Origin of the sequence: Brachybacterium sillae, from assembly GCF_025028335.1 — a bacterium.
Lineage (GTDB): Bacteria > Actinomycetota > Actinomycetes > Actinomycetales > Dermabacteraceae > Brachybacterium > Brachybacterium sillae.
This window is the reverse complement of record NZ_JAFEUW010000001.1, coordinates 460,459-575,801: the sequence shown is the minus strand read 5'-3', so window position 1 is coordinate 575,801 and position 115,343 is coordinate 460,459. Positions and strand designations below refer to the sequence as shown.

General features: G+C 70.7%; 85 protein-coding genes, 2 tRNA genes and 6 pseudogenes (2 of these 93 only partly in view). 62 read left to right on the top strand and 31 right to left on the bottom strand.

The annotated features are described in order from the left end of the window. Positions 1–707 carry the 5' portion of a DNA-formamidopyrimidine glycosylase family protein gene (locus JSY14_RS02560; protein ID WP_259557202.1) on the bottom strand. It extends 223 nt beyond the left edge of the window, so 707 of the gene's 930 nt are visible here — the first part of the coding sequence; it begins with the start codon at positions 705–707; the stop codon falls past the left edge of the window. Continuing rightward, positions 694–5,457, bottom strand: a complete 4,764-nt coding sequence (locus JSY14_RS02555) for an ATP-dependent helicase (protein WP_432803593.1) — start codon at positions 5,455–5,457, stop codon at positions 694–696. The genes JSY14_RS02560 and JSY14_RS02555 overlap by 14 nt, the downstream gene beginning before the upstream one ends. A 159-nt stretch (positions 5,458–5,616) precedes the next feature. On the opposite strand from JSY14_RS02555, the gene JSY14_RS02550 reads away from it, so the two are divergent. Beyond that, positions 5,617–6,246 carry a superoxide dismutase gene (locus JSY14_RS02550; protein ID WP_259557199.1) on the top strand — a complete coding sequence of 210 codons (630 nt, stop codon included), beginning with the start codon at positions 5,617–5,619 and terminating at the stop codon, positions 6,244–6,246. A gap of 256 nt (positions 6,247–6,502) precedes the next feature. Beyond that, positions 6,503–7,015: a single-stranded DNA-binding protein gene (locus JSY14_RS02545; protein ID WP_259557198.1), complete on the top strand. Its 513-nt coding sequence runs from the start codon at positions 6,503–6,505 to the stop codon at positions 7,013–7,015. 61 nt (positions 7,016–7,076) lie between these two features. Here the strand turns inward: JSY14_RS02545 and JSY14_RS02540 are convergent, their stop codons facing one another. Beyond that, positions 7,077–7,661 (bottom strand): PPA1309 family protein, encoded by a 585-nt coding sequence (locus JSY14_RS02540; protein ID WP_259557197.1) that lies wholly within the window; start codon positions 7,659–7,661, stop codon positions 7,077–7,079. Positions 7,662–7,764: 103 nt separating this feature from the next. Here JSY14_RS02540 and JSY14_RS02535 point away from each other — a divergent pair, with 103 nt between their 5' ends. Both JSY14_RS02535 and JSY14_RS02530 read left to right on the top strand, forming a co-directional pair. Continuing rightward, on the top strand, positions 7,765–10,869 hold the full coding sequence (locus JSY14_RS02535) for a UPF0182 family membrane protein (RefSeq protein WP_259557196.1): 3,105 nt from the start codon (positions 7,765–7,767) through the stop codon (positions 10,867–10,869). 120 nt (positions 10,870–10,989) lie between these two features. Beyond that, positions 10,990–11,063, top strand: a tRNA-Met gene (locus tag JSY14_RS02530). A gap of 110 nt (positions 11,064–11,173) precedes the next feature. Here the strand turns inward: JSY14_RS02530 and JSY14_RS02525 are convergent. The 6 genes and pseudogenes from JSY14_RS02525 to JSY14_RS02500 form a co-directional block, all read right to left on the bottom strand. Next, positions 11,174–11,914 carry a C2 family cysteine protease gene (locus tag JSY14_RS02525; protein WP_259557195.1) on the bottom strand — a complete coding sequence of 247 codons (741 nt, stop codon included), beginning with the start codon at positions 11,912–11,914 and terminating at the stop codon, positions 11,174–11,176. A gap of 171 nt (positions 11,915–12,085) precedes the next feature. After that, the gene (locus tag JSY14_RS02520) at positions 12,086–13,306 is read right to left on the bottom strand and encodes a pyrophosphate--fructose-6-phosphate 1-phosphotransferase (protein WP_259557194.1); all 1,221 of its coding nucleotides are present in this window, start codon (positions 13,304–13,306) and stop codon (positions 12,086–12,088) included. Positions 13,307–13,453: 147 nt separating this feature from the next. After that, complete coding sequence (locus JSY14_RS02515) at positions 13,454–14,245, bottom strand: inositol monophosphatase family protein (RefSeq protein WP_259557193.1); 792 nt, start codon at positions 14,243–14,245, stop codon at positions 13,454–13,456. 70 nt (positions 14,246–14,315) lie between these two features. Next, positions 14,316–15,355, bottom strand: a pseudogene (gene rsgA / locus JSY14_RS02510) (ribosome small subunit-dependent GTPase A). Then, positions 15,352–16,683 (bottom strand): 3-phosphoshikimate 1-carboxyvinyltransferase, encoded by a 1,332-nt coding sequence (gene aroA / locus JSY14_RS02505; protein ID WP_259557192.1) that lies wholly within the window; start codon positions 16,681–16,683, stop codon positions 15,352–15,354. The pseudogene rsgA and the gene aroA overlap by 4 nt, the downstream one beginning before the upstream one ends. 37 nt (positions 16,684–16,720) lie before the next feature. Further along, a complete protein-coding gene (locus JSY14_RS02500; protein ID WP_259557191.1) occupies positions 16,721–17,377 on the bottom strand; it encodes a DoxX family protein in 657 nt (218 codons plus the stop codon). Positions 17,378–17,517: 140 nt separating this feature from the next. Between JSY14_RS02500 and JSY14_RS02495 the strand changes: the two genes are divergently transcribed. Continuing rightward, positions 17,518–18,171, top strand: a complete 654-nt coding sequence (locus tag JSY14_RS02495) for a sigma-70 family RNA polymerase sigma factor (protein ID WP_259557190.1) — start codon at positions 17,518–17,520, stop codon at positions 18,169–18,171. Beyond that, entirely contained in the window at positions 18,168–18,521 is a 354-nt protein-coding gene (locus JSY14_RS02490; RefSeq protein ID WP_259557189.1) for a zf-HC2 domain-containing protein, read from the top strand. Before JSY14_RS02495 ends, JSY14_RS02490 begins: the two co-directional genes overlap by 4 nt. Before the next feature lie 99 nt (positions 18,522–18,620). Here the strand turns inward: JSY14_RS02490 and JSY14_RS12510 are convergent, their stop codons facing one another. The 5 genes from JSY14_RS12510 to JSY14_RS02470 form a co-directional block, all read right to left on the bottom strand. Next, the gene (locus tag JSY14_RS12510; RefSeq protein ID WP_432803646.1) at positions 18,621–18,695 is read right to left on the bottom strand and encodes a 50S ribosomal protein bL37; all 75 of its coding nucleotides are present in this window, start codon (positions 18,693–18,695) and stop codon (positions 18,621–18,623) included. 78 nt (positions 18,696–18,773) lie between these two features. Then, positions 18,774–19,412, bottom strand: a complete 639-nt coding sequence (locus tag JSY14_RS02485; protein ID WP_259557188.1) for a GDSL-type esterase/lipase family protein — start codon at positions 19,410–19,412, stop codon at positions 18,774–18,776. Between the two features lie 54 nt (positions 19,413–19,466). Next, complete coding sequence (locus JSY14_RS02480) at positions 19,467–23,333, bottom strand: multifunctional oxoglutarate decarboxylase/oxoglutarate dehydrogenase thiamine pyrophosphate-binding subunit/dihydrolipoyllysine-residue succinyltransferase subunit (protein ID WP_259557187.1); 3,867 nt, start codon at positions 23,331–23,333, stop codon at positions 19,467–19,469. Between the two features lie 69 nt (positions 23,334–23,402). Then, complete coding sequence (locus tag JSY14_RS02475; RefSeq protein ID WP_259557186.1) at positions 23,403–24,554, bottom strand: HAMP domain-containing sensor histidine kinase; 1,152 nt, start codon at positions 24,552–24,554, stop codon at positions 23,403–23,405. Beyond that, complete coding sequence (locus tag JSY14_RS02470) at positions 24,547–25,284, bottom strand: response regulator transcription factor (RefSeq protein WP_259557185.1); 738 nt, start codon at positions 25,282–25,284, stop codon at positions 24,547–24,549. The genes JSY14_RS02475 and JSY14_RS02470 overlap by 8 nt, the downstream gene beginning before the upstream one ends. Positions 25,285–25,479: 195 nt before the next feature. On the opposite strand from JSY14_RS02470, the gene JSY14_RS02465 reads away from it, so the two are divergent. The 5 genes from JSY14_RS02465 to JSY14_RS02445 all read left to right on the top strand — a co-directional run bounded on the left by JSY14_RS02465 (position 25,480) and on the right by JSY14_RS02445 (position 30,270). Next, positions 25,480–26,820, top strand: coding sequence for a hemolysin family protein (locus JSY14_RS02465; protein ID WP_259557184.1), 1,341 nt, complete (start codon positions 25,480–25,482; stop codon positions 26,818–26,820). Then, positions 26,813–27,865 carry a hemolysin family protein gene (locus JSY14_RS02460; protein ID WP_259557183.1) on the top strand — a complete coding sequence of 351 codons (1,053 nt, stop codon included), beginning with the start codon at positions 26,813–26,815 and terminating at the stop codon, positions 27,863–27,865. Before JSY14_RS02465 ends, JSY14_RS02460 begins: the two co-directional genes overlap by 8 nt. A 280-nt stretch (positions 27,866–28,145) precedes the next feature. Beyond that, entirely contained in the window at positions 28,146–29,033 is an 888-nt protein-coding gene (locus JSY14_RS02455) for a M23 family metallopeptidase (RefSeq protein WP_259557182.1), read from the top strand. Positions 29,034–29,061: 28 nt separating this feature from the next. Next, positions 29,062–30,102: a tRNA (adenosine(37)-N6)-threonylcarbamoyltransferase complex transferase subunit TsaD gene (tsaD, locus tag JSY14_RS02450; RefSeq protein WP_259557181.1), complete on the top strand. Its 1,041-nt coding sequence runs from the start codon at positions 29,062–29,064 to the stop codon at positions 30,100–30,102. Between the two features lie 92 nt (positions 30,103–30,194). Next, positions 30,195–30,270, top strand: a tRNA-Arg gene (locus tag JSY14_RS02445). A gap of 121 nt (positions 30,271–30,391) precedes the next feature. Here JSY14_RS02445 and JSY14_RS02440 read toward each other — a convergent pair. Next, complete coding sequence (locus JSY14_RS02440) at positions 30,392–32,644, bottom strand: bifunctional alpha,alpha-trehalose-phosphate synthase (UDP-forming)/trehalose-phosphatase (protein ID WP_259557180.1); 2,253 nt, start codon at positions 32,642–32,644, stop codon at positions 30,392–30,394. Positions 32,645–32,859: 215 nt separating this feature from the next. Between JSY14_RS02440 and lysA the strand changes: the two genes are divergently transcribed. The 20 genes from lysA to JSY14_RS02340 all read left to right on the top strand — a co-directional run bounded on the left by lysA (position 32,860) and on the right by JSY14_RS02340 (position 52,671). Then, positions 32,860–34,275, top strand: coding sequence for a diaminopimelate decarboxylase (gene lysA / locus JSY14_RS02435; RefSeq protein ID WP_259557179.1), 1,416 nt, complete (start codon positions 32,860–32,862; stop codon positions 34,273–34,275). 125 nt (positions 34,276–34,400) lie between these two features. Next, on the top strand, positions 34,401–35,735 hold the full coding sequence (locus JSY14_RS02430) for a homoserine dehydrogenase (protein WP_259557178.1): 1,335 nt from the start codon (positions 34,401–34,403) through the stop codon (positions 35,733–35,735). Between the two features lie 102 nt (positions 35,736–35,837). After that, on the top strand, positions 35,838–36,896 hold the full coding sequence (gene thrC, locus JSY14_RS02425) for a threonine synthase (RefSeq protein ID WP_259557177.1): 1,059 nt from the start codon (positions 35,838–35,840) through the stop codon (positions 36,894–36,896). Next, positions 36,893–37,813: a homoserine kinase gene (thrB, locus tag JSY14_RS02420; RefSeq protein WP_259557176.1), complete on the top strand. Its 921-nt coding sequence runs from the start codon at positions 36,893–36,895 to the stop codon at positions 37,811–37,813. The genes thrC and thrB overlap by 4 nt, the downstream gene beginning before the upstream one ends. A 254-nt stretch (positions 37,814–38,067) precedes the next feature. Continuing rightward, the gene (gene rho / locus JSY14_RS02415) at positions 38,068–40,044 is read left to right on the top strand and encodes a transcription termination factor Rho (RefSeq protein WP_432803592.1); all 1,977 of its coding nucleotides are present in this window, start codon (positions 38,068–38,070) and stop codon (positions 40,042–40,044) included. A gap of 156 nt (positions 40,045–40,200) precedes the next feature. Beyond that, entirely contained in the window at positions 40,201–40,416 is a 216-nt protein-coding gene (rpmE, locus tag JSY14_RS02410) for a 50S ribosomal protein L31 (RefSeq protein WP_259557174.1), read from the top strand. Positions 40,417–40,506: 90 nt separating this feature from the next. After that, a complete protein-coding gene (gene prfA, locus JSY14_RS02405) occupies positions 40,507–41,607 on the top strand; it encodes a peptide chain release factor 1 (RefSeq protein WP_259557173.1) in 1,101 nt (366 codons plus the stop codon). Continuing rightward, entirely contained in the window at positions 41,604–42,566 is a 963-nt protein-coding gene (gene prmC / locus JSY14_RS02400; RefSeq protein ID WP_259557172.1) for a peptide chain release factor N(5)-glutamine methyltransferase, read from the top strand. The genes prfA and prmC overlap by 4 nt, the downstream gene beginning before the upstream one ends. After that, on the top strand, positions 42,563–43,411 hold the full coding sequence (locus JSY14_RS02395) for an L-threonylcarbamoyladenylate synthase (protein ID WP_259557171.1): 849 nt from the start codon (positions 42,563–42,565) through the stop codon (positions 43,409–43,411). The genes prmC and JSY14_RS02395 overlap by 4 nt, the downstream gene beginning before the upstream one ends. Further along, complete coding sequence (locus tag JSY14_RS02390; protein ID WP_259557170.1) at positions 43,408–44,538, top strand: MraY family glycosyltransferase; 1,131 nt, start codon at positions 43,408–43,410, stop codon at positions 44,536–44,538. Before JSY14_RS02395 ends, JSY14_RS02390 begins: the two co-directional genes overlap by 4 nt. Continuing rightward, on the top strand, positions 44,535–44,993 hold the full coding sequence (locus JSY14_RS02385) for a Cg1360 family ATP-synthase-associated protein (protein WP_259557169.1): 459 nt from the start codon (positions 44,535–44,537) through the stop codon (positions 44,991–44,993). Before JSY14_RS02390 ends, JSY14_RS02385 begins: the two co-directional genes overlap by 4 nt. A 136-nt stretch (positions 44,994–45,129) precedes the next feature. Then, positions 45,130–45,999, top strand: a complete 870-nt coding sequence (atpB, locus tag JSY14_RS02380) for a F0F1 ATP synthase subunit A (protein ID WP_259557168.1) — start codon at positions 45,130–45,132, stop codon at positions 45,997–45,999. A 144-nt stretch (positions 46,000–46,143) separates the two neighbouring features. Next, complete coding sequence (gene atpE / locus JSY14_RS02375) at positions 46,144–46,377, top strand: F0F1 ATP synthase subunit C (RefSeq protein WP_259557166.1); 234 nt, start codon at positions 46,144–46,146, stop codon at positions 46,375–46,377. Between the two features lie 11 nt (positions 46,378–46,388). Beyond that, the gene (locus JSY14_RS02370; RefSeq protein WP_259557164.1) at positions 46,389–46,937 is read left to right on the top strand and encodes a F0F1 ATP synthase subunit B; all 549 of its coding nucleotides are present in this window, start codon (positions 46,389–46,391) and stop codon (positions 46,935–46,937) included. A gap of 10 nt (positions 46,938–46,947) precedes the next feature. Then, on the top strand, positions 46,948–47,763 hold the full coding sequence (locus JSY14_RS02365; RefSeq protein WP_259557163.1) for a F0F1 ATP synthase subunit delta: 816 nt from the start codon (positions 46,948–46,950) through the stop codon (positions 47,761–47,763). Positions 47,764–47,833: 70 nt separating this feature from the next. Continuing rightward, positions 47,834–49,459, top strand: coding sequence for a F0F1 ATP synthase subunit alpha (gene atpA, locus JSY14_RS02360; protein ID WP_259557162.1), 1,626 nt, complete (start codon positions 47,834–47,836; stop codon positions 49,457–49,459). Positions 49,460–49,513: 54 nt separating this feature from the next. Continuing rightward, positions 49,514–50,425, top strand: coding sequence for a F0F1 ATP synthase subunit gamma (locus JSY14_RS02355; RefSeq protein ID WP_259557161.1), 912 nt, complete (start codon positions 49,514–49,516; stop codon positions 50,423–50,425). A 43-nt stretch (positions 50,426–50,468) separates the two neighbouring features. Then, entirely contained in the window at positions 50,469–51,935 is a 1,467-nt protein-coding gene (atpD, locus tag JSY14_RS02350; protein WP_259557160.1) for a F0F1 ATP synthase subunit beta, read from the top strand. Further along, on the top strand, positions 51,932–52,219 hold the full coding sequence (locus JSY14_RS02345) for a F0F1 ATP synthase subunit epsilon (RefSeq protein WP_259557159.1): 288 nt from the start codon (positions 51,932–51,934) through the stop codon (positions 52,217–52,219). Before atpD ends, JSY14_RS02345 begins: the two co-directional genes overlap by 4 nt. Before the next feature lie 14 nt (positions 52,220–52,233). After that, a complete protein-coding gene (locus tag JSY14_RS02340) occupies positions 52,234–52,671 on the top strand; it encodes a DUF2550 family protein (RefSeq protein ID WP_259557158.1) in 438 nt (145 codons plus the stop codon). Between the two features lie 4 nt (positions 52,672–52,675). Here the strand turns inward: JSY14_RS02340 and JSY14_RS02335 are convergent, their stop codons facing one another. Both JSY14_RS02335 and nucS read right to left on the bottom strand, forming a co-directional pair. Further along, entirely contained in the window at positions 52,676–53,923 is a 1,248-nt protein-coding gene (locus JSY14_RS02335; RefSeq protein ID WP_259557156.1) for an N-acetylglucosamine-6-phosphate deacetylase, read from the bottom strand. Between the two features lie 56 nt (positions 53,924–53,979). After that, positions 53,980–54,693, bottom strand: coding sequence for an endonuclease NucS (gene nucS, locus JSY14_RS02330; RefSeq protein ID WP_259557155.1), 714 nt, complete (start codon positions 54,691–54,693; stop codon positions 53,980–53,982). Positions 54,694–54,833: 140 nt separating this feature from the next. Between nucS and JSY14_RS02325 the strand changes: the two genes are divergently transcribed. Genes JSY14_RS02325 through JSY14_RS02315 form a run of 3 tightly spaced genes read left to right on the top strand, consistent with a single transcriptional unit; the run spans position 54,834 to position 57,525 of the window. Next, positions 54,834–55,532 carry a hypothetical protein gene (locus tag JSY14_RS02325; RefSeq protein ID WP_259557154.1) on the top strand — a complete coding sequence of 233 codons (699 nt, stop codon included), beginning with the start codon at positions 54,834–54,836 and terminating at the stop codon, positions 55,530–55,532. Continuing rightward, positions 55,529–56,602: a DUF8094 domain-containing protein gene (locus JSY14_RS02320; RefSeq protein ID WP_259557152.1), complete on the top strand. Its 1,074-nt coding sequence runs from the start codon at positions 55,529–55,531 to the stop codon at positions 56,600–56,602. The genes JSY14_RS02325 and JSY14_RS02320 overlap by 4 nt, the downstream gene beginning before the upstream one ends. A gap of 44 nt (positions 56,603–56,646) precedes the next feature. Continuing rightward, entirely contained in the window at positions 56,647–57,525 is an 879-nt protein-coding gene (locus tag JSY14_RS02315) for a co-chaperone YbbN (protein ID WP_259557151.1), read from the top strand. A gap of 90 nt (positions 57,526–57,615) precedes the next feature. On the opposite strand, the gene glgB is transcribed toward JSY14_RS02315, so the two are convergent. From glgB to glgX, 3 genes are all read right to left on the bottom strand, one after another. Next, positions 57,616–59,916: a 1,4-alpha-glucan branching protein GlgB gene (glgB, locus tag JSY14_RS02310; RefSeq protein WP_259557150.1), complete on the bottom strand. Its 2,301-nt coding sequence runs from the start codon at positions 59,914–59,916 to the stop codon at positions 57,616–57,618. Continuing rightward, positions 59,909–62,026, bottom strand: coding sequence for an alpha-1,4-glucan--maltose-1-phosphate maltosyltransferase (locus tag JSY14_RS02305; protein ID WP_432803591.1), 2,118 nt, complete (start codon positions 62,024–62,026; stop codon positions 59,909–59,911). The genes glgB and JSY14_RS02305 overlap by 8 nt, the downstream gene beginning before the upstream one ends. A 95-nt stretch (positions 62,027–62,121) precedes the next feature. After that, positions 62,122–64,266, bottom strand: a complete 2,145-nt coding sequence (glgX, locus tag JSY14_RS02300; protein ID WP_259559505.1) for a glycogen debranching protein GlgX — start codon at positions 64,264–64,266, stop codon at positions 62,122–62,124. Between the two features lie 137 nt (positions 64,267–64,403). Between glgX and JSY14_RS02295 the strand changes: the two genes are divergently transcribed. From JSY14_RS02295 to ligA, 10 genes are read left to right on the top strand one after another with little or no spacing between them, the layout of a single operon-like run. Further along, a complete protein-coding gene (locus JSY14_RS02295; protein WP_259557149.1) occupies positions 64,404–65,450 on the top strand; it encodes an AAA family ATPase in 1,047 nt (348 codons plus the stop codon). Positions 65,451–65,463: 13 nt separating this feature from the next. Continuing rightward, positions 65,464–66,360 (top strand): DUF58 domain-containing protein, encoded by an 897-nt coding sequence (locus tag JSY14_RS02290; protein ID WP_259557148.1) that lies wholly within the window; start codon positions 65,464–65,466, stop codon positions 66,358–66,360. Further along, positions 66,347–66,817 (top strand): hypothetical protein, encoded by a 471-nt coding sequence (locus tag JSY14_RS02285; RefSeq protein WP_259557147.1) that lies wholly within the window; start codon positions 66,347–66,349, stop codon positions 66,815–66,817. Before JSY14_RS02290 ends, JSY14_RS02285 begins: the two co-directional genes overlap by 14 nt. A gap of 13 nt (positions 66,818–66,830) precedes the next feature. After that, positions 66,831–67,850, top strand: coding sequence for a vWA domain-containing protein (locus tag JSY14_RS02280; protein ID WP_259557146.1), 1,020 nt, complete (start codon positions 66,831–66,833; stop codon positions 67,848–67,850). Then, positions 67,847–68,863 carry a vWA domain-containing protein gene (locus tag JSY14_RS02275; RefSeq protein WP_259557145.1) on the top strand — a complete coding sequence of 339 codons (1,017 nt, stop codon included), beginning with the start codon at positions 67,847–67,849 and terminating at the stop codon, positions 68,861–68,863. The genes JSY14_RS02280 and JSY14_RS02275 overlap by 4 nt, the downstream gene beginning before the upstream one ends. Beyond that, a complete protein-coding gene (locus JSY14_RS02270) occupies positions 68,860–69,795 on the top strand; it encodes a hypothetical protein (RefSeq protein WP_259557144.1) in 936 nt (311 codons plus the stop codon). The genes JSY14_RS02275 and JSY14_RS02270 overlap by 4 nt, the downstream gene beginning before the upstream one ends. Continuing rightward, the gene (locus tag JSY14_RS02265; protein WP_259557143.1) at positions 69,789–70,967 is read left to right on the top strand and encodes a cysteine desulfurase family protein; all 1,179 of its coding nucleotides are present in this window, start codon (positions 69,789–69,791) and stop codon (positions 70,965–70,967) included. The genes JSY14_RS02270 and JSY14_RS02265 overlap by 7 nt, the downstream gene beginning before the upstream one ends. Next, entirely contained in the window at positions 70,964–72,049 is a 1,086-nt protein-coding gene (gene mnmA, locus JSY14_RS02260) for a tRNA 2-thiouridine(34) synthase MnmA (protein ID WP_259557142.1), read from the top strand. Before JSY14_RS02265 ends, mnmA begins: the two co-directional genes overlap by 4 nt. Continuing rightward, complete coding sequence (locus JSY14_RS02255) at positions 72,046–73,173, top strand: uroporphyrinogen decarboxylase/cobalamine-independent methonine synthase family protein (protein WP_259557141.1); 1,128 nt, start codon at positions 72,046–72,048, stop codon at positions 73,171–73,173. Before mnmA ends, JSY14_RS02255 begins: the two co-directional genes overlap by 4 nt. Before the next feature lie 37 nt (positions 73,174–73,210). After that, complete coding sequence (ligA, locus tag JSY14_RS02250; protein WP_259557139.1) at positions 73,211–75,736, top strand: NAD-dependent DNA ligase LigA; 2,526 nt, start codon at positions 73,211–73,213, stop codon at positions 75,734–75,736. Between the two features lie 9 nt (positions 75,737–75,745). Here the strand turns inward: ligA and JSY14_RS02245 are convergent, their stop codons facing one another. Next, complete coding sequence (locus JSY14_RS02245) at positions 75,746–75,997, bottom strand: hypothetical protein (protein WP_259557137.1); 252 nt, start codon at positions 75,995–75,997, stop codon at positions 75,746–75,748. 121 nt (positions 75,998–76,118) lie between these two features. On the opposite strand from JSY14_RS02245, the gene gatC reads away from it, so the two are divergent. The 4 genes and pseudogenes from gatC (at position 76,119) to JSY14_RS12505 (ending at position 80,760) form a co-directional block, all read left to right on the top strand. Next, entirely contained in the window at positions 76,119–76,415 is a 297-nt protein-coding gene (gatC, locus tag JSY14_RS02240) for an Asp-tRNA(Asn)/Glu-tRNA(Gln) amidotransferase subunit GatC (RefSeq protein ID WP_259557136.1), read from the top strand. Between the two features lie 2 nt (positions 76,416–76,417). Further along, complete coding sequence (gene gatA, locus JSY14_RS02235; RefSeq protein WP_259557135.1) at positions 76,418–77,932, top strand: Asp-tRNA(Asn)/Glu-tRNA(Gln) amidotransferase subunit GatA; 1,515 nt, start codon at positions 76,418–76,420, stop codon at positions 77,930–77,932. Then, a complete protein-coding gene (gene gatB, locus JSY14_RS02230) occupies positions 77,929–79,437 on the top strand; it encodes an Asp-tRNA(Asn)/Glu-tRNA(Gln) amidotransferase subunit GatB (protein ID WP_259557134.1) in 1,509 nt (502 codons plus the stop codon). The genes gatA and gatB overlap by 4 nt, the downstream gene beginning before the upstream one ends. Before the next feature lie 458 nt (positions 79,438–79,895). Further along, a pseudogene (locus tag JSY14_RS12505) lies at positions 79,896–80,760 on the top strand (IS5 family transposase). 348 nt (positions 80,761–81,108) lie between these two features. On the opposite strand, the gene JSY14_RS02215 reads toward JSY14_RS12505, so the two are convergent. Both JSY14_RS02215 and JSY14_RS12500 read right to left on the bottom strand, forming a co-directional pair. Then, a complete protein-coding gene (locus JSY14_RS02215; RefSeq protein ID WP_259557131.1) occupies positions 81,109–81,723 on the bottom strand; it encodes a DUF6642 family protein in 615 nt (204 codons plus the stop codon). Between the two features lie 297 nt (positions 81,724–82,020). Beyond that, positions 82,021–82,844 (bottom strand): annotated as a pseudogene (locus tag JSY14_RS12500) (IS5 family transposase); the annotation flags it as partial. A 97-nt stretch (positions 82,845–82,941) separates the two neighbouring features. On the opposite strand from JSY14_RS12500, the gene JSY14_RS02205 reads away from it, so the two are divergent. From JSY14_RS02205 to JSY14_RS02190, 4 genes are all read left to right on the top strand, one after another. Next, positions 82,942–84,552 carry an alanine/glycine:cation symporter family protein gene (locus JSY14_RS02205; RefSeq protein WP_259557129.1) on the top strand — a complete coding sequence of 537 codons (1,611 nt, stop codon included), beginning with the start codon at positions 82,942–82,944 and terminating at the stop codon, positions 84,550–84,552. A 220-nt stretch (positions 84,553–84,772) separates the two neighbouring features. After that, a complete protein-coding gene (ilvD, locus tag JSY14_RS02200) occupies positions 84,773–86,605 on the top strand; it encodes a dihydroxy-acid dehydratase (RefSeq protein WP_259557128.1) in 1,833 nt (610 codons plus the stop codon). Positions 86,606–86,914: 309 nt separating this feature from the next. Further along, positions 86,915–88,372: an HNH endonuclease signature motif containing protein gene (locus JSY14_RS02195; protein WP_259557127.1), complete on the top strand. Its 1,458-nt coding sequence runs from the start codon at positions 86,915–86,917 to the stop codon at positions 88,370–88,372. 336 nt (positions 88,373–88,708) lie between these two features. Continuing rightward, positions 88,709–89,368: a cation diffusion facilitator family transporter gene (locus tag JSY14_RS02190; RefSeq protein WP_259557126.1), complete on the top strand. Its 660-nt coding sequence runs from the start codon at positions 88,709–88,711 to the stop codon at positions 89,366–89,368. Between the two features lie 8 nt (positions 89,369–89,376). On the opposite strand, the gene cobA is transcribed toward JSY14_RS02190, so the two are convergent. The 8 genes and pseudogenes from cobA to JSY14_RS02150 form a co-directional block, all read right to left on the bottom strand. Next, entirely contained in the window at positions 89,377–91,215 is a 1,839-nt protein-coding gene (gene cobA, locus JSY14_RS02185) for a uroporphyrinogen-III C-methyltransferase (RefSeq protein ID WP_259557125.1), read from the bottom strand. Continuing rightward, positions 91,212–91,694, bottom strand: coding sequence for a nitrite reductase (NAD(P)H) small subunit (locus tag JSY14_RS02180; RefSeq protein ID WP_259557124.1), 483 nt, complete (start codon positions 91,692–91,694; stop codon positions 91,212–91,214). The genes cobA and JSY14_RS02180 overlap by 4 nt, the downstream gene beginning before the upstream one ends. 52 nt (positions 91,695–91,746) lie before the next feature. Then, a complete protein-coding gene (gene nirB, locus JSY14_RS02175; protein WP_259557123.1) occupies positions 91,747–94,362 on the bottom strand; it encodes a nitrite reductase large subunit NirB in 2,616 nt (871 codons plus the stop codon). Between the two features lie 130 nt (positions 94,363–94,492). Continuing rightward, the gene (locus JSY14_RS02170) at positions 94,493–95,452 is read right to left on the bottom strand and encodes a sulfite exporter TauE/SafE family protein (protein WP_259557122.1); all 960 of its coding nucleotides are present in this window, start codon (positions 95,450–95,452) and stop codon (positions 94,493–94,495) included. Between the two features lie 14 nt (positions 95,453–95,466). After that, entirely contained in the window at positions 95,467–96,783 is a 1,317-nt protein-coding gene (locus JSY14_RS02165) for a sulfate adenylyltransferase subunit 1 (RefSeq protein ID WP_259557121.1), read from the bottom strand. Beyond that, complete coding sequence (cysD, locus tag JSY14_RS02160) at positions 96,783–97,769, bottom strand: sulfate adenylyltransferase subunit CysD (RefSeq protein WP_259557120.1); 987 nt, start codon at positions 97,767–97,769, stop codon at positions 96,783–96,785. Before cysD ends, JSY14_RS02165 begins: the two co-directional genes overlap by 1 nt. Next, positions 97,766–98,665 carry a phosphoadenylyl-sulfate reductase gene (locus JSY14_RS02155; RefSeq protein WP_259557119.1) on the bottom strand — a complete coding sequence of 300 codons (900 nt, stop codon included), beginning with the start codon at positions 98,663–98,665 and terminating at the stop codon, positions 97,766–97,768. The genes cysD and JSY14_RS02155 overlap by 4 nt, the downstream gene beginning before the upstream one ends. Beyond that, positions 98,662–100,400, bottom strand: a pseudogene (locus tag JSY14_RS02150) (nitrite/sulfite reductase). The gene JSY14_RS02155 and the pseudogene JSY14_RS02150 overlap by 4 nt, the downstream one beginning before the upstream one ends. A 279-nt stretch (positions 100,401–100,679) precedes the next feature. Between JSY14_RS02150 and JSY14_RS02145 the strand changes: the two are divergent. The 10 genes and pseudogenes from JSY14_RS02145 to narH form a co-directional block, all read left to right on the top strand. Next, the gene (locus tag JSY14_RS02145) at positions 100,680–102,437 is read left to right on the top strand and encodes an acetolactate synthase large subunit (RefSeq protein ID WP_259557117.1); all 1,758 of its coding nucleotides are present in this window, start codon (positions 100,680–100,682) and stop codon (positions 102,435–102,437) included. A gap of 3 nt (positions 102,438–102,440) precedes the next feature. Continuing rightward, entirely contained in the window at positions 102,441–102,974 is a 534-nt protein-coding gene (ilvN, locus tag JSY14_RS02140) for an acetolactate synthase small subunit (protein WP_259557115.1), read from the top strand. 138 nt (positions 102,975–103,112) lie between these two features. After that, entirely contained in the window at positions 103,113–104,144 is a 1,032-nt protein-coding gene (ilvC, locus tag JSY14_RS02135) for a ketol-acid reductoisomerase (RefSeq protein ID WP_259557114.1), read from the top strand. 43 nt (positions 104,145–104,187) lie between these two features. Continuing rightward, positions 104,188–105,789 carry a phosphoglycerate dehydrogenase gene (gene serA, locus JSY14_RS02130; RefSeq protein WP_259557113.1) on the top strand — a complete coding sequence of 534 codons (1,602 nt, stop codon included), beginning with the start codon at positions 104,188–104,190 and terminating at the stop codon, positions 105,787–105,789. Positions 105,790–105,834: 45 nt separating this feature from the next. Next, positions 105,835–106,889 (top strand): annotated as a pseudogene (locus JSY14_RS02125) (3-isopropylmalate dehydrogenase). A gap of 73 nt (positions 106,890–106,962) precedes the next feature. Beyond that, positions 106,963–108,054, top strand: coding sequence for a branched-chain amino acid aminotransferase (locus JSY14_RS02120; protein WP_259557112.1), 1,092 nt, complete (start codon positions 106,963–106,965; stop codon positions 108,052–108,054). Positions 108,055–108,122: 68 nt separating this feature from the next. Then, positions 108,123–108,725, top strand: coding sequence for a glycine cleavage system transcriptional repressor (locus JSY14_RS02115; protein WP_259557111.1), 603 nt, complete (start codon positions 108,123–108,125; stop codon positions 108,723–108,725). Between the two features lie 99 nt (positions 108,726–108,824). Next, positions 108,825–110,054 carry a nitrate/nitrite transporter gene (locus JSY14_RS02110; protein WP_259557110.1) on the top strand — a complete coding sequence of 410 codons (1,230 nt, stop codon included), beginning with the start codon at positions 108,825–108,827 and terminating at the stop codon, positions 110,052–110,054. A gap of 30 nt (positions 110,055–110,084) precedes the next feature. Then, positions 110,085–113,810: pseudogene (locus tag JSY14_RS02105) on the top strand (nitrate reductase subunit alpha). 22 nt (positions 113,811–113,832) lie between these two features. Beyond that, a protein-coding gene (gene narH / locus JSY14_RS02100) for a nitrate reductase subunit beta (RefSeq protein WP_259557109.1) crosses the window boundary here: on the top strand, positions 113,833–115,343 show its 5' portion. 133 nt of this gene lie beyond the right edge of the window; the window shows 1,511 of its 1,644 coding nt (coding positions 1–1,511); the start codon lies at positions 113,833–113,835; the stop codon falls past the right edge of the window.

Sequence of the window (115,343 nt, the reverse complement as noted above, 5' to 3'; positions counted from 1 at the left end):
CGGTACCGGTCGCGGTTCGCCCGCAGCAGCCGATGCGCGAGGTCCACGGTGTGCGCGGGGTCCGGCAGCGCATTGACCGGGGCCAGCGGGTGGATCCCCTCCAGGAAGCAGATCTCCGAGCGGTACACGTTCCCGATGCCCGCGAGGATCCGTTGGTCCAGCAGGGCGAACCCCACGGCCCGAGTGCCCGCCTGCTGGAGGGCACGGGCGGCCTGAGCTGCGAGTTCGGGCCCCCAGTCGGGATCCAGCAGATCCGGGCCGAGGTGTCCGATCAGGCTGGCTTCCTCCGCGGTCGGCACAAGCCGCACCTGCTGCACGTCGAGGCCGAGCGCCCGCACCGTCTCCCCATCGGGGCGGGTGGCCTCCAGGAGGATGCGGATGGTGTGCGGGGCCTTCGCGCGCGCGTCCTCGCGGCCCTCGTCGCGGGGGCGCACCAGCCGGCCCCCCCGTTCCACCCACCAGGTGCCGTCCATCATCAGGTGCGAATGCAGGGTGAGGAGCCGCGGGGTGTGCTCGGACGCGGCCATCGGGGAGCTGAGACGGATCAACAGATGCTTCCCGCGGGGCACGACCTCCTCGACACGCCACCCGCTGAGGTTCTCGGTGGCGTGACGCGGAACCCGCAGCTCTGCGCGGTCCAACTGCGACCCGGCCAGAGCGTCATGCAGCACCGCGCACTGCCGGTACACGGTGTCACCTTCGGGCACGGTCACCTCCGCTCTGGCCGGTCGGCCGTGTCTCGGGCAGGTCCCCGGCCCGCACCCGCAGGGAACGGGGGGAGCGGTAGGCCCCGGCCGCCTGCAGCTGCTCGACGATCTCCGCCGCCGCGGGGGAGTCCAGCGGCGCGCCATTGATCCGCTCCACACTGAGCCGCGGCAGGACGGCGCGCCGTCCCACGGCCTCCACCAACAGCCGCGCGGTCAGGGCCGTGTGCTCGGCATCGGCCCACCACAGCAGGCTCTTCCCCCCGCGGTCGACCACGGCGGCGGGGCGTCCGTCCACCAGGACGACCAGGGCTCCGGCGCGGCGTGCGGGGTGGGGTGCGGCGGCGGAACCGGGGGCGTCCTGCGGCAGCTCGGGCCAGGGCAGGGCGGCGCCGTAGGGGTTCGCGGGATCGGTGGTGGCGAGCACCGTGCCGGTGGGGCGACGGTGGGTGTCGCGCAGCTCGCGTTCGGCGTCTCGCAGCCGGTTGACCGCCTCCGTCGCGGCGAACTGCGAGGCCCCGAGGCCGTCGAGGAAGTACCCCCGCCGGACCGCCCCGGAGTCCTCCATCGCCGCCAGGGTGCGGTACACCGCGGCGAAGGATCCGGGGATGTCCTCCACGGTGAAGGCACCGCGGGTGAGGATCGCGTGGCGGTCGAGCAACAGGGTCGCGAGGGCGACGGACCGGGCACCGGGCTCCAGAGGGTCGACGCGGACGGCCGACCATCGCCCGGAGCCGATGCCACCGCCGGATGCACGATCCGCGGCGGCCGGTCCTCCGACGCCCCCGCCGGCCGCGAGTGACGGGTCGCGCAGCACCGCGGCGGAGAGTCGTGCCGCACCGCGCCGGCTGAGCCGCCGTGCGCCCGCCCGGGACGGGGCCGTCGTGCGGGCCGCACCGCCGCCCGCCGCCCCGATGCCGTGCCCGGTCACCCACTGGCGGGGCAGGGCCAGGCTGTCGCAGGTGACGAGGGAAGCGAGCGCGAGCTCGGTGAGGGCCTCCCCGATGGCGGTGCCCGTCGGCGGGTCCTCCGAGGTCTCGTGCAGGGCCTGCTGGATCTCCCCGGCGCGCAGCGCCCCGGGGGTCGACCGCAGCAGCGTGAGCACCCGGGCGGGCAGCCCCTCCGGGTCCAGTCCCGCCTCGGCGGCGGCCAGCTGCTCCGGGTCCAGGCTGAGGGGCAGCGCCTCGGTGAGGTGCAAGCGGATGTGGGCATCGCGGGTGCCGAGCCGCCCGTGGGCGGTCCAGCTGACCTCCCCGCTGGCGAGCAGCCCATCGAGCAGGCCGGGCGACATGTCCCGCACCCGCGCGGGGAGGACCTGGCTCTCCCACACCGACATCGGCAGGGTCACCCCGGCGAGCTGGTCGATCGCGGTCAGCAGCCCGTCGGCGCCGCGCAGTGGGGTGCCTTCCACGTGCTGCCACCGCCCCAGCAGCAGCGCGTACGCCGCCGGGTCGGCCGGGGCGATGGCCTCCCGGGTCGCGGCGAGGCTCGCCCGGCGGATACGGGTGAGCACCTCCGGGTCCACCCACTCCTCCCCGTCACGTCCGGGGGTGAACTCTCCGCGCTGCAGACGGCCGTCGACGGCGAGCCGCTCCAGCAGCATCGACGCCAGAGAGGGGGCGAGGGCGAGATCTCGCGTGAGCTCCTGGGCGGTGAAGGGTCCGCGGGTCCGGGCCCAGCGGTGCACCACCTGGTCGGCGGCGTCGGTGACGGGCTCCAGCAGCACCCGGGGGATGCCGGGCGGCAGCATGACGCCGAGACCATCACGCAGCACGGCGGCATCCTCCACCACCGCGATGCGCTCCTCACCACCCAGGCGTACCGTCACCACTCGGTGCCTGTCCTGCAGCGGCGCCAGCAGATCCTCGGCCGAGACGTCGTCGGCGGTGCGGCGGGCGATCTCCGCGGGTCGCAGCGGTCCCAGGCGTCGCAGTGCGTCCGCCAGCTGCTCGGGGGAGGACAGGCGGGAGCGCTCGTCGAGACCCTGCAGCTGCGCGTGCACACGGTCGATGACCTCCGCATCGAGCAGCTCGCGCAGGCTGGTGGTGCCCAGCAGTTCAGCGAGCATCCCGGGGTCCAGGGCGAGGGCGGCCGCGCGGCGCTCCGCCAGGGGGGCGTCGGAGTCGTAGATGAACTGCGCCAGGTACCCGAACAGCAGCGATCGGGCCAGTGGCGACGGCTCCGGGGTCTCCGCCTCCACCACGGTGGTGCGGCCGGAGCGGATGTCCCCCAGGACGTCCAGCAGGGCCGGCAGGTCGTACACGTCCTGCAGGCATTCCCGGGCAGCCTCCAGCATGATCGGGAACTGCGGGTACGGGCTCGCGGTCTCCAGCAGCTGGGCGGACTTCTGCCGCTGCTGCCACAGTGGGGAGCGCGAGTTCGGGTCCCGCCGCGGCAGCAGCAGCGCCCGGGCGGCGGCCTCCCGGAACCGGGCGGCGAACAGGGCGGACCCGCCGATGCGCTCCCGCACGATCCGGTCGGCCTCCTCCGGGTCCAGCAGCAGCAGGTCCGCGCCGGGCGGCTCGTCGCCGTAGGGGAGCCGCAGCACGATGCCGTCGTCGGCCGCCATCACCTGCCCGTCGAGCCCGAAGCGTTCCTCCACCCGGGCCTGGATGGCGAGTGCCCACGGGCCGGTGATCCGCTGCCCGAGGGGGCAGTGCAGGACCAGGCGCCAATCTCCGAGCTCGTCTCGGAACCGCTCCACCACCAGACGGTGCTCCCCGGGCACCGCGCCGGTCGCCTCGAGTTGGTCCGAGAGCAGGGTCGCGACGGCCCTGGCGGCGTTCTCGTCCAGGCCGGTGCCTGCCAGGGCCGAGCGGATCGTCGGCCCGTCGGTGCCCGCGTAGTCGTCCATGAACGCGGCGATCCGTCGGCCCGTCTCCACCGGCCGTCCGGCGCCGTCGCCGTGCCAGAAGGGGATCTTGCCAGCCATGCCGAGGGCGGGGGAGACGTTCACCCGGTCGTGGGTGATCTCCTCGATCCGCCAGGAGCTGGTGCCGAGGGTGATGACGTCACCGCGGCGGGATTCGTACACCATCTCCTCGTCGAGCTCCCCGACGCGTTTGGCCTGATCATCCTCGGCACCGGTGACCAGGTAGACCGGGAACAGGCCACGATCGGGGATGGTGCCGCCGCTGGTGACGACCACTCGCTGCGCACCGGGCCGGGCCTGCAGCACCCCGGTGTCACGATCCAGCACCAGCCGCGGCCGCAGGTCGCTGAACGCGGTCGAGGGGTACCGGCCGGTGAGCAGATCGATGACCGCGTCGAACGCGGAGCGCGGCAGCGCGGCGTAGGGGTAGGCGGTCCGCACTCGCGCGAACCAGTCCTCCACCGGGAGGTCCTCTTCGAGAGCCGCACTCACGGTGTGCTGCGCCAGGACGTCGAGAGCGTTGTGGGGGATGTGCACCGGCTCGATCCGACCGGCGAGCGCCTCCCGCACGGTGACCGCGGCGCGCAACACATCCGTGGGGTGCAGCGGGTGCAGCACGCCGCGGGAGACATCACCGACGCTGTGACCGGCTCGGCCGACCCGCTGCAGCAGGCTCGCCACCGACGGCGGGGTCTCGACCTGCACCACGAGGTCCACGGCGCCCATGTCGATCCCGAGTTCCAGGGAGTTCGTCGCCACCACGCAGCGCAGGTCTCCGCTCTTGAGCTGTTCCTCGATGTCGTGACGCCGCTCCTTCGACATGGAGCCGTGGTGGGCCCGGGCCAGCTCCCCGGGCAGATCGTCGACACCGTCACCGGCGTCGTTCCCGGCGTCACCCCCGGTGGCCTCGGCCGCAGCGGCCAGACGGCGAGTGTGCAGACGGTTCAGCGCCGACGTCAGGCGCTCCGCCTGGCGGCGCGAGTTCACGAACACGATCGTGGAGCGATGCGCGAGGACCTTCTCGAGCACCGCCCGCTCGACATGCGGCCAGATGGTGCCGGAGACGGCCTCATCTTCGGAGGCGTCCTCGGGAGGGCCGATCGCCGCGAAGTCCCGGATCGGCAGACGGATGGACAGTTCCCACCGTTTGGAGGACGGTGGGCGCACGATCGTGGGTCGGGGTCGACCGTCGGCGGAGCCGAGGAATGCAGCGATCTCCGCGGCGGGTTCCACGGTGGCGGACAGTCCGATCCGCTGCGGCGCGCGCCGGTGCCCGCGACGGGTCACCAGCTCGTCGAGACGCGCGAGGGACAGGGCCAGGTGCACCCCCCGTTTGGAGGCCGCGACGGCGTGGATCTCGTCGACGATCACCGTCTCGACCGTCGTGAGGGTCTCCCGCGCCGCCGAGGACAGCATCAGGAACAGCGACTCCGGGGTGGTGATGAGGATGTCGGGCGGGGTCGCCACCAGGCGACGACGCTCCGCGGGTGGGGTATCCCCGGTGCGGATCCCGACGGTGACCCGGGAGGTCGGCACCTCTGCCGCAGCGGCCGTCTGCTCGATCCCCACCAGCGGCGAGCGCAGGTTGCGCTGCACGTCGGCACCCAGAGCCTTCAGCGGCGACACGTACAGCACGCGGGTCCCGGCAGTGTCGTCTCCCGCGTCCGGTCGGGCCAGAAGCAGCCGGTCGATCGCCGTGAGGAACGCGGCGAGGGTCTTGCCCGAGCCGGTCGGGGCGATCACCAGGGTGTCGTCCCCACGGCTGATGGTGCGCCACGCCTCCTCCTGCGCGGCGGTCGGTTCCCCGAGGGCGCGCCGGAACCACCGACGGGTCGGTTCCTGGAAGGCGTCCAGCGCGCGGGGTGCGGTCACCCGTCCCATTCTGGGGTCGACCCCTGACAGTCGAGACGGCGGGATGTGACTGCGGAGGTCGAGGAGGCGCGGTGTGCACTGAGCCTCCGCTCAGAAAAGGGTGCCATCATGGCAGGGAAGGCACGGCCGCCCCGGCGCCCGTGCACCCCTCGCGTGAAAGGACGACTGATGACGGAGTACACCCTCCCGGATCTCGACTACGACTACGCGGCGCTCGAGCCCCACATCTCCGGTCGCATCATGGAGCTGCACCACGACGGGCACCATGCGACCTACGTCAAGGGTGCGAACACCGCTCTGGAGAAGCTGGCCGCCGCCCGCGAGGCCGGCGACTTCGGCGCGGTGAATCAGTACTCGAAGGACCTCGCCTTCAACCTCGGTGGTCACACCAACCACTCGATCTTCTGGAAGAACCTCTCCCCGGAGGGTGGCGACAAGCCGGAGGGCGAGCTCGCCGCGGCGATCGACGAGCACTTCGGGTCGTTCGACAAGTTCCGTGAGCACTTCACCGCCGCGGCGCTGGGCATCCAGGGCTCCGGCTGGGCGGTGCTCGCCTACGAGCCCGTCGGCGGAAACCTCGTGATCGAGCAGTTCTACGACCAGCAGAACGGCGTGCCGGTCGCGACCATCCCGCTGTTCCAGCTCGACATGTGGGAGCACGCCTTCTACCTCGACTACCAGAACGTCAAGGCCGACTACGTCAAGGCGATCTGGAACATCGTGAACTGGGCGGACGTCGCCCAGCGCTTCGAGAAGGCCCGCACTGCCGGCTCCGGCCTGGTGGTGCCCTCGCTCTGAGCGCCCTGAGATCGACCGAAGGCCGCCCCGGACCCACCCCGGGGCGGCCTTCGCCGTCGATCCGGGGCCGCCGGACGCGAGATTCCGACGGACCCATCGACCCACCGTCGGGCTCCCCGCGCGTTTCCTCCCCAAGAGCCGGTCATCCACCATCGAGGCCGACTCCTCGCATCGGCCGCCCTCGGCCCCGCACTCTCGTGACACCGGTACCGCACCGGACCCGGTGATCCGGGCCCCTTCACGAAAGGCACATCCCATGCGAGAGATCCGCACCACCCTCATCGGCAATGCCACCCGCGACCCCGAGCTGCGGGAGTACTCGGACGGCAGCCACGCCGTGTCCGTCCGGCTGGCCTGCACCTCCAGCTACTACGACCGCGCGACCGGCGCCTTCGCCGACCGCAAGACGGAGTACGTGACCGTCTACACCCGTGGGGCGCTCGCCGACAACGTCCGCCGCAGCGTCCGCAAGGGCCAGCCGCTGATCGTCACCGGTCGACTCGGCAGCGCCGAGTGGGAGCGGGAGGACGGCGGCTCCGGTCACACCCTGGTGCTCACCGCCGAGTCCCTCGGTCACGACCTCACCTACGGCGCCACGATCTTTACCAAGGTGACCCGCCGTGGCGAACCCGCGGTCGACACGGAGACCGGGGAGATCGTCGGGAGCGGCTCGCAGCAGGACCCGGCGGGGGACGAGGGCTCCGATCCCTCGGCGTACGAGGCGCTCGGCGTCGATCCCCGCCAGGACGAGGCCCTGGTCAGCGCCTGATCCTCCGGGGCGGCGGCGGGATGCTCCCGGGTCCCGACGGGACCTCCCGCCGCTGCGCCGGTCAGTCGGTGCCCGGTTCCTGATCCCCCGTCGGATCCGCTCCGAGCACGGCCAGAAGCGCCTCGACCAGCGCCGGCACCAGGGCGGGGCCCAGCAGCAAGTCCTCGCGCTCACCCCCACGCACCGCGCACCAGGTGGTGCCATCGGTGAGCGCCCCCGCGGCCACACGCAGACCGTGACCGGCCAGAGGATCTCCCAGCTGCACAGGCCCATCTCCCTGGCGCCACGCCTCGGCCGGGAGATCCGCGACCACCGCCGCGCCGTCCACCCCGGGCCAGGCGATACCGAGCACCGCCTCCCGGGGGTCCTCGACCCCGGGCGGGGCCTCCAACTCCACGGAGGTGAGGTGATGCGGGTCCGCGGCGGCCGCCGCCCGCGTCGGCTCATCCAGCAGCTCGGCGAACGCCGGTTGAGCCTGCAGCAGCGGCGCGGTGAGGACCAGGGCGAAGAGCCGGGGGCCCGTCAACGGGTCCGTCCCTGCGTGGCGGTCGATCTCCAGCAGCGCCGCGGCCAGAGCTGCGGTGCGGGGGTCCAGATCGGGTTCCTCCGCGTCCTCGATCTGGGGGCCGGCAGGGGAGTCGGTCATGTGCGGGTCTCCTTCAGGGCTGACACAATGGGAAACGGTTCGCTCCCTCCGCTCACCGTGGGGGCTGTGAGCCACCGGCGCCCCCTCTGCACGAAGGTACCCCGTGAGCTACGCGTTCCCCTCCGATGACGACCCCCTCCGCGGTTCCGGCCCGGCCGGTTCCGCTACCGCAGCCGGCAGGCCCGCTCGGCGGCGGATCTCCCCGCTGGTGATCACTGTGGGTGTCCTCGGCGCTCTCCTGATTCTCCTGCTGCTCGCCGCCGAGTACGGCACCACGTACCTGTGGTTCCAGCAGCTCGGGTACACGTCGGTGCTGTGGACGCGGTGGATCGCCCGGGCTGTGCTGTTCACCGTCGGCTTCGTGCTGTTCGCGCTGCCGCTGTGGCTGAGCATGCGCTGGTGCTACCGGGCTCGCCCCGTCTACGCCCCGGTCACGCGGGAACAGGAGGCGATCGATCAGTTCCGTCGCGCCATCGACCCGCTGCGCCGCACCCTCACACTCCTCGCGCCGTTGGTCATCGGCGCCTTCGCGGGACTCGCCCTCGCCTCGCGATGGCAGGAGGCGCTGCTGTTCCTGCATCCGCAGAGCTTCGGCACCGAGGACCCGGTCTTCGGCCGCGACGTCGGTTTCTACGTCTTCACGGTGCCGTTCATCGACATCATCCTGGCGGTGCTCCAGTTCCTGCTGGTGGTGCTGATCCTGGCGTCGCTGGTCGGGCACTTCCTGTTCGGCGGGCTGCAGTGGACACAGGAGGAGGGGCTGCTCCTGACCCGCGCCGCCCGCCGCCACCTGGGCCTGCTGGCGGTGCTGTACCTCATCCGCCAGGCGGTCGCTCTGTGGTTCGAGCGCTACACCGTCCTCACCGGCAGCCACGGTCGCTTCGACGGGGCCTCCTACACGGATGTCAACGCCATCGTCCCCGCCAAGACGATCCTGGCGATCGCGGCGCTGCTGGTGGCGCTCCTGGTGCTCGCCTGGATGATCCGCGGTGACCTGCGTCTTCCGCTGGTCGGGGTCGGGGCTCTGGTGCTGGCCTCCCTCGCCGTCGGTGTCGCCTACCCGTGGTTCGTGCAGAAGGTCCGGGTGGATCCCAGCGAGCTCGCCATGGAACAGCCGTACATCGCGGAGAACATCGCGGCGACCCGCACCGCCTTCGACGTCGACGATGTGCGTGTCGTGCAGTACGCCGCGGCCACCGATGCCGAGGCCGGTGCGCTCCGCGCCGATGCGGAGACCACGGCGCAGATCCGCCTGCTCGATCCGGCGGTCGTCGCCCCCACGTTCAACCAGCGGGAGGCCAACCGTCGCTACTGGGGTTTCGAGGACGTGCTGTCCGTGGACCGCTACGAGATCGACGGCTCCCTCCAGGACACCGTGATCGGTGTGCGCGAGCTGCGGCCCGACACCTTCGAGCTGGAGACCCAGCCGTGGGTGAACCAGCACATGATCTACACCCACGGGTACGGGGTGGTCGCCGCCTACGGCAACCGGCGCGCCGCCAACGGTGAACCCGCGTACTTCCAGTCGGGGGTCCCGGGACAGGGAGCCCTCGGCACCTTCGAGGAGCGCGTCTACTTCGGACGGCATTCGCCGGACTACTCGATCGTCGGGGCGCCGGAGGGTGCGAACCCGCTGGAGTTCGACTACCAGTCCACCACCGGGCAGGACAGCGGAGCCGACGCCCAGCAGTACAACACCTTCACCGGGGACGGCGGGCCGAGTATCGGCAACCCGCTGAACCGTCTGCTGTACGCGGTGAAGTTCCGCGACATCAACATCCTCATCTCCAGCTACGTCAATGAGGAGTCGCAGATCCTCTACGACCGCGACCCGCAGGATCGAGTGCGCGCGGTCGCCCCGTTCCTGGAGCTCGATTCGGCGGTGCAGCCAGCCGTCGTCGACGGTCGACTGGTGTGGGTGATCGACGGGTACACCGCGACCGATCGCTACCCGTACTCCCGCACCCTGGACATGCGCCAGACCGCCACGGACTCGGTGACCTCCTCCCAGGAGCTCGGCTTCCGCGGTACGGGCCGCGTGAACTATCTGCGCAACGGCGTGAAGGCGACCGTGGATGCCTTCGACGGCTCCGTCACCCTCTACGCCTGGGACACGGAGGATCCGATCCTGCGTGCCTGGCAGGAGACCTTCCCGCAGGCGTTGCGGCCTGCGCAGGAGATCGACGGGGCGCTCATGAGCCATCTGCGGTATCCGCAGGACATGTTCAAGGCCCAGCGGGAGATCCTCGGCAGGTACCACGTGACCGACCCGGACGAGTTCTTCGGTCAGCAGGACTTCTGGCAGGTCTCGGAGGATCCGACGCAGCAGGCGGCTGCCGCCCAGGACGGCCAGCAGACCCCGCAACCGGCGCAGCCGCCGTACTACCTGACCATGCAGATGCCCGGCCAGGACACCCCTCGTTTCAGCCTCTCCACCAGCTACATCCCCGCCCGCGGGCAGCAGGTGCTCACCGGCATGCTGGTGGCGGATTCGGAGACCGGCAACGCGTCCGGCAACCCCGCCGACACCTATGGTGACCTCACCCTCCTTGTCTTGCCGTCGACGAACCCGGTGCCGGGCCCCCGCCAGGTGCAGGCGTCGTTCAACGCCGAGCCGAATGTGTCGCGGGCTCTGAATCTGCTGAAGTCCGGCAACTCCGAGGTGCTCAACGGCAACCTGCTGACGGTGCCCGTCGGCGGGGGACTGTTGTACGTGCAGCCGGTATACCTGCAGTCCTCCACCTCCGGTGGCGGTACGCAGTACCCGCTGCTGCAGTTGGTGCTGGTCTCCTTCGGCAACCGCATCGGCTTCGCCCCCACGCTCGACGAGGCGCTTGACCAGGTGTTCGGCGGCGACTCCGGGGCGAACGCGGGAGATGCCTCCGTCCCGGCGACGGGGACCGCCGGCAGCGCCGACACCGAGGACGGGACCACCGCCGCGGCCTCCGACCCCGACCAGCAGGCGGCGCCCCCGGCTGCCGCCGCCGGGGATGCCCAGGCGCGCCTGGATCAGGCCCTCGCCGAGATGGAGACCGCGACCCGTGAGGCCGAGCAGGCCCTGCAGGCGGGTGACTGGGAAGCCTACGGCGCTGCGCAGGACACACTGCAGCAGGCTCTGCGTGACGCGCTCGCCGCCAACGCCGAGCTCGGGGGCACGGCACCGAGTGACGCGGGCGGCGCGAGCGACGCCGGCGGCCAGGGCGGCTGAGATCCGCGGGTGCCACGTCCCGCTCGCCCGACGGTGCACCTACGAATCGTGGCCTGCCCCACGTTCCCGGGCGTCTCGCTGGACGCACCCCATCCCGCGGCGTAACGTAGTTCAGGTCACCGCGGGGTGGAGCAGTTCGGTAGCTCGCCGGGCTCATAACCCGGAGGTCGTAGGTTCAAATCCTGCCCCCGCTACGAGATGAAGGCCCTGACCGTTCACCGGTCAGGGCCTTCTGCTGTGCGCAGTCAGGGTGCAGCCTCACCGGGCAGAGCCTCGTCGGCCCCTCCGCCCCCAGGGTCGACGGCTAGGCGCCCGGCCGCGCATCCCGCACGGGCCGCAGGGTCCGGTCGCACGAGATCACGCCCCACACGAACTCGCGACGCTCCAGGACCACTGTGCGGCCCGGATCCCAGGGATTGCGCAGCCGCACCCGCCCGGTCGCCGGATCGGCACCCTCGACGGCGAAGACGTGGTTCGGTGGCAACCGTACGCCGCTGCGGGTGCCCACCCAGGGGGACAGCGGATGCGTGGAGACCACCACGGCGTGCCCGGCCCGACACCACTCCTCCAGCCGCCGGGCGGACGGACGACCCAGCGTCATGCGCGTGGGCAGGCCGGTCAGCAGCGGCAGCCCGAGACGCCCCAGCCCCCGGGCGAGCATGCGATAGGACCCGGCGTACTCGCGGGCGAGCGCGGCCTCCACCGCCGCTGCCCACCCGGGTTCGCCACTCGCGGTCGTGGCGTGCAACCAGCGGCCTGCGGCATCGGTGGGGTAGCGGCGCTCCACCAGGATCCGCTGGCCATCCGGCGCCGTCAGAGGCACCCTGACCAGCGCTCGGGCCGATGTGCCGTCGGCATCCGCCTCCCCGTCGGTGTCATCCGCCGCGCACACCATCCGGTCAGGCGCCCTCCGATCGGCGAGTGCCACCGCGAGCAGCGGCGCCATCACCCAGCAGTCCCCCAGTCGCCCCTGCCGGGGGAGGTTCCCGGTGGCGAGCCCCCCGGTGTCGATGCGTTCGCGGTCGGTCGCATCAGTCAGACGCACCCCGGTCGCGGGCGATCACCCCAGACGCCGCCGCGCCGCATCACGCACCGCCCGCGCGCGGACCAGGGCCGCATGCAGACTCCGACGCCACGAGGGGCGGCGCGCAGCACTCACGGTGCTGCGTCGCCGCCCCTCGGCGACACCTCGCGGTGTCCTGGGCATGGGCCGGGGTCAGTGGGCCTCGGCGGGGCGGACCTCCTGGCCGACCCGCTCCATCACCTGCTGGAACCACGGCTGGTAGATATCGAAGGCCTTGTGGCCGGCGATGCGGGAGAACTCGATGGCCCGCAGCCGGTCGCCCTGCTCCTCGTCATGGCCGATCACACCGGTACCACCCTCCAGCGCCACCTGCACGGCCAGGTCCGTCATCGACTTGATCAGGCGCAGGTCGTCGGCGTTGGCCTTCGCCGAGCGGGCGAAGTACCCGGACTTCTGCACCATCGTCTTCTCCGCACCGAGCTTCTTCGCGAACCGCTTGGCGAACCACTGGCCCGGGTTGATGGTGTCGAGCTTGACGTGGCCGAAGGGATCCTTCTCGGGCTCCTCCCCGCGGGCCTGCATCTCGGCGACGATCTCGGGGATACCGGCGCCCTCAGACAGGAAGATGTTCACGCACCCGACCTCGTCCATGACGGCCTTGAGGCGCTCGGCCTCGCGGTCGATGTCCAGGGCCATCTCCGGCAGGAACACGGCGTGGACGTCCCAGCGGCGCGGGTCATGGCCGATGGACGGCAACCACTCCTGGCGGGCATGCCACTGCTGGTAGTACTCGGCGGCCTGGGCGGTGAGGTACCCGCAGGCGCGGCCCATGATCTCGTGGATGATGAGCATCCGCGGGTTGGATCCGTGCTCGGCGAGCACGTTCTGCGCGAAGATCGCGGTCTGCTCGGCGGCGGTGCGGGCGCCCAGCGACTGACGGATCGGCACGATGTCGTTGTCGATCGTCTTGGGCAGACCGACCACCTGCAGGTCGTAGTCGTTCTCGTGCAGGTAGGCGGCGAGGTCCGCCGCGGTGGTGTTGGTGTCGTCACCGCCGATGGTGTGGAGCACGTCCACCCCGTCGGCCTTGAGCTTATTCGCGGCGACCTCCAGGGCGTTCTCACCCTCCTGGATGAGGCCGCGCTTGACGAGGTCCGCGGTGTTGGTGAGCTTCACGCGGGAGTTGCCGATGGGGGAGCCGCCGTAGTTGTGCAGAAGGTGCGCCTTAGCACGCACCTCATCGTCGATGACGACCTTCTCCCCGGAGAGCAGGCCCCAGTAGCCGTGCTTGTACGCGATGATCTCGACGTCGGGCACCAGCTCGGTGTAGCGCTCGATCAGGCCTCCCACCGCGGAGGACAGGCACGGGGCGTAGCCCCCGGCGGTGAGCAGTGCGACGCGCTGGACGGTCATGGGACGGAACCTCTTCCCTCGGGGATGCGGATACCCGGGAAGTCTATCGGCGCACCCCGACGCCCCGCGGGGACGAGGGGCCGCGGACCCGCCGCGGGCCCCATGCCCCCCGGTCCTGCGGCGTCGAAGCGATCCCGTGGCAGCGACTCACTCCCGCGGCGCCAGGGCCGCGAGGGCCTCCTCATGCAGCAGCCCGTTCGTGGCGACCGCGCTGCCGCCGAACGGGCCGTCCTCACCCTCGAGGGAGGTGAAACGCCCCCCGGCCTCGGTGACGATCGGCACCAGCGCCGCCATGTCGTGCAGCTTCAGCTCCGGCTCCGTGGCCACGTCCACCGCACCCTCCGCCAGCAGCATGTACGACCAGAAGTCCCCGTAGGCGCGGGTGCGCCAGAACCCCTGCATGAAGTTCAGCATCTGCGGCAGGCGGTCGCAGTCGACCCAACCGTGCAACGAGGAGTACGACAGGGAGGCGTTCTCGATCTCACGGACCTGCGACACCCGCAGCGGGGAGGCGGAGCTGATGCGCGGACCGGTCCAGGCGCCCGAACCGATCCCGGCCCACCAGCGCCGCGACAGAGCCGGAGCGGACACCACCCCGAGCACCACCTGGCCGTCCTCGATCAGACCGATCAGCGTGGCCCACACCGGAACACCGCGCACGAAGTTGCTGGTGCCGTCGATGGGGTCGATCACCCACTGCCGGGCGGCATGCCCTGTGGAGCCGAACTCCTCGCCGATCACCTGATCCCGGGATCGGGCCCGCGACAGCTGGGAGCGCACGATCTGCTCGGCGGTGCGATCCGCATCGGTGACCTCGGTGAGATCCGGCTTCGTCTCCACCTGCAGGTCCTGCGCGCGGAAGCGGCTCATGGTCTGCTGATCCACGGCATCGGCGAGCACGTGGGCGAGGCGGAGATCGTCGGCGTAGCGGCTGGACATGCGCTCACCCTACGATCCGCGGGCCCGCTCGCGGGGGAGGCGGAGCCCACGAACCCGCCGTCCGGGTGCCTCAGGCCTCCCAGGGGTCGTTGCGCCGCAGGGCCGCCGCCAGTCGCCGGAACGAGGCCAGACGAGCCGGTCCCGCCGTCCCGGCGCGGCCCGCTTCCACGGCCGCATCGAGAGCACAATCGGGGGCGTCCTCCAGATGGGTGCAGCCGCGGGGGCAGTCCTCCGCCAGCGGGGCGAGGTCGGCGAAGGCGTCGAGCAGGTCATCAGGATCCACGTGGCCGAGCCCGAAGGAGCGCACCCCCGGGGTGTCGATCACCCAGCCGCCCCCGGGCAGCGGCATCGCCAGAGCCGAGCTCGAGGTGTGCCGCCCCCGTCCGGTGACGGCGTTGACATGCCCGGTGGCGCGCCGTGCCTCGGGCACCAGGGCGTTGAGCAATGTCGACTTGCCCACCCCGAGTGCCCCACCAGCACACTCGTGCGGTCGGCCAGGCGGTCCCGCAGTGCGTCCAGACCGTGGACGGCCCCGTCGGGGCCCTGCTGCGTGACGACGTGGTCGAGCCCCAGCGGCGCGTAGTCGTGGAGGAAGTCCTGCGGGTCCCGCAGATCGGCCTTGGTGAGGACGAGCAGGGCCTCGACCCCGGCGACGTACGCCGCGACGAGGCAACGGTCGATCATGCCGCCGCGGGGCTCCGGGTCCGCGAGCGCCGTTACGATCACCATCAGGTCGACGTTCGCGACCAGGGGCCGCTCCGTGGCGTCGTCATCGTCGGCGCTGCGGCGCAGGAAGGAGCTGCGCTCCTCGACCCGCACGATCCGCGCGAGGGTGTCGGTGCGGCCGGAGACATCCCCGGTGAGGGCGACGATGTCCCCGGGGACGATGGGGGTGCGGCCGAGTTCCCGGGCGCGCATCGCCGTGACCTCCCGCTCCTCGGCGGTGCCGGAGCCCACGACGGTGCGCCAGCGGCCGCGGTCGACGGCCACCACCAGGCCGGGGATCGCATCGGCGTGGGCGGGGCGGTCCTTCGTCCTGGGCCGCGAACCGCGCCGGTTGGGCCGGATCCGGACGTCGGACTCGTCGTAATCCGTGAGCCGGCGACTCACCAGCTGCCGCCCGCGGGCCGATCCGTGTGCAGCATCGAGAGCCACATCCCCACGAAATCCGGGAGGGTCTTCTGGGTGGTCTCCACGTTCACCACGCGAACGTCCGGCACCCGCAGTCCGATGATCGCCGCGGCGGTGGCCATGCGGTGGTCCTCGTAGGTCTCCACCACCGCGCCGTGCAGGGGCGCCGGCATGATCTCCAGCGAGTCCTCGTGCTCGACGGTCCGGGCACCGAGGCGGTCGAGTTCGACCGCCAGGGCATGCACGCGGTCCGTCTCGTGACCTCGCAGATGTCCGATGCCGCGCAGGTGGCTGGGGGAGTCGGCCAGGGCCGCGAGCGCGGCGATGGTCGGCACCAGCTCCCCGACGGCGGAGAGGTCCGCGTCGAGGCCGTGCACGGTGCCGTCGCCGCGTACGCACACATCCGGTCCCTCCCGCCAGACGGTGCCGCCCATCCGGGTCAGCAGCTCGCGGTAGGCGTCCCCGGCCTGGGTGGTGGTCTCGGGCCAGTCCGCGATGCCGACCTCACCGCCGGCGACCAGCGCGGCGGCGAGGAACGGCCCGGCGTTGGAGAGATCAGGTTCGATGACGCGCTCCCCGGCGCGGATGGGCCCGGGGTGGACCTCCCATTCGGGTCGGCCATCGTCCCCGGTGCGCATCTGGACCTCGACCCCGGCTTCGCGCAGGGTCGCGACCGTCATCTCGATATGCGGCAGCGACGGGACCGCCGTGCCGGCGGAGCGCACCACCAGGGGTGCGTCCGCGCAGGGGGCGACCAGCAGCAGGTTGGAGATGAACTGACTGGACGCCGAGGCATCGACCTCGACGGTCCCACCCGGGAGGTGGCCGGCGCCGTGGACGGTGATCGGCAGATGACCCGCCTGTCCGTGCTCCGTCACCTCCACGCCGAGGGCGCGCAGCGCGGAGATCACCGGACCCATCGGCCGCACCAGGGCCGCGGCGTCCCCGGTGAACCGGACCGGGCCGACATGCAGGGCCGCGACCAGCGGCAGGAATCGCATGACGGTACCGGCCAGACCCGTGCTGATCTCCAGGGGCTCTGCGCTGCGGTCCGTGGGGTCGGGACGGGGAAGGGGATGCACCTCCAGGGCCGACCCATCGCCGCTGAACCGCGCGCCGAGCTGCTCCAGGCCGTCCTGCATCAGGCGGGCATCGCGGGAGACGAGGGGGTGTCGAAGCGTGCTCGGACCCTCAGCGAGGGCGGCGAGCACCAGCCAGCGGGCGGTCAGCGACTTCGACCCGGGGACGCTCACCAGAGCGTCCACCGGGCCGGTCGCGACCGGTGCCGTCCACAGGACGTCGGTCATGGGTCTCCTGGAAGAGGGGGCCGCGCGGGGCGGCGGGTCAGCGGCGCGGAGTGGCCAGCGTCCGCGAGATCTCGTCGAGAAGCTGGGAGAGGGCATCACCGCCGCCGACGGCCTGCCGGGCGGAGCGGGCGAGGTTCTGGGAGGTCGAGGTCGCGTCCCGGCGGACCTTCTTCGCGGTCTTGGCGGCCTTCTTGCCCGCCTTGGCGCGCTCGGCCTCCCGCTGCTTGCGCTCGGCCTTCTTGCGGCCCTGTTCGGCCAGCTTCTCCAGGCGGTAGCCGAGGCTCGGACGCCCGTCGTGGTCGACGACGGCGAGCAGCACGCCACCGATCAGGCCCAGGTCGGACAGCAGGGACTGCAGCTCCTGCAAGCGCTCCTCGCCGGAGAGCTCCCAGATGCGCTTGCGGCCGGCCCAGCCGACGGAGGTGGTGCCGAGGAGGAGGGCGGAGGCCAGGCGCGGCGCGGTGCCGTTGGCGTACATCAGACCGGCCGCGGCGGCGGCGACACCGGTGGCCCGCACCAGCGTGTGGGCGTCGAGGAACGACGGGGCGCTGCTGGCGGCGAACTGCTGGTTGATCTGGTCGGTGGCCTGGGGCATGACACCGAGGACGCGCTCGGGATCCGACGCGGTGCGAACACCCTCGAGGATGAACGGGGCGGCGAGGAGGGGGCGGGCGATGCTGCGGACCACAGACATGGTGACCTCACGTTCCTGGGGGAGACGATGAACCGGCGGTCGCCGGTGGATGCACCCCTCAGCCTATCGTGACCTGCGCCGCACGCAGGTCCTCAGGGCCCGCAGATCGGCAGCAGGTCCGTGCCGTATCGTCAGCGACGATGAACGCCACGGAGACCGAGCCCGAGGTGGGGGTCGCAACGGATCGAACCCCCACCGTCGAGGAGGGCGCCGCCGACGGCGCCGGCTTCGACCTGGAACGCGACGCCCTGCCGCATCTCGACGCCCTGTACGGCGGTGCCCTGCGCATGACCCGCAACCCGCAGGACGCCGAGGATCTGGTGCAGGAGACCTTCATGAAGGCCTTCCGCGCCCGGGACCGCTTCACCCCGGGGACGAACCTGCGCGCCTGGCTGTTCCGCATCATGACCAACACGTACATCTCCACCTACCGCAAGAAGCAGCGGCGCCCGCAGGAGGCGTGGAGCGACGAGGTGGAGGACTGGCAGCTGGCGCGGACGGAGTCCCACACCAGCACAGGTCTGCGCTCCGCGGAGAACGAGGCGCTGGACGCCCTGCCGGACTCCGCGGTCAAGGACGCACTGCAGGAGCTGCGTGAGGACTATCGCATGGCGGTATACCTGGCGGACGTGGAGGGGTTCTCCTACAAGGAGATCGCGGAGATCATGGACACGCCCATCGGCACCGTGATGTCGCGCCTCCATCGCGGACGCCGACAGCTGCGTGAGCTGCTCGGTGACTACGCGGTGGAGCACGGCTACGTGCGGACGGACGCGCGGGAGGAGGACGCATGAGCAGTTCGATCGGACCCTGGGGACGGCGCGACAGCGGCCGGCGAGGCCCCGGTGGGGACGCGGCGGCCGCCCCTCGCCCCGCCGACCGGTTGCAGGAGGTCGCCGACAACGAGCTGAGCCCCGCCGAGTTGGAGCGGCTTCTGGCCCACGTCGCCGAGTGCCCCGAGTGCCATGACGAACTGGAGCGGCTGCGCCGGATGAAGGCGCTGCTGCAGCGCAGCTGCCGACAGGAGGTGGCGCCGGCCGCGCTGCGGGAGCGGATCTCCGTCGCCTACCGGCGTGTGACGGTGACCTCCGCGGATGGCACCACCCGGGTGACCACGGAGCAGACGCAGATCCGACGTCACTGAGGTCTCCCAGCGTCGGGAGACCAGGAAGCCCCCGACCCTGAGGGTCGGGGCCTTCCTGGTCGTCGCGTGCTCGGCGCCTCGGCGCCCGTGCGCCACCGGTCAGGCGTTGGGACGCTTGGCGTGGTTGGCGCCGCTGCGGCGACGGGCCTTGCGCTTGCGGCCTCGCTTGCTCATGGCGCGCTCCTTTCTCGCCGGGACAGCCGGACCATTCTGCCACAGGTCTGCCGGTGCCCCTTCTGACGGGTCGCCCGGTCAGTCGGTGCCCAGCCAGCGCCCGAAGCCGCCGTGCAGGACCAGCCACGCCATGAGACCGTATCCGGTCTGACCCGGACGCTCGCCACCCGTGCGGGAGAGGTCCTCGATCCACTGGTCGTGCCCCTCCAGACCCCCGACCATGTCCACGTAGTCCACGCGACGGCGCGCGCACACGTCGTGGAACGCCGCCGAGAGCTCGCGGATCGCCTGGTTCCGACCCCGGTCCAGCCCCGGAGGCGGCCCGACGACGAAGGCGGGGGTGCGCATCCGCTCCAGCCCGTCCAGCACCTTCGCCAGGTTCAGGCGCGAGCGGGCCAGGGAGATGCCGGTGGTGACGTCTGCGGAGCCGAGACCCAGCACCACCCGGTGCTCCACCAGCCCCGCGGAGGCCGCGTGGGCGTCGGTCAGACGGGAGACGTCCTGTGTCCAGCGCTCGGCCAGTTCCGCGGAGGTCTCCTGCGGGATCGCCGAGGTGAACAGGTCGATCCGGGCGTCCGGGCCCTGCTCGCTCGCGACCGCCCGGCCCAGCCAGCCCAGCGCCCGGGCATCACCCACTCCGGCCAGGAGCTCGTCGCCCAGGGCGATCAGGCGGATGCGGGGCGGCCCGGCGGGCGTGGATGACTCGGTGGAGCTCACCGTGGTTCTCCTCTGGGACGGACGGACGGGGACGTGTGCGGGGCGGGCGGGGGCTCAAAACCGGGTGAAGGCCCGCTGCACGAGCTCCTCCTGCTCCGCCTTGTGGCGCTTGGCCGAACCGGTCGCGGGAGAGGCCGAGGCCGGGCGCGCCACATGGCGCAGGGTCCGGCCGACGTTCACCGCGAAGGTGACGGCCATGTACCCCCAGGCGCCCTGGTTGCGCGGCTCCTCCTGGACCCACACCAGTTCCGCGTCAGGGTACTGGTCGATCGCCGCATGCAGCTCCTCAGACGGCAGCGGGTAGAGCTGCTCCACCCGCACGATGGCGGTGTCGGTGATGCCCTCCGCCTCACGGTGCGCCACCAGATCCCAATACAGCTTGCCGCTGGTCAGCAGCACCCGGGTGACCTTCGACGGGTCGACGGTGGTGTCGGGGATGACCGGTCGGAACGAGCCCTCGGTGAAGTCCGCCACCGCGCTGACGGCGGCCTTGTTGCGCAGCATCGACTTGGGGGTCATGACGATCAGCGGGCGCCGCGGCTCCTGCTTGGCCTGCTTGCGCAGCAGGTGGAAGTAGTTCGCCGGCTCGGACGGCACCGCGACGCGCATGTTCTCCTCGGCGCACAGCTGCAGGAAGCGCTCCAGGCGGGCGCTGGAATGGTCCGGCCCCTGGCCCTCATACCCGTGGGGGAGGAGCAGCACGACGGACGAGTTCTGCCCCCACTTCTGCTCGGAGGCGGAGATGAACTCGTCGATGATGGTCTGCGCACCATTGACGAAGTCGCCGAACTGCGCCTCCCACAGCACCAGCGAGTCCGGGCTCTCCACGCTGTAGCCGTACTCGAAGCCGAGTGCCGCGAACTCCGAGAGGGACGAGTCGTAGACGTTGAAGCGGGCCTGATCCTCCGACAGGTGCAGCAGCGGCGTGTAGGTGTCCTGCGTCTCGTGGTCGATCAGCACGCTGTGGCGCTGGGTGAAGGTGCCGCGGCGCGAATCCTGACCGGCCAGACGGACCCGCGTGCCCTCCATGAGGAGCGAGCCGAAGGCCAGCAGCTCGGCGTAGGCCCAGTCGATGCGACCCGAGCGGGACATCTGCTGGCGCTTGCGCATCAGCGGCTCAAGCTTCGGATGCACCGCGAACCCCTCGGGCCAACCGACCTGGGCATCCCCGATGCGCTCCAGCACGGAGGCATCGACGGCTGTCTCCACCGGACCCTCCGTGCGCGCCTCACCACGCTGGGAGGCGGGCAGCTCGAACCCGGCGACCTCGGAGCGCGACGCGGCCGGGTCCTCGTCGGCGTTCGTGGACTCCGGGCCGGCGTCACGGGCTTCGGTGAAGGCCTGATCCAGGTGCTTCTGGAAGTTCCGCACCACGTCCTGGGTCTCGTCCTCGGTGAGGTCACCGCGCTCGATGAGCGTCTGCGTGTACAGCTTGCGCACGCTCGGCTTGCCATCGATGAGGCGGTACATCATCGGCTGGGTCATCGACGGGTCGTCACCCTCGTTGTGGCCCCGGCGGCGGTAGCACACCATGTCGATGACGATGTCTCGGTGGAACTTCTGCCGGTACTGGAAGGCGATCTCCGCGGCCCGCACGCACGCCTCCGGGTCGTCGCCGTTGACGTGGATCACCGCCAGCTGGGTGCCCTTGGCGATGTCGGTGGAGTAGTACGAGGAGCGTGAGCTGGTCGGCTCCGTGGTGAAGCCGATCTGGTTGTTGATGACGACGTGGATCGTGCCCCCGGTGCGGTATCCGCGCAGCTCGGAGAGGTTCAGGGTCTCGGGCACCACGCCCTGGCCGGCGAAGGCGGCATCGCCGTGGATGAGGATCGGCAGCACGGGGAAGTCGCGGCCGCCGCGCTCCAGGCGGTCCTGCTTCGCACGGGCGATGCCCTCGAGCACCGGGTTCACGGCCTCCAGGTGGGACGGGTTCGCCGCTAGGTACACCTTGGTGGTCTCCCCGTCGCGTGCGGTGTAGGTGCCCTCGGTGCCCAGGTGGTACTTGACATCACCGGATCCCAGGCTGGACTGGGTGCCCTCGAACTCGCGGAAGATCTGGCGGTAGCTCTTGCCCGCCAGGTTCGACAGCACGTTGAGGCGACCGCGATGGGCCATGCCGATGCAGACCTCTTCCACGCCGTCGTGCGCGGAGTCGTGCAGGATCGAATCCAACAGGGGGATCACGGCCTCGCCGCCCTCGAGGGAGAAGCGCTTCTGGCCGACGAACTTCGTCTGCAGGAAGGTCTCGAAGGCCTCCGCGGCGTTGAGGCGATCCATGATGTGGGTGAGCTGCTCCTTGGTGAGCGGCTCCCGCGGGGTCTCGAACTGCCGCTGCAGCCAGCCGCGCTCCTCCGGGTCCGCGAGGTGCATGTACTCCACACCGATGGTGCGGCAGTAGGCATCCCGCAGGACCTGGAGGATGTCGCGCAGCGTCATCTCCGGCTTCCCGCCCAGGCCCCGGGTGGGGAACGTGCGGTCCAGATCCCACAGGGTCAGGCCGTACGTCTGGACGTCGAGGTCGGGGTGGCGCCGCTGGCGGTACTGCAGCGGATCGGTGTCAGCCATCAGATGGCCGCGCACGCGGAAGGCGTGGATCAGGTCCATCACGTGCGCGAACTTCTCCTCCTGCGAATCGTGCAGGGGGTTGTCCGTCACCCAGCGGATCGGCTCGTAGGGGATCCGCAGGGCGGTGAAGACGCGGTCGTAGAAACCGTCCTCGCCCAGCAGCTTCGTGCTGAGGATCTTCAGGAACTCACCGCTGGCGGCGCCCTGGATGATCCGGTGGTCGTAGGTGGAGGTCAGAGTCATGACCTTGGAGATCGCGAGGTCCGCGAGGGTCTCCGCGCTCGCCCCCTGGAACGGGGCCGGGTAGTCCATGGCGCCGACACCCAGGATGGTGCCCTGACCCGCCATCAGGCGCGGGATGGAGTGCACCGTCCCGATGCCACCGGGGTTGGTCAGTGAGACGGTCGTCCCCGTGAAGTCGTCCATCGTCAGCTTGTTGGCGCGGGCACGGCGCACCACGTCCTCGTACGCCTTCCAGAAGCCCAGGAAGTCCAGCCGCTGGGCCGCCTTGATGTTCGGGACCACGAGGCCGCGGGAACCGTCGGGACGCGGCATGTCGATGGCGAGGCCCAGGTTCACGTCCTCGCGGCGCAGCATCACGGGCTTGCCGTCGCGGACCTCGAAGCCGTTGTTCATGTCGGGCAGCTCGATGATCGCCTCGACCATCGCGAAACCGATGAGGTGGGTGAAGGAGACCTTCCCCTGGCGCTGCCGCTTGAGGTGGTTGTTGATGACGATGCGGTTGTCGAACAACAGTTTCACCGGCACGTCCCGCACGCTGGTGGCGGTGGGCACGGTGAGCGACTCATCCATGTTCCGGACCACCGCGGCGGCGGGGCCGCGCAGCTTCACGACCTCCGGCTCGATCGGCTCGATATCGGCCGTGGGGGAGGGCTCGGGTGCGGTCTTGCGGGGGCGATCGGAGGTGGTGGACACCTTCGGGGCGTCGGGGGACACGGCAGCGCTGTCCTTCGCGGGGATCGGGGTGGAATCGGGGGAGGGCGAGGCGGCCGAGGAACGCTCGTCGCCGTCGACCGTCGAGCGATCGGCCGGGTCGGCCGCGGGGGTCTTCTCCGGATCCACCGGGGCAGGTTTCTGCGCCTCGGTCGTGGACGCGTCCGACGCAGTCGCCGCGGCGGCCGCAGCCGATGGGTCCGACTCCGCCGACTCCCCGGTCGGCGCCGACTCAGCCGGGGTGGTCATCTCCGACGCCCCGGCCGTTCCGGTCTGCCGCTGGGCGAAGAAGGACGCCCAACTCGGGTCGACGCTGGAGGGGTCGCGCGTCCACTGTTCGTGCAGCTCGTCGACGAGCCACTGATTGGGTCCAAACTCCGGTTCCTGGTCCACATCTGCCACGGACCGTGTCTGCTCTGACACCCTCGGATCGCCAGCCTTCTCATCTTGTCGGGAGCGGTCGGACCAACCCTACCCTTTGGGACGTTCCCCGTCCTGCGGATCCGAGACGTGGTCCCGCCGAGGCAGAGTGAGGCGGATGCGGGAGCTGGCCTCCGGCCCCGACGCCGCGTCCCGGCCGGGGTCGGCGACCTCGATGGTGCCGTCATGCAGCTCCGCGACCCAGCGCGCGATCGCCAGGCCCAGCCCGGTGCCTCCGGTGGCGTCGGCCCCACCGCCGCGCTGGAACCGCTCGAACACGCGCTCGCGCTCGTCGCGGGGGATGCCGGGGCCGTCGTCCTCCACCTCGATCCACACCGATCGGCCGTCCTCGCCCTCCCCGGCGCGCAACCGCACCTGTCCGCCCGGTGGGGTGTGGCGCCCCGCATTGTCGAGCAGGTTCGCGATCACCTGGTGCAGCCGGGCGGGATCGGCCTGCACCCACAGGTCGCGCGGCCGGACATCGACCAGCCAGCGCACCTCCCGGCCCCGCGCGGCGGCCGCCAGCTGGGCGGCATCCACTGCTTCGTGCAGGAAGGGCAACAGGTCGATGCGCTGCCGGTCCAGGGCGGCCACCCCGGCGTCGATCCGCGACAGATCCAACAGGTGGTCCACCAGTTCGCTCAGCCGCTCCGTCGCGGTCAGGGCCACCCCGAGGGACCGTTCGTCGGGGGCGGTGACACCGTCGACCAGGTTCTCGAGCTGACCGCGCAGGGCCGCCACCGGTGTGCGCAGCTCATGGGACACGTTCGCCACCAGGTCGCGGCGCAGGCGGTCGGTCTGCTCCAGATCGCGGGCCATCACCGTGAACGCCTCCGCCAGCTGCCCCACCTCATCCCGGCTGGTGGCATCGATGCGCTGGGAGTAGTCGCCGCGGGCCATGGCCCGGGCCGCCCGCGTCATCTGTCGTAACGGGCGGGTCATGCCGCGCGCGAGGATCTGGGTCACCACGAGACACAGGGCGACGACGACGGGGATGGTGACCCACGGCGGGACGGAGGAGCGCAGACCCGCCCATGTCAGCACCGCCCCGACGGTCACGGTGGTGGCGACCAGGACCCCCAGCTTGACCTTGAACGACCGCAGAGGATCCAGGGGCCGCACGTCCAGACCCTCCCATGGGTCATGGGCGGGTCGCCGCTCGGGCCGCCCGGAGCGCTGATCGGACACCCCGGTCTCAGGCATCGCCCTCGCCCGGGGCACTGAGGGCGTAGCCGACGCCGTGCACGGTGCGGACCAGATCCGCCCCGAGCTTCCGGCGCAGTGCCTTCACATGGGAGTCGACGGTGCGGGTGCCGGTGGCGTCTACCCAGTCCCACACCTCCGCCAGCAGCTGCTCCCGGGTCAACACGGTGCCGGGGGCCTGGGCCAGGCAGACGAGGAGGTCGAACTCCGTCGGGGTGAGGTGCGCGGGGACACCCCCACGGGAGACCCGGCGTGCGGCCCGGTCGATCACCAGATCGCCGATCTGCACCACGGGGGCGCTGCCGGGGGAGGACTCCATCGTCTGGGGGGTGCGCCGAACCCGCCGCAGCAGGGCCTTCAGCCGCGCCACCAGTTCGCGCTGGGAGAAGGGCTTGGTCATGTAGTCATCGGCACCGACCCCCAGGCCGACCAGCATGTCCGTCTCGTCGTCCCGCGCAGTCAGCATGAGCACCGGCACGGGGTCCTCCGCCTGGATGCGTCGGCACACCTCGAGACCGTCGAAACCGGGCAGCATCACATCGAGGACGACCAGGTCGGGTCGCACCCGCTGCACCGTCTCCACCCCGCCGGGCCCATCGCCGGCGAGCTCGACCCGCCAGCCCTCGGCCTCGAGGCGGTCGGCGATGGCTCGGGCGATGGCGGGTTCGTCCTCCACCACCACGACGGTGGTCGGGGCATCCTGCGGCGGAGTCGGGGTGTGCGTCGACATGGTCACAGGGTAGGACGGTGTGCCTGCCAGCCCGTAGACTCCGGGCATCATGCGCTCGAGTTCCGCCGACGCCCCCGGGTCCAGTCCCCGGGCGCGTCTTCCGCGCCGCCCTGTCCCGCCCGCCTCCGCGTGCCCGACCCGCCCCTCGATCCGGCCTCGCCCGGTCGGGGCCCCGAGGGCTGAGGTGAGCTCCCGATGACCTGGCTTCTGCTGGGCGCCGGGGTGCTGTTGACTCTCGGCACCGCCGTCTTCGTCGCCTCCGAGTTCTCCCTCGTCGCCCTCGACAAGCACACGGTGGAGAAGGCCGTGCAGAACGGGGATCGTCGCGCCGCCGGTGTACTCCGGGCTCTGACCCACCTGTCGACGAACCTCTCGGGAGCGCAGGTGGGCATCACCATCACCACGCTGCTGTTCGGCTTCGCGGTGCAGGAACCGCTCGCCTCGTTGCTGGCGCCACTGGCGCAACGGGTGGGGCTGTCATCCACCCTTGCGGGCACCGTCAGCGTGATCGCCGCGATGGCCATCGCGTATGCGTTCTCGATGCTCGCCGGGGAGCTGGTGCCGAAGAACCTCGCCATCAGCGCACCGATGGCCACCGCCAAGGTGGTGGCGCCGATCCAGCATGCCTTCACCCTGCTCTTCCGCCCGTTGATCGCGGTGTTCAACGCCACCGCGAACACCCTGCTGAGGCTGGTCGGCATCGAACCGCAGGAGGAGCTGTCCGCGGCGCGCTCACCCGCGGAGCTCGACTCCCTGGTGCGACACTCCGCCCGGTCCGGGAAACTGGACTCCGGCACCGCGGTGCTGCTCTCGCGCACCATCCACCTCTCCGAGCGCACCGCTGCGGACGTCATGACCCACCGCGGGGCCATGGTCTCGATCCCGGCCGACGCCACCGCCTCGGATGTGCTGGAGCTGAGCCGCGAGACCGGCCACAGCCGTTTCCCCGTCATCGACGGCGGCGAGGATGACGTCCTGGGCATCGTGCAGGTGCGTCAGGCGGTCTCCGTGCCCCGCGCGGAACGTTCCGCCACGTCGGTGCGCAGCCTCGTCGCCGAGGTGCCCCGCGTGCCCGAGACGGTGAGCCTCGACGCCCTGCTGATGGACCTGCGCGACCTCGGGGCGCAGCTCGCGGTGGTCGTCGACGAGTACGGCGGTACGGCGGGCATCGCCACCCTGGAGGACGTGGTCGAGGAGATCGTCGGCGAGGTCTCCGACGAGCACGACGACGACCAGCACGAGCGGTACACGGAGGAATCCGATCGTGGGTGGACGGTCTCCGGGCTCATGCGTCCCGACGAGATCCGCCGCGAACTCGGGGTCCGCATCCCCGAGTCACCGTCCTACGACACCCTCGGCGGGCTCGTGATGGACCTGCGGCGACGCATCCCCGTGGTCGGTGATGTGGTCGAGGCCGACGGGGTCCGGCTCGAGGTCCTGGAGATGGACGGCCGACGCGTGGACCAGGTCCGCCTGCAGGTCCTGGAGGATTCCGCCCTGATCGCCCGCCAGGACGAGGAGGACGACGATGAGTGACACGGCCGCGCTCCTGCTGGGCCTGGCCATGTTGGTCGGCAACGCCTTCTTCGTCGGCGCGGAGTTCGCGATCATGAGCGCTCGCCGCTCACAGATCGAGCCGCTCGTCGACCAGGGGCGCCCCGGGGCCCGCACCGCGCTGTGGGCGATCCAGCACGTGTCGCCGATGCTGGCGGCCGCGCAGTTCGGCGTCACCGTGTGCTCGGTGACTCTGGGTGCCGTCGCCGAACCGGCCATCGCCCACCTGCTGGAACCGCAGTTCGAACGCTTCGACGTCCCGGAGTCGCTGGTGCATCCGCTGGCCTTCGCCATCGCGCTGCTCATCGCCTCGTACCTGCACGTCGTGCTGGGCGAGATGGTCCCCAAGAACATCTCGATCGCGATGCCGGTCGCCGCCGTGCTGGTGCTCGCCCCGCCGCTGGTGCTGATCGCCCGGCTCATCACGCCCATCATCTGGCTGCTCAACCACACCGCGAACACGATCCTGCGGATGATCGGGATCGAACCCCGTGACGAGGTGGAGAGCGAGTTCACCGCCGAGGAGATCGCGGCGATCGTGGACGAGTCCCGCCGTGAGGGCCTGCTGGCCGACGATCAGGGATTGCTGCACGGGGCCATCGAGTTCTCCGGGCACCTGGCGCGTGACGTGATGGTTCCGATGGATCGGGTCACGACCGTCACCTACGACGTGTCGCCGGCGGAGATCGAGGAGATCGTCGCCCGCACCGGGTACAGCCGGATCGGAGTGCGCAACGACGCCGGCGACCTCGTCGGATACCTGCACCTGAAGGATGTGCTGCTGCCCCCGGACGCCTCCGAGGAGGACTACGAGCGGCCCATCCACCCCGGGATCGTCCGGGCGGTGGTGTCGGTGGCCGATGACGACGACGTGGAGGAGGCTCTGCGCGCCATGCAGTACAACGGCGCGCACATGGCCCGCGTCGACTCCGCGGCCGCACGCAGCATCGGTGCCGTGTTCCTCGAGGACGTGCTCGAGGAGCTGGTCGGCGAGGTCAAGGATGTGATGCAGGCCCGCCGGGTCTGAGTCGTCCGTCAACCCCCGTCCAACCGGCGCGGGATGTCGTTAAAGCATTGGCAATACCTCCGCCTCAGTCGCTCTCAGAGCGTTCCCAGGTGACTACCGTGGACACGGTTGTTCGGTGACGTGCTTCGTCCCCCGAGTCGTCCCCGATCGCCGTGACCCCCGTCCCCGATCGGAAGAGGTATCCGTGGGCCAGCATCGCGCCGCCGGACCCTGCGCCGTCCGCCCGCTCCGTCCTGCCCCGAAGGGTGCCCACCGGGACCCGGCAGTGAGGACCGGTGCGGTGAAGGTCGGCATGATCGGTGCTCTGGCCACGGCCACGATCGCTGTCCCCCTCGCCTCCGCCTCCGCGGGCACCGCCCACGCCCCCGCGGTCCAGCCCGCGGCCGCCCCTGCGGCCCCGGCCGCGGCCCCGACGGTCGCCGAGCCCATCCAGATCCCGGTGCTCGCCGCGCAGCCGAGCGAGCCCGCGCCCTCGGCCTCCGAGGCCGCTGCCTCCCAGGGAGCCGGGGCGCCCGCGCAGGCCGCCACGGCCGGGATCCGCCCGACCGATGCCGACGCGACGCGTTCCGGTGGTGACCGCGCTGCGGTCTCCTCCGCCGCGGCGCAGAGCGTCCCCCTCGGAACCGATGACTCCGCCACCGCTCTCGACATCAGTGCGCCGGTCGCGCAGGAGCCGTCGACGGACGCCGAGGACCTGCCGGGGGACGAGCGCGGCAGTGACGCGACCGAGGGTGACGGTGAGAACGCGAGGGACGCCGGCCCCGCGGCCCCGGCCTCCGCCTCCGGATACATCCGGCCCGTCGACGGGACGATCACCTCGGGGTACGGCATGCGCGTGCACCCCGTGCTGGGGTATCGGAAGATGCACAACGGTGTCGACTTCGACGCCTCCTGCGGCACCCCGGTGCACGCGGCGGCCTCCGGCACCGTGGTGGCCGTCGAGTACCACCGCACCTCCGGCAAGCGCGTGAAGATCGACCACGGCGACGGTGTCATCACCGGGTACTACCACCTGCAGAGCTTCGACACCTCGGTGGGGGAGACCGTCTCCCAGGGCGAGGTGATCGGCCGCGCCGGCAGCACCGGTCGGTCCACCGGCTGCCACCTCCACTTCGCGAAGATGGACGCCGCCGGGGACTACTCCGACCCGATGACCCTCCTGCGCTGAGCGCAGCATCCGCAGGGAGCGTTCCGGCATGAGTGTGGTCCTGGGCGTCGAGTCGTCGTGCGACGAGACCGGTTTCGGGATCGTCGCGGACGGTGTCCTGCTGGGGCAGGGACTCGCGTCCAGCGCCGCCCAGCACGCCGAGTTCGGGGGCGTGGTCCCCGAGATCGCCGCCCGCGCTCATCTGGAGGCCGCGGTCCCCACGTTGCAGCTGGCGCTGCAGGACGCCGGGGTGGAGCTGGGGGACATCACCCATGTGGCCGCCACCTCCGGGCCCGGGCTGGCGACCGCCGTCCACGTGGGCCTCGCCGCGGCGAAGTCCATCGCCTGGTCTCTGGACCTCCCGCTCTACGGGGTGCACCACCTGGCCGGGCATGCCGCCGCCGACACCCTGGAGCACGGACCGCTGCCCGAACGCAGCATCGTGCTGATCGTCTCCGGCGGGCACAGCTCGATCCTCCACGTCGGGGATCTGGTGCGCGATCCGATCGAACACCTCGGTGACACGCTGGATGACGCCGCCGGGGAGGCCTTCGACAAAGTCTCTCGGCTGCTCGGCCTCGGATACCCCGGCGGCCCCGCGATCTCCCGCGCCGCTCAGGGCGGGGACCCCACCGCCTTCGCCTTCCCGCAGGCGCTGATGAGGGCCGACGACCCGCGCTACACCTTCTCCTTCTCCGGGTTGAAGACGTCCGTCGCGCGCACTGTCGAGACGTTGGAGCGCCGCGGTGAGCCGGTGCCCGTCGCGGACGTCGCCGCGTCCTTCGAGGCGGCGGTCGTCGATGCACTGGTCACGAAGGCGCTGCGGGCGGTCCAGGATCGGGGGCTGGACACCCTGGTGATCGTCGGCGGTGTCGCGGCGAACGCGCGCCTGCGGGCCGTCGCCCAGGAACGCTGCGACGCCCTGGGGGTGCAGTTGCGGGTGCCGCCGCCCTCGCTGTGCACCGACAACGGCGCCATGATCGCCGCCGTCGGCGACCTGTTGGTACGGGCCGGGGCGGAGCCCAGCGGTCTGGGCATCGGCGCGGACCCGTCGGCGGTGCTGCACGGAGCGCAGCTGCCCCTGCCGTGACCCGATCGCACAGGTGAGCTGCGCCTCACCGAGGCGACGGCTCCACCTGGACGGCCGATCAGGGCCGCATCGTTGCTACACTGGATCGGTCCGCCCGCGTAGCTCAGTGGATAGAGCGTCTGCCTCCGGAGCAGAAGGTCGTAGGTTCGAATCCTGTCGCGGGCACCAGGTCCCGAGAGAATCTCTTGAGACGACGCAGCACCACAGACGAAGCCCGCCACCGTTCTCGACGGTGGCGGGCTTCGGCTGTCTGTGGCGTCGGACGACCGACCCGCGGGCCCGGCGCGTCTCAGCCGCGGGCCCGCCGCAGTTCCAGGACCCGCTGCAGGAGCGCTGTGGCGGCCTCGGGATCGGAGATCCGCAGGCTCGCCGCGGTCTCCCCCTCGCCGACCTTCACCGGGACGTCGCCGTCCTCCGCCAGTGCGAACACCGTCTCGTCGGTGACGTCATCGCCGAGGTACAGCCAGGCATCGGCGGCGCAGGCCCGGGCGAGCGCCTCCAGGGCCGCGCCTTTCGAGGAGTGCACCACGGAGAACTCGACGACCTCCTTGCCCGGCACCACGTTCACATCCGGCAGCGAGCGGGCGTACTCCAGGGCGTCCTCGGTGGCGTTCACCGCGCCACGGCCGCGGGCGTTGCGCGTATGCAGCACCGCGGCGGTCGGCTTCACCTCGACCTCCGCACCCGGGTGCTGATCGGCGATCCGCTGCAGCGTGCGGGTGATGGAGGCGAGCAGAGCCTCGCGGCCCTCATCCATCGTCAGTGCTGCGGCGTCGAGCACCCCGGCGTTCATCTCCGCCGGCAGGGCGCCGACCTCCGCACCGTGGCTGCCCACCAACACCACCGAACTGGGCATCCGCGTGTGGCGGTCGAGGTCTGCGAGGGCGCGGCCGGAGATCAGGGCGACGTTCACCCCGCCGAGCTCGGCCAGGTCCCGCAGGGCACCGAGAGCGCGCTGATCCGGCTGCACCGCGTCCCGGTCGGAGACGATCGGCGCCAGCACCCCGTCGAAGTCCGAGGCCACAAGGATCCGCGGGGTGTGGACGAAGGCCTCCAGGGCCGCGGAGAGGTCCTCGTCCGTCGTGTCCTCCCCGTCGGCCAGACGGATGGTGGGGGTGCTCGGTTCCTCCGGCTGACCGGTGCTCTCCAGTTCCGCGAGGAAGGCGTGGGCCCAGGCCTGCACGTCATGGTCCATCACCTGGCGCCGCAGCGAGCGCATCGCCTCCTCCTGCTCGTCATCCGGCATCCGCAGGGCGCGCAGGGTGGCGGCCTTCAGCTCATCGATGTCGTGAGGGTTCACCAGGATCGCAGCGCGCAGCTCGTCGGCGGCCCCGGCGAACTCGGAGAGCACCAGGACGCCGCGCAGATCGGGACGGGACGCCACATACTCCTTCGCCACCAGGTTCATGCCGTCACGCAGCGCCGTCACGAGCACCACGTCAGCCGCCATGTACAGGGCCGTCATGTCACACCGGGAGAAGGAGCGATGCTGGTAGGAGATCGCCGGGCGGCCGATCGGGGCGAAGTCGCCGTTGATGCGGCCGACGGTCAGCTCCACCTCGTCGCGCAGTTGCCGGTAGGCCTCCACCCGCTCCCGCGACGGCGTGGCGACCTGCACGAAGACGGCGTCGTGCGGGTCCACCGCCCCGTCGTTCAGGAGCTCACCCCAGGCCTTGAGGCGGTGACGGATGCCCTTGGTGTAGTCGAGACGGTCGACTCCCAACACGATCTTCGCCGGGTCGCCGAGCTCGCGTCGCAGCTGAGCGGCGCGCTCGCGCACGTCCTCGTCCTCCGTCAGCGCGCTGACGGCGCGGGAGTCGATGGAGATGGGGAAGGTGCCGGCGGTGACCCCCCGGGCCGGGGCGGTACCGATCCCCGGGACCGTCACCCGCTGGCCGTCGACGTGGTAACCCAGCAGCCGTCGGACGGAGCTGAGGAAGTTCTGGGCATCGTTCTCGCGCTGGAAGCCGACCAGGTCGGCGCCGAGCAGACCGCGCACCACCTGCTTGCGTTTGGGCAGCTGGGCGAACAGCTCGAAGGGAGGGAACGGGATGTGGTTGAAGAAGCCGATGCGCACATCCGGACGGGCCGCGCGGATCATCTCGGGCACCAGCTGCAGCTGGTAGTCGTGCACCCAGATGGTGCCGTTCGGGGCGGCCACCTCAGCGGCGGCCCGGGCGAAGCGCCGGTTCGCGCTGACGTAGGCGTCCCACCAGGCGCGGTGGAAGGACGGGGCGGCGATCACATCGTGGTACAGGGGCCACAGCGTGCCGTTGGAGAACCCCTCGTAGTACTTCTCCACCTCATCCTGCGTCAGCATCACCGGGTACAGGTGCATGCCGTCGGCCTGGAACGGTTCGAGGTCCTCGTCGGGGGAGCCGGGCCAGCCCACCCAGGCACCCGAATCGACGGTGCGCATCACCGATTCCATGGCGGTGACCAGGCCGCCAGGACTGGTCACCCATTCGGTGGCGCCGTCGGGGAGGGTCTTCGCATCCACCGGCAGTCGGTTGGCGACGATGACGAGGTCATGGGTGGGCACAGCGGGCTCCTTACGACGCAGGGCCGGACTCCCCGAGGCTACCAACGCCGGGTGACAGTCGACCGGGGCGGGAACCGACCGGACGGCGGCGGCACCGGGTCGCTCCCCATGTCAGAGGATGGACCGTCGCCCGGTCGCCGAGGCGGGCACCGTAGGGTGCGGGCGTCCGTCCCCGGTCCGCCTGTTCCACACCCACCCCTTCCGGAGGTCCTCCCATGCGCGCCCATGAGGCCGGTGCCCTGCACGGCAACGATGCGAGCCCCAGCTGGTTGCCGTACCCGCAGGACGTCAACGCCCTGATCCCCGGGCTGTGGTCGGCCGGGACCCGTCGCGCCGAGAACGGGGGCCTGGAGATCGGCGGCGTCGGGGTGGACCGTCTCGCCGAGGAGGTCGGCACGCCGACGATGGTCGTCGACGAGCAGGACTTCCGGGGCCGGGCCCTGCGGTTCCGCGCCGCCTTCGAGGAGGCCTTCGGCGGGCTCGGGGGTGCAGAGGTCTCCTACGCCGGCAAGGCGTTCCTGTGCCGTGAGGTGGCGCGGTGGGTCGCAGCCGATGGTCTCTCCCTGGATGTGTGCTCCGGCGGGGAGCTCGCCGTGGCGCTGCGTGCCGATTTCCCCGCCGAGCGCATCACCCTGCACGGCAACAACAAGTCCGACACCGAGATCCGTCGGGCGCTCGAGGCCGGTGTCGGTCGGATCGTGCTGGACTCCCTGGAGGAGGTCGACCGGGTCGCCGCCCTCGCCGAGGAGCTCGGCACCGTCGCTCCGGTCATGCTGCGGATCACCACCGGCGTCGAGGCGCACACGCACGAGTTCATCGCCACCGCCCACGAGGATCAGAAGTTCGGCATCTCCCTCACCTCCGGGGATGCCTTCGAGGCGGCCCGGCGGGTGCTCGCCCGTCCGGAGCACCTGGAGCTGCAGGGCATCCACTCCCACATCGGTTCGCAGATCTTCGACGTGGGCGGTTTCGAGGTGGCGGCCCGGCGGGTGCTGCGCCTGGTGCGGGACGTGCGCGACCGGCTCGGCCACGAGATCCGCACCGTGGACCTCGGCGGCGGTTTCGGCGTCATGTACAACACCCAGCACACCCCGCAGACCCCGGAGCAGCTCGCACAGGGCCTCGCCCGGATCGTGGGGGAGGAGTGCGATGAGTTGGACCTGCAGCCGCCGCGGATCCTGGTGGAGCCCGGCCGTGCCATCGCCGGCCCCTCCACGCAGACCCTCTACACCGTCGGCACGGTGAAGGATGTGCAGCTGGGCGGCCCGCATCACCGGGTGTACGTCGCGGTGGACGGCGGGATGAGCGACAACATCCGCACCGCCCTGTACGACGCCGACTACTCCTGCCTGCTCGCGGGCCGCGTCTCCGACGCCGAGCCGGTGGTGGTACGTGTGGTCGGCAAGCACTGTGAGAGCGGCGACATCGTCGTCAAGGACGAGTACCTCCCCGCCGACGTACGACGCGGAGACCTGATCTCGGTGCCGGTCACCGGCGCCTACTGCTACTCCCTGGCGTCCACCTACAACCATGTGCCGCGGCCCGCCGTGGTGGCGGTGCGTGACGGCGAGATCCGCCCGCTGATGCGCCGCGAGACCGAGGACGATCTCTTCGCCCTCGACGCCGGCTGACCACTGCGCCCGACCCTCCCGCCCCCGACACCCACGTTCATCCGCACCGCGCGCACGCCGGTGCGACCGCTACAGTCCCGGTGACGATCCCCGACGATCCACCCCCGGGACGGTGAGGAGACCCCATGACCGAGACCCTTCGCACGACCCCCCTGCGCGTGGCGGTGCTGGGCGCCGGGACCGTCGGTTCCGAGGTGCTGCGCCTGCTCGCCGAGCAGCAGGAGGACCTCGCCCAGCGCATCGGCGCCCCCCTCGAGGTGATCGGGGTGGCGGTGCGAGACCTCGACCGCGACCGCGGACCCCACGTGGATCGGGCTCTCCTCACCGAGGACGCCGACTCCCTCGTCGAACGCGCCGACCTGGTGGTGGAGGTGATGGGTGGCCTCGAACCGGCTCGCTCCCTGCTGCTGCGGGCCCTCGGCAACGGCGCGAGCGTCGTCACGGCCAACAAGGCCCTGCTCGCGGCCGATGGTGCGGCGCTGTACCAGGCTGCCGACGACCACGGCGTCGACCTGCACTTCGAGGCGGCCGTGGCGGGGGCGATCCCCCTGGTGCGCCCGATCCGCGAGTCCCTCGCCGGCGACCGCATCGAGCGTGTGCTCGGCATCGTCAACGGCACCACCAACTTCGTGCTCGACCTCATGACCCGCAGCGGTGCCGGCTTCGACGATGCTCTCGCCCTCGCGCAGGAGAAGGGCTTCGCGGAGGCTGACCCCACCGCGGATGTGGAGGGGCTGGACGCCGCGGCGAAGGCCTCGATCCTCGCCTCCCTCGCCTTCCACACGCGCGTCGGCATCCAGGACGTCCACTGTGAGGGCATCACCCGCGTGCGGGCGGAGGACATCGCCGCCGCCACCCGCATGGGCCGCGTGATCAAGCTGCTGTCGATCGTGGAGCGGGTCGAGGGGCCGGAGGGGGAGCGGGTCTCCGCCCGGGTGTACCCGGCGCTGCTGCCTGCCTCGCATCCGCTCTCGTCCGTGGCGGAGGCGTACAACGCGGTGTTCGTCGAGGCGGACGCCGCCGGGTCCCTCATGTTCTACGGTCAGGGTGCCGGGGGTGCTCCCACGGCGTCGGCGGTCCTCGGTGATCTGGTGGCGGTGGCGCGGCAGCGCGTCCACGGCGGCAAGGGGCCGGGGGAATCCAGCTATGCCGAACTGCCGATCGCCCCGATCGACACCCTGCGCACCGCCAACTACCTTTCGCTCACGGTGCACGACCGCCCGGGTGTGCTCGCCGAGATCGCCGGCATCCTCTCCGCGCACGGGATCTCGATCTCGACGCTGCACCAGGAACCGCTGCTCTCGGACGCGGCCCTCCCGGAGGAGGGCGAGCAGCGCGCGCGGATCGGTATCGTCACCCACCGGGCCGAGGAGTCGGCCGTGCGGGAGGCCTGCGAGCGCCTGGAGGCCACCGACGCGGTGATCTCGCTCGACTCCCGCCTGCGGGTGGAGGGGGACTGACCGCGATCCGGTGGGCCGGCGGCGCGGCGCGCCCCGCATCCGTCACCGTCCGCCGCGCGGACGTCGGCGCATGCGCCGGGCCCGGCCCCGGATAATGGCCGCATGGCACACCAGTGGCGCGGCGTCCTCGCCGAGTACCGAGAGCACCTGCCGTTCGAGAACGGCGAGACCCTCCTCACCCTCGGGGAGGGGGGCACCCCGCTGGTGCATGCGCCGACCCTCTCCTCGACGGTCGGTGCGGAGGTGCACGTGAAGGTGGAGGGCATGAACCCCACCGGCTCGTTCAAGGACCGCGGCATGGTCTCGGCCATGTCCCGCGCCCTGAACGACGGCGCCCGTACCGTGGTGTGCGCCTCCACCGGCAACACCAGTGCCTCGGCCGCCGCCTACGCCACCCGGGCGGGCCTGGACTGTGTGGTGCTCCTTCCCCAGGGGAAGATCGCGGCCGGGAAACTCGCCCAGGCGATCGTCCACGGCGCCCGCCTGGTGGCGGTCGACGGCAACTTCGACGACTGCCTGGAGATCGCCCGCAAGCTCGATGCCCAATACCCGATCGAGCTCGTGAACTCCGTGAACCCGTGGCGTCTTCAGGGGCAGAAGACAGCCGCCTTCGAGATCTGTGACGCCCTCGGCCGGGCGCCGGACGTGCACGTGCTGCCGGTCGGCAACGCGGGGAACATCTCCGCCTACTGGATGGGCTTCCGCGAGTACCACGAGAAGGGCATCGTCGACGCGACGCCGGCCCTGTGGGGGTACCAGGCCGCGGGGGCCGCGCCCTTCGTCGCGGGCCGCCCCATCCCGGATCCGGAGACCGTCGCGACCGCCATCCGCATCGGCGCACCCGCCTCTTGGGACCTCGCCACCGCCGCGCGCGACGACTCCGGCGGCCACATCGAAGCCGTCACCGATGAGCAGATCCTCGCCGCCCAGCAGATCCTCGCCTCCGAGGTCGGAGTGTTCGTGGAACCGGCCTCGGCGGCCTCGGTCGCGGGTCTGCTGCAGGCCGCCGAGCAGGGCCGGGTGCCCCACGGGGCCACCATCACCGTCACCGTGACCGGGAACGGGTTGAAGGACACGGAGACCGCTCTGCGCGGGGCGGACATCACGCCCACGCTGATCCCCGTCGATGTGTCGGCGGCGGCCGAGGCGATGGGCCTGTGAGGATCAGCCGACAGCAGGCCCGGGTCCGTGTCCCCGCCACCAGCGCCAACCTGGGGCCGGGTTTCGACTCCCTCGGCCTGGCCCTGGAGCTGCACGACACGGTCGAGGTGACCGCCATGGCCGGCGGGCTCGAGATCGAGGTGGAGGGGGAGGGCGCCGAGTCGGTGCCCCGCAGCGAGGACCATGCGGTGCTCCGGGCGCTGCGCGAGGGCCTCGACCATCTCGGTGCCCCGCAGATCGGGGTGCGGATGCGCTGCCGCAACCGGATCCCCCATGGCCGGGGCCTCGGATCCAGCGCCGCCGCCGTCGTCGCCGGACTGCTGCTGGCGCGCGAGCTCGTCGCGGAGCCCGAGGCACTGCCGGACGTGGAGCTGCTCGATCTCGCCTCTCGCCTGGAGGGCCACCCGGACAATGCTGCTCCCGCGCTGCTCGGCGGTGTGACGGTCTCCTGGACAGCCCCCGAAGGAGCGCGGGCGGTGCGCCTGGACACCTCCGCCACGGGACAGGCCCTGGCGCCGGTGGTGCTGCTGCCCTCGGGCGCCCTGTCGACCCGCACCGCCCGCGGGCTGCTGCCCGCCGAGGTGCCCCATGCGGATGCCGCCTTCACCGCCGGCCGTGCGGCACTCCTGGTGCACGCCCTGACCCGCGATCCGGCGCTGCTGTTCGAGGCCACCGAGGATCGTCTTCACCAGGCCTATCGCGCCGCGGCCATGCCCCAGTCGATCGAACTGGTGCGGGTGCTGCGCGCCGAGGGGCACGCTGCTGTCGTCTCCGGGGCGGGCCCCTCGGTGCTGGTGCTCGGCGGGCCGGGGGAGGGTCTGAGGGACCTGGTGCGCCGGGTCGTGGACGATCCCGCGGCCTGGAGGATTGCGCGGATGGGGATCGACGGGTGTGGTGCTACCCCTGTGGTAGCCTGACGGCGCGTCCGCACCGCACGTCGAGCGGGCGGGGCCGCCCCCGCCGTGACGTCCTCCGGCGCATTCCCGTCCGACTCCCCGGCAGGCGCCCCTGCGCTGCCGTCGGAGAGAGCGGAATGACGCACCATCCCGCCTGAGCAGTCCCCGGGACCCCTCACCACGGCAGGTCCCGCACTGCGACGCCGACGACGCGCACGCCCGGCCATCGGCCCCAGCGCGACGCGTCCCCACCTCTGCACGGGGCACCGCCCCTCATGGAAGGACACCGGGTGACCGACACCACGGACCACAACGATTCCTCCGCGTCCCTGGGCGCGAAGAAGCTCGCCGAGCTCCAGGAGCTCGCCGCCGCGCGCGGTATCAAGGGCTATCGCCGTCTGCGCAAGGGAGAGCTGCTCGAGGCCCTTCGTGGCGGTGCCGCCCCGTCGGCGGCCCCGGTCGCGCAGCCGTCTCCTGGCGGTGACGCGCCCGCCGTGGCGCCGACCGACCGAGCGCAGGCGCCGCAGGGCGCTGAGCGCGATACGCCGCGTCGGGACCAGCGCGATCTCGGGATCGAGCTGCCGGAGCGTCCGCGTGAGGACCGACGGGGCCAGCGCGAGGACCGCGATGCGCGCGAGAACCACCGGCCCCAGCGTGAGGATGCGCCGCAGGAGCGCCGTGAGATCGATCAGCGTGACCGTGACCAGCGCGACCGCGGGGACCAGCGCGAGGGAGGCGACCAGCGCGACCGTAGCGACCAGCGCGACCGCGGGGAGCGCCGGGACCGAGGCGACCGCGGCGAGCGTGAACATCGCCGCCCCCAGCGGGTCGAGGACATCGAACTGCCCGCCCGCTCCGGTGAGGGCCGGGACGGGGAGGATCGCGACCGGCGTGACGCCCGCGGGGAGGACGGCGACGACGACCGACGCGGCCGCCGCTCCCGCAACCGCTCGCGCGATCGCAAGCGCCGCGGCCGCGGGGGCAACGGGGTCCAGGGCGGTCCCTCCGGACAGGGCCCGCAGGAGGACGCCGATCCCGAGGTGCGCGAGGGGGAGGAGCTGGTGCCCGTCGCCGGCATCCTCGATGTGCGCGACGGCACCGCCTACGTGCGCACCACCGGTTACCTGCCCGGCACCAGCGATGTCTTCGTCTCGCAGAACCAGCTGAAGAAGTACGGGCTGCGGCGGGGTGACGCCATCGTCGGGCAGATCCGCGCCCCCAAGGAGGGGGAGGAGCAGCCCACCGAGCCGCCGCAGCACGGCGGCCGGCGCCGCGGCAAGGGCGGTGGCCCGGGCAAGTTCGCCGCCCTGGTGCAGGTCGACACGGTCAACGGCATGTCCCCGGAGCGCGCCCGCGCCCGCGTGGATTTCTCCAAGCTGACCCCTCTGTACCCGGATCAGCGTCTGCGTCTGGAGACCGCCCCCACCGCCGTCTCGCAGCGCGTCATCGACCTCGTCGCCCCGATCGGCAAGGGCCAGCGCGGCCTGATCGTCGCCCCGCCGAAGGCCGGCAAGACGATGATCATGCAGCAGATCGCGAACGCCATCACCACGAACAACCCCGAGGTGCACCTCATGGTCGTGCTCGTCGATGAGCGCCCCGAGGAGGTCACCGACATGCAGCGCACGGTGAAGGGCGAGGTCATCGCCTCGACCTTCGACCGCCCGGCGTCGGACCACACCATCGTCGCCGAGCTGGCCATCGAGCGGGCCAAGCGACTGGTGGAGCTGGGCCGGGACGTGGTGGTGCTGCTGGACTCCCTCACCCGCCTGTCCCGTGCCTACAACCTCGCGGCCCCCGCCTCCGGACGGATCCTCTCCGGTGGTGTGGACGCCTCGGCGCTGTATCCGCCCAAGCGCTTCTTCGGTGCCGCCCGCAACATCGAGAACGGTGGCTCCCTCACGATCCTCGCCTCCGCGCTGGTGGAGACCGGTTCGAAGATGGACGAGGTGATCTTCGAGGAGTTCAAGGGCACCGGCAACATGGAGCTGCGCTTGTCCCGCTCCCTGGCCGACCGGCGGATCTTCCCGGCCGTGGACGTCAACGCGTCCGGCACCCGCCGCGAGGAGGAGCTCATGGGCAAGGAGGAGCTCGCCGTCATGTGGAAGCTGCGGCGCGTGCTCGGGGCCCAGGAGCCCCAGCAGGCCCTCGAGCTGCTGCTGCAGTACGTCAAGAAGACGCAGTCGAACACGGAGTTCCTGGTCACCGTCCAGAAGAGCACCCCCAGCGTGCCATCGCGCGCGGGCGACTGACCGTTCCCTCACGTCCCCGACGCCGCAGGGCGTCGGATGCGTCACGTCCGGGTGGCCGATGCTCCCGCGCACCGGCCTCCCGTGGCACACTGGTCGCCGTTTCTGGTTCACGGCCCCTCCCGGAGGCCGACCCAGAGATCGAGAGAAGGAGACACCATGAAGACGGGCATCCACCCCGAGTACGTCGAGACCCAGGTGACCTGCACCTGCGGCAACACGTTCACCACCCGCAGCACGGTCACCTCCGGTGCGATCAGCACCGAGGTCTGCTCCGCCTGCCACCCGTTCTACACCGGCAAGCAGAAGATCCTGGACACCGGCGGCCGCGTGGCCCGCTTCCAGGCCCGCTACGGTACAAAGAACGAAAAGTAAGCTTCCCGATCGGCGCCGGCGTCCCCCGACCTGAGGGACGCCGGCGTCGTCGCATGAGCAGAGGGTCGAGCAGAGGGACGGAGAGAACGCATGGCCGGTGAGCGCCTGGACGCCCTGCTACGCGAGCACGCGCAGCTGGAGCGGGAAATGGCCGACCCGGCCGTGCATGCCGACGCGCAGCGGGCCCGCCGTCTGGGCCGGCGCTACGCCGAGTTGAGCCAGATCTCCGCGGCCCACGCCCAGTGGCAGCGGGACGAGGATGATCTGGCCGCTGCCCGGGAACTGGGGGAGTCCGACCCCGAGCTCGCCGCGGAGGCCGAGGAGCTCGAGCACGCCGCCGCCGACAGCCGCAGACGCCTGGAGGATCTGCTGGCCCCGCGGGACCCCGACGACGCCCGCGACGTGGTGCTAGAGGTCAAGGCCGGTGCCGGAGGCGAGGAGGCCGCACTGTTCGCGGCCGATCTGCTGCGCATGTACCGCGGATACGCACAGCACCGCGGCTGGTCGATGGAGTCCGTCAGCGAGACTCCCACGGAACTCGGGGGGCTCAAGGACGCCACCGTGGTGATCCGCGCCCGAGGGGACGTCACCCCGGAACAGGGGGTGTGGGCCTCACTCAAGCACGAGGGCGGCGTCCACCGGGTCCAGCGCGTCCCGGTCACCGAATCCCAGGGACGGGTGCACACCAGCGCCGCGGGCGTGCTGGTGATCCCGGAGGCCGACGAGACCGACGAGGACGGCCTCCTCGCCGAGGAGATGGCCCCCGCGAACCTGCGCATCGACGTCTTCCGCTCCTCCGGCCCGGGCGGACAGAGCGTGAACACCACCGATTCCGCGGTGCGGGTGACGCATCTGCCCACCGGGATCGTGGTCTCCTCGCAGAACGAGAAGAGCCAGCTGCAGAACCGGGAGGCGGCACTGCGGGTGCTCCGATCCCGCCTGCGGGACCGCCACCGAGAGGAGGCCGCCGCCGAGGCCTCGGCCCAGCGGCGCTCCCAGGTGCGCAGCCTCGACCGCTCGGAGCGGATCCGCACCTACAACTTCCCGGAGTCCCGGGTCACCGATCACCGCACCGGGGTCAAATCCCATGCGTTGGAGCAGGTGCTCGGCGGGGACCTCGACGCCTTCGTCCTGGCCTCCCGGCAGGCGGAGCGGGCCGCGCGCCTCGCGGAGCCCGAGGAGACGTCGTGACGCAGCCGGAGCAGGACCCCCGGCCCGCCCGGGCCGCCGGTGGAGCTCGACCACTGCGCGCCGTGCTGCGCGAGACCGCCGATCGGCTGCGCGCGGCCGAGGTGCCGTCCCCGGAGGCCGATGCCCGAGCACTGATCGAGCACGTCCTCGCCACGGACACCCCACTCGTCCTGGTGCGGGAGGTGGATGCTGGCGCCCTGGCCCGGCTGGAACCTCTGGTGCACCGCCGGGAGAGGCGCGAGCCGCTGCAGCTGATCCTCGGCGCCGCGCCGTTCCGCCGCCTCGAACTCACGGTACGGCCCGGGGTGTTCGTGCCCCGCGCCGAGACGGAACTCGCCGTCGATCTGCTCCTGGAGCACCTGGGGCAGCGGTCCGCGCCGACGCCTGGCGAGATGGTGCGGGTGGTGGACCTGTGCACCGGATCCGGGGCCCTCGCCGCTGCCGTGCTGGATGAGATCCCCCAGGCCGACGTGACCGCGGTCGATCTCTCCCCGGAGGCGGTCGAGCTGGCCCGCGAGAACCTCGATGCGGTCGCACCCGGGCGCGGTCGGGTCCTCGCCGGGGATGTCACCGATGAGTCCCTGGCGCAGGTGCTGCGCTCCGACGGTCCCGTCGACGCCGTGCTCAGCAACCCTCCGTATGTGCCGCCGGATGCCGTCCCGCGGGACCCCGAGGTCGCCCTGCACGATCCGCCCCTCGCCCTGTTCGGGGGAGGGGAGGACGGACTTCTGGTGCCGTCCGCGGTCCTCGCCCTCGCCGCCGAGATCCTCCTGCCTGGGGGGCTCGTCGTGATCGAGCACGCGGATGTCCACGGCCCGGCGCTTCGCGAGCTGGCGGTTCGCGACGGTCGTTTGACGGCGATCCGCACCCAGCGGGACCTCACGGGTCGGGACCGCTTCCTCGTCGCCCGCCGCGCCGCCGACACCCTCCGCGCCCGGGGTGAGAGACTGGCCCCGTGAGCGTGTACGACACCCAGGACCCGGCAGCCCGCGAGACGGCGCTCGATGCAGCCGAGGAGGCGATCCGCCACGGCGGCCTCGTCGTCCTCCCCACCGACACCGTGTACGGCATCGGCGCGGACGCGTTCTCCCCCGACGCCGTGGACGCGCTGCTCGAGGCGAAGGGCCGTGGGCGAGACGTGCCGCCGCCGGTGCTCGTCGGCGATCCCGCCGTGGTGATGGCGCTCGCGATCGACGTCCCGGAGTACGTCGAGCAGCTGACGGAGGCCTTCTGGCCCGGCCCGCTCACCCTGATCCTCACTGCCCAGCCCATGCTGCACTGGGACCTGGGGGAGACCCGCGGCACCGTCGCCCTGCGGATGCCCGACCATGAGGTGGCGCTCGATCTGTTGCGTCGCACGGGCCCGCTCGCCGTCTCCAGCGCGAATCGACACGGCCGCGATGCCGCGACGACCGTCCTGGATGCCGCCACGCAGCTCGGGGACCGGGTCGAGGTGTACCTCGACGGCGGGACGGCCCGGCTCGGCACCGCCTCGACGATCATCGACACCACCGTGGAGCCGCCGGAGATCGTGCGCGAGGGCGCTCTGAGCCGCGAGGACATCGTGGCCGCGGTGGGCGACATCTTCACCGCGCCCGAGCCCGAGGCGGATGAGTCGGACATCCAGCAGCCCGATGCCGACCAGCCCGATGCCGACCAGCCCGCCGCCGACCAGCCTGTGGACGACCAGCCCGGCGGGGAGGAGCCCGAGGCGGAGGCGCCGGCGCACGCCGAGGCGGAGCCCGTCGTCGCCGAGCCCGCCGCCGAACCGAGCGACGAGCTCCCGACCCGCCGCGACGGGTGAGGATCTACCTCTTCCTCCTTCTGTTCTCCGCCGCGGTCACCTATCTGAGCACCCCGGCGGCGCGTCTGCTCGCCCGTCGGCTTGGGGCCATGACCGCTGTGCGCGCCCGTGACATGCACGACACCGTCACCCCTCGTCTCGGCGGGGTGGCCATGTTCGCGGGGATCGCGACCTCCCTGCTCGTGGCCGCGCATGTTCCCTTCCTCCACCGCCTGTTCGACGAGTCCCGCCAGCCGTGGGCGATCCTCGCCGCCGCCGCCCTGGTGTGCGCGATCGGCGCGGCCGACGACAAGTGGGACCTCGACTGGATGACCAAGCTCGCCGGCCAGATCCTCGCGGCGCTGCTCATGGCGTGGCAGGGCGTCCAGCTGATGACCCTGCCGATCGGCGGGATCATCCTGCTCTCGCCGCGAACGGCCCTGCTGCTGTCCGTCCTGGTGGTCGTCATCAGCATGAACGCGGTGAACTTCGTCGACGGACTCGACGGGCTCGCGGCCGGGGTGATGGCGATCGGCGGGTGCGCGTTCTTCCTCTACGCCTACCTCCTCACCCGTGGGGCCTCCGCGACGGATTACTCCTCGCTCGCCGCTCTGGTGACGGCGGTGATGATCGGGGCCTGTGTGGGATTCCTTCCGCACAACCTCACGCGGGCCCGGATCTTCATGGGGGACTCCGGGTCGATGCTGCTGGGGCTGATGCTCGCCGCCGCCACCATCACGGTCACCGGCCAGGTCGACCCGGAACGGCTGTCGGGCGCGGACTTCTTCGGTCAGTTCCTTCCGATCCTCCTGCCCATCGGCGTGATGGTCGTGCCGTTCCTGGATTTCGCGCTCGCGGTGGTGCGGCGCATCGGCTCGGGCCGCTCGCCCTTCCACGCCGACGCCCTGCACCTCCACCACCGCCTCCTCGCCCTCGGGCACACCAAGCACGGGGCGGTCCTGATCATGTACCTGTGGACGGTCGTGGTGTGCGCCGGGTTGCTGATGCCGGTGTTCGTCGACGGTCCCGCCACCGTCATCCTGTGGGTCGCCGGGATCCTCCTGGCGCTTCTGCTCACGTTCGACCCCCTCACCCTGTTCAACCGGCGGCGCCACCGCCGGATCCGACCTCCCGGAGGCACCCCGTGACCGCACCCGACCCTGATGCCCGCCTGGCCGTGGCCCGTCACGCCAACGACCGCTCGGTGCTGCGCGCCTTCACCGTCGGGGTGCTCCTCAGCCTGGCCCTCTCTCTGCTCGTGATCCTCGTCGCACTGGTGGCCGGTGGTCCGGGGGCGCTCGGGGGAGCAGCTGTCGGGGCAGGGCTCGCCGCGGTCGTCTCCCTCCCGTCACTGCTGACGGCCCGCTGGGGGTTGCAGCGTCCTGTGGTGCAGATGGCGATGCTGGTCATGGGCACCTGGATGGTGAAGATCCTGGTGGTCCTCATCGTCCTGATCGTGGTGCGCGGCCGGCCTGAGATCGCCGCCGGTTGGCTCGCCGCGGCGTTGCTGCTCGGAGCGGTCGTCCCGGCCCTCGCCGAAGGTCTGCTGCTGGCCCGGACGCGACCCCGACTCGAGGTCCCGACAGCCCCGGGACAGCGCTGAGCTCTGCTACGATCGAGCCCGACGTACGACGCACGGACGCGCACGTCGGATCCCATTCCCCATACGTCGTCCCCCGGACGCCGAGCCAGGTGGGATCCTGCACGCTCCGTGGGCGCCCCGCGAGTCCGGGGTGCTGATGACCACCACGGCCATCCTGCCGGCGCCACCCGGCGGAGCCACGACGAGGGAGAGCGACCTGAACACCGTCGACGACGCAGTCCTTCTGGCGGAGGGCGAGGACACGTTCTTCCACGTTCCCTCCATCAGCGAGTTCTACCCGCCGGCCATCCTGTTCGACGGGACCCCGTTCGAGTTCAACCGCGTGCAGCTGGTGCGTCTGATCGTGCTCCTGGCCGTGTTGCTGACGATGGGGATCATCGCCTCCCGGGCCCGCCTCGTGCCCGGCAAGGCCCAGAGCATCGTCGAGCTGATGATCGAGTTCGTGCACAAGAACATCATCGAGAACACCCTCGGTCTGCGTGAGGGTCGCCGTTTCGCTCCGATGCTCATCACGATGTTCTTCGCGATCCTGGCGTTCAACCTGGCGGGTGTGGTGCCGGGCCTGAACCTCGCCGGCACCTCCCTCATCGGCATGCCTCTGGTGCTGGCCCTGTGGACCTTCGCCACCTACGTGATCGCCGGTGTGCGCAAGCACGGCGTCGCCGGTTACCTGAAGCACGAGACCATGCCCCCCGGCGTGCCGAAGCCGATCTACCTGCTGCTCATCCCGATCGAGTTCCTGCAGGTCGTCCTGATCCGCTGGGGGTCGCTGACGATCCGACTCCTGGCGAACATGGTCGCCGGCCACATCATGCTGGTGGTGTTCATCGGCATCACGCACGCGTTGCTGTTCTCCGGCAGCTGGCTCATGGCCATCGCGCCGCTGTCCGGCGCCCTCGCGATCGGGATCTACGGCTTCGAGATCTTCGTCGCCGCCCTGCAGGCCTTCATCTTCACCATGCTCTCGGCCGTGTACATCCAGATGGCCACCTCGGATGAGCACTGACCCTCGAGCGGCCCGCGCCGTGCACCCGGCTCCGGCCGGGCACGCCGAGCGCTGACCGCCCCTCCCGGCCCCGGCCGGGCCTCGACCCCCCTGACCTTCGTATCCTCCCGCCGCCGCCCGGTGGCACAACGAAAGGAAACCCCTGTGGACAGCACGACCCTCGCCACCCTCACCGGCAACGTCGCGTCGATCGGCTACGGCCTCGCGGCCATCGGCCCCGGCATCGGCATCGGCATCATCGTGGGCAAGACCGCCGAGTCGATGGCCCGTCAGCCGGAGCTGCGCAGCCAGCTGCAGACCACCATGTTCATCGGCATCGCCTTCACCGAGATCCTGACCCTCCTGGCGATCGTCACCGGCTTCCTCTTCGCGGGCTGAGGTCGGCGACGATGAATCTGGCCGAAGGCACTGAGACCGCGGTGCCCGGTTGGCAGATCCTGCTCCCGCAGCTCCAGGAGCTGGTGTGGACGCTGATCTTCCTCGCCATCTTCGCTGGCGTCTTCATGAAGTTCATCCTGCCGCGGCTCAACGCCGTGCTGGACGAGCGCGCCGAGCGGATCGAGGGTGGCCTGAAGAAGGCCGAGCAGGTGCAGCAGGAGGCCGACCGGCTCCGGGACAACCAGGAGCAGGAGCTCGCCGCCGCCCGTCAGGAGGCTGCGGCGATCCGTGAGAAGGCCCGTCAGGACGGCGCCCGCATCGTCGAGGAGGCCAAGGCCCGCGCCGAGGCCGAATCCGATCGGGTGCTCACCGCGGGCCGCCAGCAGCTGGCCGCCGAGCGCACCACCGCCGAGCATCAGCTCCGCGGTGAGATCGGCACCCTCGCCAGCGATCTGGCCGCCCGCATCGTCGGCGAGTCCCTCTCCGACGACGAGCGCGCCCGCCGTGTGATCGACCGGTTCCTGGACGACCTCGAGTCGACCGGGACCGCCACCCGATGAAGGAACTGTGATGCGAGGATCCTCCGCCGCGAGCCTCGAGGCCATCGTCCGCGGGACGCGGGCCGGCTGGGTGGGCGCCCCCACCCCCCTCGATGAGGTCGCCGACGAGCTCTTCTCCGTCGCCGACGTGATCGACTCCAGCAACCAGATGGTTCGGTTGCTGAGCGATCCCGGCCGGTCCGACGCGGTGAAGGAGAGCGCTGTGCGCACGCTCCTGGCCGACCGGGTGCGCCCGGAGACGCTGGAGATCGTGCTCGCCGTCGTCACGTCGACCTGGTCCGAGCAGGATGACCTCCTGAGCGCCCTCGAGAACGTCGGCATCGAGGCCCTCCTGGAGCAGGCCGACCGCGAAGGCGCTCTCGAGAGCGTGGAGGAGGAGCTCTTCCAGGTCTCCCGTCTGATCGACGGGAGCCCCGAGCTCACCGCGGGTCTCGACGCCGCCCGGGAGGATCCCCGTCGGCGCACTGAGATCCTGGGCCGTCTGCTCGACGGACGGGTGCACCGGGTCACCGCGGCCCTCGCCCGTCGTGCCGTGCAGCGACGCAGCGACCTGAAGCCGGCCCGTCGGGTGCTGGAGTTCGCGGACTTCGCCTCGCAGCGGCGGCGTCGCCTGCTGGCGATCGTGACGGCCTCCCGTCCGCTGACGCCTGATCAGCATGCTCGCCTCGGGCGCATCCTGGCCGCGAAGTACGGTCAGGACGTGCAGATGAACGTCGAGGTCTCCCCGGACGTCGTCGGCGGGCTGCGCATCCGCGTCGGCGACGACCTCTACGACGCCACCGTCCTCTCCCGTCTGGCCGCGGCGCGTCAGCGCCTGGCCTCCTGACGGACCACAGACCACAGATCCCACCCACCCGGCACGGCCGGGACGAGACCCAAGGAAGCGAAGCACAGCGATGGCCGAGCTCACGATCCGTCCGGAGGACATCCGGAACGCCCTGGACACGGCGGTGTCCACCTACCAGGCCGGAAGCACCGAGCGCGAGGAGGTCGGGCGCGTCTCCGAGTCCGCCGACGGCATCGCGCGCGTGACCGGTCTGCCGAACCTGATGGCCAACGAGCTGGTCCGCTTCGAGGACGGCACGCTGGGCCTGGCATTGAACCTCGAGCTGCGTGAGGTCGGTGTCGTGGTGCTCGGCGAGTTCGCCGGCATCGAGGAGGGCCAGGAGGTGCGCCGCACCGGCGAGGTGCTCTCCGTGCCCGTCGGTAACGCCTTCCTCGGCCGTGTGGTCGACCCGACCGGCGCTCCGATCGACGGTCTCGGGGAGATCGCCGCCAGCGGCCGCCGCGCCCTCGAGCTCCAGGCCCCGACCGTGATGCAGCGCAAGTCCGTGAAGGAGCCGCTGCAGACCGGCATCAAGGCCATCGACGCCATGACCCCGATCGGTCGTGGCCAGCGCCAGCTGATCATCGGCGACCGCCAGACAGGCAAGACCGCGATCGCGATCGACACCATCCTCAACCAGAGGGCCAACTGGGAGAGCGGTGATCCGAACCAGCAGGTGCGCTGCATCTACGTGGCCGTCGGTCAGAAGGGCTCGACCATCGCCTCGGTGCGCGCCGCCCTCGAGGAGGCCGGCGCCCTGGAGTACACCACCATCGTCGCCGCCCCCGCCTCCGACCCGGCGGGCTTCAAGTACATCGCGCCGTACACCGGTTCCGCCATCGGTCAGCACTGGATGTACGAGGGCAAGCATGTCCTCATCGTCTTCGACGACCTGTCCAAGCAGGCCGAGGCCTACCGCGCCGTGTCCCTGCTGCTGCGCCGTCCGCCGGGCCGCGAGGCCTACCCGGGTGACGTCTTCTACCTGCACTCCCGTCTGCTGGAGCGCTGCGCGAAGCTGTCGGACGCCATGGGCGGCGGGTCCATGACCGGCCTGCCGATCATCGAGACCAAGGCGAACGACGTCTCGGCGTACATCCCGACGAACGTCATCTCCATCACCGACGGCCAGTGCTTCCTGCAGTCGGATCTGTTCAACGCCAACCAGCGTCCGGCGGTCGACGTGGGCATCTCGGTGTCCCGCGTGGGCGGCTCCGCTCAGATCAAGGCGATGAAGTCCGTCTCCGGCACGCTGAAGATCTCGCTCGCCCAGTACCGCGACCTCGAGTCCTTCGCGATGTTCGCCTCCGACCTGGATGCCGCCTCCAAGCAGCAGCTCTCCCGCGGCGCACGCCTGATGGAGCTGCTCAAGCAGGAGCAGTACTCGCCGTTCCCGGTGGAGGAGCAGGTCGTGTCGATCTGGGCCGGCACCACCGGCAAGTTCGACGAGATTGACGTGGAGGATGTCCGCGAGTTCGAGTCCGTGCTGCTGGAGCACCTGCGTCACAACGGCTCGGTGCTGTCCACCATCCGCGAGACCAAGAAGTTCGACGACGCGACGGAGGAGGAGCTCACCAAGATCCTCGCCGACGTCAAGCGGGACTTCCTCGCCGGCAAGGGCAAGGACCCGAACTACGACGTGCACGGCTCCATCGCCGTTGACCGGATCGAGCAGGAGAAGATCGGCGGCCAGGCCTGACCCGAAGTCCCCAGGACCGACGGACCGACCGGCCGAGCACGCTCGAGGAGAGACATGGGAGCCCAGCAGAGGGTCTACAAGAAGCGGATCAGCTCCGCACAGGGCATGAAGAAGATCTTCAAGGCCCAGGAGATGATCGCCGCCGCGCGCATCTCCAAGGCGCACGCACGGGTCACCGCGACCACCCCGTACGCCGAGGCGATCACGCGGGCCATCGGGTCGGTGGCGGCCCACACCACGGATACGCATCACCCGTTCCTGGAGCAGGACCGCCGCCGGACCGGGAAGGTAGCGATCCTGCTGATCACCGCCGACCGGGGCATGGCGGGCTCGTACTCGCCCAGCGCTATCCGCGAGGCCGAGATGCTGGCGAACCGCCTGCGCGAGGAGGGCAAGCAGCCGGAGATGTACGTCGTCGGCCGCAAGGGCGATTCGTACTACCGGTTCCGCAACCGCCCGCCGGTGCAGTCCTGGACCCCGGTGCAGGAGGAACACCTCGGGGAGCTCGGGCGTGAGATCGCCCAGGTGCTCTCGGAGCGCCTCCTCAGCGAGGACGACTCCGTTCACCTCGACGAGCTGTACGTGGTGGGTCACAAGTTCGTCAGCCGCTTCCAGCAGTCGGCCCGGGTCGCCCGCCTGGTGCCGCTGGCGGTGGCCGAGCCGGATGAGGCCCAGCGCGCCACCTACCCGCTGTACGACTTTGTGCCGGACGCGGAGTCGGTGCTCGATGAGCTGGTGCCGCGGTATGTGGCCTCCCGCATCGTCAACATCCTCATGCAGTCGATCGCCTCGGAGCACGCGGCCCGTCAGCGGGCCATGAAGACGGCGACCGACAACGCCGACACGCAGATCAAGAAGTACACCCGACTGGCGAACTCGGCCCGCCAGGCCGAGATCACCCAGGAGATCACGGAGATCGTGGGCGGCGCCGACGCCCTGGCGGGCTCCGGCCGCACCGAACGCTGAGAGCGCCGAGAACGCCCTCGACCATCCATCAGGAGTAGCAGCCATGACCATCCTCGAGAACGCCCCTGCTGCGACGACCGCCGCCACCGGCCGGATCGCGCGCGTCACCGGCGCCGTCGTCGACATCGAGTTCCCCCCGGGCCAGATCCCGGACATGTACAACGCTCTGACCACCGAGATCCGGCTGAACGACGAGGACGCGAAGCCCTTCACCCTGTGGCTGGAGACGGCGCAGCACCTCGGCGACGGCATGGTCCGCGCCATCGCCCTGAAGCCGACCGACGGTCTGGTGCGCGGTCAGGAGGTCACCGACACCGGGGCCCCGATCTCCGTGCCGGTGGGTGACGTGACCCTGGGCCGCGTGTTCGACACCGTCGGCAACGTGCTCAACCTCCCCGAGGGCGAGCGTCTCGAGATCACCGAGACCTGGCCGATCCACCGCAAGGCCCCGAACTTCGACCAGCTCGAGTCGAAGACCCAGATGTTCGAGACCGGCATCAAGTCGATCGACCTGCTGACCCCCTACGTGCAGGGCGGCAAGATCGGCCTGTTCGGCGGCGCCGGCGTGGGCAAGACGGTGCTCATCCAGGAGATGATCTACCGCGTGGCCAACAACCACGACGGTGTGTCCGTGTTCGCCGGTGTGGGCGAGCGCACCCGTGAGGGCTGGGACCTCATCGAGGAGATGACCGAGTCGGGCGTGATCGAGAAGACCGCCCTGGTCTTCGGCCAGATGGACGAGCCGCCGGGCACCCGTCTGCGCGTGGCGCTGTCCGCTCTGACGATGGCGGAGTACTTCCGTGACGTGCAGAAGCAGGACGTGCTGCTGTTCATCGACAACATCTTCCGCTTCACCCAGGCGGGCTCCGAGGTGTCCACGCTGCTGGGCCGCATGCCCTCCGCGGTGGGCTACCAGCCGAACCTGGCCGACGAGATGGGTGTGCTGCAGGAGCGCATCACCTCCACCCGCGGTCACTCCATCACCTCGATGCAGGCGATCTACGTGCCGGCCGACGACTACACCGACCCGGCACCGGCGACGACCTTCGCCCACCTCGACGCCACCACGGAGCTCTCCCGTGAGATCGCCTCCCGCGGTCTGTACCCGGCGATCGACCCGCTGTCCTCCACCAGCCGCATCCTCGACCCGCGCTACATCGGTCAGGAGCACTACGACACCGCGGTGCGCGTGAAGCAGATCCTGCAGCGCAACAAGGAGCTGCAGGACATCATCGCGATGCTGGGTGTGGACGAGCTCTCCGAGGAGGACAAGGTGACGGTGGCCCGTGCACGCCGCATCCAGCAGTTCCTCTCGCAGAACACCCACATGGCCAAGCAGTTCACCGGTGTGGACGGCTCCGATGTGCCGCTGCGCGACACCATCGAGGGTTTCCGGGGCATCTGCGACGGCGAGTTCGACCACATCGCCGAGCAGGCCTTCTTCAATGTCGGCGCCATCGACATGGTGCTGGAGAACTGGCACAACATCCAGAAGGAGCTCGGTCAGTGAGCAGCCTGGAGGTCGTCTTCGTCGCCGCGCACGGCACCGTCTGGTCTGGGCAGGCCGCCCAGGTCGTGGTGCCCGCCGTCGACGGCTCCATGGGCATCCTGCCGCGCATGCAGCCGACGCTGGCGGTGCTGCGCCGCGGTCCGGTGCGGATCATCGCTGAGGACGGCTCCGTCACGGAGGTCCAGGTCGACGGCGGTTTCGTCTCCATGGACGAGAACGTGGTGACCATCGGCGTCGACGACGTCGAGATGGACCGTTCCTCCGCCGACGCCGCTCGCCTCTGACGGTCGGTCCGCTGATGCATGTGAACGTCCCGATCACCCTCGTGGTGATCGGGACGTTCCTCGTTCTCGGGGCGCTGTACGTGTTGCTGCGTCAGGTCCTCGTCACCCGCCCCGGTGGCGCCGTCGAATGTGCCGCGTGGCGCCCCTCGATGACGGGCCGGTCAGGATGGCAGCAGGGCATGCTGCGCTTCGACGTGGACGTGCTGCGCTGGTATCGGGCGTATTCCCTGCGGCCCGGCCCGGAGTTGACCCTCCGCCGTGCCGATCTGCTGGAGATGCGGCGCACCGACCTGGGGGAGCCACCCGACGGCACCGAACCGGTGCAGGCGGTGATCCTGCACCGGCGAGGTGGCCCCGAGCTGCAGCTGGTCGCCGCCCGGGCGTCCGTCTCCGCGCTGGTGGCGTGGTGGGAGTCGGCACCGGTCGGTGCCGTCCTCGGCGACGTCGACTGAGAGGTCAGTCCCGGCCGACTTCGCGCCCTCGGCGCAGCGCCGTCCGCACGCGCAGGTCCCCGTCGGTGAGCACCAGGTCGGCGCGTCGGCCGGCCGCGAGGGAGCCGATCTCGTGCTCCATCCCGAGCACCTGCGCCGGCACCAGGGACGCCGCCTCCACGGCACGGCCGAGGTCGACCCCGGCCTGCTGGACCGCGTAACGCACCACATCCACCAGATGTGCGGTCCCGCCCGCGATGGAGTCCCCACCCGTGAGGGTCGCGACGCCCTCGGTGACGGTCACGTCGAGCGCCCCCAGGCGGTACTGCCCATCGGGCATCCCGGCGGCGGCCATGGCGTCGGTGACCAGAGCGACGTGCCCCGGCGCGGCGATGGCGAACACATGGCGCACGGTCTCGGCGGCGGTGTGGACGCCGTCACCGATCACCTCGACGACCATGCGGCCCTCCGCCGCGGCATCCAGCGCGGCGAGGGCAGGGCCCGGATCGCGATGATGCACCGGGCGCATGCCGTTGAACAGATGGGTGGCGGTGGGCAGGGCGCTGCGGCGGCCCGCCGCAGCGGCGAGAGCGGCCCGCGCCTGCTCGATCCCCGCGGTCATCTCGGCGCTGGAGGCATCGGTGTGCCCGAGCGACGGCACGGCGCCTCCCTCCGCGAGCGCCCGCAGCACCTCGTCGGCCGCGTCGGCCTCCGGTGCCACGGTCATGGTCGCGAGGAACCCACCGCCGATGCGGCACAGCTCCCGCACCAGGTCGGCGTCACCGCCGGTGATGTGCGCCGGGTTCTGCGCCCCCTTGCGGGCGGGGGAAATGAACGGACCCTCACAGTGGATCCCCTCGAGCTCACCGTCGCGGCCGAGCCCCGCCAGCAGCTCCACCCGGCGCAGCAGCTCCTCCGGCGGCGCCGTCACCAGAGACGCCACCATCGAGGTGGTGCCGTGGCGGCGATGCTCGTGCACCGCGATGAGGGCCTGCTCCCGGGCGTCCTCGGCGGCCACGTCCAGGTCGGGGAAGGAGACACCGCCGCCACCGTGGTCGTGCAGGTCCACCAGGCCCGGCAGGATCAGACCGTCATGGTCGAGGGTGCGGGCGGCGCGGTGGGCGGGCGCGGCCGCGGCGGGGCCGGCCCAGACGATCCGCTCCCCGGTGACGAGCACCAGGGCATCCGGCACCACATCCTGGGGGAGCACGGCCAGTCCGCGGACGGCGAGGTCCACGGTGTTCGGGGCGGTGTCGAGGTCGGGGCGGGTCATCGGGTTCTCCTGCTGCGGGTCGAAGGGAGGGTGGGCTGAGTGGATCCGGGTGAGGGTCAGAACAGGCGGGAATCGGAGTCGTCGATCCCACGCAGGGCGTCGTAGTCGAGGGTGACGGTCTCGATACCGCGGTCGTGGGCGAGCACCCGCGCCTGCGGCTTGATGGCCTGCGCGGCGAAGATCCCGCGAACGGGAGCGAGCAGAGGGTCGCGGTTGAGCAGATCCAGGTACCGGGTCAGCTGTTCGACGCCGTCGATCTCGCCGCGCCGCTTGATCTCGATCGCGACGGTGGCACCGGAGGCATCCCGCGCGAGGATGTCCACCGGCCCGATGGCGGTGGCGTACTCGCGGCGGACCAGCGTCCACCCGTCACCGAGCGTGCCGATGTTCTCCGCCAGCAGAGCCTGCAGATGGGCCTCGACCCCGTCCTTGCGCAGACCGGGATCGACACCGAGCTCCACCGAGGTGTCCTGCAGGATCTCGTGCAGGCGGACGCGCAATCGGTCACCGGATCTGTCGTGCACCACGTCCCACTGTTCGATCCAGTCGGCATCGTCCTCGGCCTCACCGTTCTCCCGCGCCGTCTCGACGGGGGTGACGCGCAGGGTGCACGGCGGGCTCATCCAGTTCAGTGGCTTGTAGCTGCCGCCGTCGGAGTGCACCAGCACGCTGCCGTCGGCCTTGACGATCAGCAAGCGCGGGGCGGCCGGCAGATGGGCGGTCAGACGACCGGTGTAGTCCACGGAACAACGGGCGAAGACACAGCGCACCCGGCCACCCTACCGGCGGCGGGAGGGCCGCGTCGGGGCCACCCGTCCCCCAGGCCGGGTGGGCGTGGTCACGCGGGGGTGCCCTGCCCCGGGTGACCCCCCGTAAGGTGGTGGGGCTGTCGACCCTAGGAGCGTGACCCGTGCATCGGATCCTCGCGGCCGTCCTCATTCTGCTCGGCCTGGTGGGCCTCGTCCTCGGCCGGCTCGGGGACACGGTCTGGGCGCCCGCGCAGGAGCGCACCGCCCAGGTGACGCTCGAGAACCCCGGCCCCGCGGTGGTGCTCGACCCCGGTGTGCTGTACATCGGGGGGCAATCAGGCACCCTCACCGTCACCGGGCCCGCGGACGTCTCCGTGATCCGCGCCCCGGAGTCCGACGTCGCCGCCTACCTCGACGGGGTGCGACACACCCGCATCACCGGCGTTCCCGAATGGGGCACCCTCGCCGCGGAGACCGAGGAGGGCGAGGCGACCGTCCCGGGGGTCACGCAGGCCGACCTGTGGCCCGCCGTGGACACCCAGGGCCGCACCGCCACGGTGGACATCGCCGACTCCTGGGCCGCCGAGAACGGCACCGGCCCGTACCAGCCCGTGCTGCTGGTGACCGACGGCACGCAGCCGGGCGCCACCACCGTGGATCTCACCTGGCCGACCCCCGCCCGCAGCCCCTGGGCGCCGATCGCCTATGCCGCCGGAACCACCACCCTCATCCTGGGTCTGGTCTGGCTGGCCGTGTCCGCCGGTCGCCGCCGCCGCGAGGCGGGTGCCGAGAACCGCGAGACGGATGCAGAGAGCACTGAGCCGACCCGCGCCGAGCCGCGCACGGAGGAGATCCGATGACCCGCCATCCCCGTCCCGACCGGCGCACCCTGCTCGCCGGCACCGGGTTCCTGACCCTGTCCGGTGTGCTGGCCGCCTGCGCCCCGTCCGAGGACACCCCGCCGGCGGCCTCCAGCGGTGCGTCCGACGGCACCCCCACACCCAATCTGCGCCCCGAGCAGATCGAGCGTGTGGTGGGGGAGATCGTCGCCACGGTCGCCGAGGCCGACAAGGCCAAGGACGCTGCGGCGCTCGCCCCTCGCGTCACCGGGTCCGCCGCCGCCTTCCGCACGGCCGCCTATGCCGCCCAGAAGGCCGAACCGGAGCTCGCCTCCCAGATCGCCGGCCAGCTCGTGCCGCCGTCCTCGGCCGTGTTCGCGGCCGTGCCGACCCTCGGCACCGGGTTCCCCCGCAGCTCCGTCGTGCTCACCGGTGACGCGTCCGACCAGCCGCTGACCTTCCTCCAGATCACCCAGGAGGATGCCCGTGCCCCGTACACCACCTGGGGTTGGGCGGTGCAGATGCCGGGCGTGCCGATGCCGCGGATCGCCCCCGAGGGTGCCGGAGCCGAGGCCGTCCCGCCGGATGCCGACGACCTGCTCATGACCCCCACCCAGGCCCTGGCCCACTACGCCAAGGTGCTCAGCGACGGCGCCGCCGCCGACCCCCGCAAGCAGCTTGCGGCCGACCCCTACCTCACTGCCATGCACAAGGGCATCCAGGACGAGCGGGCGCAGCTCAACCGAGGTGTCGAGCAGGACCAGGTCGCGACCATCCGTGAGGTCTACACGCCGGTCGGCACCGAACAGGCGGCGGTTCGCACCACCGACGGCGGGGCGATCGTCATGGGGACCTTCACCTCCGTGCGGCGTCTCGCGGTGAAGCCGGGGGCGACCGTCGGCGGGTTCACGGTGGAGGGCGGGGCCCCCTCGTTGCCCGCGGCGCTCACCGGCCGCACCGAGTTCACGCGGGAGTTCGTTCGCGACTACGGGACCACGGTGGCACTGCATGTGCCGCCGCGCTCCGCCTCCGGCGGGAAGATCCAGCCGATCGCGGCTCTGCGCCACTTCCTGCGCTCCAGCGGCAGCTGAGACACTGCCGCCGCCACCATCGTCCTCGTCCCAGGAGTTCCGTCATGACCGATCCCTACGGCGTCATCGATCTCGCCTCGCTGAAGCAGAGCCCCGGGGAGGGGGCTTCCGCCGGTGCCGGCGCCCACGAGGTGCAGGTGACCGAGGCCTCCCTGCAGGAGGTGATCGCCGGGTCATCCCGCGTCGCCACCCTGATGGTGGTGACCAGCACCCGGGTGCCCGGCGGGGAGGAGTTCCTCGCCGCCCTGCGACGCGCGGTCGAGGCGAAGAACGGCGCGATCACCCTGGCGACGGTCGACGCCGATGCCCAGCCGCGTGTGGCCGCCGCCCTCCAGGTGCAGCAGCTCCCGACGGTGCTGCTCCTGCTGCAGGGTCAGCTGCAGCCGCTCTTCGAGGGACCTGTTCCCGAGCCGCAGCTCATGCAGCTGATGGACCAGGTGGTGCAGGTGGCCCAGCAGCAGGGTCTCTCCGGCGCCGCCGATGGGGAGAGCGCTCCCGCGGAGCCTCCGTTGTCGCCGCAGATGCAGGCCGCCCAGGACGCCGCTGAGCGCGGCGACTACGACGGGGCCATCGCCGCCTACCAGGAGATGCTCACCGCGAACCCCGCGGATGCGGAGGCGAAGGCGGGTCTGGCCACGGTGCGTCTGTTGCAGCGCACCGAGGGGGTGGATCTCGATGCCGCGCGCGGCGCGGCCGCCTCGGCCCCGAAGAGCCTTGCCGCGCAGATGCTGGTGGCGGACCTCGACCTGCTCGGTGGGCATGTCGAGGATGCCTTCGCCCGCCTGCTCGACCTCATGCGTGGGGTCGATGCCGAGTCCAAGGATGCCCTGCGAGCGCGACTGCTGGAGCTATTCGAGGTGGTCGGTGCGGAGGATCCGCGCGTCGGCCCCGCCCGTCGTCGACTGGCGAGCCTGCTGTACTGAGCGGGACCGGGCCGACCCCCAGGCGACCCCCGGGAGCGCGACGGCCCGGACGGCGATCCGTCCGGGCCGTCGCCGCGTTCAGGAGGGTCGTCAGGCCGAGCGCTCCGACCCCCGCACCTGGTCCTGCGGCACCAGGACCACCGCGCCCAGCGGCGGCACCTCGACCTCGGCCGAGTGGTCCCACCCGGCCAGCGGGATCTCCTGCGCCTGCACCGACCCGAGGTTGCCCACCCCGCTGCCGCCGTACACCGGGGCGTCGGAGTTCAGCTCCTCGAGCCACACGCCGCCACGGGGGAGCGGCACCCGCAGGCCGTGCCACGGCGTGGCCGAGTAGTTCACCACCACGGCGACCTCCTCGCCCTCGGCGGAGCGACGCAGGAAGGCGAAGACGTTGTGGTCGGCGTCATCACCGAGCAGCCACGCGAACCCGGCGGGATCCTGATCCAGCTCGTACAGGGCGGGATGGCGCAGCTGCAGGGCGTTCAGGTCCCGCACCAGCTGCTGGGCGCCGCGGTGCAGGGGGTAGTCGAGCAGCCACCACGACAGACCCGTGGCCTCGTTCCACTCGGTGCCCTGCGCGAACTCGCTGCCCATGAACAGCAACTGCTTGCCGGGGTGGGTCCACTGGTGTGCCAGGTAGGCGCGCAGGCTCGCCGCCTGCTGCCAGTCGTCCCCCGGGGCCTTGCGCAACAGGGATCCCTTGCCGTGCACGACTTCGTCGTGGCTGATCGGCAGGATGAAGTTCTCCGAGTACTGGTACACCATCGAGAAGGTCATCTCCCCGTGGTGGTAGCGGCGGTTGATCGGATCCTCGCCGAGGTACTGGAGCGAGTCGTGCATCCACCCCATGTTCCACTTGAAACCGAAGCCCAGGCCGCCGCTGCTGGTGGGCCGGGTGACGCCCGGGAAGGACGTCGACTCCTCGGCGATCATCACGATGCCGGGGGCACGCTTGTACGCGGTCGCGTTCGCCTCCTGCAGGAAGGAGATCGACTCGAGGTTCTCGCGGCCGCCGTGGATGTTCGGCACCCACTCCCCGGGGTTACGGGAGTAGTCGAGGTACAGCATGGAGGCGACCGCGTCGACCCGCAGGCCGTCCACGTGGAACTCCTCCAGCCAGTAGCAGGCGTTGGCCACCAGGAAGTTGCGCACCTCGCTCCGGCCCACATCGAAGATGTAGGTGCCCCAGTCCGGATGTTCCCCGCGGCGCGGGTCCGCGTGCTCGTACAACGGCGTGCCGTCGAAGCGGCCCAGGGCGAACTCATCCTTGGGGAAGTGCGCCGGCACCCAGTCCATGATCACGCCGATGCCGGCGGCATGCAGGGCATCGATCAGGCCGCGCAGCTCATCGGGCGTGCCCAGGCGCGAGGTCGGGGCGTAGTAGCCACTGACCTGGTACCCCCAGGACCCACCGAAGGGATGCTCGGCCAGCGGCATGAACTCCACATGGGTGAAGCCCATGCTGCGCACGTAGTCGACGAGCTCGGTGGCGAGCTCGGTGTACCCCAGGCCCGGTTTCCAGCTGCCCAGATGCACCTCGTAGATGGACATGGGGGAGCGGGTCGGGTCCTGCTGGGCGCGCTGTGCGAGCCACGCGGAGTCGTTCCACTCGTAGTGGGAGACCGTGACGATGGAGCCCGTGGCGGGCGGGACCTCGGCGCGGCGGGCCATCGGGTCGGCCTTGTCGCGCCAGACCCCATCGACACCGAGGATCCGGTACTTGTACACCGTGCCCTCGCCGATGGCGGGCACGAACAACTCCCACACTCCGGCCGAGCCGAGGCTGCGCAGGGCGTGACCGCGTCCGTCCCAGCCGTTGAAGTCGCCGACCACCTGCACGGCCCGGGCGTTCGGTGCCCACACCGCGAAGGAGGTGCCGTCGACATCGTCGACCGTGCGCACATGGGAGCCGAGGGCGTTCCACAGCTCCTCGTGGCGGCCCTCGCGGATCAGGTGCAGGTCCAGCTCACCGAGGGTGGGCAGGAACCGATACGGGTCGTCCTGCTCGACGGGCTCGGCACCCTCCGTCCACACGGTGCTGAGGCGATACGGGGGCACCTCGGAACCGGGGAACGTCGTCACCCACACGCCGTTGTACTCGTGCTCGAGGGCGTGGCGGGTGCCGTCGGCCAGCACCACCTCGACGGAGCGTGCCAGCGGGCGCAGCGCCCGCACCGTGATCGCGCCGTGGTACTCGTGGGCCCCGAGCACCGCGTGCGGCTCGTGCCATGATCCCGTCGCCACCGACCCGAGCTCGTGCTCGCCGACGGGGAGCCGGTCCGGCCCGGAGGGGACGAGGCCCTCAGGCGGGGTGGAGGCGCGCAGATCGGTCACCGGCTCACCGGCGGGCCGGGGATCCGGCCCGGTGGGGGCGGGGATGGTGTCAGGCATGGAGGTCCTCCTCAGGTCGGACGACGCGCAGGATGTGGGCGGGTCGGTGGGCCGGGTCGAGGATCACGAACGGGTGGGCGCCCCAGGAGAAGCGCTCCCCGGTCAGCAGATCCTCCACCTCGAACCCGTCGGGCAGGCCGAGAGCGCCGAGGTCCAGATGGATCGAGGACCAGACCTCGCCGTGCGCCTGCGTAGTGCTCACGACGAGGACGGTGTCGGCGCGCCCGGTGGGGCTGAACTCGGCCGGCAGGTGCTTGGAGAACACCAGCAGGCGCGGGTCGTCGGCCCCGTGGAAGTGGATGGTGGTCAGCTGCTGCAGGGACGGATGGTCGCGGCGGATGCGATTGAGGTCCCGCAGCAGCGGCTCCAGGGAGCGGCCGGAGGCGAGCGCCCCGGAGAAATCGCGCGGCTTGTACTCGTACTTCTCGTTGTCGATCTGCTCCTGGGCGCCGGGCCGGGGGACGTCCTCCACCAGCTCGTACCCGGAGTAGATGCCCCAGGTCGGCACCAGGGTGGCGGCGAGGATAGCCCGCAGGGCGAACGCGGGGCGGCCTCCTTCGCTCATGAAGGGCGTGAGGATGTCGTGGGTGGTGGGCCAGAAGCTCGGCCGCATGTAGTGCGCGGCGTCCACCAGCTCCTCGAGATACTCGCGCAGTTCCTGGGCGCTCTCCCGCCATGTGAAGTAGGTGTACGACTGGTGGTACCCGACCTTCGCCAGGGTGTGCATCATCATCGGCCGGGTGAAGGCCTCGGCCAGGAAGATCACCTCGGGGTGGGTGCGGTCGAACTCCGCCAGCAACTCCTCCCAGAACCGCACCGGCTTGGTGTGCGGGTTGTCGACGCGGAAGAGCGTGACCCCGTGCTCCACCCAGTACTCGAGCATGTCGCGGATGGCGGCGTACAGACCCTCGTAGTCGGTGTCGAAGCTGAGGGGGTAGATGTCCTGGTACTTCTTCGGCGGGTTCTCGGCGTAGGCGATGGTGCCGTCGGGCCGCACCACGAACCACTCCGGATGCTCGGTGACCCACGGGTGATCGGGGGAGCACTGCAGGGCGATGTCCATCGCCACCTCGAGCCCCAGCTCCTTTGCCCGCGCCACGAACGCGTCGAAGTCCTCGATCGTGCCGAGGTCGGGGTGGATGGCGTCATGGCCGCCCTCGGCCGCGCCGATGGCGTACGGGGACCCCGGATCACCCGGGCGTGCGTCGAGGGTGTTGTTGCGGCCCTTCCGGAAGCGGGTGCCGATGGGATGGATCGGCGTCAGGTAGACGACGTCGAAACCCATGTCGGCGATACGCGGCAGTTCCTCGGCGGCGCTGCGCAGCGTGCCGGAGATCCAGCCCCCCGCTTCGGGGTCGTAGTGGGCGCCCAGGGAGCGCGGGAAGATCTCGTACCAGGAGCCGTACAGCGCCCGGCGGCGGTGCACCGTGAGTCGGAAGGGGCCGGCCGCGGTGAGTCCGTCGCGCAGCGGACGCTCGTGCATCATCGCGCGCACATCGTCGGCGAGCGCCGGGGCGACGCGGGCGTCTGCGGACAGTCGGTGGTCACGCAGGGCGTCGATGGCGGCGTCGGCGAGGCGCCCGTCGGCAGCCGGGCGGGCCCCGGCGGCGGCCTCTTCGACCACACGCTGCAGCACCTGCACGCCCTCGGCGGCCACGAGGTCCTCGTCCAGGCCGGCGGGGATCTTCACCTCGGCCACCTGCGCCCAGGTGGCGTAGGGGGCGGAGAACGCCTCGACGCGGAAGCTCCACCGGCCGGTGCGATCGGGCGCCGCCCAGGTCTCCCAGGCGTCCAGCCCGGGGTTCACGCAGGTCATCGAGTGCACGTGTTCCGTGCCCTCGGGGTCGATGAGCACCAGCTGCACGCCCATCTTGTCGTGGCCCTCGCGGAAGGCCCCAGCGGTGAAGCGCACCGGCTCCCCCTCGGCACAGGAGGCCGGGAAACGACCGCCGTCGACGACCGGGCCGACCTCCATGATCGGGATGCGGCCCACGCCGTCGGCCAGGCGCTGGGGGCCGCGACCGCGGGCCCGACGGGCGTGTCCGGAGACTGGGGCGGAGGCGGTGGCGGTGGTGGGGGCGGGGCTGGTCGGATCGTGGGGCGCGGTCATCGGGACTCCTGCCTTGCTGGGGGATCCTTCTCGGTCGGTGGCGCAGCGTCCACCCTAGTGGCCCCGCGCGGGGGGACGCTGAGTGCGCTTGCGGCTCAGCGCCCTCGCCCCGCCGGAACGGTCACCACGACCACGCTGCCGGGAGCGACCTCGACGGCGCCGTCCTCGACGGGGTGTTCCTGCCCGGTGGCGCCCTCCGCGGCGGCGTCGAACACCACCCGGGCCGGTCCCTGCAACCAGGGCTGGTCGGGCAGTTGCACCGTCAGCGGTTCCTCCCCGGCGTGCAGCACCACCACCGCGTGCTCCCCGCCGGGTGCGCCGGGACGCACCATCACCAGGGTGCGGGCCCCGGCGGCGGACCAGTCCTCATGGCGCATCGGAACCCCGTCGGGGCGGCACCACAGCACCTGCTCCGGCCCGGGGTGGAGAGGGTCCACATCGAGCAACCAGCCGACCGGCCGCAACTGGGGCAGGCGGCGCCGCAGGCGGGTGAGGGTGCGCACCGCCTCCTCCTGCACGGTGCGGGTGAGCGTGCTGCTCCAGTCGACCCAGGAGATCTCGTTGTCCTGGCAGTAGGCGTTGTTGTTCCCCCGCTGCGTCCGCCCCGCCTCGTCACCGCCGAGCAGCATGGGCGTTCCGGCACCGAGCAGGAGCGTCGCCAGCAGGCTGCGGACGGTGCGGCGGCGACGGGCGGCGATCTCCTCGTGCTCCGGGAGCAACCCCTCGACACCGTGGTTCCAGGAGCGGTTGTCCGTGGTGCCGTCGCGCCCATCCTCCCCGTTGGCCTCATTGCGCTTGTGCTCGAAGGAGACCAGGTCCATCAGGGTGAAGCCGTCGTGGGCCGTGACATAGTCGATCGCCGCCCAGGGGGCCCGCAGGGACGCCCCGGCGGGCAGGTCGGCGGGGTCGAGACGGCGGAACACGTCGGCGCTCCCCGCGAGGCGGGTGGCGAGATCACGGACCCCGCCGATGACGCGATCTCCGTCGCGAGACCGTTCCCGCGGATGCTCCAACCAGAAGGAGCGCACATCGTTGCGGAAGGCGTCGTTCCACTCCGCGAAGGGAGCGGGGAACCCGCCGGTCTGCCACCCGCCGGTGCCGACGTCCCACGGCTCCGCGATCAGCTTCACGTCGCGCAGCACCGGGTCAGTGGTCATCGCGCGCAGCAGGGGGTGGTCGCTGCGGAACCCGCTGTGGTCCCGGCCCAGGGTGGCGGCCAGATCGAAGCGGAAGCCGTCGATGTGCACCTCCTCCACCCAATGGCGCAGGCTCCCGAGGATCAGGTCGACGACGTGCTGCGAGCGCGGGTCGAAGGTGGCGCCGGTGCCGGTGACGTCCACGAACCGGCCGTGGTCCATCCAATAGTGCTCGTGGGCGTCGAGGCCCCGCCAGCACACCGAGGGCCCGTCGGCGCCGCCCTCGGCGGTGTGGTTGTACACCACGTCGAGGATCACCTCGAGTCCGGCCGTGTGCAGTGCGCGCACCATGCGCTTGACCTCGTCGAGCACCCCCTGGGCCCCGGCCCGGCGGGCGGCGGCGGAGGCGTAGCGGTGGTCGGGCGCGAGATAGGCGAGGGTGCTGTACCCCCAGTAGTTCGTCAGACCGAGCCGGGCCAGGTGGGGCTCGTCGAGGGCGGCGTGGATCGGCAGCAGCTCCACGGCGGTCACGCCGAGCTCGCGCAGGTGGCCGGTGACAGCAGGATGGGCGAGTCCGGCGTAGGTGCCGCGCTGTTCCGGCGGAACTTCGGGATGCTGCATGGTCCAGCCTTTGACGTGGAGCTCCGCGATGACGGTGTCACGCCAGGGGGTGCGGGGACGGGCATCACCGCCCCAGTCGAAGTCGTCGCGCACCACCTCCGACCAGACGGCGTCGTCAGCGTCGTCGACCCGTGAGCGGCGCGGGGCGCCGTCACCGACCGGCCGGAGGAGGGAGTCGACCTCGTGGGCGAAGTGGGCCGAGAGCAGGGGGCTGGAGTGGCTCACGCCACGGGCCCAGGGGTCCAACAGCAGCCGTGCCGGGTTGAACCAGTGCCCTGAGGCGGGGTCCCACGGCCCGTCGACCCGTAGTCCGTAACGGGTGCCGGGGACCATGCCCTCGACCTCGTCCCACCACAGGGCTCCCTCGCGATGCCTCAGGCGGCGGCGCTCCTCGGTGGCTCCGTGCCGGACGCACAGGTCGACGGCGGTGGCCCGTGGCGCGGCGACGGCGAAGACTCCGCGCCCGTCCGCGTCGACCTGCAGGCCGGGGCGCGTCGGAGGGCGGGTGGTCAGCCGGGGGAGGAGGGGGAGAGGGGATCATGCACCCCGGCATTCTGGCACTTCGATGGGTAGACTCCCGGCGGACCACGTCCGTCGAGCGTCATGGGAGCACAGTCGACATGAGCCAGCCCTCGCAGTCCGCCTCTCAGCGCCCGGGGTCCGGCTTCACGCCCAAGGCCCCCGCGCTCTCCCCGGCGGACCTCGAGCGCAGCCGCGACATCGTCGCCACGATCTCCCGGGTCTTCGCCTCCCGCGTGGTGGGGCAGGAGAACCTGCGGCTGACGTTGCTGGCGTCGCTGGCCGCGGGTGGTCACGTGCTGCTGGAATCGGTGCCGGGTCTGGCGAAGACCACCGCCGCCTCCGCTCTCGCCTCCGCCATCGGCGGCAGCTTCCACCGCATCCAGTGCACCCCGGACCTCATGCCGAACGACATCATCGGCACGCAGATCTTCAACTATGGGTCCGGTACCTTCACCACCCAGCTGGGCCCGGTGCACGCGAACATCGTGCTGCTCGACGAGATCAACCGCTCCAGCGCGAAGACACAGTCGGCGATGCTCGAGGCGATGCAGGAACGGCAGACGTCCATCGGCGGTGAGGTATACCCGCTGCCGGAGCCGTTCATGGTGCTCGCGACGCAGAACCCCATCGAGGAGGAGGGCACGTACGTGCTCCCCGAGGCCCAGATGGACCGGTTCCTCATGAAGGAGGTGCTCACCTACCCGCGCCCCGCCGAGGAGCACGAGATCCTCGACCGCTCCACCGCCGGAGCCCTCGCCGCGCCGCGACAGGCGGTGGGCAGCGTGAGCCTGGACGACATCCGGTTCCTGCAGCGCATGGTCGACGGCGTGTATGTCGACGCCGCCGTGAAGCGGTACATCGTCGATCTCGTGTTCACCACCCGCGGCTCCGGGCCGAGGCCGGTGCCGAACCTCACCCAGTCGGTGCGGGTCGGCGCCAGTCCCCGCGGTTCTCTCGCCCTGATGCGGGTGGGCCAGGCCTTCGCACTGCTCAACGGCCGGGACTACGTCACGCCCGACGATGTGCGCGCCCTGCGCTATTCGGTGCTGCGCCACCGCCTGGTCATGACCTTCGACGCCCAGGCGGCCGGGGTGCTGCCCGAGCAGGTCATCGACGCGGTGTTCCAGGCCGTCCCGATGCCGTGAGGCGGGCCCCACGATGAGCGGTTCCCTGCTCACCCGGGTGAAGGCCCGGGTGGATCTGTACACCTCGAACCGTGCCCGTGGGTTGATCCACGGCCGCGGCCGGTCGGTGTTCAAGGGCAGCGGCGAGGACTTCGACGATCTGAAGTACTACCAGCCCGGTGACCGCATCTCCGATATCGACTGGAAGGCCACGGCCCGGTCGGGGGAGCCGCTGATCCGTCAGTTCAACGAGGAGCGCGTGCGGCATCTGGCGATCGTCGCGGACACCTCCTCGGCGATGGCGGCGACCGCCGCCGATGGCACCTCCAAGCGGGACGCCCTGGTGATGGCCGCCGGCCTGATCTGTTTCCTGGCCCAGCGCAACGGTGACCTGGTGAGCCTGGTGGGCGGCAGCGCCGCGCATCCGGTGCAGCTGCCCTCCCGCGCCAGCGACGGGCACCTGGAGCTGCTGCTGCGCACCATCCAGCAGCGCACCGACGAGGACGCCGATCCCTCGGACTCCTCCTGGCTGATCGATCGGGCGTTCCGTATGACGACCCGCCCCACGCTGATGACGTACATCACGGATGAGGCGCACCCGTCGGTCGAGGACCACCACCGTCTGCGCACCCTCACGACCCGTCACGACCTGATGGTGGTGCGGATCGGGGATGCTGATCCGCTGCAGGGGACGGACCTGGACCGCGACGTGGTCGACGTCGCCTTCCCGCGGGAGACCCCGGATCTGGCGCGTACCAGCAGCCGCGTGGCGCAGGAAGCCGAGGCGTTCCGTGCGGCACGGCGTGACGGTATCAGCGCCATGCTGGACTCGCTGCACGTCTCGCACATCCTCACTCGCGGTGAGAGCACCGTGGTGGAGGACATGGTCACCATGCTGCGCAGGAGGGAGTTCCGGCATGCCCGTGCCTGACCTGTTGCTCGCTGAGCCGCGCCAGGTGATCGACCCGCCGCAGTATTCGGTGGCGTGGCTGGTGCTGACGGTGCTGTGCCTGCTGCTGATCACCGCCACGGTGCTGGCCGTGCTGCGGCTGACCCGCCGGGCTGTGGAACGCCGGGCGTATGCGGCACGGCCCGACGACGACCAGACCCTGAAGGCCGAGTTCCTGCGCGCCGTGAACGACGTGGCCGATCGCCACCGGGCCGGGGAGCTCACCACCCGGGAGGGCCACCACGAGCTCACCGCGGTGATGCGCTCCTTCGTCCGCCGCACCACCGGGCAGGACGTCACCACCCAGGATGTGCGCACGCTGCGGGCCGACGCCCGCACCCGCGAGGTCGGGGAGCTGCTCGCGGAGCTCGCCGAACCGGGGTACTCCCCCGGGAGGATCAGGATCTCGACCGCTCCGTGCGCCGCGCCCGGGAGGTGATCCGCCGATGGTCATGAGGTTCTGGTGGGTCACCCTGGTGCTGCTGCTCGCGGGGATCGTGGTGTGGGCTCTGACGTTCCTGTACCGGCGTCCGCCGCGGCGTCGTCCCGTGCTGGTGGCGAACTCCGAGTTCCTGGAGCGGCTTCCCTCCTTCGTCCGCTCCCGTCGTCTGGCGCGGATCCTGAGGGTGCTGGCGGTCGGCACGGCGGTGTGCGGTCTGCTCTCCAGCGCGGTGCTGTCGGGCCGGATCGCCACCGAACGGGTGCAGAGCCCGGAGTTCGCCAACCGGGACATCGTGCTGTGCCTGGACGTCTCGGGCTCGATGTACAAGTACGACACCCAGATCCTGCGCACCTTCGCGGAGATGGTCGACTCCTTCCAGGGGGAGCGGATCGGGCTGTCGATCTTCAACTCCACCTCCCGCACCGTCTTCCCGCTGACCAATGACTACGACCTGGTGCGCCGTCAGCTGGAGGAGGGTGCCGAGGCCGTCGACTTCGACGAGTTCGGCTACCGCAGCGGCGCCGTCCAGTATCCGCAGGACAAGGTCCGCCGGTACACGGAGTTCGTGGCCGGCACGCGCGGTGTCGACGAGCAGGCGTCGATCGTCCCGGACGGCCTGGCATCCTGTGCGCAGGAGTTCGACCGCGCCGAGGAGGATCGCAGCCGGTCGATCATCCTGGCCACCGACAACGAGGTGAACGGCGAACCCATCTACACCCTCGCGCAGGCGGCGCAGACGGTGCAGGACCGCGGCGTGGACCTCTACACCATCTACCCCGGGGCCTTCGAATGCGGCCCGCAGTGCTTCGAGGAGCTGGAGCGGGAGACCCGCGCCCACGGCGGGGAGGTCTTCGCCTCCGACGACCCGAACGCGATGCCCCGCATCATCGCGCAGATCGAGCGGACGCAGGCGCAGGTGATGGGGGCCGCTCCGACGGTGGTGCGCACGGACCGTCCGATGTTCGGCGCGGTGTTGACGCTGCTGTCGCTGATCGCGGTGCTGCTGGTCGGGTGGAGGTCCCGCGAATGACCCCCCAGTTCCTGTTCCCGTGGTGGCTCATCGCGCTGCTGATGGTGCCGATGGCCGCGCTGTGCCTGCTGCTGCTGGTGCGTCGGCCCCGGCAGCGCTGGTCGTGGCTGCGGCGGCTGCTGATGGTGCTGCTGCTGGCCGTGGTGCTGGTGCGCCCGTCGACGCCTCTGGACGGTCTGCCCACGCAGCGGATGAACGCCAACGTGTTCTTCGTCGTGGACCGCACCGGTTCCATGAACGCCGAGGACTACGCCGAGGGCGCCCCCCGGCTGGACGGCGTGAAGGCTGACATGCGCCGCATCATGCAGATGACCGAGGGCTCCCGCTACAGCATCATCGCTTTCGATTCCGTCGCGGCGCAGCAGTTGCCCTTGACCACCGACGCCGGGGCGGCGGAGGCCTGGATCGACACCCTGACCACGGAACCCACGGCGTACTCCCGGGGGTCGAACGTCGACCGCGCCCGCACCACGCTGATCACCGCCCTGCAGGAGACCCGCGCCGAGGATCCCGACTCCTCGATCCTGGTGTACGTGTTCTCCGACGGCGAGAACACCGATGGGCAGGAATCCGAGGCGTTCTCCCCGGCCGCCCAGTTCGTCGACGGCGGGGCGGTGCTCGGGTACGGCACCGCCCAGGGCGGCAGGATGCGCGCCCAGGGCGGCGCGACCGACGGCGAGTACATCACCGACGGTTCCGGAGCCGAGGGCCGCTCTGTCATCGACGAGAACCAGCTGAAGACCATCGCCGGTCAGATGGGCGTGCCGTATCTGCATCGGACGGACCCCGAGGCCGCGATCGAGGGCACCATGGAGGGCATCGAGCTGAAGGCGGTGCCGTTGGAGTCCAGCACCCGGGCGCGCAGCTTCGAGGACTGGTACTGGGTGGCGTCGATCCCGCTGGCGCTGCTGTTCCTGTGGGAGCTGGGGGAGATGACCCGTCGACTGCCCCGTGACCAGCAGCGGGACCAGCAGCGAGCCACCGACTCACGAGGGGAGGGACAGCGACGATGAGCCGACGTCGAGAGGAACGCCCCCAGGACTACGGTCTGGACGTCGCACGACTGCGCCGCCTGCGGCGCATCTGGTTCGCCGTGCTCGCCCTGCCGCTGCTGGCCCTCGCCCTTCTCGCCGTGCGCTTCGCGTCGATGCCTCTGACCCAGGCCTGGCACGCCCAGGCCTATGGTGCGGGGGAGTACGCCACAGCCCCGGATCGCCTGTGGCCGGTCGAGCACGTGAACTGGTTCGAGCCGTACCTGCCGTCTCTCACCCGGGGCACCGATCTGTTGCAGGCTGGGGACCCGGCGGGCGCCGAGACCGAGCTGCGGGAGGCACTCACCCGCTGGGAGAACGGCCGGGATCTCAACCAGCCTCCCCACGCGGAGTGCAAGATCCGCAACAATCTGGCGCTGTCGATCGAGCGCCAGGCCCTCGCCCTCGAGGACCCGGCCCAGCGTGGCGACCGGCTGTTCGAGGCCGAGGAGATCATCGCTCCCTGCGCCTCCGGCGGTGGCGGCGGTGGCGGCGAGGGCCAGGACCAGGGCGGCGGCTCCCCGAACGAGGGGCAGCAGCAGGGCCAGGGCGGCAACGGCAACGAGGACGAGCAGACCACCGGAGAGAACGGTGAGCGCATCGAGGAGGAGCGCCGCGCCGCCGACGAGGAGGCCGGACGCGACCCGGACTCCCGCCCCCAGGACGAGGGTGAGGACGGCCAGGAGGACGGGGAACCGACCGAACCCGCCGAGTCCGCGGCACCGCCCAGCGGCGAGCCCCCGCGCCGTGATGACCCCGAGGGCGACGGCCCCCAGGAGGAGAAACCGACGCAGAGCCCGAACCCCGAGGAGCAGAAGCGCCAGGACGAGCTCGAGGAACGCAACAAGGGAGCCAACGGTGGCGACGGCCAGGACGACGGCGGCCCCTCAGGAGAACCGGAGAAGCCATGGTGACCGCACCGGCGCACCGCGCCTACCTCGACCACGCCGCGACGACGCAGCTGCGCCCCGCGGTCCGCGAGGCCTATCTCGAGGCCAGCGAGGTGGTCGGCAACCCCACCTCGGTGCACGCCTCGGGGCGGCGCGCCAGGGCGCTGCTGGATGAGTCCCTGGAATCGCTCGCCGCGGATCTCGGGGTGCCCCGATCCTGGATCGTGCTGACCTCCGGCGGCACCGAGGCGGACAACCTCGCGATCCGCGGGGTCGCCCGTGCGGTCCACGCAGCTCACCCGGAGCGCACCGCGGTGGCCGTGTGCGCCACCGACCACGCCGCCGTGCTGCAGACCGCACACTCCCTGGCCCCGGCCATCGAGGCCCGCGAGATGCCTGTGCGCTCGACCGGGGTGCTGGACCTCGACCAGGCTGCGCAGCTGCTCGCCGACGGGGCCGTGTCGGTGGCCAGCGCCGCTCTGGTGAACAACGAGACAGGCATCGTGCAGGACCTCGCCGGGCTCTCTCGCCTGGCCCGCGAGCACGGCACCCTGGTCCACACCGACGCCGTCCAGGGGCTCGGCCACACGGCCCTGCCCGATTGGGAGGGCGTGGACCTCATGAGCATCTCCGGCCACAAGATCGGCGCCCCTGTCGGCATCGGGGCGCTGATCGTGCGCCCCGGCACCCCGGTGCAGGCCGGCAGCACCGGTGGCGGGCAGCAGCGGGGCCTGCGCTCGGGCACCCTCGACGCCGCCCACGCCCGCACCCTCGCCGTCGCCGTCCACGAGACCCTCCGCGAGGCCGAGCAGGAGAGCGCGCGGCTGCGAGGGCTGTCGCAGCGGCTCCTCGCCGGGATCCTCCGGATCGCCCCCGACGTGGTGGTCATCGGGGGTGATGACGCCCCCCGCACCGGCCATGTCGTGAGCGTCGGCTTCCCGGGAGCGCATCACGAGTCCCTGGTGTTCCTGCTCGATGAGCAGGGCGTCGATGTCTCCGCCGGATCGGCCTGCTCCGCGGGGGTGCAGCGCGCCTCCCATGTTCTCGACGCGATGGGCATCGACCCGGCCGTCGTCGGGGGAGCCCTGCGCCTGTCCTTCGGGTGGAGCAGCACCGAGGAGGACGTCGACCGGGCGTTGGCCGCGCTCCCGGAGGCGCTGCGCCGCGCCCGGGCCGTCGGGAGCCTGTTCGGATGAAGGTTCTCGCGGCGATGAGCGGCGGGGTCGACTCCGCCGTCGCGGCGGCCCTCGCCCACGAGGCCGGGCATGACGTCACCGGCGTGCACATGGCGCTCTCGCGCGACCCCTCGCAGACCCGGGTCGGCTCCCGCGGCTGCTGCACCGTGGAGGACGCCGACGACGCCCGCGTCGCCGCCGAGCGCATCGGCATCCCCTACTACGTGTGGGACCTCTCCGAGGACTTCCACGATCTCGTGGTGGAGGACTTCCTCGCCGAATACGCGGCCGGTCGCACCCCCAATCCGTGCGTGCGCTGCAACGAGCGCATCAAGTTCGCGTCCCTGCTGGAGCGTGCCCGCCTGCTCGGTTTCGACGCCGTGTGCACCGGGCACTACGCGCGCGTCGCCCATGACGGTCCGGACGGCGCCCCCAGTCTGCATCGCGCACGGAACCGCGCGAAGGACCAGAGCTACGTGCTGGCGGTGATGGGGCCGCAGGCGCTCGCCGCGTCCGTGTTCCCCCTCGGCGGATTCGAGGACAAGCAGCAGGTGCGGCAGGCCGCCTATGAGCGGCGGCTGGGCATCTCCACCAAGCCCGATTCCTACGACATCTGTTTCATCGCCGACGGTGACACCCGCGGGTTCCTCCGCCGGCACCTGGGGGAGTCCCCGGGGGAGATCGTCGACGCCGATGGGCGCGTGCTGGGCGAGCACCGTGGCACCCACGGCTTCACGATCGGTCAGCGCCGCGGTCTCGGGCTGCAGGATCCTGCCCCCGACGGCCGCCCCCGCTACGTGGTCGACATCGACCCGCGGCGGCACCGGGTCGTCGTCGGCGCCGCCGAGCTGCTCTCCACCCGCACCCTCGAGGCCACCGACACGGTGCTGTTCGAACCCCTCGCACCCGGCCGGCCCGTCGCCTGCCAGATCCGCGCCCACGGAGAAGCCGTCCCCGGCATCGTCGAGCAGGCGGAGGACCACGGCGCGGTGCGCGTGACCCTGGAGCAGCCGATGCGCGGCGTCGCCGCCGGTCAGACCCTGGTGCTGTACGACGGCGACCGTGTGCTCGCCTCCGCCACTCTCACCCGGCGCACGGCATGAGCGCACCCACCTCGGAGCCCCTGGTCACCCTCGGCGCGGACGGCACGTTCCGCCCGGACGCCTCCGCAGCGGGCACCATCGACCCGCTCGAGGCCCTCACCACCCTGCGTGGCCTGCTCGGTGACGACCTCGAGGACGGCATCGCCACCCGCATGATGCTGCCGGCCGCGCTCGGGACCGAACCCGCCGACCAGCTGCTGCCCGCGAGTCTCACCCTGCTCGCCGACACCGCCGCCGACCTCACCAGCTTCGGCTGGCGCCTCGGCGTCGGACCCTCCCGGGCCTGGGCCCGCGCCAGGGATCTGAGGGAGCGCCGCGTGGAGGCCGCCCAGGTGGCCCTGTTCGGGCTGGAGAAGGACCTGCAGGTCACGGCCCTCGGACCGCTCACACTGGCCACCGCCACGTTCCTGCCCGGAGGTGAGCGCACCCTCGCCGACCGCGGTGCCCTGCGGGACCTGCCCGAGGCCCTCGCCGCCGGCCTCAGCGAGCACCTCGCGGACATCCGCCGACGACTGCCCGGCGCCCGCCCGCGTCTGCTGCTGCGGGAACCGGCTGCTCAGACCGTGCTGGACGGGACCGTCCCCACCGTGTCCGGGCGGCAGCGCCATCGCGCGCTGCCCGCGCCGGAGCTCAGCCCCCACTGGCGATGGCTGCGGAAGGCTCTCGGTGAGGATGCGACCGGTCTCACGCTGGCCGTCCCGCCGCACCCCACACTGCTTGCGGCCGCTACGGCAGCGGGCATCACCGGGGTGGCCGTGCCCACCGGACTGCTCGGCCCGCTGACCGGGGTGGAGGAGGTGCCGCCCGCCCGGCGCGATCGTGCACGTCGTGACCGGGCCGCCTGGGAGGAACTCGCCCGCCTGCACAGCGACGGCGTGCGTCTGGAGATCCTGGTCGATCCGCGCCGCGCCGAGGCCCAGGTGGACGCCTTCGCCGCCGCCTGGCAGCGCCTCGGGTTCAGCGCCCGTGACCTGAGCGGTCTCACCCTTCTGGCGCACCCGGCCCCGGTGGGGTCCGCGGACCCGGCCCGGGAGCCCACCGCGACCGATCTGCCGGGCTCCGCCGACATCACCCACCTGCTGCGCCTCGCCCCGGCCTGGGCCGAACGCGTCGCGGGCTCGTGACGCGGCCCGCGGCACCCCGCCCCGGCCTGTCGGGGCCATGCGCCACAATGTCCGGGTGAACGCCCCGAAGCAGCCCCGCCCGAGCCAGGACAGCGCCGCCCCCGCGTCGGAGGCACCGGACCCGAACGCCCCCGCCGTCGAGGACTCCGCGGTCGAGCAGTCTGCCGTCGAGCGCCGCACCGCCGATGCTCAGCAGCGGATCGCCGAGCTGACCGCCCGCATCGAGCAGGCCCGGGTCGACTACTACGAGAAGGCCGCCCCCACCATGACTGATGGGGAGTATGACCAGCTCGAGCGGGAGCTGCGGGAGCTCGAAGAGGCCCACCCGCAGCTGGCCCGTGCCGATTCCCCCACCCGCACGGTGGGCGGTGGGGTCGCGCAGGGTTTCGCCCCCGTGGAGCACCTGGAGCGGATGTTCAGTCTCGACAACGCCTTCAGCCTGGACGAGTTGCGCGCCTGGGGGGAGCGAGTGGTGGAGGGACTCGGCCAGGGCGCCGAGATCCGCTACCTGACGGAGCTGAAGATCGACGGCCTCGCCATCGACCTGGTCTACGAGCAGGGACGACTGGTGCGGGCCGCCACCCGAGGTGACGGCCGCGTCGGCGAGGACGTCACCGCGAACGTCCGGACCATCGCGAACGTCCCTCACCGCCTCGACACCGACACCCCGCCGGCGGTGCTGGAGGTCCGCGGTGAGGTGTTCTTCCCGACCGCCGACTTCGAGCGCCTCAACCAGGAGCGCGAGGAGGCCGGTCTCACCCGCTTCGCGAACCCCCGCAACACGGCCGCCGGGTCCCTGCGGCAGAAGGATCCTGCGGTCACCGCCTCCCGTGCCCTGGCGGTGTACGTCCACGGCATCGGGGTGCACGAGGGCGTCACCCTCGCCTCCCAGTCGGAGGTCTACGCCCAGCTGGCCGCCTGGGGGTTGCCGACATCCCCGCACACCCGGGTGCTCACCTCCCTCGACGAGGTCGCCGACTACATCGTCGACCGCGGCGAGAAGCGCCATGACGTGGAGCACGAGATCGACGGCATCGTGGTGAAGGTCGACTCCTTCGCCCAGCAGCGTCGCCTCGGCGCCACCTCCCGGGCGCCCCGCTGGGCCATCGCCTACAAGTACCCGCCGGAGGAGGTCACCACCCGCCTGATCGACATCCAGGTGGAGGTGGGTCGCACCGGCCGGGTCACCCCCTTCGGGGTGATGGAACCGGTGACCGTCGCGGGCTCGACCGTCCAGTTCGCCACCCTCCATAACCAGTTCGAGGTGGAACGCAAGGGCGTCCTGATCGGCGACATGGTGATCCTGCGCAAGGCGGGTGATGTGATCCCCGAGATCCTCGGCCCGGTCGAGGCACTGCGCACCGGGCAGGAACGCGCCTTTGTCATGCCCTCGCACTGCCCCTCCTGCGGCACCCCCATCGCCCCCGCCAAGGAGGGTGACAAGGACTGGCGCTGCCCGAACCAGAAGGACTGCCCGGCGCAGGTGACGGGCCGGCTGGTGCATGCCGCGTCCCGCGGCGCCTTCGACATCGAGTCCCTCGGGGAGGAGACGGCGATCGCCCTGACGGATCCCGACCGCCGCCGGGACGAGGCGCTCGCCGCGGTGCGCGCCGGCCACGCCCTCTACCTGCCCGTGCAGGATCCCGCCGACACCGCCCACGACGCCTTCGTCGTCGTGCGCAACGGGGAGGAGGTCGAGGGCACCGACGGCACCCCGCGGCTGCGCGTCACCGATGCCGAGGATCCGCTGATCCCGGCGCCCCAGACGCCCGTGGTGACCACCGGGGCGAACCTCTTCGACCTCACCGCGGAGGATCTGCGCGACGTCGTCGTCTACCAGCCGGAGAAACGTGACGGGCGCGAGACCGGCGACTGGCGGGTGCAGCCCGCGTTCTGGAGTCGCCCGAGTCTGCGGCACTACCGGTCGTCGGACTCCTGGCGCCGGGTGGGGGAGGCCGCCCCGCTGAAGAACACCCTCACCATGCTCGAGGAGTTGGAGACGAAGAAGGCCTCGCAACCTCTGTGGCGGGTGCTGGTGGCGCTGTCGATCCGACACGTCGGGCCGACCGCCGCGCGCTCCCTGGCCACCGCCTTCGGATCCCTGCCGGAGATCCGGGATGCCGACCCGCAGCGCCTGGCCGAGACAGATGGCGTCGGCCCCACCATCGCCGAGTCCCTGCGCGAATGGTTCGCCGTCGACTGGCACCAGGAGCTGCTGGCCGCGTGGGAGGCCTCGGGCGTGCGGATGGTCGACGACGTCGAGGAGGGCTTCGTGCGCACCCTCGAGGGCCTCACCGTCGTCGTCACCGGTGGTCTCGAGGGGTTCACCCGGGACGGCGCCAAGGAGGCGATCATCGCGCGCGGCGGGAAGGCCGCCGGCTCGGTGTCGAAGAAGACCGACTACGTGGTCATCGGCGAGAACGCCGGCAGCAAGGCCGATCGGGCACGGGAGCTGGGCCGACCCCTCCTCGACGAGGCCGGATTCGTGGCGCTGCTGGAGGGTGGTCCCGAGGCCGTCGCCGATCGCCTCGACCTCGCGGCCGGCGAGGCCCAGGGAGACTGAGGGACAGGGTCAGCGGGCGTCGCCCGCGCCCGCCTCGTCCTGGGCATCGTCCGCCGCATCCTCGATCGGGTCGTCGAACCCGGAGCGGCGCAGGCGGTCGATCGTGCGCTCGTTGTCGTGCATCGGGTTGTCCTTGGTGGCCAGAGCCTCTCGCATGCGCTTCTCGAGCTCCTGGACCTTGCGGATCTCCGGGTTGTCCGAGGGCGTGTCGCCGTCCTCGGGATCGTGGGAGAGGTAGTCGATGTGCGGGTCCACGCTCATGGCGGCGCTCCTCTGGCTCGGGGATCGTCCTGCGCAGTCTACGGGGCAGGCCCCCGCACCCGGCGTCCACGGCGGCATCCCGCGTCCACCTCCCGCACCCCGCACGCCTAGACTGGGAGCCATGCCTTCGATCGGACGAGACGACGTCGCACGCCTCGCCGACCTCGCGCGGATCCAGCTCACGGACGACGAGATCACCCGGTACGCCGGGGAGTTCGACGCCATCATGGACGCTGTCGCCGCGGTCTCCGAGGTCGCCACCGAGGATGTCCCCGCGACGTCACATCCCCTGCCCCTGACCAACGTGTTCCGCAAGGACGAGGTCACCGAGACCCTGTCCCAGGAGGACGCCCTCGCCGGCGCCCCCGCCGCGGAGGACGGCCGCTTCGCCGTGCCGCAGATCCTGGGGGAGGAGTGACCATGACCGACACCGATCTGATCCGTCGCTCCGCCGCCGCGCAGTCCGCGGCCCTCACCGCCGGGGAGGTCTCCGCCGAGGAGCTTACCCGCGCCCACCTGGACCGCATCGCGGCCGTGGACGGCGACCTGAACGCGTTCCTGCACGTCGACGCCGACGGTGCCCTCGCCACTGCGCGCTCCGTCGACGAGGCCCGCCGCCGCGGGGAGGACCTCCATCCGCTGGCCGGTGTGCCGGTCGCGGTGAAGGACGTCGTCGTCACCAAGGGTCTGCCGACCACCGCCGGCTCCCGCATGCTCGAGGGCTGGGTCCCTCCGTACGACGCGACGCTCGTCGAGCACCTGCGTGCGGCCCGTCTGCCGATCCTCGGCAAGACCAACATGGACGAGTTCGCCATGGGCTCCTCCACCGAGACCAGCGCCTTCGGCATCACCCGCAACCCCTGGGGCCGCGACCGCATCCCCGGCGGATCCGGCGGCGGCAGTGCCGCGGCGGTCGGCGCCTTCGAGGCCCCGCTGGCGATCGGCACCGACACCGGTGGCTCCATCCGTCAACCTGCGGCCGTCACCGGCACCGTCGGTGTGAAGCCCACCTACGGCGGCGTCTCCCGCTACGGCCTCATCGCGATGGCGAGCTCCCTCGACCAGGCCGGTCCCGTGACCCGCACCGTCGAGGACGCCGCCCTGCTGCAGGAGGTCATCGGCGGTCACGACCACCGCGACTCGACCTCCCTGCCCGAACCCCTCACGGGTCTCGCCGACGCGGCCCGCCGTCGCGATGTCGCCGGTCTGCGCATCGGTGTGATTGAGGAGCTCGAGGGCGACGGATTCGATCCGCAGGTCAAGGCCCGCTTCGAGGAGTCCCTCGCGCTGCTCGAGCAGCAGGGCGCCGAGATCATCCGGGTCAGCTGCCCGAACTTCCGCTACGCCCTGGGGGCGTACTACCTGATCATGCCGTCGGAGGCCTCCAGCAACCTGGCGAAGTTCGACGGCATGCGCTATGGCCTGCGGGTGGTGCCGGAGGGCACCGCCACCGCCGAGGCCGTCATGAAGGCCACCCGCGGTCAGGGCTTCGGCGCCGAGGTGAAGCGCCGCATCCTGCTGGGCACCTACGCGCTGTCCGCCGGGTATTACGACGCCTACTACGGCAGTGCCCAGAAGGTCCGCACCCTGGTGCAGCGCGACTTCGCCGCCGCCTTCGCATCGGTCGATGTGCTCGCGTCCCCGACCGCGCCGACGGTCGCCTTCCGGTTCGGCGAGAAGGCCTCCGACCCGCTGGCGATGTACCTCAACGACATCGCCACCATCCCCGCGAACCTCGCCGGGGTGCCGGGCATCTCCCTGCCGTCGGGTCTCGCGGAGGATGATCTGCCCGCGGGCATCCAGTTCCTCGCCCCCGCGAGGGAGGACGCCCGTCTCTACCACGTCGGCGGCGCCCTGGAGGCGCTGCTGGAGGAGCGCTGGGGCGGCCCGCTGCTGGACCGCGCCCCGCAGCTGCAGGAAGGAGCGGCCCGATGAGCACCGACGCCCTCGTCGACTACGACGACGCCGTCACCCGCTATGACCCGGTCCTCGGCATCGAGGTCCACGTCGAGCTGGGCACGGCCACCAAGATGTTCGACGGCGCCCCGAACGTGTTCGCGTCTGAGCCGAACACCGCCATCACCCCGGTGTCCCTCGGGCTGCCCGGCACCCTGCCGGTGGTCAACGAGAAGGCCGTGGAGTACGCGATCAAGATCGGCCTCGCGCTGAACTGCCAGATCGCGGAGTCCTGCCGCTTCGCGCGCAAGCAGTACTTCTACCCGGATCTCACCAAGAACTTCCAGACCTCGCAGTACGACGAGCCGATCGCCTACGACGGCTGGCTCGACGTCGAGCTGGAGGACGGGGAGATCGTCCGCGTGGAGATCGAGCGCGCCCACATGGAGGAGGACGCCGGCAAGAACACGCATGTCGGTGGCGCCGGCGGGCGCATCCACGGCGCCACGTATTCGCAGGTCGACTACAACCGTGCGGGCGTGCCGCTGGTGGAGATCGTCACCAAGCCGATCGTCGGCACGGGGGCCCGTGCTCCGGAGGTCGCCGCGGCGTATGTGCGCACCCTGCGGGACATCTTCCGTGCGCTCGACGTGTCGGAGGCACGCATGGAGCGCGGCAACGTCCGAGCCGACATCAATGTGTCCCTGCGGCCCTCGCCGGAGGCTCCGCTGGGCACTCGCACCGAGACGAAGAACGTCAACTCCTTCCGCTCCATCGAGAGGACCGTGCGGTACGAGATCTCCCGCCATGCGGCGGTGCTCGACGCGGGGCAGCCTGTGCTGCAGGAGACCCGGCACTTCCACGAGGAGGACGGCAGCACCAGCTCCGGGCGCGTGAAGTCCGATGCCGAGGACTATCGCTATTTCCCCGAGCCCGATCTGGTGCCGGTGGCGCCGAGCCGCGAGTGGGTGGAGGAACTGCGTGCCTCCCTGCCGGAGCTGCCGGCCGCTCGCCGCCGCCGTCTGCTGGGGGAGTGGGGCTTCTCGGAGCTCGAGATGCGCGACGTGCTGAACGCCGGTGCCCTCGACCTCATCGAGCAGACCGTCGCCGCTGGCGCCGCCCCGAACGCCGCCCGCAAGTGGTGGACCGGTGAGCTCGCCCGGACCGCCAAGGAGCGCGAGGCGGACCTCGACGCCCTGCCCGTCACCCCGGCGCAGGTCGCGGAGCTGCAGGGCCTCGTGGACGGCAAGAAGATCAACGACAAGATCGCCAAGAAGGTCCTCGGCCAGGTGCTCGAGGGCCAGGGTGATCCGGCGCAGATCGTCGAGCGAGACGGTCTGGCCGTGGTCTCCGACGATTCGGTGCTCACCGCCGCCGTCGATCAGGCCCTGGCCGAGAACCCCGATGTGGTCGCGAAGATCCAGGGCGGGAAGGTGCAGGCGATCGGTGCGCTGATCGGTCCGATCATGAAGGCGACCCGCGGGCAGGCCGACGCCGCCCGCGTGCGCGAGATCATCCTGGAGAAGCTCGGCGTCGAGGGCTGAGGCCTCTCACGGCCGGCTGTGCGACACACTGACCCTCCGACACGGCCGACGGGGGCGGGGCATCCACGATGCCCCGCCCCCGTCGGCCGTCCGGCGCTTCTGGACGAGAGACCGACCACACTCCCGGTGACCAGTCGGTTACATCCGGACGACGGGAGGGCCGTGGCAACCGACCTGCGCACACGGACGCGGTCGATGTGCCTTTGCTGAGCTGACCAGGCGCGATACATGTGCCACGTCGTGTGCGGGCCCTCTCATGTCCCTTGTGGGGGTCGCCTGCGCGTCGCCCGGGCGGGGGCACCCACTCGTTACAGTCGGACCGTTTGCCCGCCGTCGGGTGCGGAAGGCGTGGGCCGCCACCCCTGTGAGAGGCGCTCTGAGAGATGGGACAGATCGATGCCGTCATCTAGGCCGTGTTGCTAAATGCTGGTTCGGGGCCTTCGGGTGATCCTTGAGGCGTGTCGCGAGATGTCATCACGGACGAGGTCTGGGAGCTGATCCGGGACGTGTTCCCGCCGGTGAGGACACGGGGCCGTCCTCCGGTGGATCGGCGCACAGTGGTCGAGGCGACCGCGTGGCGGTTCCGCACGGGATCGGCGTGGCGAGACCTCCCCGACCGGTTCGGGAGCTGGAACACGATCTACAAGAACTTCCGCCGGTGGGCGAGCGACGGCGTCTGGGAGGACCTGCTCACCCACGTGCAGAAGCGGGCGTCGCTCGCTGGCGAGATCGACTGGGTCGTGTCGGTGGATTCCTCGATCGCGCGTGTCCATCAGCATGGCGCGACCTTGCCCCGGGTCACAGGGGGATCCATCGAACGACAAGAAGTCCGGGCCGGAGCCTCCTGACCACGCGATCGGCCGGTCACGGGGTGGTTTGACGACGAAGATCCATCTCGTCTGCGACGGGAAGGCCCGGGCGCTGGCGTTCGTCCTCACCGGCGGGCAGGTCGCAGACACGAGCATGTTCACCTGCGTACTCGACGAGATCCACGTCCCCGGCCGAGGGCCTGTGCGCACGAGACCGGATCGGGTGCTCGCGGACAAGGGCTACCCGTCGAAGAAGAACCGGGCCTGGCTGCGCGAGCGCGGCGTCAAGGCCACGATCCCCGAACGGGGCGACCAGATCGCTCACCGCCGCAAGCGTCCGGGCCGCCCGATCGACTTCGGCGATGAGCAGCGGGAGCGTTACAAGGGCCGCAACGTCGTCGAGCGGTGCTTCAACTTCGTGAAGCAGTGGCGAGGACTCGCTTCCCGCTACGACAAGACCGCCCGGTCATACGCGGCGGGGCTCTGCCTCTCCGCCGCCTTGCAATGGATTTAGCAACACGGCCTAGGCCAGCAACGTCGTCCTGCACCGCCGGGACGGTGAGTTCCGGATGTGGCTCCACCGCAACATTGATCAGAGCATCGATCAGTAGGCGGACGGTCCCTGGCGAGAGCCGTCGGGCGAGATACCGGACACGCCGACCCGGGGAGAGCAGCTCTATGTCGACGAGGAGTCCCTCATCCTCGGAGAGAACGGGGACAGGCATCAGCGCGAACGCGGCCCCCGCGGCGGACAGCAATCTCATCGGTTCCAGAACAGGGGTGACCCTCGGCGCGCCCGTAGCGCCGAAGCCACCACTCGGTGCCTTGTCTGGGTTCTTCGCTTCCCGAGGGGGCTTCTCCCTCATGACGAGGTCCCGGAGCTACGCAGTGCCGTCCGGTAGACGTCGTTCTTCGTCGCGACGACGAGCCCGAGCCGCTTCGCGAGCACCGGGTGATCATCCTGGAGTCGCTTGAAGATGCCGTTCGACCTCACGCGGGTGACGAGCTCCTGAAGCAGGAGGAGCTCGAATGCGGCAGCCTCAGCCCAGCCGACGTCCTTGCGGTATCCGATGACCGCACGGGCGCCCGTGCGCCTCGCGAACTGCTGGAGCCGCTTGGGATCCTCCTTCAACGTCGAGCAGGAATCGAAGTAGATGACCTTGCCTGCACACGCCCCCTTCAACATCTCTTCGAGCTCATCCAGCTCGATATCGCCGTCCTCGTCCCCGCTCAACGACAGTGCGGCGGAGTCGCCGTGCATCGCCAGCCAGAGCACACCGAAATCGTCGTAGTCTTCGGACACCCACTTGCCGAGGTAGTAGGTGAACTCGGCGCGGGTCGCCACGTCGCGGTGGACCCACTGAGCCACCTCAAGATGCTCGAGGAGCTCCAACACAGGGCGAACGCTGAGACGGCGCGTGATGTCGCAATCCCACTCACCTTCGAGACAGAAAATACCGGGTAGATCCTCGCGCATGTTGTCGACTCCTCGATGATGATCTTTGAGCTCACGATATCGGTCAGGACCGACATTTCTCGGCAGTCTCGGGAACGCTGTCAGCGTATTCCCCGCCGCGGCGCATCGGCTCGACCCGCTCCCCTCGGCCGGTTAGCTGTATGAGGTCATTACGTTGTCGACACGTTCATGGACGCGGGACGCGGCGGCGAGCACGTCCCATGGTCCCACCTCGGCGACGTTGTCGCAAAGGTCGATGACATTCACGTCAAAGGAGCCGTCGCAGTCCGACTCGGCGGAGGTCACGGCGAAGAGCCCGTATGACCGGGCGGTCTTGTCGTAGCGGGAAGCGAGTCCTCGCCACTGCTTCACGAAGTTGAAGCACCGCTCGACGACGTTGCGGCCCTTGTAACGCTCCCGCTGCTCATCGCCGAAGTCGATCGGACGGCCCGGACGCTTGCGACGGTGAGCGATCTGGTCGCCCCGTTCGGGGATCGTGGCCTTGACGCCGCGCTCGCGCAGCCAGGCCCGGTTCTTCTTCGACGGGGTAGTCCTTGTCCGCGAGCACCCGATCCGGCCTCGTGCCCACAGGTCCTCGGCCGGGGATGTGGATCTCGTCGAGTACGCAGGTGAACATGCTCGTGTCTGCGACCTGCCCGCCAGTGAGGACGAACGCCAGCGCCCGGGCCTTCCCGTCGCAGACGAGATGGATCTTCGTCGTCAAACCACCCCGCGACCGGCCGATCGCGTGGTCAGGAGGCTCCGGCCCGGACTTCTTGTCGTTCGACGGATCCCCCTGTGACCCGGGACAGGGTCGCGCCATGCTGATGGACACGCGCGATCGAGGAATCCACCGACACGACCCAGTCGATCTCACCCTGAAGCGACGCCCGCTTCTGCACATGGGTGAGCAAGTCCTCCCAGACGCCGTCGCTCGCCCACCGCCGGAAGTTCTTGTAGATCGTGTTCCAGCTCCCGAACCGATCGGGCAGGTCTCGCCACGCCGATCCCGTGCGGAACCGCCACGCGGTCGCCTCGACCACCGTGCGCCGATCCACCGGAGGACGGCCCCGTGTCCTCACCGGCGGGAACACGTCCCGGATCAGCTCCCAGACCCCGTCCGTGATGACACCTCGCGACACGCCTCAAGGATCACCCGAAGGCCCCGAACCAGCATTTAGCAACACGGCCTAGAAGTATTTCGGCCCGGTAGCCGACTGGCTCAGCGCCGTCGTCTTCGTGGAGATCCCGCTGTTCGGCGGGATCCCGGTCATCGTGCTGTGGCTGATGGCGGCGGCCATCTTCCTCACCGTGTGGCTGCGCTTCCAGCCGATCACCGGCCTGAAGCACTCCATCGATGTGATCCGCGGACGCTACACCGCGAAGACCGACCCCGGCCAGGTCTCCACCTTCCAGGCCCTCTCCACGGAGCTGTCGGGCACCGTGGGGCTGGGCAACATCGCCGGTGTGGCCGTGGCGATCGGCGTCGGCGGCCCCGGCGCGGCCCTGTGGATCGCCCTGTTCGGCCTGCTCGCCATGAGCGTGAAGATGGCGGAGGCCACCCTCGGTGTCATGTACCGCACCGTCCGGGAGGACGGCAGCACCGTCGGCGGCCCCCAGCTGTACCTGCGCGACGGGCTCGCCTCCATCGGCTTCCCGAAGCTCGGTCGGGTGCTCGCGCCGATCTACGCGATCACGGCCGTGGTCGGCGTGTTCGGCGCGGGCAATCTCTTCCAGGCGAACCAGGTGGCGGCGATCGTCGTCGACTCCTCCGGGCGCTCCTTCCTCGACGGCAACCGCTGGATCATCGGCCTGGTGATGGCGGCACTGGCGGCGATCGTGATCCTCGGCGGCGTCACCCAGATCGCTCGGTGGACCGCGTGCATCACCCCGGCGATGGCCGTGCTCTACGTCGCCTGCATCCTCACGATCCTGGTGCTCAACGCCCCGGCGATCCCCGGGGCCGCGGCCGCGATCGTACAGGGAGCCTTCACCGGGGCCGGCGTGACCGGTGGCGTCATCGGCGTGGCCGTCGCCGGCATCCAGCGAGCCCCGTTCTCCAACGCGGCGGGCATCGGCTCCGCCGGCATGGCGCACTCCGCCTCCAAGACCAAGTCCCCCTCCACCGAGGGATTCGCCGCGATGTGGGAGCCGCTGGTCGACTCCGTCATCGTCTGCACCCTGACCGCCCTGGCGATCACCGTGACGGGGGTGTTCGAGGGAGCGGGGGCGGATTCCGACGGTATCGCCATGACCGCGCGGGCCTTCGGCACCGTGACCGGGTGGTTCCCGGTGCTGCTGACGGTCGCGGTGGTCCTGTTCGGCTTCTCGACGGTCCTGTCGTACGCCTACTACGGCGAACTGAACGCCCGCTTCCTGTTCGGCGACTCTCGGGGCGTCACCCTCGGTTTCCGCATCCTGTGGGTGCTGGCGGTCATCGTCGGCGCCTCCATCACGCTGGACGCCGTGATCGCGTTCTCCGATGCGATGTTCTTCCTCATGTCGGTGCCGAACCTGCTGGGCATCTACTTCCTGGCGAAGGTGCTGCGGCTGGAGATCCTGCGCCACCGCACGCGCGTGGAGGTCGGCACCGTGGAGGAGGTGCCGGAGGATCTGTGCGTCGGCATCGGAAGCCACGACCCGACCCCGCAGCAGGTGGAGCAGGCCGAGCGGGCCGATCATGAGGAGGCGGAGCGTCTGCAGGAACTGCGCCGCACCCTCGGTGCCGACGAGAACTGGAGCCACCACGACGAACTCGGCCGCCAACTGGACGATCAGGGTCGACTGGTGGACGACCAGGGCCGCCTCGTGAACGAGGAGGGCTCTACCGGATCGACGAGGACGGCGTGATCGTCGACGGTGCCGGCCGACCGCTGGAGCGTTACGAGCCGGTGCTCTCGGCCCGTGAGGCGCTGGACGACGGGGAGACCCGCGGCCGTCACCGTCGGGAGATCTGAGCGCCGGGGCCTTCGACCTGACCCCTGAGCGCCGGGCCCTCGGCCCCGGCCTCGCGGCATCCGCATCCTGAGTCTTCTGTCTCGGATCGCGGGCGCCGCGTAGACTTGCGGGCATGCCTCAGCTCCGTTCCCGCACCTCCACGCATGGCCGCAACATGGCCGGCGCGCGCGCCCTGTGGCGCGCCACCGGCATGGAGTCCTCGGACTTCGGCAAGCCGATCATCGCGATCGCGAACTCCTACACGCAGTTCGTGCCCGGCCATGTCCATCTGAAGAACATGGGGGACCTGGTCGCCGGGGCGGTCCAGGAGGCGGGCGGCATCGCCCGGGAATTCAACACCATCGCGGTCGACGACGGCATCGCCATGGGGCACGGCGGCATGCTGTACTCGCTGCCGAGCCGTGACGTGATCGCCGACTCGGTGGAGTACATGGTCAATGCCCACTGCGCTGATGCGCTGGTGTGCATCTCCAACTGCGACAAGATCACCCCGGGCATGCTCATGGCCGCCATGCGCCTGAACATCCCCGTGGTCTTCGTCTCCGGCGGTCCGATGGAGTCCGGGAAGCCCGTCAACGGCGTCGTCGAGCACCGGCTGGACCTGATCGACGCCATCATCCAGTCCGCCGATGACTCCGTCACCGACTCGCAGCTCGCCGAGATCGAGGACAGTGCCTGCCCGACCTGCGGATCCTGCTCGGGCATGTTCACCGCCAATTCGATGAACTGCCTCACCGAGGCGCTGGGCCTGTCGCTGCCCGGCAACGGGACGACTCTCGCCACGCACGCCTTCCGCAAGCAGCTGTTCCTCGACGCCGGACGCACGATCGTCGAGCTGGCCCGCCGGTACTACGACGAGGACGACGACTCGGTGCTGCCCCGCAGCATCGCCACCAAGGCGGCGTTCACCAACGCCATGAGTCTGGATGTGGCGATGGGCGGCTCCACCAACACGGTGCTGCACATCCTCGCCGCCGCGATCGAGGGGGAGGTCGACTTCGGCCTGGACGACATCGACCGCCTCTCACGGTCCGTGCCGTGTCTGACGAAGGTCGCACCGAACGGCACCGCCCATATCGAGGACGTCCATCGCGCCGGCGGCATCCCCGCCATCCTCGGGGAACTGGACCGGGCGGGGCTGCTGGACCACTCGGTGCATTCGGTGCACTCCCCGGATCTCGCCAGCTGGCTCGCCGATTGGGATGTGCGCGGCGGCAGGGCGACCGCGCAGGCGGATGCCCTGTTCCACGCCGCCCCCGGTGGTGTCCGCACCACCCAGGCCTTCTCGACCGAGAACACCTGGGAGGAGCTGGACACCGACGCCGAGGGCGGTGTGATCCGTGCGGTCCCGTTCGCCCACACCAAGGACGGCGGCCTGTGCGTGCTGCGCGGCAACCTCGCCGAGGACGGCTGCGTCATCAAGACTGCCGGGATCACCGAGGACCTCTTCCACTTCGAGGGCACCGCCGTCGTGTGCGACTCCCAGGAGGAGGCCGTGCAGAAGATCCTCGACAAGACGGTGAAGGCCGGGGATGTGGTGGTGATCCGGTACGAGGGCCCCCAGGGTGGGCCCGGGATGCAGGAGATGCTGTACCCGACGTCGTTCCTCAAGGGGCGGGGTCTGGGACGGGATTGTGCGCTCATCACCGACGGCCGCTTCTCCGGCGGCACCAGCGGCGTGTCCATCGGGCACATCTCCCCCGAGGCGGCCGAGGGTGGTCTCATCGGGTTGGTGGAGGACGGTGACCGCATCGTCCTGGACGTCGACAGGCGCCTGCTGCAGCTGGAGGTGCCCGAGGCCGAGCTCGAGCGACGTCGTGCCGCCAAGGGGCCGCTGCCCTGGCGGCCGGAGACGCGTGATCGGCAGGTCAGTCAGGCGTTGAAGGTGTACGCGCATCTGGTGCGCTCGGCGACCTACGGCGCCACGCGTCGACCGCTGGACTGAGGACAGCCGCGCTCAGCTCACCATTCTTCGGCGCGGTCACCGGGCCCGGCCCTTCCTCCCCGGGTGCGGTTCTCCAACCGCAACCCGCCCTCCCGGGCGCGGTGCACGAGCGCGGCCGTTCGTGCCGGGGGCGCTTCTCCGGCCTCAACCCACCCTCCCCGTCGCGGTGCACCGATCGCGGCCGTTCCTCCCCAGGCGCGGTTCTCCACAGTCGGCGTGATCGGTGTCGTGTGTCGGGCCGCTGCTCTACGGTGACGGTATCGAACAGGTGTTCGACACTGTTGCGTGAGGTGGGACAGGAGGCGCCCGATGACGATCCTCGAAGGAGCCGGGGGCGGTGAGCAGTGTGCACGCACGCCCCGACCCCGCTCGTTCGGGGCGTCAAGCAACCCCGTGGGCAACCCCTCGGGCACCGCGTCAGGCACCTCGTCGGGCATCCCGTCCGCTGTGGTCCGCCGTCTGGATCGGATCTTCTCCCAGATCCAGGACGTGCTGGATGCCGATCCGCAGCGCGGAATCGCTGACGCCCACGTGCCCCGGCATGTGCCGGATGCTGATCTGATCACGGCCATCGGGCGGATCGAACGGACCAAGAACGCGCTGGACGGTCTGCAGTCACGTCTCGAAGTGGAGCTGCGCGCACGGCGCGTGCGCTCCGACCAGGACCATGGGGTCGAGCGCTCACGCGCCGGATCGGGTGTCGGTCACGAGATCGGCCTGGCGAAACACGCCTCACCGGTCTCGGCAGGGAACCAGCTCGCGCTGCGCCGTGTGATCGTCGATTCGCTTCCCCGGACCTTCACCCATCTCAGCGAGGGCCGGATCTCCAGCTGGGCCGCCGAGGAGGTGGCCCGGTCCGTGCTGGTCCTCGACGACGAGGATCGGGCCCGGGTCGACGCCGAGCTCGCCGACCTCTTGCCGGACCTCACTCCACGCGCCGCCGGTCGGTCGGCGCGAGCGATCGCCGACCGTCTGGATCCTCAGGCAGCGGTCGAGCGGGTGCGGCGCAACACCGCGCAACGGTCCGTGACTCAGCGACCCGCCGGTGAGGGCATGATGCGGCTCTCCGCGCTGTTGCCCACCGTGGATGGGGTCGCTGCCTACGCGGCCCTCACCCGTGCGGCGGCCTCTGCCCGTGCTGCCGGGGATGAACGCGGCAAGGGAGCGGTCATGGCCGACACCCTCGTCGAGCGAGTCACGGGAGTTCCGGCCGGTGGGACGCCCCCGATCGAGATCCAGTTGCTCATGACAGACACGACGCTGCTCGGCGGCGGTGAGGACACCGCCCTGCTCGACGGCCACCCGGTCCCCGGCCGCGTGGCACGGCACCTCGCACTGGGGTGCCGTTCGGACCTGCGCGACTGCACGGACGGTTCGTGCACCGATGCCGAGCCGGAATCGAGCCTGCGGTGGATCCGCCGCCTGTACACGGACGGGACGACGGGCGACCTCCAGAACCTCGACACCACGCGGCGTGCCTTCGCCGGCAGTGTGCGCACGTTCATCCATACCCGCGACCAAGCGTGCCGCGGCCCCTGGTGCGACGCCCCCATACGCCACGTCGATCACGTCAAGCGCTACAGCGAGGGAGGGACCACCTCCATCGACAACGGGATCGGGGTGTGCGAGCGCCTGAACCACGTGCTGGAACTGCCGGGGTGGGAGCAGCAGCTCACCACGAAGCGCGGTGCCGGGGGTGAAATGTTGCTGCGCACCCCGACAGGCCATCTCTACCGCAGCGTGCCCCGTCCCGGCCCGGGATGCTGACCTCATCGCCCGGCATCCGCGATGCCGAAGGTGCCTGCGGCACCCAGGAAGACCCCCCGCCGAACCCCGCCACAGCGGACGCGGGGCCTGCACCGCCCCTGCCGCCGGACAGCCCCCCTTCCGCCGAGTGCGACGCGACGGAACCACCCCCGGGTCCGCCACCGTGATCCGGTCGGGGAGCGGCGCGCGATGATCCGGCCGGTGGCTGATAGCCGTCGGCCGACAGCGTGCGATGATCCGCCCGGTGGCCGGTGGCCGACGGCCGGTGGGTGGTGCCGGTGGCCGATGGCCGGTGGGCGGTGCCGCCCGAGCGGACGGCCGTGCCATCCTGGACGAGTGACTCAGGACGACACCCCCACCGCCCCGGCTTCCGCCCCCGCCGCGGAGATCGATGCCGAGATCACCTCCCGGGACCTGACGCGGCCCATGCGACAGCTGGTCGCGATCGTGGCCGCCCTGAATCTGATCGGGTTGATCGTCGAGGCGGTGATCGGCCTGCGCATCGGATCGGCCTCGCTGCTGGCCGATGCCGCCGACTTCCTCGAGGACGTCCTGATCAACGTGCTGGTGCTGTTCGCGACGATGTGGCCCGTGGCGGCACGCCGGAAGGCGTCCTACGCGCTGGCCGGTCTGATCCTGTTGCCGGCGCTCGCCGCTCTCGGTGTGGCGATCTGGCGACTGGTCCGATGGGAGGCCCCTGAGCCGTGGGCCCTCACCGGCACCGGGGTGTTCGCGTTGGTGATCAACCTCGTCTGCGCGGTGCTCCTGGTGCGGCTGCGCAGCGGTCATGGCACCCTCGGACGCGGTGCCTGGTTGGCCGCCCGCAACGACGCCCTGGGGAATGTCCTCATCATCGCGGCGGGCCTCGTGACGCTCGCCTGGATCTCGCCACTGCCGGACGTGATCGTGGGACTGATCCTGACCGTGATCAACCTTGGCGCCGCCCGCGAGGTGTTCACGGAGGCTCGGGAGGAGAACCCCGAGCTGGAGCTCTGACGGGACCGTCAGCTGCCGATCGCCGACAGGTACCGCTCGGCGACGATCTCCGCGACCAGAGGATGCGCACCCAAGGGCGCGGCCACCACCTCAGCCCCGGACTCCTCGACCACACGCTGGAAATGACCCGGCGCGAGCATGTACGACGCCACCGCCACGGATCCCCCGGCAACGGGCCCGCGCCCCCGGGCCTGCGCCACCGCGGTCGCGACGTCCGGGGAGGCCGCCGCGGCGTACCCGATGACGATCGACTCCGGGGAGACACCCAGCTCCTGCGCCAGAAGGTCCCGCTGCTGTTCGACCATCGCCACACCGGCGGGGTCGCTGGAGCCCGCGGCGGCCATCACCAGTGGGGCATCTCCGGTCCAGCCGGCCTCCCGCAGCCGCTCGGCCATCACCCGGGCAAGGCGCGGATCCGGACCCAGCGGTCCGGTCGCCGTCGCGGCACGACCCGCGACCGCCGAGGCGATGTCATGCCGCACGTGGTATCCGGTCGACAGCAGCACCGGCACCACCACGCACATCGGATCTGACTCATCGCGAGTGGAGCGGCTGGGTTCGGCGAGGTCGTCGACGACGTCGGCCACCGCCGGTGCTTGGACGTCCACGAAGGCCTCCCGCACCGGGGCGTCCACCAGGGTTGACACCATGCCGAGCAGCTGCCGCACCACGTCCCGGCCGGCTCGGGCGCGCGTCCCGTGAGCGCACCCGATGAGGGTCGGCACGCGGCGGGAGTGCGAGGCGGCGGGCAGCGAGCCGGCGGGCTGCGTCGCGCCGGGCGACCCAGCCGACAGCGACCCAGCCGACAGCGACCCGGCGGGCATCGAACCGGTGGGCATCGGACCGGTGGGAGAGCCGGCGGGCGACGCGGCGGGCAACGGACCGGTGGGCGATCCGCCGGTGGGCGACCCGGCCGACGCGGCAGCGGGCTGCCCGGCGGCCGCGGCAGTGGCTGCCCTGTCCTCCTCTGTCCCCACCGGGTCCTGGGGTGCCGGCAACTGGTCGCGTCCGGCACCTCGGGAGGCCGGCTCCTCGGCACCCCGGGCGGCCGACCTCTCAGCGCCCGTCTCGAGGAAACCCGCCTGGGCGGTGCGTCCGATGACGATCACCGCGGGGGAGACGATCCCGGCGTCCTGCGCGACCTGGGCGATCGTCCCGACCGTCCCCTGCACGCTGCGCTGCTCCGGGAGTGTGGCCGACTGCACCACAGCCGCCGGGGTCGCTGGGTCGATGCCGTTCAGCGTCGCCTGCGCCATCAACCGTGGCAGCCATTCCACGCCCATCATCAACACGGTGGTGGTGCCGGGATCCCGCAGGGCGGCGAGATCCGCCGGCCCCAGATCACCGTGGGCATTGACGACATGCACCGCCACGGCCGACCCACGATGCGTCACGGGGATCCCCGCCGCGGCCGGTCCGGCGATCGCCGAGGTCACCCCGGGTACCACCTGCACCGGCACCCCGGCCTCCCGGCACGCCAGGACCTCCTCGCCGCCGCGGCCCAGCACGAACGGGTCCCCGCCCTTCAACCGCACCACCCGCTTGCCCTCCCGGGCCAGGCGTACCAGCAGCTCCCCGATCTCACGCTGCGAGAGGGTGTGCCGGCCGGGTGCCTTCCCGACCGGGTGCACCTCGGGGTCATCCAGGAGATCCACCAGACCCGTCGGCCCCAGACGGTCCACCACCACGGCATCGGACTGGCGCAGCAGTGCCAGGCCGCGCACCGTGATCAGGTCGAGGGCCCCCGGCCCGCCGCCGACGAGAGCGACCGAACCCGGCTCGAGACGTGCGTCGGACAGCTGAGGACCGGGCAAGCCGCTGCTCGGTGCCTTGCTCGGCTCGATCACGCCTCCGCCCGCTCAGGGGTTGCGGCCCGACCCGTCGTGGGAAGCGCCGCAGCCGTCTCCGGGGTGGCGTCGCCGGTCGCCGGGGCGGCTGCGTCCGTCGCCGCATGCGGAGAGCTCGCGACATACAGGTGGCCGTCCCGCTCTTCGGCATCGAACACCGCGATCGCCTGCGGCTGCTTGCCCCCCGCGTCGATCACCTCGCCGGTGTCGAGGTTCCACACCTGCTTGTACATCGGGGAGGCGATCGTCCGCACCGTCTCCACGGTGCCGTCGTCCGCCCGCACCTCGTGGGTCCCGACGAGGCCGCGGGAGAGGATGTTCGCCCCCGAATACGGGTCACGCTGCTGGATCGCATGGACGCTGCCGTCCTCCAGCAGGAACACCCCGATCTGGGTGCCGTCGGGCAGAAGGGCAGCGGCGCCGCGGTCCACGCTCAGCGCCGACAGGGGGCAGATGGCGATCATCTCGGTGGTGGCCATGATCCTCAGGTGGTCCTTCCAGTGTGAGTCTGTGTGCGCCGGCGGCGGGTTATCAGCGGCCACTCCGGCCGGGCTGGGCAGCGACGACGGGATCGTCCCCGGGCTCGGGCTCCACGGTGCCGGCGGCCATACCCGCGTGGACGCGCGCCTCCAGCAGCGTCGGGTACGAGACGGCGTCGGCCGACGTCGCCGGTCGCACCTGACCGCGCTCCGGCACATACGCCAGGTCGGGGTCGTGCTGATCGGGTGCGTTGACGAACGAGACGAACTTCGCCCGCCGCTCCGGATCCCGCACCGCCTCGGCCCACTCGTCCACGTACGAGTCGGCGTGGCGCTGCATATCGGCCTCCAGCTGTTCGCCGATGCCGCGGGAGTCGTCGACGATGATCCGCCGCAGCTCATCGATGCCGCCGGGGAACTCCTCCACCCAGCGGGCCGTGCGCTGCAGTTTGTCGGCCTCACGCACGTACAGCATGAGGAACCGGTCGATGCACTTGACCAGGTTCGTGTCGTCGAGGTTCTCCATCAGCAGCTTGCCGTGCGCGGGCTGCGCACCGCCGTTTCCGCCGACATACAGGTTCCAGCCCTTGGAGGTGGCAATGACGCCGACGTCCTTGGCCTGCGCCTCGGCGCACTCGCGGGCGCAGCCGGAGACGGAGATCTTGATCTTGTGCGGTGACCGCAGACCGCGGTACCGCTTCTCCAGGGCAACCGCCATCGTCGTCGAATCCTGCACGCCGAAGCGGCACCAGTTGGTGCCCAGACACGCCTTCACCATGCGCAGTGACTTGCCGTAGGCATGACCGGACTGGAAGCCGGCGTCGACCAGACGCTCCCAAATCTCCGGCAGCTGCTCCAGCCGCGCCCCGAACAGGCCGATTCGCTGGGCACCGTTGAGCTTCACGTACAGGCCGTAGTCCTTCGCGACCTGCGCGATCACCATCAGGCCCTCCGCGGTGACCTCCCCGGCGGGCATCGCCGGGATCACCGAGTAGGTGCCGTCCTTCTGGATGTTCGCCATCACGAAGTCGTTGGTGTCCTGCAGGGCGCCCAGCTGACGACCCACCGGGTTGTGGCGGCGCCCCGTGATCGCCCCCAGCGAGGCGAGGATCGAAGCGACTGTCGGGCGGCACACGGCGCAGCCGCGGCCGTGACCGAAGGCGGAAACGACCTCGGTGAAGGTCTCCTGGCCACCGTCCTCGACCAGCTTGAACAGCTCGGCGCGGGGCATCGGGAAGTGCTCGCACAGAGCCTTCGACACGGCGATGCCGCTCTTCTCCAGCTGGGCGTTGAGCAGTTTGGTCACGGTCGGCACACAGGAGCCGCAGACGGTGCCGGCCTTGGTGCAGGCCTTCACCTCACTCAGGGTCGTGCATCCGTGCTCGGTCACGGCGCTCCGCACGGTGCCGGCGTCGACGTTGTTGCAGGAGCAGACGACGGCGTCGTCGGGCAGTTCGGTGTCGAGCGCGACGCCACCGCCCGCGGGAGAGATGATCGCCGAGGGGTCGGCGCCGAGCTCGCGGCCGCTCAAGGGCCGCAGCTGCGAGTACAGCTCGATGTCGCCGACGAACACGCCGCCCAGCAGGGTCTTCGCGTCGTCGGACATCACCAGCTTCCGGTACTGCCGGTTCACGGGGTCAACGAACGACACCTCGAGGGCGCCGGGGGAGACGGCATTGACGTCGCCAAAGGCGGCGGCATCCACCCCGACCGCCTTCAGTTTGGTGCCGTCCTCGGCGCGGTGATGGCTGCGGGTGCCACCCAGCAGACGATCGACGACTACGTCGGCCATGTCGTTGCCGGGGGCGATCAGGCCCGCGCACACCCCCTCGTAGCTGGCGCATTCGCCGACGGCCCAGATGGTCGGGTCGGAGGTCTGGCAGGAGTCGCCGACGATCACACCGCCGCGTTCGGCGATCGCCAGTCCGGCCTCGCGGGCGAGGCGGTCGCGGGGACGGATGCCGGTGGAGAACACCACCACATCGGCGTCGAGGGTGGAGCCGTCGGTGAGCTCTGCGGCGCCGAGGGAGCCGTCCCCGGCGGGCAGGAATCGGGAGGCTCCGACGCCGGTGCGCACCCCCATGCCCTCGTCCTCGATGAGCAGGCGCAGCATCTCGCCACCGCCCTGGTCCAGCTGCACCGCCATGAGACGGTCGGCGAACTCGACGACGGTGACGGCCGCCCCGAGCTTCTTCAGGGCCGCGGCGGCCTCGAGTCCCAGCACACCACCGCCGACGACGACGCCGCGGACCTGCCGGCCCAGGGCCTCACCGCGCAGCCGCACCCATTCGGTGAGACGGTCGAGGTCATCGAGGGTGCGGTAGGTGAACACGCCCGGCAGGTCCGTGCCCTCGGCGCGCGGCATCCAGGCCCAGGAACCCGTGGCGAGCACCAGCTGGTCGTAGCTGACGGTGCGGCCGGAGGCGGTCACCACGGCGTGGGCGTCGCGGTCGATGCGCTCCACGGCATCCCCGGTGATGAGCTCGACGCGGGGGTCGTCCCACACCGCGACGTCCAGGTGCAGCGACTCCCGGGAGGCCCCGCCGATCCGGTTCGACAGGTGCACGCGATCGTAGGGCCGCTCCGGCTCCTCACCGATCACGGTGACGCGCCAGTCACCCTCGGGATCCTGCGCCAGGAGCCGGGCGACGACGCGGTGGCCGGTCATGCCGCCGCCGACGATCACCAGATGGGCGCCCTCCAGCAGGGAGGCGGCACCGGCCGGGACGAGGGGGAGGTAGGGGAGGTCATAACGGGACTCCGCATCTGTGGTCTCGGGGACGGTTCGACCCCTGAGCCTAGGGGAGGTCCGGCACGGAACCCAGGGACGAACGCCCCGCGGGGCGTGCCCGCTGCAGATGCAGCGCGGCGACGGCGAGCAGAACGCCGACCAGCAGACTGCCCGCCAGGATCCCCTGCACTGCGACGATCGGCGCGTGCAGCACGCCGACAGCCTGCAGCAACCGAGGCACATTGAGGACAAGTACCATCGCCCCCACGGCCAGGCCCAGTAGACGGGCCGGCAGACGGCCAGCCACACGTGCGGCGATCGGCGCGGCCACGGCGCCGCCGATCAACAGCGCCAGGACGGGGCCGACGGAGACCGCGCCGAGGCCGAGACCCAGGAGGAACCCCGACGACGCCCCGACGGTGACGGCGAACTCCGCCGCCGACACCGACCCGATGGTCGTCCGGGGAGCCGTGCCACGGGAGAGCAGGGTGGAGGTGACCACGGGACCCCAGCCCCCGCCGCCGCAGCCGGTGAGGGTGCCGCCGACGAGCGCGAGCGGCACTAGGGCGAGACGGGAGGGCATCGCGGTGCGGGCGGGGGCGCGGTGGAGATCGTCGGGAGCGCGATCGGTGTCGGCGGGACCGGTCTGAGCGCGGTCGGGGAGCCGCACGAAGCGCCACAGCACCGAGAGCCCCAGCAGCGTCAGGACCGCGGCCATCACCGGGCCCGCCAACGTCATCGGCAGGACACTGAGCAGCAGGGCCCCGGTGAGACCGCCGATCATGCCCGGCACCGCCAGCCACGGCAGCACCCGCAGGTCCACGTTGTCGGCCCGCCAGTGACTCACCCCGGAGGCGAGGGTGGTGCCGACCTGCGCCAGGTTCACCGACGCACTCACCGCCGCGGGCGCCGTCCCGGCCGCCAGAAGGATCGACGACGCGCTGACGCCGTATCCCATCCCGAGGGAGCCGTCGACCAGCTGGGCGAGGAAACCGGCCAGGCCGATGACCAGCAGCTCCGGACGCATCTCAGGCTCGCCTCTCAGGCACGCAGCGCAGAGCCGACCATGCCGGCGTCGAGGGTCCGGCCGGAGGCCGGATCGATCACCAGCAGGGCCCCGCCGTCGCGATCCACGGCGTAGTCCTCCACCGGCAGCGGCTCGGCGAGCAGCAGTCGCGCCCGCACCAGGTCGTTCAACGTCGCCTCCTCGGCGGGCACCACCTCGAGTCGCTCGATGTCCAGGCGTTGATCGATCTCCAGCACCCGTGCCTGCACGGGGCGGGTGCCGTGCTTGACGAGCACACGCGCTCCGGGCCGCAGGGGATCCTCGGCCAGGTGCGCCAGCACCAGCTGGATCTCGTCACGGGCCTGCGGGGCGGTGCCGGCGGCGGCCAGCAGGTCGCCGCGGGAGATGTCCAGCTGGTCGGCCAGCCGCAGCGAGACGGACTCCCCGGCGCTCGCCTCCTGCCGCGCCTCGGGGCCGACGTCGATGCCGGTGACACGGCTGCGCAGCCCGCTCGCGGCGACCTCCACCTCATCCCCGACGCGCACGGTGCCGGAGGAGATGAGTCCCGCGTAGGCGCGGTAGTCCACGAGCGACGGGTCGACCGCCCCGTGCTGCGGGCGGATCACCAGCTGCACCGGCAGCCGCAGAGGCCGCTCGCCCTGGGCGGTGCGCGGCGGCAGGGATTCCAGCAGCTCCAGGAGCGTCGGACCGTCGTACCAGGGGGTGCGCTCGGAGCGCGTCACCACGTTGTCGCCGTGGAGCGCGGAGATCGGCACCACGTGCGGAGTGTCCACGCCGAGGGCCGTCGCAGCGTCGCGCAGGTTCCCTGCGATGGTCGCCAGGACGTCCTCGGCGTCCTCGACCAGGTCGATCTTGTTGACCGTCACGACCACCTGCGGCACCCGCAGCAGCGCCGTCACCGCGAGGTGACGCCGGGTCTGCTCCACCACGCCGTGACGGGCATCGACCAGCAACACCACCACATCGGCGGTGGAGGCCCCGGTGACCATGTTCCGGGTGTACTGCACATGCCCGGGGGTGTCGGCCAGGACGAAGGACCGCGTGGGGGTGGCGAAGTATCGATGGGCCACATCGATGGTGATGCCCTGCTCGCGCTCGGCCCGCAGTCCGTCGGTGAGCAGCGCGAGGTCGGCCAGCTCACCCTGCCACCCGCGCTGGCGGCTCACCGCCTCCACAGCCGCCAGCTGATCGGCGAACACCGACTTGGTGTCGTGCAGGAGGCGGCCCAGCAGGGTCGATTTGCCGTCGTCGACGCTGCCGGCGGTGGCGATACGCAGCAGCCCGGGACTGCTCGTGGTCACGGTGTCGCGTTCCGCGGTGTTCGTGGTCATCAGAAGTACCCCTCCTTCTTGCGGTCCTCCATGGCGGCCTCGGAGAGGCGGTCGTCGGCGCGGGTGGCGCCCCGCTCGGTGATGGTGGAGGCGGCGACCTCCGCCACCACATCGGCGACGGTACGGGCCTCCGACGGCACGGCGCCCGTGCAGGACATGTCCCCGACGGTGCGGTAGCGGACCGTGCGGGTGGTGACCTCCTCGCCGCGGCGGGGCGTCGTCCACGGGCCGGGGCTCAGCAGCATGCCGTCGCGTTCGAACACGTCCCGCTCGTGGGCGTAGTAGAGGCTCGGCAGCTCGATGCCCTCCCGTTCGATGTACCGCCATACGTCGAGCTCCGTCCAGTTCGACAGGGGGAAGATCCGCACGTGCTCCCCGGGACGGTGCCGCGTGTTGTACAGGCGCCACAGCTCGGGGCGCTGGTTCTTCGGATCCCACTGGCCGAAGGCGCTGCGCAGCGACACCACACGCTCCTTGGCACGGGCCTTGTCCTCGTCGCGGCGGCCGCCGCCGAAGACGCCGTCGAAACGGCCCTCTTCGATGGCGTCCAGCAACGGCAGGGTCTGCAGCGGATTGCGGGTGCCGTCCGGTCGCTCCTGCAGGCGGCCGTCGTCGATGTAGTCCTGCACGCGGGCGACCCGCAGCTCCACGCCCAGACGCTCGACGGTGGCGTCGCGGAACGCGAGGACCTCGGGGAAGTTGTGCCCGGTGTCGACATGCAGCACCGGGAACGGGATACGGCCGGGCCACAGCGCCTTCGCCGCCAGGTTCAGCATCACCACGGAGTCCTTGCCACCGGAGAACAGCATGACGGGTCGCTCCAGCTCCGCCACCGACTCCCGCAGGATGTGGATCGCCTCCGCCTCCAGGGCATCCAGCACCGACGGCTCCACGGTCGCCGGTAGCGAGTCGGCGGACGCCGCAGTGTGCGGTGCGGTCTCGATCGGGATGTCGGATGCGGTGGAGTCGGACGTGATGGCCGTCATGCGCGAGTCTCCTTCGAGGTCTCGGAAACAGGGGTCGCGTCGGTCGGGCTGACCTCCGCTCGGCGATCGGTGGCCCCGTGTCGCAGGGACGGGAGGTCCAGGGCGCGCACCGACCCGGCCGTGGCAGGAGCGTCCTCGGCCAGCTCGTGACTGCCGCCGTCGGTGCCCGGGTGGAGGCCGCACTCGGTCTTCTCGAAACCGGCCCAGCGCCCCGACCGCGGATCGGCACCCGGTGCGACCCTCTGGGTGCACGGCGCGCAGCCGATCGACGGATACCCCTGCTGCAGCAGCGGATTCTCCGGCAGACCGTGTCGGCGCGAATACGCCATCACCTCGTCGAAGGTCCACAGCGCCAGCGGGTTGATCTTCACCAGGCCGAATCCCTCGTCCCAGGTCACCAGTGGCGTCTGCGCGCGGGTCGGGCCCTCGTCGCGACGCACCCCGGTCACCCACGCGTCATACCCGGCGAGCGCGCCGCGCAGCGGCGCCACCTTCCGCAGGGCGCAGCACAGTCCCGGGTCGCGGGCCCACAGCTGCGGCCCGTGCTCCGCGTCCTGCTCCGGCACACTCTGCGGGGCCGACACATCCACCACATGCACCGGCAGCGCCTGCGCCACCGCGTCCCGGGTGGTGAGGGTCTCCGGGAAGTGGTACCCGGTCTCCAGGAACAGCACATCGACCCCGGGGGCGTGCTGCGCGACAACATGCGGCAGCGTCGCATCCGCCATCGAGCACGCGACCGCGAGCCGATCCCCGAAGGTTTCCGCCGCCCACACACTGATCTCCTGGGCCAGCTCCTCCGGGGAGACCTCCCCTTCGCGGGCCCGGAAGTGTTCCGCGGCCTCCTCGGCGAGAGCCTGCAGGCGCTCGGCCCGAGCGACACGGACATCGGTCATCGCAGATCCTCCTCCTCGGCGCGCTGCACCCAGGCCGAGAAGGTCTCGGCCTCGTCGCGCTGATCCAGGTAGCGGCGGGTCACCCTCTCCACGTAGTCGACGAGCTCGCTCGCCGGCACCTTGTGGCGACGCAGGGTGCGTCCCAACCCTCCGGCATCATGCCCCGTTCCGGCGAGCGACCCGCCGAGGTGCACCTGGAAACCCGGCACCTGGGTGCCGTCCTGGGTGGTCACGATCTGCCCCTTCAGACCGATGTCGGCGGTCTGCAGTCGTGCACAGGAGTTCGGGCAGCCGTTCACATGCAGGGTGAGGGGGGTGCCCAGCTGGGGCTCCAGATCGGCCAGCCGACGCTCCAGCTCGTCGACCACCTCCGTCGCCAGGGCCTTCGTCTCCACGATCGCGAGCTTGCAGAACTCCAGTCCGGTGCAGGCGATGGTGCCGCGCCGCCAACTCGAGGGGCGCGCCTCCAGGTCGATGCCGCGTGCGGACTCCACCAGCTCCTCCGCCCGCGCCGGGTCGACATCGAGCACCAGCACCTTCTGGTACGGGGTCAGGCGCACCCGCCGCGACCCGGCGGCCTCCGCCATCCGCGCCAGTTCCACCAGCCGGCTGCCGCTGACCCGGCCGACGACGGGGGACAGGCCCACGTACACGCGGCCGTCGCGCTGCTCGTGCACACCGACGTGGTCGCCGGAGCGCGGCGCCGGGGCGGGTGGCGGGCCGTCGGGCAGGGCATGGCCGAGGTATTCCTTCTCGAGCACCTGACGGAAACGCTCCGTGCCCCAATCGGCCAGCAGGAACTTCAGGCGGGCCTTGGTGCGCAGGCGCCGGAATCCATAGTCACGGAAGATGCGGATCACGCCGTGCCAGACGTCCGCCGCCTCCTCCGGGCGGACGAAGGCGCCCAGGCGCTCCCCGAGGCGGGGTGCGGTGGACAGGGCGCCGCCGACCCACAGGTCGTACCCGGGGCCGAGCTGCGGATGCACCACGCCCACCAGTGAGATGTCGTTGATCTCGTGGACCACGTCGAGGGAGGGGTGGCCAGTGATCGCGCTCTTGAACTTCCGCGGGAGGTTCGCCAGCGAGGGGTCACCGAGGAAACGGTCGGTGATCTCCGTGATGACGGGCGTGGGGTCGATGATCTCGTCGGCGGCGATCCCGGCGACGGGGGAGCCGAGGATCACCCGCGGGGTGTCGCCACAGGCTTCGGTGGTCGACAGGCCCACGGCCTCGAGGCGCCGCCAGATCTCCGGGACGTCCTCCACCCGCACCCAGTGCAGCTGGATGTTCTGCCGGTCGGTGAGGTCTGCGGTGTCGCGCCCGTACCGACGGGAGATCTCACCGACCTCGCGCAGCTGGTCCGTGCTCAGGGCGCCGCCGTCGATGCGCACCCGCAGCATGAAGTGCTCGTCGCTGAGTTCGTCCTGGTCGAGCTGGGCCGTGCGTCCGCCGTCGATGCCGGGGCGCCGCTGGGTGTAGAGGCCCCACCAGCGGAAGCGGGTGTGGAGGTCGTCGGCCGGGATCGCCCCGAAGCCCTCGTGGGCGTAGGTGCTCTCGATCCGCTCCCGGACCTCGAGCCCCCGCCGGCGGCCTTGAGCCGTTCGTTGTCGTTCAGGGGATCGTGGCCGTCCACTCGCCACTGGCCCTGGGGTCCGCCGCGGCGCGAGGGGCGCACCGCGGCACGGTCCTGTCGGTCGGGCCGTGCCGAGGACGGGGAGGAAGTCGTCGTCTGCACCCAGCCATAATGACAACTATGGATGCGCCTTACAAGTTCTTAGAACGGTATGTGAACGGGCGGTGGCGCGGCAGGGCCGCAGGGGCTGTCTCACTCCGTGGACTCAGCACCTCCCGAGCGTGAGGCGCGCTACAGTCCTCGCCATGGAGATCCTCGTACTCGTCATTGGTGAGCGCGGCTGACGCCCGTTCGTCGATCGAGACGTCTCCGCGCACCCCTCGTCAGCCCACCGGGCCGGGGGGTTCTTTCATGTCCGCCCCACCACCCCCAGGAGATCCCATGACCGGTCAGAGGATGACCGGCGCGCAGGCGCTGGTCGCATCGCTCGAGCACGCGGGTGCGGAGGTCGTCTTCGGCCTCCCGGGCGGGGCGATCCTCCCCACCTATGACCCGCTGCTGGACGCCCAGAGGCTGCGCCATGTGCTGGTCCGCCATGAGCAGGGTGCCGGGCACGCCGCCAGCGGGTACGCCCATGCGACGGGGAAGGTGGGCGTGTGCATGGCCACCTCCGGGCCCGGCGCCACGAACCTCATCACCCCCATCGCGGATGCCCAGATGGACTCGATCCCCCTGGTGGCGATCACCGGGCAGGTGGGGTCGACCTTCATCGGCACGGATGCCTTCCAGGAGGCCGACATCGTCGGCATGACCATGCCGGTCACCAAGCACAACTTCCTCGTGCGGCGGGCCGAGGACATCCCGATGGTGGTGAAGCAGGCCTTCCACATCGCCTCGACCGGTCGGCCGGGTGCGGTGCTGGTGGACGTCACCAAGGACGCCCAGCAGGCCATGACCGATTTCGCGTGGCCCGAGAGTCTGCATCTTCCCGGATACGAGACCGGGGCCCGCCCGGCGCGCAAGCAGGTGCGCGAGGCCGTGTCCCTGTTGCTGGAGTCCAAACGCCCGGTGTTCCTGCTGGGCGGCGGGGTGCTGCGCGGACGGGCGAGCGATGAGGTCCGCGAGCTCGTGGATCTCTCCGGCGCGCCGTTCGTCACCACCCTCATGGCGCGGGGCGCCCTGCCGGATTCCCATCCGCAGCACCTGGGGATGCCCGGCATGCACGGCACGGTGGCGGCGGTCTCCGCCCTGCAGCGGGCCGACCTGATCATCGCGATCGGCGCGCGCTTCGATGATCGCGTCACCGGCAAGCTCGACTCCTTCGCGCCCCATGCGGCGATCGTGCACGTCGACGTCGACGCGGCGGAGATCTCCAAGAACCGCACTGCCGACGTCCCCCTGGTCGGTGAGGCCCGAGACGCCGCGCGCTCCCTCACGGAGGAGCTGCGGGCGCGCCTGGCGGAGACCGACCCGCGCGACTACGAGGCGTGGTGGAACACGCTGGACATGCTGCGCGACACCTACCCGCTCGGGTGGACCGCCACCGCCGACGGCTTCACCGCCCCGCAGAAGGTCATCAGCCGGCTCGGGGAGATCGTCGGACCCGACGCCATCTACGTCTCCGGCGTCGGCCAGCACCAGATGTGGTCCAGCCAGTTCATCCGCTACGAGAAGCCCTACAGCTGGATCAACTCCGGGGGGCTGGGCACCATGGGCTACTCGGTGCCCGCCGCCATGGGGGCGAAGGTCGGCCGGCCCAACACCACCGTGTGGGCCATCGACGGCGACGGCTGCTTCCAGATGACCAACCAGGAGCTCGCCACCTGCGTGATCAACGAGATCCCGATCAAAGTGGCGCTGATCAACAACAGCTCCCTGGGCATGGTGCGGCAGTGGCAGAACCTGTTCTACGACCAGCGTTACTCGCACACCGAGCTCAACACCGGCCACGGGAGCCGCCGGGTCCCGGACTTCGTGAAGCTCGCCGAGGCGTACGGCTGCGCCGGCCTGCGCTGTGAGCGGGACGAGGACATCGACGCCTCCATCGAACGGGCCATGGAGATCGACGACCGCCCGGTGGTCGTGGACTTCCACGTGAGCGCCGACGCCATGGTGTGGCCGATGGTGCCCGCCGGCGTCTCCAATGACGAGATCCAGATCGCCCAGGGCATGAGCCCCGAGTGGGAGAGGGACATCTGAGCCATGAGCCACACCACCCCGCGCACCACCCAGACCCTGTCCGTGCTGGTGCAGAACACCCCCGGCGTGCTGACACGCGTCGCCGCCCTGTTCGCCCGCCGCGGCTACAACATCGCCTCCCTCGCAGTGGGACCCACCGAGCATCCGGAGATCTCCCGCATCACCGTGGTGGTCGACGTCGCCGAGCACCCGCTGGAGCAGATCACCCAGCAGCTCAACAAGCTGGTGAACGTGCTGAAGATCGTCCAGCTGGAGGAGCGGCAGTCGGTCTCCCGCGAACTCGTGCTGGTCAAGGTGCGGGCCGACAACACCACCCGCACCTCCGTGCTGGAGATCGTGCAGATGTTCCGGGCGAAGGTCGTCGATGCGGCGCCCGACGCCGTGACCATCGAGGCGACCGGCGGTCCCGACAAGCTCGAGGCCCTGCTGGGGATGCTCGAGCCCTTCGGCATCCGCGAGCTCGTGAAGTCCGGTGCGGTCGCCATCGGCCGCGGCGGTCGCTTGATCACGGACCGCGCTCTGCTGGCCGACAGCTGAGACCCACCCTGGTCCACGTCGTGGACCGTCCATCCAGAATGCAAGACACCCGGCGATAGGATCGACCCTATCGCCCCGCAGGGGCCGCCCCGCGGCGCCTGCCGACGAGACCCTCACCCACGAAGGAGCGCACCGACCATGGCAGAGATGTTCTACGACGACGATGCCGATCTCTCGATCATCCAGGGGAAGAAGGTCGCGATCGTCGGCTTCGGTTCCCAGGGCCATGCGCATGCCATGAACCTGCGCGACAGCGGCGTCGAGGTCGTCGTGGCGCTCAAGGACGGGTCGAAGAGCGCCCAGAAGGCCGCCGACGAGGGCTTCGAGGTGAAGAATGTCGCCGACGCCACCCAGTGGGCCGACGTCATCATGATCCTCGCCCCCGACCAGGTGCAGCGCACCATCTACACCGAGTCGATCCAGCCGCACCTCGCCGAGGGCAAGACCCTCGCCTTCGCGCACGGCTTCAACGTCCGCTTCGGCTACATCGAGGCCCCGACGACCGTCGACGTGATCCTGGTGGCGCCCAAGGCCCCCGGCCACACCGTCCGCCGCGAGTTCGTGGCCGGCCGCGGCATCCCGGACATCATCGCCGTGGAGAACGACGCCTCCGGCCAGGCCTGGGACCTTGCCCTCTCCTATGCCAAGGGCATCGGCGGCACCCGCGCGGGTGTCATCCGCACCACCTTCACCGAGGAGACCGAGACCGACCTCTTCGGCGAGCAGGCGGTGCTGTGCGGCGGCATGAGCCACCTGGTGCAGGCAGGCTTCGAGACCCTCACCGACGCCGGCTACCAGCCGGAGATCGCCTACTTCGAGGTGCTCCACGAGCTCAAGCTGATCGTCGACCTCATGATCGAGGGAGGCATCTCCAAGCAGCGCTGGTCGATCTCCGACACCGCCGAGTTCGGCGACTACGTCTCCGGGCCGCGCATCGTCACCGACCAGACGAAGCAGGCGATGAAGGAGGTGCTCTCCGACATCCAGGACGGCAGCTTCGCCCGTCGCTTCATCGAGGACCAGGACAAGGGCGGCGAGGAGTTCCAGAAGCTCCGCGAGGCCGAGGCCCAGCACCCGATCGAGACGGTCGGCAAGGATCTGCGCAAGATGTTCTCCTGGAACAAGGAGACCGTCGACGCCGATTACACCGAGGGCAGCGCCGCGCGTTGACCGCGGCCCCACCGCACGTCATCCCCCCCCCGGAGGAGGCACCGTGACCCGTCCCGTCGTCCTGCTTGCCGAGAAGCTGTCGCCCGCCACCGTCGAGGTGCTGGGTGACGGTGTCGATGTCCGATCCGTCGACGGCACCGATCGTCCCGCCCTCCTCGCCGCGGTGGCGGAGGCGGATGCCCTGCTCATCCGCTCCGCCACCACCGTGGACCAGGAGGTCTTCGACGCGGCGCCCCGGCTCAAGGTGGTGGCCCGCGCCGGGGTCGGGCTCGACAACGTCGACGTCCCCGCCGCCACCGCCGCCGGGGTGATGGTGATCAACGCCCCCACCTCGAACATCATCTCCGCGGCGGAGCTCGCGATCGCGCTGATTCTCGCCTCTTTGCGGAACATCGGCCGCGCCGATGCCTCCATGAAGGCCGGGAAGTGGGAGCGCTCGGCGCTGTCGGGCGTGGAGCTGCACGGCAAGACCGTCGGCATCGTCGGGTTCGGCCGCATCGGCCAGCTGGTGGCGGAACGTCTGCGTCCGTTCGGCGTGCATCTGCTGGCCTACGACCCGTACGTCAACCACGCGCGGGCCGCGGAGCTCGGCGCCCGGGTGGTGGACCTGCCGGAGCTCATGGCGCAGTCGGACATCGTCACCGTGCACATGCCGAAGACGCCCGAGACCACCGGGCTGATCAGCGCCGAGCAGTTCGCGCAGGCGAAGCCCGGGCTGCACGTCATCAACGCCGCCCGCGGTGGTCTGATCGACGAGACCGCCCTGTACGAGGCCCTGACCACCGGCCGGATCGCGGGCGCGGCCCTGGACGTCTACACCTCCGAGCCGCCGTCGGCTTCCGAGACCGCCTCCAAGCTGCTCTCCCTGCCGAACGTCACCCTCACCCCGCACCTGGGGGCGTCCACCGCGGAGGCCCAGGAGAAGGCCGGCATCGCGGTCGCGCAGTCGGTGCGGTTGGCCCTCGCCGGGGAACTCGTGCCCGACGCCGTGAACGTCGCCGGAGGGGCCATCCACAGCGAGGTGCGTCCGGGCATCGCCCTGGCCGACCGCCTGGGGCAGGTGTTCACGCAGCTCGCCGAGCGCAGCCCCGAGCACTTCGAGGTGATCGTCCACGGGGAGATCGCCTCACGTGACCTCTCCGCGGTGAAGCTCTCCGCCCTGCGGGGTCTGTTCCGCGACACCGCCGAGCAGGTCAGCTACGTCAACGCCCCGCTGCTGGCGACGGAGCGCGGAATCTCCGTGGAGCTCACCGCCGATGAGATCTCCGACCGCTTCCGCAACCTCATCCGCTTGCGCGGCGTGTTCCGCGACGGCAGCACCCTCACCGTGGCCGGGACCCTCACCGGTGTCGAGCAGGCGCACAAGCTGGTGGAGATCGACGGGTACCCCTTCGACATCGCGCTCAGCGACCACCTGCTCGTGATGCGCTACCACGACGGCCCCGGCATGATCGGCCGATACGGCGCCGCCCTGGGCGCCGAGGACATCAACATCGCCGGCATGCAGGTGTGCAGCCGCGGCGGGGAGGACCCGGTGGCCCTCACCGTGCTGAACCTCGACCACTCGATCCCCGAGGAGACCGCCCGCAGCGTCGGCCACCTCGTCGGCGCCATCAGCGCCCACGCCATCGACGTCACCTACTGAACCCCCGCACCGGCCCGACCGACGCCCCACCCGAAGGAGACACGCATGAGCAGCACGTTGCGCCTGGCCGTCATCGAGGGCGACGGCATCGGCCACGAGGTCGTCCCCGAGGGGCTGCGGGTCCTCAAGGCCGCGCTCGAGGGCAGCGGGGTCGCGGTGGAGACCACCCCCTTCGACCTCGGGGCCGGGCGCTGGCACCGCACCGGGGAGACCCTCACCGAGGACGACCTGCGACGCCTGGCCGAGCACGATGCGATCCTCCTGGGCGCCGTCGGTGACCCCGATGTGCCCTCCGGGTTGCTGGAGCGCGGGCTGCTGCTGCGGCTGCGCTTCGCCTTCGACCACTTCGTGAACCTGCGCCCCACCCGCCTGCTGCCGGGGGTGCCGTCCCCCTGGCCGAGCCCGGAGACGTCGATTTCCTGGTGGTCCGCGAGGGCACCGAGGGTCCGTACGTCGGCAACGGTGGGGCGCTGCGTCAGGGCACCCCCGAGGAGATCGCCACCGAGGTGTCGGTGAACACCGCCATGGGGGTGGAAAGGGTGGTGCGGTATGCCTTCGAGCAGGCACAGCGCCGCCGCCGCCACCTCACCCTGGTGCACAAGCACAACGTGCTGGTGCACGCCGGTCACCTGTATCGGCGGATCGTCGAGCAGGTGGGGGAGGAGTTCCCGGAGGTCCAGACCGCCTACTCCCACGTGGACGCCGCGATGATCCACCTGGTCACCGATCCCGGCCGGTACGACGTGATCGTCACCGACAACCTGTTCGGCGACATCGTCACCGACCTCGCGGCCGCGATCGGCGGCGGGATCGGCCTGGCGGCCTCCGGCAACATCAACCCCACCGGGCGCTACCCCTCCATGTTCGAGCCCGTGCACGGTTCCGCCCCGGACATCGCCGGGCAGGGGATCGCCGACCCCACGGCGACCGTGCTGTCCGTCGCGTTGATGCTGGAGCATCTCGGGCACGACGACGCGCCCGCCCGTATCCGGCGCGCCGTCGACACCGACCTCACCCGCCGCGCCGAGGACCCGGCCGCAGCCCGTCGCTCCACCCGCGAGATCGGCGAGGCCCTCGCCGACGCCGTCCGTGTCGGCTGACCCACCCGCTGGCCCGCCCCCTGATCCCGCGCCCGCCCCGACCCGACCATCCGCCCACCCCGAGGAGATGCCCATGACCGCGCTCGCCTTCCCCCGCACCGACGCCCCCCGTCGCACCAGCGACGACGAGCGCGCCCGCATCCTGCAGAATCCCGGGTTCGGATCCTCCTTCACCGATCACATGGCCGTCGCCCGCTGGACCTCCGAGAGCGGCTGGGGTGGCGACGGCATCGTCCCGTTCGGCCCCCTCACCCTCTCGCCCGCCAGCGCCGTGCTGCACTACGCGCAGGAGGTCTTCGAGGGCCTCAAGGCCTTCCGCCATGCCGACGGTTCCATCTGGAGCTTCCGACCGGAGAAGAATGCCGAGCGTCTGCAGCGCTCCGCCCGACGACTGGCCCTGCCCGAGCTCGACACCGAGAGCTTCCTCGCCTCCGTGCGGGAGCTCGTCGCCGCGGACGTCGACTGGGTGCCGGACCCGGCGGGGGAGCAGTCGCTGTACCTGCGGCCCTTCATGTACGCCTCCGAGGAGTTCCTCGGCGTGCGGGCGGCCCTGACCGTCGACTACTGCGTGATCGCCTCCCCGGCCGGGTCGTACTTCCCGCGCGGGGTGCAGCCGCTGGTGGTGTGGGTGACCGACACCTACGCCCGTGCCGGCGCCGGCGGCACCGGGGCGGCGAAGTGCGGCGGCAACTACGCCTCCTCCCTGGTGGGCAAGCAGGAGGCGGCCGAGCACGGCGCCGATGAGGTCATGTTCCTCGACTCCTCCACGCACACCGCGATCGAGGAGCTGTCCGGCATGAACGTGTTCGCGGTGACCGACGACGGTCGCCTGCTCACGCCCCGCCTGACCGGATCGATCCTTGAGGGCGTCACCCGCGCATCGATTCTGCGCCTGGCCACCGACCGCGGCCTCGAACCCGTCGAGGAGCGCCTGGAGCTCGCCCGGGTGCTGGAGGACGTGCGCGCGGGACGCATCCGGGAGATGTTCGCCTGCGGCACCGCCGCCGTCATCACCCCGATCGGTGAGTTCCGCACGAAGGACGGCACGTGGACCGTCGGCGACGGCGGCAGCGGGGAGCACACCATGGCCCTGCGAGAGCTGCTCACCGGCATCCAGTACGGCCGCGTCGAGGACCGTCACGGCTGGCTGACCCGCCTGGTCTGAGGCGGACCGGGTCCCGTCCCCCGGACCCGGCGGGCGGTGGGGAGTGACTCTCGTCTAGGGTGAGCGGCATGTCCACTCTCGTGCTCACCATCATCGGCACCGACCGTGAGGGCCTGCTCTCGGCCCTGTCCTCCGCTGTGCACGACCACGGCGGCAACTGGCTCCAGAGCGAACTGGCCCGCCTGGCCGGGAAGTTCGTCGGCATCGCGATCGTCGACGTCCCCGACCACGAGATCGCCGGGTTCTCCCAGTCCCTCGCCGGGCTGCGCGGGGAGATCGGCCTGCGGGTGGAGACGTCGATCCTCGACGAGGACGTCGACGCGACAGACTCCGAGGCCGACGGTCGTCAGCCGGTGGGCAGCCCGCTGCATCTGGAGCTCGTGGGCCTGGACCGTCCCGGGATGGTGCGCGAGGTGACCTCGGCGCTGGCCGCTCAGGGCGCCACCGTCGACGGTTTCCGGTCCTGGACCTCCCACGCCCCCGAGGGAGGCGGGCAGCTATTCCACGCCGTCGCCGACGTGCGGCTGCGGGAGGGCACCGATGACGCCGTGGTGCGGGAGGCGCTCGAGCGGATCGCGGACGAGCTCATGGTCGACCTCGAGCTCGACGCCCCCGGTATCGGCACTCAGGACCGGGGATCTGTGGACGGGTTGACACCCGGAGTGCGGTAAGCACTTGGTCTTGACAGTGCTGAAGCTGGGACAAACGTCCCGGCCGATCGCCGATACTCTTTCCATGGTGGGACACCCCGTTCCCGCTTATGCTGCACCGTGGAGAGATCCTTTATACCTGCTCACAGCGCTCCTCCCAACTCATCGACGCTCCCTGCGGGGGCGTTGAGGGCCCTCATCCTGGCCACTCTCGGATTCGGCTTGAACTTCTGGGCCTGGGCGCTCCTCAGCCCTCTGGGGCCTCGCTTCGTGGAGCAGAACATCATCCCCGGTGCTGCGTTGGTGGTGGCGATCCCCGTGTTGGTCGGCTCCCTGGGGCGCATTCCGATCGGGGCGCTGACCGATCGATTCGGCGGCCGGCTCATGTTCCCGATCGTCTCGCTGATCACCGTGATCCCGGTGCTGTTCCTAGGGTTCTTCGGACAGGGCAGCTACAGCACGCTGCTTCTCGGTGGATTCTTTCTGGGCATCGCCGGCACCACCTTCGCCATCGGCGTCCCGTATGTGAACTCGTGGTTCCCTCCAGCCCGTCGCGGCATGGCCACCGGCATCTATGGAATGGGAATGCGGGGGACCGCCATTAGCGCGTTCACCACGGTGCCGCTCGTTGAAAACGTCGGGTCTGCTGCTCCGTTCGTGCTGACTGCGGTGGCCCTGGTCGCCTACGCCGTGCTCGCATGGTTCCTGCTGCCGACGGCCCCGGACTGGACACCCGCTCGTCGCAACGTGGTCCAGCAATCGCTCGCGGTGATGCGTCTGAAGCTCACCTGGCAGGCTTGCTATCTGTACGCGTTGGCCTTCGGTGGTTACGTCGCGTTCTCGGTGTTCCTGCCGACGATGCTGCGCACCTGGTACGGCCTGGAGATCGGCGATGCTGCTCTGCGCATGGCCGGATTCGTGATCGTCGCAGTGATCATGCGACCGCTGGGAGGCATCTTCTCCGACCGCATCGGGCCCGCTCGGACGCTGCTCATCTCGTACACGGCGGTGGCGCTGGGTGCTGCCGTCCTCGCGTTCCAGCCGCCGCTCATGCCGATCGGAACGGCCGCGTTCATTCTCATGGCCGCGGGGCTCGGCCTGGGGTCTGGCGCGGTGTTTGCCCTGGTGGCGGCCACCACGGAGCCGTCGGTTGTGGGTTCGGTGACGGGATTCGTCGGCGCGGCCGGTGGCATCGGTGGCTTCGTCCCGCCGCTGGTGATGGCCGCGGTGCACCGCTCCACCGGGAGCTACTCGCTGGGAATCATCATGCTGCTGCTCGCCACTCTGGGCGCCATAGCGGTGACGCTGTGGGTTGCCAAGGGCGCTCGGTCAGCCGACACCGTTCACTGACACCACCGAAATTCGCGCTAGGAGAACATGATGACGACGACGTCCGATGATCGACCCGGCCTGGATGGGCCTCTCGCTGACGCGCTGATCGGTGCACGGCGCTTCTTCACCCGCTCAGAACGGATCAGTGACGACAATCGGGAGACCCATCGGGTGGGGGGTCGCCGCGGTGACTCCTTCTACCGGGAACGCTGGAGCCATGACAAGGTCGTGCGCTCGACGCACGGGGTGAACTGCACCGGATCATGTTCCTGGAAGGTGTACGTCAAAGACGGCGTGATCACCTGGGAGTCTCAGGAGACCGACTACCCATCCGCCGGGCCGGATCGCCCGGAGTATGAGCCGCGAGGCTGCCCCCGTGGCGCCTCGTTCTCCTGGTACACCTATTCGCCGACGCGCGTGCGCTACCCGTATGTGCGGTCCGAACTGCTGCGTATGTTCCGCGAGGAGAAGGCCGCAGCGCCCAATAATGACCCGGTCGAGGCCTGGCGCGCGATTGTCTCCTCGCCGGAGAAGGCTCGGCGCTACAAGTCGGCCCGAGGCAAGGGCGGCCTGGTCCGTGCGTCGTGGGACGAGGCCGTCGAAATGGTCGCTGCCGCGTACGTGCACACCGTCAAGGAATACGGGCCAGACCGCACCGTGGGGTTCTCGCCGATCCCGGCGATGAGCCAGGTGTCGTTTTCCTCAGGGGCGCGGTTCCATCAGCTGATCGGCGGCTCCATGCTGTCGTTCTACGACTGGTATGCCGATCTGCCGCCCGCCTCTCCGCAGGTATTCGGCGACCAGACGGACGTGCCGGAATCCGGGGACTGGTGGGATGCCTCCTACCTCATCATGTGGGGCTCTAACGTGCCGCTGACGCGGACTCCGGATGCCCACTGGATGGCGGAGGCGCGCTACCGCGGCCAGAAGGTCGTCTCCGTGGCCCCCGACTACGCGGAAAACGTCAAGTTCGCGGATGAGTGGCTTGCACCGAAGCCCGGCACCGACGCGGCACTCGCCTTGGCGATGGGGCACACGATCCTGCGGGAGTTCTATGTCGACTCGCCGACCCCGTCGTTCCTGTCGTATGCAACGCAGTACACTGATCTGCCGTTCCTGGTGGAACTCCAGCGACGGCCCGACGGTTCCCTGGTTCCGGGGAAGTTCGTCGTCGCAAGTGATCTTGGGCCCGTTGTGAGTACGGAGGCCGATACCGAGCACGCTGATTTCAAGCCGTTCGTCTTCGACGCTCGCACGCAGCGGCCCGTCGTCCCCAACGGGACTCTGGGACACCGGTATTCCGCCGATGGCGTCGGACGATGGAACTTGGATCTCGGCGAGATCGAACCGGCCCTGACCCTGCTGGGACTTCACGAGGATGTCGCCGAGGTGCTGCTGCCGCGGTTCGACACGGCGGGGCAGGGAGGCCGCGGCGATATCCCGCGCGGAGTTCCCGTACGGTCCGTGGGGGGACGGATCGTCACGACCGTCTTCGACCTCATGCTCGCCGAGTACGGCGTCGGACGTGCCGGACTTCCTGGGCAGTGGGCCACCGGTCTGGATGACGCGGATGCCCTCTACACCCCGGCATGGCAGGAGACCATCACCGGAGTTCCGGGCCAGGCGGCGGCTCGCATCGCCCGCGAATTCGCCCAGAACGCGATCGACTCCGGTGGCCGCTCCATGATCATCATGGGCGCTGGCACCAATCACTGGTTCCACTCGGACACGATCTACCGCTCCTTCCTCACCCTGACCAATCTGTGTGGGACCCAGGGGGTCAACGGTGGGGGATGGGCCCACTATGTGGGACAGGAGAAGGTGCGGCCGATCACCGGATGGCTCCACCTGGCCAACGCTCTGGACTGGAGCCGCCCACCGCGGCAGATGACGCAGACCACCTACTGGTACATGCACACCGACCAGTGGCGGTATGACCGGTTCGGTGCCGACACCCTTGCGGCGACGACGGGAAGCGGTGCCTTCGCCGGCACCGCCACCGCTGACGCGGTGGCGCTGTCGCAGCGTTTGGGCTGGCAGCCCTTCTTCCCGCAGTTCAACGTCAGTCCACTGACGGTGGCTGATCGCGCAGAGGCCGACGGCCGGGACACGATCCCCTGGCTGGTGGACGCTTTGAAGGACGGAACGATCCGGTTCGCTGCGGAAGATCCGGATGCGCCGGAAAACTTCCCCCGGATCTGGTCGATCTGGCGGGCGAACACCCTGGGTTCCTCGGCGAAGGGTGACCAGTACTTCTTCCGCCACCTGCTGGGTGTGGACAGTGCAGCCACCGAAGAGGAGACGCCACCGGAGTTCCGCCCCCGGGATGTGGTCTGGCGCGAGGAGGCCCCGATCGGCAAGGTCGATCTCGTCCTCACCCTCGACTTCCGAATGACCAGCCATACGCTGCACTCGGATGTCATCCTGCCTGCCGCCACGTGGTATGAGAAGCACGATCTCTCAACCACCGATATGCATCCGTTCATTCATTCGTTCAACCCCGCGATCTCGAACCCGTGGGAATCACGCACGGACTGGGAGACGTGGGCCGGGATCGCCAAGAAGTTCAGCGAACTCGCGGTCACGCATCTGGGCGTGCGGCGCGATGTGGTGGCGTTCCCGCTGCAGCATGACACCCCCGGGGAGCTCGCGACGCCCCACGGACGAGTCCGTGACTGGAAGAAGGGGGAGTGTGAGCCGGTTCCGGGCCTGACCATGCCGACGCTCGTGGAAGTCGAGCGTGACTACACGCAGATCCACGCGAAGTTCACCTCCGTCGGGCCCTTGCTCGAGAAGCTGGGTATGACCACCAAGGGCATCACGTACGACGTCGCGGAGTATGTGGAGAAGTTGGGACGGCTCAACGGGCTCGTGGCCGACGGGCCCACCGCCGGCCGGCCGCGGCTTGACACCGATCTGCGCGCTTGTGAGTTCATCCTGTCGCTGTCGGGCACCACGAACGGGCATATGGCGACTCAGGGCTTCAAGACCCTGGAGAAGCGGACCGGCATGCCCCTGCATGACCTTGCCGCGGAGAACGAGGGCAAGCAGATCCGCTTCTCGGACACCAAGGCCGCTCCGGTTCCGGTGATCACGAGCCCGGAGTGGTCCGGCTCGGAGACCGGTGGGCGTCGATACAGTCCCTTCACCATCAACGTCGAACGAAAAAAGCCCTGGCACACCCTGACCGGGCGTCAGCACTTCTACCTGGATCACGACTGGCTGCTGGAGATGGGGGAGGCGCTGCCGGTGTTCCGGCCGCCGTTGGATATGACCGCCCTATTCGGGGAGCGTCCACTGGGAGACACGGACGGGACGTCGATTTCGGTGCGCTACCTCACTCCGCATAACAAGTGGGCGATCCATTCCATGTACATGGAGAACTTCTTCATGATGAATCTGTCCCGTGGCGGACAGACCATCTGGATGAGCGTTGAGGACGCCGCCGCCGTAGGGATCACTGACAATGACTGGGTCGAGGCCGTCAACCGGAACGGCGTGGTCGCGGCCCGTGCGGTGGTCAGCCATCGTATGCCTCGAGGCACGGCATTCATGCATCACGCACAGGACCGAACCGTCAATGTTCCCCTCACGGAGCGCGACGGCATGCGAGGAGGCATCCACAACTCCCTCACGCGGATCATGCTCAAGCCATCCCATCTGATCGGTGGCTATGCCCAGCTGTCCTTTGCGTTCAACTAATACGGGCCGACTGGGAATCAGCGTGACGAGGTCACGGTGATCCGGAAGCGCACGACCCCGGTCGAGTACTGACGAGAAGCGAGGAGAGCGAAACATGCGCGTCATGGCTCAGATGTCGATGGTGATGAACCTCGACAAGTGCATCGGATGCCACACCTGCTCCGTCACCTGCAAACAGGCGTGGACCAACCGCACAGGAACCGAGTACATCTGGTTCAACAATGTGGAGACCCGGCCCGGTCAGGGGTACCCGCGTGGCTACGAGGACCAGGATAAGTGGCGGGGCGGATGGGAGCTCGGCGCCAATGGGCGTCTGAAGCTCAAGGCCGGTGGACGTCTCACGAAGTTGCTGCAGCTGTTTTCCAACCCCCGGCTGCCCGGGATCGAAGACTACTACGAGCCGTGGACCTACGAGTACGACAAGCTGCTGAATTCCCCGGCTCAGCAGGAGACCATACCGACCGCACCGCCGAAGTCTTTGATCTCGGGGGAGCGGGTGCAGATCGAATGGTCCGGGAACTGGGATGATGATCTCGGTGGCACCTACCTGCACAAGGACAAAGATCCGATGCTCAAGGGCATCGAAGAGAAGGTCCAGTTCGAGTTCGATCAGACCTTCATGTTCTACCTCCCGCGCATCTGCGAACACTGTTTGAACCCGACGTGCGTGGCCTCCTGCCCCTCCGGTGCGATTTATAAGCGCGAGGAGGACGGGATTGTCTTGGTGGACCAGGATGGATGCCGCGGATGGAGAATGTGCATCACGGGGTGTCCCTACAAGAAGATCTACTTCAACCACCGCACCGGCAAGGCCGAGAAGTGTACGTTCTGCTACCCCCGTATTGAGCAGGGGGAGCCGACGGTGTGCGCCGAGACGTGCGTGGGCCGTCTGCGCTACATCGGGCTGGTGCTCTACGACGCGGACCGCGTCCTCGCGGCCGCCTCGACCCGTGACGAGAAGGATCTCTACGCGGCGCAACGTGACCTCATCCTCGATCCTCACGACCCGGAGGTCGTAGCGGGGGCTCAGGCCGCCGGTATTCCCCACGACTGGATCCTCGCCGCTCAGAAGTCGCCCACATACAAGCTCATCAAGGACTACCAGGTCGCCCTGCCCCTGCATCCCGAATATCGGACGATGCCGATGGTGTGGTACATCCCGCCGCTTTCACCGGTCGTGGATGTCGTGCGCGATACCGGGTACGACGCGGAGGACGCCGAGAACCTCTTCGCCGCAATCGACGCGCTCCGCATCCCGGTGGAGTACCTCGCGAATCTGTTCACTGCCGGTGATGTTCCCACGGTGGAACGTGTTCTTTACCGGATGGCGGCGATGCGCTCGTACATGCGCGATGTCAACCTGGGCAACGAACCCCGCGAGGGTATCGCCAATGCGGTGGCCATGACCGGCCGCGAAATGGAAGAGATGTACAGGCTGCTCGCGATCGCAAAGTACGAAGACCGGTACGTGATCCCCGTCGGGCACCACGAGTCGGCCCATGATCTCGAGGGCATCGGGACCGACTGCCCGCTGAATGCCCCGGGGGGACCCGGAATGGGGATGTCCCTGCCGGAGCAGTCCCTGGGGATGGCGGGACCGGGCTA

Bases quoted from the DNA above. Each gene is read 5' to 3' on its own strand.
- JSY14_RS02555 (WP_432803593.1), bottom strand. From the start codon at position 5,457: ATGGGACGGGTGACCGCACCCCGCGCGCTGGACGCCTTCCAGGAACCG.
- JSY14_RS02550 (WP_259557199.1), top strand. From the start codon at position 5,617: ATGACGGAGTACACCCTCCCGGATCTCGACTACGACTACGCGGCGCTC.
- JSY14_RS02545 (WP_259557198.1), top strand. From the start codon at position 6,503: ATGCGAGAGATCCGCACCACCCTCATCGGCAATGCCACCCGCGACCCC.
- JSY14_RS02540 (WP_259557197.1), bottom strand. From the start codon at position 7,661: ATGACCGACTCCCCTGCCGGCCCCCAGATCGAGGACGCGGAGGAACCC.
- JSY14_RS02520 (WP_259557194.1), bottom strand. From the start codon at position 13,306: ATGACCGTCCAGCGCGTCGCACTGCTCACCGCCGGGGGCTACGCCCCG.
- JSY14_RS02515 (WP_259557193.1), bottom strand. From the start codon at position 14,245: ATGTCCAGCCGCTACGCCGACGATCTCCGCCTCGCCCACGTGCTCGCC.
- aroA (WP_259557192.1), bottom strand. From the start codon at position 16,683: ATGACCGACGTCCTGTGGACGGCACCGGTCGCGACCGGCCCGGTGGAC.
- JSY14_RS02500 (WP_259557191.1), bottom strand. From the start codon at position 17,377: ATGTCTGTGGTCCGCAGCATCGCCCGCCCCCTCCTCGCCGCCCCGTTC.
- JSY14_RS02495 (WP_259557190.1), top strand. From the start codon at position 17,518: ATGAACGCCACGGAGACCGAGCCCGAGGTGGGGGTCGCAACGGATCGA.
- JSY14_RS02490 (WP_259557189.1), top strand. From the start codon at position 18,168: ATGAGCAGTTCGATCGGACCCTGGGGACGGCGCGACAGCGGCCGGCGA.
- JSY14_RS02475 (WP_259557186.1), bottom strand. From the start codon at position 24,554: ATGCCTGAGACCGGGGTGTCCGATCAGCGCTCCGGGCGGCCCGAGCGG.
- JSY14_RS02470 (WP_259557185.1), bottom strand. From the start codon at position 25,284: ATGTCGACGCACACCCCGACTCCGCCGCAGGATGCCCCGACCACCGTC.
- JSY14_RS02465 (WP_259557184.1), top strand. From the start codon at position 25,480: ATGACCTGGCTTCTGCTGGGCGCCGGGGTGCTGTTGACTCTCGGCACC.
- JSY14_RS02460 (WP_259557183.1), top strand. From the start codon at position 26,813: ATGAGTGACACGGCCGCGCTCCTGCTGGGCCTGGCCATGTTGGTCGGC.
- tsaD (WP_259557181.1), top strand. From the start codon at position 29,062: ATGAGTGTGGTCCTGGGCGTCGAGTCGTCGTGCGACGAGACCGGTTTC.
- lysA (WP_259557179.1), top strand. From the start codon at position 32,860: ATGCGCGCCCATGAGGCCGGTGCCCTGCACGGCAACGATGCGAGCCCC.
- JSY14_RS02430 (WP_259557178.1), top strand. From the start codon at position 34,401: ATGACCGAGACCCTTCGCACGACCCCCCTGCGCGTGGCGGTGCTGGGC.
- thrC (WP_259557177.1), top strand. From the start codon at position 35,838: ATGGCACACCAGTGGCGCGGCGTCCTCGCCGAGTACCGAGAGCACCTG.
- rho (WP_432803592.1), top strand. From the start codon at position 38,068: ATGGAAGGACACCGGGTGACCGACACCACGGACCACAACGATTCCTCC.
- rpmE (WP_259557174.1), top strand. From the start codon at position 40,201: ATGAAGACGGGCATCCACCCCGAGTACGTCGAGACCCAGGTGACCTGC.
- prfA (WP_259557173.1), top strand. From the start codon at position 40,507: ATGGCCGGTGAGCGCCTGGACGCCCTGCTACGCGAGCACGCGCAGCTG.
- atpB (WP_259557168.1), top strand. From the start codon at position 45,130: ATGACCACCACGGCCATCCTGCCGGCGCCACCCGGCGGAGCCACGACG.
- JSY14_RS02370 (WP_259557164.1), top strand. From the start codon at position 46,389: ATGAATCTGGCCGAAGGCACTGAGACCGCGGTGCCCGGTTGGCAGATC.
- JSY14_RS02365 (WP_259557163.1), top strand. From the start codon at position 46,948: ATGCGAGGATCCTCCGCCGCGAGCCTCGAGGCCATCGTCCGCGGGACG.
- atpA (WP_259557162.1), top strand. From the start codon at position 47,834: ATGGCCGAGCTCACGATCCGTCCGGAGGACATCCGGAACGCCCTGGAC.
- JSY14_RS02355 (WP_259557161.1), top strand. From the start codon at position 49,514: ATGGGAGCCCAGCAGAGGGTCTACAAGAAGCGGATCAGCTCCGCACAG.
- atpD (WP_259557160.1), top strand. From the start codon at position 50,469: ATGACCATCCTCGAGAACGCCCCTGCTGCGACGACCGCCGCCACCGGC.
- JSY14_RS02340 (WP_259557158.1), top strand. From the start codon at position 52,234: ATGCATGTGAACGTCCCGATCACCCTCGTGGTGATCGGGACGTTCCTC.
- JSY14_RS02335 (WP_259557156.1), bottom strand. From the start codon at position 53,923: ATGACCCGCCCCGACCTCGACACCGCCCCGAACACCGTGGACCTCGCC.
- JSY14_RS02320 (WP_259557152.1), top strand. From the start codon at position 55,529: ATGACCCGCCATCCCCGTCCCGACCGGCGCACCCTGCTCGCCGGCACC.
- JSY14_RS02315 (WP_259557151.1), top strand. From the start codon at position 56,647: ATGACCGATCCCTACGGCGTCATCGATCTCGCCTCGCTGAAGCAGAGC.
- glgB (WP_259557150.1), bottom strand. From the start codon at position 59,916: ATGCCTGACACCATCCCCGCCCCCACCGGGCCGGATCCCCGGCCCGCC.
- JSY14_RS02305 (WP_432803591.1), bottom strand. From the start codon at position 62,026: ATGACCGCGCCCCACGATCCGACCAGCCCCGCCCCCACCACCGCCACC.
- JSY14_RS02295 (WP_259557149.1), top strand. From the start codon at position 64,404: ATGAGCCAGCCCTCGCAGTCCGCCTCTCAGCGCCCGGGGTCCGGCTTC.
- JSY14_RS02290 (WP_259557148.1), top strand. From the start codon at position 65,464: ATGAGCGGTTCCCTGCTCACCCGGGTGAAGGCCCGGGTGGATCTGTAC.
- JSY14_RS02285 (WP_259557147.1), top strand. From the start codon at position 66,347: ATGCCCGTGCCTGACCTGTTGCTCGCTGAGCCGCGCCAGGTGATCGAC.
- JSY14_RS02280 (WP_259557146.1), top strand. From the start codon at position 66,831: ATGAGGTTCTGGTGGGTCACCCTGGTGCTGCTGCTCGCGGGGATCGTG.
- JSY14_RS02275 (WP_259557145.1), top strand. From the start codon at position 67,847: ATGACCCCCCAGTTCCTGTTCCCGTGGTGGCTCATCGCGCTGCTGATG.
- JSY14_RS02270 (WP_259557144.1), top strand. From the start codon at position 68,860: ATGAGCCGACGTCGAGAGGAACGCCCCCAGGACTACGGTCTGGACGTC.
- JSY14_RS02265 (WP_259557143.1), top strand. From the start codon at position 69,789: ATGGTGACCGCACCGGCGCACCGCGCCTACCTCGACCACGCCGCGACG.
- mnmA (WP_259557142.1), top strand. From the start codon at position 70,964: ATGAAGGTTCTCGCGGCGATGAGCGGCGGGGTCGACTCCGCCGTCGCG.
- JSY14_RS02255 (WP_259557141.1), top strand. From the start codon at position 72,046: ATGAGCGCACCCACCTCGGAGCCCCTGGTCACCCTCGGCGCGGACGGC.
- ligA (WP_259557139.1), top strand. From the start codon at position 73,211: ATGCGCCACAATGTCCGGGTGAACGCCCCGAAGCAGCCCCGCCCGAGC.
- JSY14_RS02245 (WP_259557137.1), bottom strand. From the start codon at position 75,997: ATGAGCGTGGACCCGCACATCGACTACCTCTCCCACGATCCCGAGGAC.
- gatC (WP_259557136.1), top strand. From the start codon at position 76,119: ATGCCTTCGATCGGACGAGACGACGTCGCACGCCTCGCCGACCTCGCG.
- gatA (WP_259557135.1), top strand. From the start codon at position 76,418: ATGACCGACACCGATCTGATCCGTCGCTCCGCCGCCGCGCAGTCCGCG.
- gatB (WP_259557134.1), top strand. From the start codon at position 77,929: ATGAGCACCGACGCCCTCGTCGACTACGACGACGCCGTCACCCGCTAT.
- JSY14_RS02215 (WP_259557131.1), bottom strand. From the start codon at position 81,723: ATGCGCGAGGATCTACCCGGTATTTTCTGTCTCGAAGGTGAGTGGGAT.
- ilvD (WP_259557128.1), top strand. From the start codon at position 84,773: ATGCCTCAGCTCCGTTCCCGCACCTCCACGCATGGCCGCAACATGGCC.
- JSY14_RS02195 (WP_259557127.1), top strand. From the start codon at position 86,915: ATGACGATCCTCGAAGGAGCCGGGGGCGGTGAGCAGTGTGCACGCACG.
- JSY14_RS02180 (WP_259557124.1), bottom strand. From the start codon at position 91,694: ATGGCCACCACCGAGATGATCGCCATCTGCCCCCTGTCGGCGCTGAGC.
- nirB (WP_259557123.1), bottom strand. From the start codon at position 94,362: ATGACCGGCCACCGCGTCGTCGCCCGGCTCCTGGCGCAGGATCCCGAG.
- JSY14_RS02170 (WP_259557122.1), bottom strand. From the start codon at position 95,452: ATGCGTCCGGAGCTGCTGGTCATCGGCCTGGCCGGTTTCCTCGCCCAG.
- JSY14_RS02165 (WP_259557121.1), bottom strand. From the start codon at position 96,783: ATGACCACGAACACCGCGGAACGCGACACCGTGACCACGAGCAGTCCC.
- cysD (WP_259557120.1), bottom strand. From the start codon at position 97,769: ATGACGGCCATCACGTCCGACTCCACCGCATCCGACATCCCGATCGAG.
- JSY14_RS02155 (WP_259557119.1), bottom strand. From the start codon at position 98,665: ATGACCGATGTCCGTGTCGCTCGGGCCGAGCGCCTGCAGGCTCTCGCC.
- JSY14_RS02145 (WP_259557117.1), top strand. From the start codon at position 100,680: ATGACCGGTCAGAGGATGACCGGCGCGCAGGCGCTGGTCGCATCGCTC.
- ilvN (WP_259557115.1), top strand. From the start codon at position 102,441: ATGAGCCACACCACCCCGCGCACCACCCAGACCCTGTCCGTGCTGGTG.
- ilvC (WP_259557114.1), top strand. From the start codon at position 103,113: ATGGCAGAGATGTTCTACGACGACGATGCCGATCTCTCGATCATCCAG.
- JSY14_RS02120 (WP_259557112.1), top strand. From the start codon at position 106,963: ATGACCGCGCTCGCCTTCCCCCGCACCGACGCCCCCCGTCGCACCAGC.
- JSY14_RS02115 (WP_259557111.1), top strand. From the start codon at position 108,123: ATGTCCACTCTCGTGCTCACCATCATCGGCACCGACCGTGAGGGCCTG.